Source organism: Spirosoma litoris (assembly GCF_054776755.1).
Map to the genome: position 1 here is coordinate 512,650 of NZ_BAAHBI010000035.1, position 115,343 is coordinate 627,992.

100 protein-coding genes and 1 tRNA gene (1 of these 101 running past the window's edge) are annotated in these 115,343 nt (G+C 47.1%); 51 read left to right on the forward strand and 50 right to left on the reverse strand.

Features of this window, described 5'->3' with window-relative positions; all coding sequences use genetic code 11:
- Window positions 1–636: 636 nt before the first annotated feature.
- The gene (locus ACYVGR_RS21440; RefSeq protein ID WP_460960467.1) at window positions 637–1,758 is read right to left on the reverse strand and encodes a L,D-transpeptidase family protein; all 1,122 of its coding nucleotides are present in this window, start codon (window positions 1,756–1,758) and stop codon (window positions 637–639) included.
- A gap of 282 nt (window positions 1,759–2,040) precedes the next feature.
- On the opposite strand from ACYVGR_RS21440, the gene ACYVGR_RS21445 reads away from it, so the two are divergent.
- Window positions 2,041–4,245 carry a hypothetical protein gene (locus ACYVGR_RS21445; RefSeq protein ID WP_460960469.1) on the forward strand — a complete coding sequence of 735 codons (2,205 nt, stop codon included), beginning with the start codon at window positions 2,041–2,043 and terminating at the stop codon, window positions 4,243–4,245.
- Complete coding sequence (locus ACYVGR_RS21450) at window positions 4,242–4,544, forward strand: hypothetical protein (protein WP_460960471.1); 303 nt, start codon at window positions 4,242–4,244, stop codon at window positions 4,542–4,544. Before ACYVGR_RS21445 ends, ACYVGR_RS21450 begins: the two co-directional genes overlap by 4 nt.
- A 118-nt stretch (window positions 4,545–4,662) precedes the next feature.
- On the opposite strand, the gene ACYVGR_RS21455 is transcribed toward ACYVGR_RS21450, so the two are convergent.
- Window positions 4,663–4,899 (reverse strand): hypothetical protein, encoded by a 237-nt coding sequence (locus ACYVGR_RS21455; protein ID WP_460960473.1) that lies wholly within the window; start codon window positions 4,897–4,899, stop codon window positions 4,663–4,665.
- A complete protein-coding gene (locus ACYVGR_RS21460) occupies window positions 4,878–5,270 on the reverse strand; it encodes a LytTR family DNA-binding domain-containing protein (protein WP_460960475.1) in 393 nt (130 codons plus the stop codon). The genes ACYVGR_RS21455 and ACYVGR_RS21460 overlap by 22 nt, the downstream gene beginning before the upstream one ends.
- A 760-nt stretch (window positions 5,271–6,030) precedes the next feature.
- Here ACYVGR_RS21460 and ACYVGR_RS21465 point away from each other — a divergent pair.
- The 7 genes from ACYVGR_RS21465 to ACYVGR_RS21495 all read left to right on the forward strand — a co-directional run bounded on the left by ACYVGR_RS21465 (window position 6,031) and on the right by ACYVGR_RS21495 (window position 10,585).
- Window positions 6,031–6,417, forward strand: coding sequence for a hypothetical protein (locus tag ACYVGR_RS21465; RefSeq protein WP_460960477.1), 387 nt, complete (start codon window positions 6,031–6,033; stop codon window positions 6,415–6,417).
- A gap of 280 nt (window positions 6,418–6,697) precedes the next feature.
- Window positions 6,698–7,111, forward strand: coding sequence for a hypothetical protein (locus ACYVGR_RS21470; RefSeq protein ID WP_460960479.1), 414 nt, complete (start codon window positions 6,698–6,700; stop codon window positions 7,109–7,111).
- An 85-nt stretch (window positions 7,112–7,196) separates the two neighbouring features.
- A complete protein-coding gene (locus ACYVGR_RS21475; protein ID WP_460960481.1) occupies window positions 7,197–7,715 on the forward strand; it encodes a Rieske 2Fe-2S domain-containing protein in 519 nt (172 codons plus the stop codon).
- 27 nt (window positions 7,716–7,742) lie between these two features.
- On the forward strand, window positions 7,743–8,186 hold the full coding sequence (locus tag ACYVGR_RS21480) for a thioredoxin family protein (protein ID WP_460960483.1): 444 nt from the start codon (window positions 7,743–7,745) through the stop codon (window positions 8,184–8,186).
- Window positions 8,183–9,136, forward strand: coding sequence for an FAD:protein FMN transferase (locus ACYVGR_RS21485; RefSeq protein ID WP_460960485.1), 954 nt, complete (start codon window positions 8,183–8,185; stop codon window positions 9,134–9,136). The genes ACYVGR_RS21480 and ACYVGR_RS21485 overlap by 4 nt, the downstream gene beginning before the upstream one ends.
- Before the next feature lie 6 nt (window positions 9,137–9,142).
- Window positions 9,143–9,367, forward strand: a complete 225-nt coding sequence (locus ACYVGR_RS21490; RefSeq protein ID WP_460960487.1) for a DUF4266 domain-containing protein — start codon at window positions 9,143–9,145, stop codon at window positions 9,365–9,367.
- Between the two features lie 12 nt (window positions 9,368–9,379).
- Window positions 9,380–10,585 carry a DUF3570 domain-containing protein gene (locus ACYVGR_RS21495; protein ID WP_460960489.1) on the forward strand — a complete coding sequence of 402 codons (1,206 nt, stop codon included), beginning with the start codon at window positions 9,380–9,382 and terminating at the stop codon, window positions 10,583–10,585.
- Between the two features lie 146 nt (window positions 10,586–10,731).
- Here the strand turns inward: ACYVGR_RS21495 and ACYVGR_RS21500 are convergent.
- Window positions 10,732–10,805: transfer RNA gene (locus ACYVGR_RS21500), tRNA-Ile, on the reverse strand.
- Window positions 10,806–10,948: 143 nt separating this feature from the next.
- Here ACYVGR_RS21500 and ACYVGR_RS21505 point away from each other — a divergent pair.
- The 5 genes from ACYVGR_RS21505 to ACYVGR_RS21525 all read left to right on the forward strand — a co-directional run bounded on the left by ACYVGR_RS21505 (window position 10,949) and on the right by ACYVGR_RS21525 (window position 16,659).
- Complete coding sequence (locus ACYVGR_RS21505; protein WP_460960491.1) at window positions 10,949–12,208, forward strand: HD domain-containing protein; 1,260 nt, start codon at window positions 10,949–10,951, stop codon at window positions 12,206–12,208.
- A gap of 172 nt (window positions 12,209–12,380) precedes the next feature.
- The gene (gene lpxD / locus ACYVGR_RS21510) at window positions 12,381–13,409 is read left to right on the forward strand and encodes a UDP-3-O-(3-hydroxymyristoyl)glucosamine N-acyltransferase (protein ID WP_460960493.1); all 1,029 of its coding nucleotides are present in this window, start codon (window positions 12,381–12,383) and stop codon (window positions 13,407–13,409) included.
- A gap of 100 nt (window positions 13,410–13,509) precedes the next feature.
- Entirely contained in the window at window positions 13,510–14,904 is a 1,395-nt protein-coding gene (locus tag ACYVGR_RS21515) for a bifunctional UDP-3-O-[3-hydroxymyristoyl] N-acetylglucosamine deacetylase/3-hydroxyacyl-ACP dehydratase (protein ID WP_182458113.1), read from the forward strand.
- 100 nt (window positions 14,905–15,004) lie between these two features.
- Window positions 15,005–15,802, forward strand: a complete 798-nt coding sequence (lpxA, locus tag ACYVGR_RS21520; RefSeq protein ID WP_460960496.1) for an acyl-ACP--UDP-N-acetylglucosamine O-acyltransferase — start codon at window positions 15,005–15,007, stop codon at window positions 15,800–15,802.
- 224 nt (window positions 15,803–16,026) lie between these two features.
- Window positions 16,027–16,659, forward strand: a complete 633-nt coding sequence (locus ACYVGR_RS21525) for an ABC transporter ATP-binding protein (protein ID WP_460960498.1) — start codon at window positions 16,027–16,029, stop codon at window positions 16,657–16,659.
- 22 nt (window positions 16,660–16,681) lie between these two features.
- On the opposite strand, the gene ACYVGR_RS21530 is transcribed toward ACYVGR_RS21525, so the two are convergent.
- The gene (locus ACYVGR_RS21530; protein ID WP_460960500.1) at window positions 16,682–17,800 is read right to left on the reverse strand and encodes a hybrid sensor histidine kinase/response regulator; all 1,119 of its coding nucleotides are present in this window, start codon (window positions 17,798–17,800) and stop codon (window positions 16,682–16,684) included.
- A gap of 403 nt (window positions 17,801–18,203) precedes the next feature.
- On the opposite strand from ACYVGR_RS21530, the gene ACYVGR_RS21535 reads away from it, so the two are divergent.
- The gene (locus tag ACYVGR_RS21535) at window positions 18,204–19,085 is read left to right on the forward strand and encodes a helix-turn-helix domain-containing protein (RefSeq protein WP_460960502.1); all 882 of its coding nucleotides are present in this window, start codon (window positions 18,204–18,206) and stop codon (window positions 19,083–19,085) included.
- A 62-nt stretch (window positions 19,086–19,147) separates the two neighbouring features.
- Window positions 19,148–19,870 carry a siderophore-interacting protein gene (locus ACYVGR_RS21540; RefSeq protein WP_460960504.1) on the forward strand — a complete coding sequence of 241 codons (723 nt, stop codon included), beginning with the start codon at window positions 19,148–19,150 and terminating at the stop codon, window positions 19,868–19,870.
- A gap of 88 nt (window positions 19,871–19,958) precedes the next feature.
- On the opposite strand, the gene ACYVGR_RS21545 is transcribed toward ACYVGR_RS21540, so the two are convergent.
- Complete coding sequence (locus ACYVGR_RS21545) at window positions 19,959–20,960, reverse strand: type I glyceraldehyde-3-phosphate dehydrogenase (RefSeq protein ID WP_460960506.1); 1,002 nt, start codon at window positions 20,958–20,960, stop codon at window positions 19,959–19,961.
- Between the two features lie 386 nt (window positions 20,961–21,346).
- Between ACYVGR_RS21545 and ACYVGR_RS21550 the strand changes: the two genes are divergently transcribed.
- Entirely contained in the window at window positions 21,347–22,132 is a 786-nt protein-coding gene (locus ACYVGR_RS21550; protein ID WP_460960508.1) for a polysaccharide deacetylase family protein, read from the forward strand.
- Entirely contained in the window at window positions 22,107–22,295 is a 189-nt protein-coding gene (locus tag ACYVGR_RS21555) for a hypothetical protein (protein WP_460960510.1), read from the forward strand. Before ACYVGR_RS21550 ends, ACYVGR_RS21555 begins: the two co-directional genes overlap by 26 nt.
- A gap of 292 nt (window positions 22,296–22,587) precedes the next feature.
- On the opposite strand, the gene ACYVGR_RS21560 is transcribed toward ACYVGR_RS21555, so the two are convergent.
- Together ACYVGR_RS21560 and ACYVGR_RS21565 are read right to left on the reverse strand one after the other, a co-directional pair.
- Window positions 22,588–23,328 (reverse strand): LytR/AlgR family response regulator transcription factor, encoded by a 741-nt coding sequence (locus ACYVGR_RS21560; protein ID WP_460960512.1) that lies wholly within the window; start codon window positions 23,326–23,328, stop codon window positions 22,588–22,590.
- 265 nt (window positions 23,329–23,593) lie between these two features.
- A complete protein-coding gene (locus tag ACYVGR_RS21565; protein WP_460960514.1) occupies window positions 23,594–25,417 on the reverse strand; it encodes a sensor histidine kinase in 1,824 nt (607 codons plus the stop codon).
- Window positions 25,418–25,707: 290 nt separating this feature from the next.
- Here ACYVGR_RS21565 and ACYVGR_RS21570 point away from each other — a divergent pair, with 290 nt between their 5' ends.
- Window positions 25,708–26,556: an LGFP repeat-containing protein gene (locus ACYVGR_RS21570; RefSeq protein ID WP_460960516.1), complete on the forward strand. Its 849-nt coding sequence runs from the start codon at window positions 25,708–25,710 to the stop codon at window positions 26,554–26,556.
- A gap of 151 nt (window positions 26,557–26,707) precedes the next feature.
- On the forward strand, window positions 26,708–28,816 hold the full coding sequence (locus tag ACYVGR_RS21575; protein ID WP_460960518.1) for a tetratricopeptide repeat-containing sensor histidine kinase: 2,109 nt from the start codon (window positions 26,708–26,710) through the stop codon (window positions 28,814–28,816).
- Between the two features lie 5 nt (window positions 28,817–28,821).
- Here the strand turns inward: ACYVGR_RS21575 and ACYVGR_RS21580 are convergent, their stop codons facing one another.
- Entirely contained in the window at window positions 28,822–30,378 is a 1,557-nt protein-coding gene (locus ACYVGR_RS21580) for a tail fiber domain-containing protein (RefSeq protein WP_460960520.1), read from the reverse strand.
- A 223-nt stretch (window positions 30,379–30,601) separates the two neighbouring features.
- On the opposite strand from ACYVGR_RS21580, the gene ACYVGR_RS21585 reads away from it, so the two are divergent.
- Window positions 30,602–32,488, forward strand: coding sequence for a beta strand repeat-containing protein (locus ACYVGR_RS21585; RefSeq protein ID WP_460960522.1), 1,887 nt, complete (start codon window positions 30,602–30,604; stop codon window positions 32,486–32,488).
- Here the strand turns inward: ACYVGR_RS21585 and ACYVGR_RS21590 are convergent.
- Window positions 32,388–32,705 (reverse strand): hypothetical protein, encoded by a 318-nt coding sequence (locus ACYVGR_RS21590; protein ID WP_460960524.1) that lies wholly within the window; start codon window positions 32,703–32,705, stop codon window positions 32,388–32,390. The genes ACYVGR_RS21585 and ACYVGR_RS21590 overlap by 101 nt on opposite strands.
- 118 nt (window positions 32,706–32,823) lie before the next feature.
- The gene (locus tag ACYVGR_RS21595; protein ID WP_460960526.1) at window positions 32,824–33,612 is read right to left on the reverse strand and encodes a class I SAM-dependent methyltransferase; all 789 of its coding nucleotides are present in this window, start codon (window positions 33,610–33,612) and stop codon (window positions 32,824–32,826) included.
- Between the two features lie 218 nt (window positions 33,613–33,830).
- Between ACYVGR_RS21595 and ACYVGR_RS21600 the strand changes: the two genes are divergently transcribed.
- Window positions 33,831–35,786: a beta strand repeat-containing protein gene (locus ACYVGR_RS21600; RefSeq protein WP_460960528.1), complete on the forward strand. Its 1,956-nt coding sequence runs from the start codon at window positions 33,831–33,833 to the stop codon at window positions 35,784–35,786.
- A gap of 34 nt (window positions 35,787–35,820) precedes the next feature.
- Entirely contained in the window at window positions 35,821–37,113 is a 1,293-nt protein-coding gene (locus ACYVGR_RS21605) for a hypothetical protein (RefSeq protein WP_460960530.1), read from the forward strand.
- Window positions 37,114–37,225: 112 nt separating this feature from the next.
- Here the strand turns inward: ACYVGR_RS21605 and ACYVGR_RS21610 are convergent, their stop codons facing one another.
- From ACYVGR_RS21610 to ACYVGR_RS21620, 3 genes are all read right to left on the reverse strand, one after another.
- On the reverse strand, window positions 37,226–38,272 hold the full coding sequence (locus ACYVGR_RS21610) for an SDR family NAD(P)-dependent oxidoreductase (RefSeq protein ID WP_460960532.1): 1,047 nt from the start codon (window positions 38,270–38,272) through the stop codon (window positions 37,226–37,228).
- Between the two features lie 27 nt (window positions 38,273–38,299).
- Window positions 38,300–39,457, reverse strand: a complete 1,158-nt coding sequence (locus ACYVGR_RS21615) for a zinc-dependent alcohol dehydrogenase (protein ID WP_460960534.1) — start codon at window positions 39,455–39,457, stop codon at window positions 38,300–38,302.
- Window positions 39,458–39,584: 127 nt separating this feature from the next.
- Window positions 39,585–40,610, reverse strand: coding sequence for an SDR family NAD(P)-dependent oxidoreductase (locus ACYVGR_RS21620; protein WP_460960536.1), 1,026 nt, complete (start codon window positions 40,608–40,610; stop codon window positions 39,585–39,587).
- Between the two features lie 415 nt (window positions 40,611–41,025).
- Between ACYVGR_RS21620 and ACYVGR_RS21625 the strand changes: the two genes are divergently transcribed.
- Window positions 41,026–42,033 (forward strand): SDR family oxidoreductase, encoded by a 1,008-nt coding sequence (locus ACYVGR_RS21625; protein WP_460960538.1) that lies wholly within the window; start codon window positions 41,026–41,028, stop codon window positions 42,031–42,033.
- Between the two features lie 178 nt (window positions 42,034–42,211).
- Here the strand turns inward: ACYVGR_RS21625 and ACYVGR_RS21630 are convergent, their stop codons facing one another.
- The 10 genes from ACYVGR_RS21630 to ACYVGR_RS21675 all read right to left on the reverse strand — a co-directional run bounded on the left by ACYVGR_RS21630 (window position 42,212) and on the right by ACYVGR_RS21675 (window position 51,988).
- Complete coding sequence (locus ACYVGR_RS21630) at window positions 42,212–42,628, reverse strand: response regulator (protein WP_460960540.1); 417 nt, start codon at window positions 42,626–42,628, stop codon at window positions 42,212–42,214.
- Between the two features lie 374 nt (window positions 42,629–43,002).
- Window positions 43,003–45,339: a mechanosensitive ion channel family protein gene (locus ACYVGR_RS21635; RefSeq protein WP_460960543.1), complete on the reverse strand. Its 2,337-nt coding sequence runs from the start codon at window positions 45,337–45,339 to the stop codon at window positions 43,003–43,005.
- Between the two features lie 150 nt (window positions 45,340–45,489).
- The gene (locus ACYVGR_RS21640) at window positions 45,490–45,636 is read right to left on the reverse strand and encodes a hypothetical protein (RefSeq protein WP_460960545.1); all 147 of its coding nucleotides are present in this window, start codon (window positions 45,634–45,636) and stop codon (window positions 45,490–45,492) included.
- Window positions 45,637–45,711: 75 nt separating this feature from the next.
- Window positions 45,712–45,900 (reverse strand): hypothetical protein, encoded by a 189-nt coding sequence (locus tag ACYVGR_RS21645; RefSeq protein ID WP_460960547.1) that lies wholly within the window; start codon window positions 45,898–45,900, stop codon window positions 45,712–45,714.
- Between the two features lie 2 nt (window positions 45,901–45,902).
- Window positions 45,903–46,931 carry a LacI family DNA-binding transcriptional regulator gene (locus tag ACYVGR_RS21650; RefSeq protein WP_460960549.1) on the reverse strand — a complete coding sequence of 343 codons (1,029 nt, stop codon included), beginning with the start codon at window positions 46,929–46,931 and terminating at the stop codon, window positions 45,903–45,905.
- 630 nt (window positions 46,932–47,561) lie between these two features.
- Window positions 47,562–48,896: an argininosuccinate lyase gene (argH, locus tag ACYVGR_RS21655; protein WP_460960551.1), complete on the reverse strand. Its 1,335-nt coding sequence runs from the start codon at window positions 48,894–48,896 to the stop codon at window positions 47,562–47,564.
- A gap of 302 nt (window positions 48,897–49,198) precedes the next feature.
- Entirely contained in the window at window positions 49,199–49,531 is a 333-nt protein-coding gene (locus ACYVGR_RS21660) for a low molecular weight protein tyrosine phosphatase family protein (protein ID WP_460960553.1), read from the reverse strand.
- Between the two features lie 12 nt (window positions 49,532–49,543).
- The gene (locus ACYVGR_RS21665; RefSeq protein ID WP_460960815.1) at window positions 49,544–50,812 is read right to left on the reverse strand and encodes an MFS transporter; all 1,269 of its coding nucleotides are present in this window, start codon (window positions 50,810–50,812) and stop codon (window positions 49,544–49,546) included.
- A gap of 43 nt (window positions 50,813–50,855) precedes the next feature.
- Window positions 50,856–51,467: a hypothetical protein gene (locus ACYVGR_RS21670; protein WP_460960555.1), complete on the reverse strand. Its 612-nt coding sequence runs from the start codon at window positions 51,465–51,467 to the stop codon at window positions 50,856–50,858.
- Window positions 51,468–51,544: 77 nt separating this feature from the next.
- On the reverse strand, window positions 51,545–51,988 hold the full coding sequence (locus ACYVGR_RS21675) for a DMT family transporter (protein ID WP_460960557.1): 444 nt from the start codon (window positions 51,986–51,988) through the stop codon (window positions 51,545–51,547).
- Window positions 51,989–52,120: 132 nt separating this feature from the next.
- Here ACYVGR_RS21675 and ACYVGR_RS21680 point away from each other — a divergent pair, with 132 nt between their 5' ends.
- From ACYVGR_RS21680 to ACYVGR_RS21695, 4 genes are all read left to right on the forward strand, one after another.
- Window positions 52,121–53,113, forward strand: coding sequence for a GRP family sugar transporter (locus ACYVGR_RS21680; RefSeq protein ID WP_460960559.1), 993 nt, complete (start codon window positions 52,121–52,123; stop codon window positions 53,111–53,113).
- Between the two features lie 265 nt (window positions 53,114–53,378).
- Window positions 53,379–55,232, forward strand: a complete 1,854-nt coding sequence (locus tag ACYVGR_RS21685; RefSeq protein ID WP_460960561.1) for an outer membrane protein assembly factor BamB family protein — start codon at window positions 53,379–53,381, stop codon at window positions 55,230–55,232.
- A gap of 127 nt (window positions 55,233–55,359) precedes the next feature.
- Window positions 55,360–56,826, forward strand: coding sequence for a sulfatase family protein (locus ACYVGR_RS21690; protein ID WP_460960563.1), 1,467 nt, complete (start codon window positions 55,360–55,362; stop codon window positions 56,824–56,826).
- A gap of 363 nt (window positions 56,827–57,189) precedes the next feature.
- The gene (locus ACYVGR_RS21695) at window positions 57,190–57,792 is read left to right on the forward strand and encodes an outer membrane beta-barrel protein (RefSeq protein ID WP_460960565.1); all 603 of its coding nucleotides are present in this window, start codon (window positions 57,190–57,192) and stop codon (window positions 57,790–57,792) included.
- A gap of 90 nt (window positions 57,793–57,882) precedes the next feature.
- Here ACYVGR_RS21695 and ACYVGR_RS21700 read toward each other — a convergent pair whose 3' ends face one another.
- From ACYVGR_RS21700 to rbsK, 3 genes are all read right to left on the reverse strand, one after another.
- Entirely contained in the window at window positions 57,883–59,085 is a 1,203-nt protein-coding gene (locus ACYVGR_RS21700) for a hypothetical protein (RefSeq protein WP_460960567.1), read from the reverse strand.
- 11 nt (window positions 59,086–59,096) lie between these two features.
- Window positions 59,097–60,647, reverse strand: a complete 1,551-nt coding sequence (locus ACYVGR_RS21705; RefSeq protein ID WP_460960569.1) for an ADP-ribosylglycohydrolase family protein — start codon at window positions 60,645–60,647, stop codon at window positions 59,097–59,099.
- Between the two features lie 97 nt (window positions 60,648–60,744).
- Window positions 60,745–61,647 carry a ribokinase gene (gene rbsK / locus ACYVGR_RS21710; RefSeq protein WP_460960571.1) on the reverse strand — a complete coding sequence of 301 codons (903 nt, stop codon included), beginning with the start codon at window positions 61,645–61,647 and terminating at the stop codon, window positions 60,745–60,747.
- A gap of 340 nt (window positions 61,648–61,987) precedes the next feature.
- Between rbsK and ACYVGR_RS21715 the strand changes: the two genes are divergently transcribed.
- Genes ACYVGR_RS21715 through ACYVGR_RS21725 form a run of 3 tightly spaced genes read left to right on the forward strand, consistent with a single transcriptional unit; the run spans window position 61,988 to window position 65,263 of the window.
- Window positions 61,988–64,228, forward strand: a complete 2,241-nt coding sequence (locus tag ACYVGR_RS21715) for an ATP-binding protein (RefSeq protein ID WP_460960573.1) — start codon at window positions 61,988–61,990, stop codon at window positions 64,226–64,228.
- Between the two features lie 3 nt (window positions 64,229–64,231).
- Window positions 64,232–64,663, forward strand: a complete 432-nt coding sequence (locus ACYVGR_RS21720) for a response regulator (RefSeq protein ID WP_460960575.1) — start codon at window positions 64,232–64,234, stop codon at window positions 64,661–64,663.
- A gap of 18 nt (window positions 64,664–64,681) precedes the next feature.
- Complete coding sequence (locus tag ACYVGR_RS21725) at window positions 64,682–65,263, forward strand: biliverdin-producing heme oxygenase (protein WP_460960577.1); 582 nt, start codon at window positions 64,682–64,684, stop codon at window positions 65,261–65,263.
- A gap of 45 nt (window positions 65,264–65,308) precedes the next feature.
- Here the strand turns inward: ACYVGR_RS21725 and ACYVGR_RS21730 are convergent, their stop codons facing one another.
- From ACYVGR_RS21730 to ACYVGR_RS21760, 7 genes are all read right to left on the reverse strand, one after another.
- Window positions 65,309–67,336 (reverse strand): PAS domain-containing sensor histidine kinase, encoded by a 2,028-nt coding sequence (locus ACYVGR_RS21730; protein ID WP_460960579.1) that lies wholly within the window; start codon window positions 67,334–67,336, stop codon window positions 65,309–65,311.
- Between the two features lie 159 nt (window positions 67,337–67,495).
- Window positions 67,496–68,050 carry a low affinity iron permease family protein gene (locus tag ACYVGR_RS21735; RefSeq protein WP_460960581.1) on the reverse strand — a complete coding sequence of 185 codons (555 nt, stop codon included), beginning with the start codon at window positions 68,048–68,050 and terminating at the stop codon, window positions 67,496–67,498.
- 72 nt (window positions 68,051–68,122) lie between these two features.
- Window positions 68,123–69,427, reverse strand: a complete 1,305-nt coding sequence (locus tag ACYVGR_RS21740) for a thioredoxin family protein (RefSeq protein ID WP_460960583.1) — start codon at window positions 69,425–69,427, stop codon at window positions 68,123–68,125.
- Window positions 69,428–69,467: 40 nt separating this feature from the next.
- Window positions 69,468–69,767: a helix-turn-helix transcriptional regulator gene (locus tag ACYVGR_RS21745; protein ID WP_460960585.1), complete on the reverse strand. Its 300-nt coding sequence runs from the start codon at window positions 69,765–69,767 to the stop codon at window positions 69,468–69,470.
- A gap of 100 nt (window positions 69,768–69,867) precedes the next feature.
- Window positions 69,868–71,760 (reverse strand): hypothetical protein, encoded by a 1,893-nt coding sequence (locus ACYVGR_RS21750; RefSeq protein ID WP_460960587.1) that lies wholly within the window; start codon window positions 71,758–71,760, stop codon window positions 69,868–69,870.
- A gap of 408 nt (window positions 71,761–72,168) precedes the next feature.
- Window positions 72,169–73,254 (reverse strand): hypothetical protein, encoded by a 1,086-nt coding sequence (locus ACYVGR_RS21755; protein WP_460960589.1) that lies wholly within the window; start codon window positions 73,252–73,254, stop codon window positions 72,169–72,171.
- Window positions 73,223–74,545: a hypothetical protein gene (locus ACYVGR_RS21760; protein WP_460960591.1), complete on the reverse strand. Its 1,323-nt coding sequence runs from the start codon at window positions 74,543–74,545 to the stop codon at window positions 73,223–73,225. The genes ACYVGR_RS21755 and ACYVGR_RS21760 overlap by 32 nt, the downstream gene beginning before the upstream one ends.
- A gap of 292 nt (window positions 74,546–74,837) precedes the next feature.
- Between ACYVGR_RS21760 and ACYVGR_RS21765 the strand changes: the two genes are divergently transcribed.
- The 5 genes from ACYVGR_RS21765 (at window position 74,838) to ACYVGR_RS21785 (ending at window position 79,145) form a co-directional block, all read left to right on the forward strand.
- On the forward strand, window positions 74,838–76,688 hold the full coding sequence (locus tag ACYVGR_RS21765) for an ABC transporter ATP-binding protein (protein WP_460960593.1): 1,851 nt from the start codon (window positions 74,838–74,840) through the stop codon (window positions 76,686–76,688).
- Between the two features lie 63 nt (window positions 76,689–76,751).
- On the forward strand, window positions 76,752–77,006 hold the full coding sequence (locus ACYVGR_RS21770) for a type II toxin-antitoxin system Phd/YefM family antitoxin (RefSeq protein WP_460960595.1): 255 nt from the start codon (window positions 76,752–76,754) through the stop codon (window positions 77,004–77,006).
- A gap of 2 nt (window positions 77,007–77,008) precedes the next feature.
- Window positions 77,009–77,263, forward strand: coding sequence for a Txe/YoeB family addiction module toxin (locus tag ACYVGR_RS21775; RefSeq protein ID WP_460960597.1), 255 nt, complete (start codon window positions 77,009–77,011; stop codon window positions 77,261–77,263).
- A gap of 35 nt (window positions 77,264–77,298) precedes the next feature.
- Window positions 77,299–77,910 carry a hypothetical protein gene (locus ACYVGR_RS21780; protein ID WP_460960599.1) on the forward strand — a complete coding sequence of 204 codons (612 nt, stop codon included), beginning with the start codon at window positions 77,299–77,301 and terminating at the stop codon, window positions 77,908–77,910.
- Between the two features lie 38 nt (window positions 77,911–77,948).
- The gene (locus ACYVGR_RS21785) at window positions 77,949–79,145 is read left to right on the forward strand and encodes an OmpA family protein (protein WP_460960601.1); all 1,197 of its coding nucleotides are present in this window, start codon (window positions 77,949–77,951) and stop codon (window positions 79,143–79,145) included.
- Window positions 79,146–79,261: 116 nt separating this feature from the next.
- On the opposite strand, the gene ACYVGR_RS21790 is transcribed toward ACYVGR_RS21785, so the two are convergent.
- Entirely contained in the window at window positions 79,262–80,650 is a 1,389-nt protein-coding gene (locus ACYVGR_RS21790; RefSeq protein WP_460960603.1) for a Gfo/Idh/MocA family protein, read from the reverse strand.
- 54 nt (window positions 80,651–80,704) lie between these two features.
- The gene (locus ACYVGR_RS21795) at window positions 80,705–81,505 is read right to left on the reverse strand and encodes an NIPSNAP family protein (RefSeq protein WP_460960605.1); all 801 of its coding nucleotides are present in this window, start codon (window positions 81,503–81,505) and stop codon (window positions 80,705–80,707) included.
- A gap of 252 nt (window positions 81,506–81,757) precedes the next feature.
- On the opposite strand from ACYVGR_RS21795, the gene ACYVGR_RS21800 reads away from it, so the two are divergent.
- Window positions 81,758–82,720, forward strand: a complete 963-nt coding sequence (locus ACYVGR_RS21800) for an alpha-E domain-containing protein (RefSeq protein ID WP_460960607.1) — start codon at window positions 81,758–81,760, stop codon at window positions 82,718–82,720.
- Window positions 82,721–82,798: 78 nt separating this feature from the next.
- Here the strand turns inward: ACYVGR_RS21800 and glgB are convergent, their stop codons facing one another.
- The 3 genes from glgB to ACYVGR_RS21815 form a co-directional block, all read right to left on the reverse strand.
- Window positions 82,799–84,814 (reverse strand): 1,4-alpha-glucan branching protein GlgB, encoded by a 2,016-nt coding sequence (gene glgB / locus ACYVGR_RS21805; RefSeq protein WP_460960609.1) that lies wholly within the window; start codon window positions 84,812–84,814, stop codon window positions 82,799–82,801.
- 114 nt (window positions 84,815–84,928) lie between these two features.
- A complete protein-coding gene (locus tag ACYVGR_RS21810) occupies window positions 84,929–86,590 on the reverse strand; it encodes a putative maltokinase (protein ID WP_460960818.1) in 1,662 nt (553 codons plus the stop codon).
- 194 nt (window positions 86,591–86,784) lie between these two features.
- Window positions 86,785–87,183 (reverse strand): hypothetical protein, encoded by a 399-nt coding sequence (locus ACYVGR_RS21815; protein WP_460960611.1) that lies wholly within the window; start codon window positions 87,181–87,183, stop codon window positions 86,785–86,787.
- 275 nt (window positions 87,184–87,458) lie between these two features.
- Between ACYVGR_RS21815 and pgeF the strand changes: the two genes are divergently transcribed.
- Both pgeF and ACYVGR_RS21825 read left to right on the forward strand, forming a co-directional pair.
- On the forward strand, window positions 87,459–88,226 hold the full coding sequence (gene pgeF / locus ACYVGR_RS21820) for a peptidoglycan editing factor PgeF (protein ID WP_460960613.1): 768 nt from the start codon (window positions 87,459–87,461) through the stop codon (window positions 88,224–88,226).
- Window positions 88,227–88,293: 67 nt separating this feature from the next.
- Window positions 88,294–88,536 (forward strand): GlsB/YeaQ/YmgE family stress response membrane protein, encoded by a 243-nt coding sequence (locus ACYVGR_RS21825; RefSeq protein ID WP_460960615.1) that lies wholly within the window; start codon window positions 88,294–88,296, stop codon window positions 88,534–88,536.
- A gap of 84 nt (window positions 88,537–88,620) precedes the next feature.
- On the opposite strand, the gene ACYVGR_RS21830 is transcribed toward ACYVGR_RS21825, so the two are convergent.
- Entirely contained in the window at window positions 88,621–89,763 is a 1,143-nt protein-coding gene (locus ACYVGR_RS21830; RefSeq protein ID WP_460960618.1) for an acyl-CoA dehydrogenase family protein, read from the reverse strand.
- A gap of 367 nt (window positions 89,764–90,130) precedes the next feature.
- Between ACYVGR_RS21830 and ACYVGR_RS21835 the strand changes: the two genes are divergently transcribed.
- Window positions 90,131–91,462: a UDP-glucose dehydrogenase family protein gene (locus tag ACYVGR_RS21835; protein ID WP_460960620.1), complete on the forward strand. Its 1,332-nt coding sequence runs from the start codon at window positions 90,131–90,133 to the stop codon at window positions 91,460–91,462.
- 56 nt (window positions 91,463–91,518) lie between these two features.
- Entirely contained in the window at window positions 91,519–92,499 is a 981-nt protein-coding gene (locus tag ACYVGR_RS21840) for a UDP-glucuronic acid decarboxylase family protein (RefSeq protein WP_460960622.1), read from the forward strand.
- Between the two features lie 111 nt (window positions 92,500–92,610).
- Here ACYVGR_RS21840 and lpxB read toward each other — a convergent pair whose 3' ends face one another.
- A complete protein-coding gene (gene lpxB / locus ACYVGR_RS21845) occupies window positions 92,611–93,732 on the reverse strand; it encodes a lipid-A-disaccharide synthase (RefSeq protein WP_460960624.1) in 1,122 nt (373 codons plus the stop codon).
- A 75-nt stretch (window positions 93,733–93,807) separates the two neighbouring features.
- Window positions 93,808–94,224, reverse strand: coding sequence for a 6-pyruvoyl trahydropterin synthase family protein (locus ACYVGR_RS21850; protein WP_182458037.1), 417 nt, complete (start codon window positions 94,222–94,224; stop codon window positions 93,808–93,810).
- Window positions 94,225–94,491: 267 nt separating this feature from the next.
- Between ACYVGR_RS21850 and rfaD the strand changes: the two genes are divergently transcribed.
- Window positions 94,492–95,457, forward strand: coding sequence for an ADP-glyceromanno-heptose 6-epimerase (gene rfaD, locus ACYVGR_RS21855; RefSeq protein WP_460960627.1), 966 nt, complete (start codon window positions 94,492–94,494; stop codon window positions 95,455–95,457).
- 140 nt (window positions 95,458–95,597) lie between these two features.
- On the opposite strand, the gene ACYVGR_RS21860 is transcribed toward rfaD, so the two are convergent.
- The 4 genes from ACYVGR_RS21860 to ACYVGR_RS21875 all read right to left on the reverse strand — a co-directional run bounded on the left by ACYVGR_RS21860 (window position 95,598) and on the right by ACYVGR_RS21875 (window position 100,413).
- Window positions 95,598–96,926: a sensor histidine kinase gene (locus ACYVGR_RS21860; RefSeq protein WP_460960629.1), complete on the reverse strand. Its 1,329-nt coding sequence runs from the start codon at window positions 96,924–96,926 to the stop codon at window positions 95,598–95,600.
- Complete coding sequence (locus ACYVGR_RS21865) at window positions 96,923–97,594, reverse strand: response regulator transcription factor (protein ID WP_460960631.1); 672 nt, start codon at window positions 97,592–97,594, stop codon at window positions 96,923–96,925. The genes ACYVGR_RS21860 and ACYVGR_RS21865 overlap by 4 nt, the downstream gene beginning before the upstream one ends.
- 101 nt (window positions 97,595–97,695) lie before the next feature.
- Entirely contained in the window at window positions 97,696–98,517 is an 822-nt protein-coding gene (locus ACYVGR_RS21870) for a hypothetical protein (RefSeq protein WP_460960633.1), read from the reverse strand.
- Window positions 98,518–98,877: 360 nt separating this feature from the next.
- Window positions 98,878–100,413 carry a S8 family serine peptidase gene (locus ACYVGR_RS21875; RefSeq protein WP_460960635.1) on the reverse strand — a complete coding sequence of 512 codons (1,536 nt, stop codon included), beginning with the start codon at window positions 100,411–100,413 and terminating at the stop codon, window positions 98,878–98,880.
- Window positions 100,414–100,587: 174 nt separating this feature from the next.
- On the opposite strand from ACYVGR_RS21875, the gene ACYVGR_RS21880 reads away from it, so the two are divergent.
- Window positions 100,588–101,883 (forward strand): aminopeptidase P family protein, encoded by a 1,296-nt coding sequence (locus ACYVGR_RS21880; RefSeq protein WP_460960637.1) that lies wholly within the window; start codon window positions 100,588–100,590, stop codon window positions 101,881–101,883.
- Window positions 101,884–101,965: 82 nt separating this feature from the next.
- Here the strand turns inward: ACYVGR_RS21880 and ACYVGR_RS21885 are convergent, their stop codons facing one another.
- On the reverse strand, window positions 101,966–102,607 hold the full coding sequence (locus tag ACYVGR_RS21885) for a TetR/AcrR family transcriptional regulator (RefSeq protein WP_460960639.1): 642 nt from the start codon (window positions 102,605–102,607) through the stop codon (window positions 101,966–101,968).
- A 410-nt stretch (window positions 102,608–103,017) separates the two neighbouring features.
- Window positions 103,018–103,458 (reverse strand): WapI family immunity protein, encoded by a 441-nt coding sequence (locus ACYVGR_RS21890; protein ID WP_182458030.1) that lies wholly within the window; start codon window positions 103,456–103,458, stop codon window positions 103,018–103,020.
- 290 nt (window positions 103,459–103,748) lie between these two features.
- Here ACYVGR_RS21890 and ACYVGR_RS21895 point away from each other — a divergent pair, with 290 nt between their 5' ends.
- The 5 genes from ACYVGR_RS21895 (at window position 103,749) to nspC (ending at window position 108,418) form a co-directional block, all read left to right on the forward strand.
- Complete coding sequence (locus ACYVGR_RS21895; RefSeq protein WP_460960642.1) at window positions 103,749–104,963, forward strand: saccharopine dehydrogenase family protein; 1,215 nt, start codon at window positions 103,749–103,751, stop codon at window positions 104,961–104,963.
- A 104-nt stretch (window positions 104,964–105,067) separates the two neighbouring features.
- Window positions 105,068–105,844: a hypothetical protein gene (locus ACYVGR_RS21900; protein ID WP_460960644.1), complete on the forward strand. Its 777-nt coding sequence runs from the start codon at window positions 105,068–105,070 to the stop codon at window positions 105,842–105,844.
- Between the two features lie 58 nt (window positions 105,845–105,902).
- Entirely contained in the window at window positions 105,903–106,733 is an 831-nt protein-coding gene (locus tag ACYVGR_RS21905; protein WP_460960646.1) for an energy transducer TonB, read from the forward strand.
- Between the two features lie 57 nt (window positions 106,734–106,790).
- A complete protein-coding gene (locus ACYVGR_RS21910) occupies window positions 106,791–107,246 on the forward strand; it encodes an energy transducer TonB (RefSeq protein WP_460960648.1) in 456 nt (151 codons plus the stop codon).
- Window positions 107,247–107,263: 17 nt separating this feature from the next.
- Window positions 107,264–108,418, forward strand: a complete 1,155-nt coding sequence (gene nspC, locus ACYVGR_RS21915) for a carboxynorspermidine decarboxylase (RefSeq protein WP_460960650.1) — start codon at window positions 107,264–107,266, stop codon at window positions 108,416–108,418.
- 302 nt (window positions 108,419–108,720) lie between these two features.
- Here nspC and ACYVGR_RS21920 read toward each other — a convergent pair whose 3' ends face one another.
- Window positions 108,721–109,287 carry a 1-acyl-sn-glycerol-3-phosphate acyltransferase gene (locus ACYVGR_RS21920; RefSeq protein ID WP_460960652.1) on the reverse strand — a complete coding sequence of 189 codons (567 nt, stop codon included), beginning with the start codon at window positions 109,285–109,287 and terminating at the stop codon, window positions 108,721–108,723.
- 306 nt (window positions 109,288–109,593) lie between these two features.
- Complete coding sequence (gene hisB, locus ACYVGR_RS21925) at window positions 109,594–110,742, reverse strand: bifunctional histidinol-phosphatase/imidazoleglycerol-phosphate dehydratase HisB (protein ID WP_460960654.1); 1,149 nt, start codon at window positions 110,740–110,742, stop codon at window positions 109,594–109,596.
- A gap of 365 nt (window positions 110,743–111,107) precedes the next feature.
- Between hisB and ACYVGR_RS21930 the strand changes: the two genes are divergently transcribed.
- From ACYVGR_RS21930 to ACYVGR_RS21940, 3 genes are all read left to right on the forward strand, one after another.
- Complete coding sequence (locus tag ACYVGR_RS21930; RefSeq protein WP_460960656.1) at window positions 111,108–112,136, forward strand: NYN domain-containing protein; 1,029 nt, start codon at window positions 111,108–111,110, stop codon at window positions 112,134–112,136.
- Between the two features lie 3 nt (window positions 112,137–112,139).
- A complete protein-coding gene (gene pabB / locus ACYVGR_RS21935; RefSeq protein ID WP_460960658.1) occupies window positions 112,140–113,507 on the forward strand; it encodes an aminodeoxychorismate synthase component I in 1,368 nt (455 codons plus the stop codon).
- Between the two features lie 237 nt (window positions 113,508–113,744).
- On the forward strand, window positions 113,745–115,343 hold the 5' portion of the coding sequence (locus ACYVGR_RS21940; protein WP_460960660.1) for a TonB-dependent receptor domain-containing protein. It continues 1,254 nt past the right edge of the window; 1,599 of the gene's 2,853 nt are visible here — the first part of the coding sequence; the start codon lies at window positions 113,745–113,747; its stop codon lies beyond the right edge, outside the window.

Here is a 115,343-nt window from a genome sequence, read left to right on the forward strand (position 1 = left end):
AAAGGCAAATATAGGTATTTGTACTTACCCAAAGCAGACGCCAATCTATTTAAAAATATACTGTTTCTAATTAATGATGAGCTAGTTATGGTTCTTAATAAACGCTTAAGCAAGAAACTTGTATAGTTCCTTTTGGCCATCAATTCATCGTATAATCGGTAGGCGTTTGCTGGTAGAAATCCTTGAAAACTTTTGTAATAGAGGAACGTGATTCAAAACATAACCCTTAACTTCTGTAAAGTTGGATTGAAAAATCACACAACAGAGCTATCGTTTATTCTAGAATAAACGATAGCTCTGTTGTGTGATTTCTTGTTCTTCGTTTGTCAGCACAAACAGTATTTTAGTGAAAGAGTCGGCAGACTTATCACCCAGATTTCGCCTGAAAGGACTTGCTTATGGACATACGAATTCCCTTTGTCTCAGGAAGGAGCTTTTAGAGAGACGCTTCAATTATTTCCCTATACAGGTGTATGTCGTCAACCGAAAGTGGACAGAAGCGGGACGGTCCTATGGTATCATGGAGGAAAAAAGCCACTAGCCATTCGCTGGGTATTGGCTCGGTTTGAGGGAAAAGTAACTGGTTTAGTGAGTAACGATGTTTCGCTGAGTAGTGAACAGATCATCGGCACTGATTTATAGATCGATTTTCCACCAGCTATACACATCCTTGTTAACAACAATGGCACCGCTCTCATCAATATCAAGAAGATTGTAGACAACAATAACTGGAATAGGATGGGGAAGCCACAACGTTTTAGGGTTGACTTGTTTCTGGCAACTGGTCAGAAATGATTTATCGAAACGTGAAGTGCCTAGTAGCAGATTGGCCAGTTCAACGGGTTTCTCGACCCGAATACACCCATGACTTAGCGTTCGTTTTTCGCTTGCAAATAAGGAGCGTTGATTGGTATCGTGAAGATAAATATCAAAAGGACTGGTCAACGTAAATTTTAGGACACCTAACGCATTATCGCATCCAGTCGATTGCCGGAATCTGTACGGGAAGTTGCTGGGAGTAAGGGTTGACCAGGGTATGAGGTTGGGATCAACCAATCTTCCCTGGTCGTCGATCACCTGTAAGTTCATATCGGCTAATACGACAGACGGATTTTTTTTGATTTGGGGTAGAAGTTCCTTCGTCGCAATGGAGCGGGGCACATTCCAATAGGGATAGCTAATAATATTGGTAATCTGGGCGCTAAAGGATGGCGTTGGCGTGCTGGGTTTGCCTACAATAACCTTGCTGCTGAGGAGTGTTTCTCCCTGGTGATCAATGACGCGCAACGTAGCGGAAGGAATGTTCACAATAACACGTTTGTCCGCCGGAAAACGATTGAGCCAGCGGTAAAAATTGAGCGTCGATTTTACCTGCTCAATCGTCAGTGAGTCGGCCATATAATCGTCGGTCAAACAGCGTATACAATACGCTTTCAGCTCTCTATATTTTCGGGCATGTGATTCTAGCGAATCCAGCAGTGGGCACCAATCCTCTCCAGCCAGAAACTGCTTTGTGAGTTGATTCACCCGGCCTGTATCCAGCCGCTCTACAAGTCCCTGATAGCTCATTCGCTGGATGGGTTTTCCGTAAATGATCTGGGTAAAATAGGCCTTTAGGCATGTCGCATCAGGGGTTGTGCAAAGACCATCAACCCCAATGTCACTGGCATATTGACGCAATCGAACCCAGTCGCCCTCAATCTGACCGTTGGCAAAGGAGGGAATAACTAACAGGCTAAAAATCAGGTAGCGAATCATCTTGATAGGGAGAGTTTTGAGTAGACAAAATTCCTTCAAACGTCTCGCTTTGTGCCTGACCTTAGTTACTCAACAGGCTGAAGTTTATCAACTAGCAAGCTGCCTTACCTCATTGAAGGAGAGTTCATCAAGGGCATAATTTTGTTAGCCTGACGATGGTATAACCGGCATCGCTAGTCCATGTCAGATTCGTTTAAATTTCACGCCACTTCTCAGATGAATGCCAGGAACGCGTGGTAGTTGAGACGTTTTTGCTTCATCGAGAACCGATACGTAAGAACCATGAGACACCATCTATTTTTAGGACTGATTTTGTGCTGGATCGCGATCCTGGCTTCTACAGCAGTACAGGCGAAACCTATCTGGAAATTCAGCGTAGTTGTAGCGGTAGAGAAGCAGACGGCCGATTTCTATCAGGCCATGCTCTCCAAACCTATTGATCAGATTGTGGGCGATCAGATGGCAACCGTTACGGCTAATTTCAATAGTTCGCCCAATTTCAACGGTATCTACAACTTCGAGGTCGACTCGATCTATGTCTTTGATGGACCAGCCCAAACGGAGGTTTTTCGGGCTCACCCTCATTTTCAGTACTGCGTTGTCATTGATGGTAAGTTTACGACGCCTACCGTAGGCGGGGGCTGGTATGGTAGCTATCAGACCATCTATCACAGCTGGGACTGGAATGTCAATTTCGACAGTGGGCCTTTCGGACCGGGTGCCACCGACGGGCTAACGCATGAATTTGGCCATTCCCGAGGAGCAATTGATATTTACGGATTACGGGTTGAGGGCGCAAAAAATTCCGTCAATGGGCAAACATTTGAGCCAGTTAACTCCATTATGAATTTTCCCTATGGCAACATCGTCTGGGATGAATACACCACTAATTTATTGAATTCGACGGGTGGCGATCCTATTGTCGGAGACCAGTGGATTATCCGCCCCTTTCCAAATACGATGGGCATAAAGGCTGTCAATGCCAGTGGAGCAACATTAGCTAATGTCAAGCTGGAGTTATTTGGCGTCGACTGGTTTTCCTACTCCGTTTCAACAGCCCCTATACTGACTACTTCAACGAATATAAATGGGACCTACTCGTTTCAAACCAATCCTTTTCAGCCCGCCACTACTGGTTATCCCTGGACGATGCGTTATGCTAACTTTTTAGTGAAAGCGACGTACAACTCCTTTGTTATATATCGATGGATGCCCTTATATGATGTTCAGAACGCATATTTCAAGAATGGTGCGAATTCATCATTTGGCTTAGAGCTCGTGTTTCCTGCATCGACAGATGTGATTCAACTGACGAATTTGAGTACATCTCAGGGTTGCCCAGGCAAACCCCTGGATGTGTCGTTTACAGTGTCGGGGACATTTGAGCAGAGTAACCAGTTTAGCGTATCGATCGTAGACAATAACAATAACTCATACTGGTTTGCTCATCTTGATGGTAACACGGGGGGCACGATTCAAACTAAAATTCCATCCGCAGGTAGCGGAGCGTATAAGATTCGAATTACCAGCAGTAAGCCTTATGCCGAAAGTCTGTATTACCCTTTTTTAATTGATCCTTCACCCAGTAATCCAACGGTGCAATCAGTAACAGTCTGCCAGAATTCATCTCCGCCTGTTCTTCAGGCGGTTGGGCAAAATCTGTTATGGTACTCCCAATCGGCGGGTGTTTCCTCTACTGCTCCCATTCCTAACACGAGTAAAACGGGCTATTTGTATTATACCGTTACGCAAACAATTGATGGTTGCGAAAGCAGTGGTGCTGGTTTGTCGGTAACGATAAATCCACAACCGGTAGCCAGTCTTGTCGCGAATGGGCCCCTGAGTGGTAGCCAAACCAGTGCCACCTTAACGGCCGATGGAGGGCAGTCCTATTTCTTCAGTGGGCCAGGGCTAGTTAGTCAAAATCCAGTATTAGGGACAGTCATAGCTACCTCATCCGGTATCTACTCGGTTACTGTCACGAATAGTTTTGGTTGTATGGCCACGGCTAGTGTGGCCCTGGCCGGTACGGATTTAACACCCACGTTAGTCCTGCCCCAGGCTAATTTTCCATCAAGCGGCAGTCAGGGTGATTTTGTAGTGAACCTCGTTGAAGTGGCTGGATTGCCGACCTCACTCGGTCTGGTAGCCATCACTATTACAGCTCCCGTAGGCTATTCACTCACTTTTAACCCTTCTCAAACATCTATCAACATTACTGGAGGAGAAACTAATCCTATAGCAGTGAAAAATACGAGCTGGATACAAACTAACTCGTTGGCTGGTCGGCAAATTTCCTTAATGCTAAAGTCTGATCAATTAATACCAGCGGGAGGTCAGATAAGTATAGGATTTACCTTAACACGCACTACGGCCAATTCGGGTAGTGTCTCCAATATCACTGTCAATGTTACGAATGATGCTACCAAACTGTACGATGGCAATCCGTTTAACAACGTTTACGTCCGTATTATCAATAGCTTATGAAGATACAAGTGATTATTAATCAATCGAACGTTCGTTCATTTATCGTAAAAGCCATGACCTTTGAACCTGCTTCCCAACTGTTGGCATTTGTTCTGCCAATGTCTTTTCTAAAAGGCGATCTCATTTTCCACCGGGGCAATCCGACGCAGGAGGATATTCATATTCCCATTAAGCCCACATTGAAGCCAAGGCAGGTCGTTTCAACGGCCCAACTGGCCAAGGGCATTTGGCAAGTTTGCCTTAACTGGTCCGATGGACGTTTGCAATACCTTGAGGAGAAAGTGATTAATATCGATTGACAAATAGGTGTTATAAAGCTTTGTGCAATCTGTGGCCCTTCAGCTTATCTAACTGTTTATTACGAACTTTACAGTAGTAAAATCCCTGATTTCAACTGTGACCATTGGTTCGACTAATTCAGAAAAAAGGGGGCTTATGTGATTGGTCATCTGAACTCAATTTACCACGAATAAAACGCAGCGATAAAACACCATAAACTACCAGGGCAGCCGTCTCATAAAATGCCTCTACATGGTTCCGTTCATAAACGCCCGTTTTTACATCTAGTGCCCAGTCAGTCAGGGCATAACAAAAGCCAGCAAAGCCTGCCAGGCTAGCCAGAATAATTCCTGTTAATATGAGTGAGTCACGCATGTTGATGACAATAAGTTTGCTTTTTGGTATTGAATTATTTTATGCAAGACCTGCTCAAAACGTCTCCGCGAAACCTTGGCTTTATGTTCATTGAACAGACAGATCTCTACGGGTTGAGGCCCATCGAGTTCAATTTTTTGTACAAAATTCGGGTTAATCATTTCCGATTTATGAACCCGTATAAAGGCAGGCAACTGATCCTCGAACCATTTGAGTGTGAGGGCAATTAGCAGAGGTCTGGATTGCGTACTAAGATGAACCCAGCTATAATTGCCGTATCCTTCAAGGCGAATAATGGCCTTTGAGCATATGGGTAAGCGATGACCAGGCAGCTTTATTGAGTCGACTGGGTGATTATCTACATTCTTCATGAACTAACTAATTAGTGATGGTAGAATTGGAAGGCCATTTGAACAGCCATGACTAATCCATACGAAAGGATTCGCTGAACTAGAGAAATGCAGGCATAATCTGTCTACAGACAGACCACCCGGTAACGTTGCTCCCATATACGACTATCAACAAGTTATGGTCGACTTGTTCGTACAACAACTGAGGGCTATGCTGGAAAGGAGTCCTGCCTAGATGAATAATCTAGTTTTTTTGCGTTTAAGCAGCAGAGAAGGGGAGTTCAGGCTATTGACGTCCTGAAAAAAGGAGCTGTTAGATAAGCTCTGTGGAGAGATTTGCGTTTGAACGCATGGCAGAAAGCCAAAAGAATTTAATGCGAAGGTGGGCTGTCCGGAGAAAGCCGATTGCTGAGAGCTTTTCTGTCGATCCTGGATTGAGGGAGAAGTCTGTCCCAACGTCAGGGCAGACTTGTCAAAAGCATCACGAAAACGATTCATACGAGTTAAGATTTTGAATGATAATTAGACTAAAAAGCGGTGTAGTGGTTGACAAATAGGAGGGAAGTTACTTCTCCTTTTTCCGGCAAGTATGATGATAAACGGCCTACATTAAAAAATGTTTAATGTGAGACCTGAATGCTTGTATCCTTCCTTTGTCAGTGCCTTAAGCGCGTTATTTTCATCATATCAATTCTGTCTATTTCTAAATTAGTAGCTAGGCTAGGCTGAGTCGAACATTCTGATAATCTTTACAGTATAGCCTACATCAGAGGCAGGTTTTATGAAATCGATTGTTGCTTTTTTGCTGGCCGGACTGGTACTGGGAAGTAGTTTACTACCCGGTTTTGGTGTCGATCAATCAGCCAGACTGGTCGATCTGGTTGAGCATTATCAGGAACATCGACAGATGGAACCTGAGCTTGGTTTCCTTGATTTTATGGTGATGCATTATGGGGTCAACTCCGAGCATCAGAAGCATCCCAATCATTCGCATCAAAACCTGCCTTCCAATAATCACTCAATGCCTGTATATACAGCACAGGCCATTCGGCTGCTGCTGGTGTCTTCTGCTTCTGTATTGGTTTCAGCAAAAGCCGATTTCGTTCGGAAGACTGATCTGTATGACTTTCTGGCGACTTTCGCTCTCATTAATCCCCCCAGAGCCTAAGTTACTTATGCCTCTGGCCGAAGTGAGTCTGTACGAATTTGATTTTGACTCCCTTTCCCTGCCAACTCCTTTTCAGCGTACATCCTGGCTAGTTGGGTGGGTAGCTGGCCTACTTGCAGCCGTTAACCTCTTTTTGTACTGACGCTTTGAATCAGTGGATTTATAGTCTACTTGTTCAGCTAGTGACCAATACATACAGTAAGATGGTCAGCAATAATTACCCTCATTCATTTTGGGCATTGTGCATCTAATTCTCCCAGAGAATCTTTATCGACCTATTATGAAACCAATTAGGTATTTCTCTCATAAGCAGACTGTCTGGTATAATGTAGTAGATTATGTACACCTACTAATTGATACGAAGACAATTTGGGCTATAAGGCCTGCTGATCCCGGCAAGCGGAAACGTCAGCCAAAATCAGCCGAACAAATTGTTCTTGCTCGCCTAAACCGCTTGAGTTCGGTTTATCAATTGCGGGTAAATCAGGAAGTATATGCCGACTGGGTCATCTTTGAGCACTTGTATCGGTTGCTTAAACCCTTCATGGTCAGGTCAGATGATTGGGCAAATCCGGATGGATTAATTTGGCAAACGCAGCAATTTATTGATCGTTCGAAACGATTGGGACACTCTGTCGACCCCTCCGCCATCGCGCCTTATTTCAACGAAATACATCCTGGCAAGCTTGATTGATAAAATAAATTAACGTTTGCCACGCTTTTAGACTACACAACGTATTATAGTATAAATACTTAATTTATTGCCCCACTGTAGAAACATGAATCGGTACGACTTTTTAAAATCTATGGGCTTTACGGGGGCTGCTTTGATGGCAGCGTTGACCTCCTGTATCCATGAAGAAGATACCGTTGTGAATGCGCTTTCGTTGCCGGGTACTACTACCCCCACGAGTACCACTACGTCTCCTATAGCGAGTACAGTAACGTCAAGCACGACGGTAGCAAGCAATGGAACGGACCTGAGTACCATTACCAATCGGTTGCTAACGATAGACCTGACTGCCGCAGCGGCTTCGGCCCTGAAAACCGTCGGGGGCTATCTGGTGCAGAGTGGGATCGTGGTGGCTCAGACCAGTAGCGGGGTCTATGTAGCAGTAACCCAAACCTGTAGTCATGAGCCTAAAAAGGCCATTATTTTTAATAAAACAGAGTTTTACTGTACCGTACACGGAGCGCGTTATGACCTGACGGGCAAAGGAAAAAACAGCTTTGGCAGCAAAGGCATTGCGGTTTACAAGACCGCTACCGACGGAAAAACCCTGGTTGTTTACAGTTAATCAATGACTTCTCATTCGTAAAATCCTATGAAATTCGTACTCGTATCCCTACTCGTTGGTCTGTTAACAACGGCTCCCAACTGGCAGCTTAATTTTGAGCAGGCAAAAACCGAAGCAGCGCAATCACACAAATTCATTTTACTGAATTTTTCCGGGTCGGACTGGTGTGGCCCCTGCATCAAACTCAAAAAAAACATATTCGAATCGGCAGAATTCGGGCAGTTTGCCTCGGAGCACTTAGTGCTGGTTCGGGCCGACTTTCCTCGCTTGTCAAAGAATCAACTTGACGCTCGTCAGACTACTCATAATGAGGTACTTGCTGAGACCTATAATCGACAGGGAAAATTCCCGTTTACGGTGTTGCTCGATGCATCTGGTCACGTTTTGAAAGAGTGGGAAGGGTATCCTCAATCGCTCACTGTGGCCTCGTTCCTGGAGACGATACAGACCGTTACGGCATCTGCAAAATGAGTGAGTTGCCAGCCATCCACCAACGGGTCGAGCGATTGATGGGCAACCGGTTCGAATTGAGCGTTGTCAGTTCAGATGCCCACTGGGCCAACGAACGTCTTGAGGAGGCCATTGCCGAGATCCGCCGGATCGAACGCTTATTAACTACTTACCAGAGCGATAGTCAAACGAATCAGATTAATGCACAGGCGGGCATTCGTCCCGTGCGGGTTGATCAGGAGGTATTTTCATTAATCGAGCGATCCTTAAGGCTATCGGCGCTAACGCAGGGTGCGTTCGATATTACATACGGGTCGATTGATAAACGCCTGTGGAATTTCGATACCACGCTGACTGCTTTACCCGATCCTAAGATCGCCCGGCAACTGGTTCGACTGATCAATTATCGGCATGTTATACTCGATGCGGATCAGCAGACAGTTTTTTTAAAAGAAAAAGGCATGCGAATTGGGTTTGGAGGCATCGGTAAAGGCTATGCGGCTGAGCAGGCCAAGCGTATTTTGTGTCAGAATGGTGTTGAAAATGGGATTGTCAATGCCTCTGGTGATTTGACTACCTGGGGAAGTCAACCCAACGGACAAGCCTGGACCATTGGCATTGCTGACCCCAACGGCGCGAATCGGCAGGCATTTTCCTATTTAGGAATCAGTAACATGGCCATTGCTACCTCGGGCAGTTATGAGAAATACGCCCTGATCAATGGCAAACGATACGCCCATACCATCGACCCCAAAACGGGTTATCCCGTATCGGGCATTAAAAGTGTGACCATTATTGCGCCCAATGCTGAGCTGGCCGATGCGTTGGCTACCCCCGTGATGGTTATGGGTGTGCGGGTGGGTTTAGATCTGATTAACCAGATGCGCCACATCGCCTGCATCATTATCGACGATTTCGATGCTCTCTATACGTCCACTAACATTCGAATTACAACACCTACTGTAGCCTAACTACCAATGAAAAAACTAATTGCCTCCAAGGCCCTGCTGGCTAGCCTGATCGTGCTCAGCCTATCGGGTTGCGTATCGGTGAAAGAGTATCAGAAAAGTCGGATTAATGACGCCGAAATGGAATTGTCGGCCCGAAAGTCGGAGAAGTTCGAGCAGAATTTCTACCTCTACCGCGAAGGTGCGGCTGGTGCGAATGGTGGAAAAAGCGGAGGAGGTTGCGGCTGTAACTAAGCCATTCGACTGATGAAAAAAATCTGTTTATCTGTTAGCGTTTTGCTTGGTTTACTCCGGGCGGGTTATGGCCAATCGGTTAGTCCACCCGCCTATGAAACCCGTAAACTCAAGCTCGAGGAGATTAATTTAGTATCGAGTTATTACCAACAGGACGGCAACAATTCGGCAGTAACAGGTGGCATAGGCACTGAACACCTCACGGATTTTGCCCAATCGATCGATCTGGTACTGAAAACGACTGACCGAAAGAACCGTCAACATACGCTCGCCTTCGATTTCAACATCGACCATTATACATCGGCCTCATCCGATAATATTGATCCATTAACGGTGTCGTCGGCTTCTCGAAGTGATACCCATATTTACCCATCAGTTGCCTGGAGCGTCCATAACGACGACCGACGGACAACGCAGGGAGTGGCGTTGTCTTATTCGACGGAATATGATTACAAATCCTACGGACTTAACCTCAGTTTTGCCAAAGCTTCGGCCGACAATAACCGGGAAATAAGCCTGAAAGCAGGTGCTTTTTTTGATACCTGGAAGGTCATTCTTCCCCCTGAACTCAGGCCGGAAGGGTATGGCTCGGGCGCTCATGGAGATCGCGACCCCATCGATTACAAACCCCGTAATTCCTATAACGTAAGTCTATCGCTCTCTCAGATTATCAATAAGCGTTTACAAGTACTGCTCACCGTCGAACCGGCCTTTCAGCAGGGACTGTTGAGTACGCCTTTCCATCGGATTTACTTTCAGGATGGGGGCGAAACGGTGGAGCGTTTACCCGGTAATCGACTGAAGTTGCCAATTGGCTTTCGCCTGCACTATTTCCTGGGGGATCGAATCATTGTCCGAACCTTTTACCGCTACTACATCGACGACTGGGGTATGCAGGCCCATACTGTCAATCTTGAAACGCCCATTAAATTAACGTCTTTTGTATCGGCAAGTCCGTTTTATCGGTTCAGTCATCAATCTGCCGTGAGCTATTTTGCGCCTTATGGTCAGCACAAGCAAACCGATCAATATTACACCAGCGACTATGATATTTCTGGCTTCAACAGTCAATTTCTGGGACTAGGTATTCGTCTTGCCCCGCCGGGTGGCTTATTCGGTACAGGGCATTGGCAAAGCGTGGAGCTACGCTACGGGCATTACATACGGACTACGGGCATGGTCGCAAATAGTATTACGTTCTTGGCCAAGCTGAAATAAAGACGAGGTATCAATCCAGAATCAGTTTCATGAACCGCCGGTTAAAAGATTGAGACAGACTTTAGACTAATACAATCCAAAAAAACATACTACCACGAAACAAAAAAAGCCGCTTAACAGAAATGTTAAGCGGCTGATTATCAAGGTGGGCCAGGCAGGGCTCGAACCTGCGACTTACTGATTATGAGTCAGGCACTCTAACCGACTGAGTTACAAGCCCATTGCCGATTGATTGCTCAGTTCAGCGGTGCAAATTTAGGAATTATTTTGACAGAATTGCAGAATTAACGGGTTTTTCGATGTGTAGTGCAGTAATTCGTATCGATAACCCTGCTGTAAGCCCGTCAGTACTATCTTTGCTTAATGGCAACGCCGAACAAGAAGAAAATTCTGAATGACCCGGTTTATGGGTTCATTACCATACCAAGTGAGCTGCTCTTCGATTTAGTGGAGCATCCTTACTTTCAGCGTCTCCGACGAATTAAACAGTTAGGTTTATCGGAATACGTCTATCCAGGCGCGTTGCACACCCGCTTTCACCACGCATTGGGCGCTATGCACCTGATGGGCCAGGCGATGAGCACGCTACAAAGCAAAGGACACACAATTACCAACGAAGAATGTGAGTCTGCCCAGATCGCCATTCTGCTGCACGACATCGGACACGGTCCGTTTTCGCATGTATTGGAATGTTGTTTGCTAGACAACGTACCGCACGAGCATATTTCATTGATGCTCATGCACGACCTCAACCAACAGTTTGGCGGTGCGTTGGCCTTGGCCATAAAAATGTTTGAAGGAACCTACGATCGGCCATTTTTTCATCAGCTCATTTCGAGCCAGTTGGATATGGATCGGATGGATTATCTCAACCGGGATGGCTACTATACGGGCGTTGCTGAAGGAGCCATTGGAGCTGAACGCATTATTAAAATGCTTGATCTGGTCGATGATCAACTCGTGGTAGAGGCCAAAGGAATACTGAGTGTCGAAAATTTTCTAAATGCCCGTCGATTGATGTATTGGCAGGTCTATCTGCACAAGACGTCGATTTGCTGCGAATCGATGCTGATCCAGATTCTGCGTCGGGCCCGATTTTTGAGTCGGCAGGGCAGCGGAGAGCCGGTCTTTGCGTCTGAGCCGTTCCGGTTGTTTCTCTGCGAAAGTGTCTCCTTAACTGATTTTCAGACGAACCGAAAATACCTTGATGCGTTTACGAAACTGGACGATTTCGACGTTTGGGCCTGTATTAAACAAGGTGCTTCACATTCCGATCCGGTTCTGTCTAGGCTGTGCCAGATGTTGCTCGATCGCCGGTTATTTAAAATTATGCTATCGACCGACCCATTTTCGGGAGAATTGTTAACACAGCTCGAAAAGCAGTTACGGAACACCGGCATGCCCGCCGATTGGCTTTCGTATTTTCTGGTAGAAGGTCAGGCAACCAATGCCGCTTATTTGCCCTCAGGAGATCGAATTGCGATTAAACTGAAATCGGGTAAAGTCATTGACATTGCCGATGCATCAGACCTGTCGAACATTCAAGTCCTGACCAATATCGTTCGCCGATATTACGTTTGCTGGGCCAGGAATTTAGTAATCGACAAAACGGAAGACGAATAGAAGTAGTACAATACGTTAACTTATGGCACCTGGATACATATTTTCACGTATTCAGCTAATTTCATCGTGTTCACTTACCTAACAAATTGCGGAAAAGTGCAATTTGTTAGCTACCTTAGCGGCCTTATTTCCCGTGAATAACGGGTGTTTTGCGACGGCAGTCATAAAATATATGAAGTTTACAGTCAAGCAGATTGCTACACTGCTGGGGGGCGAAGTTACCGGGAATGATACACTGGAAATCACCGGCTTAGCTAAAATTGAAGAAGGGAAAACAGGCGATATTTCGTTTCTGTCCAACCTCAAATACGAGCCGCATTTGTACACTACCCAGGTGTCAGCTGTGATTGTTGATCGCTCATTTGAGCCTAAAAAGCCGGTTTCGCCTGCTTTAATCTTTGTAGAAAATTCCTACTCTGCATTTACCCGCTTGCTTGAAGAATACCACAAGCAACTAATTTTTGCCCGGGTAGGTATAGAGCAACCCTCCTATATTGGCGATGATTGTCAGGTTGGGGAGCAGATTTACCGGGGGGCGTTTTCGTACATTGGTCGAGGGTGTCAGATTGGTAAAAACGTTAAAATATACCCTCAGGCCTATATTGGTAACAATGTATGCATTGGCGATAATACGATTATCCATCCAGGTGCCCGCGTGCTGGACAACACCATCATTGGGCAATACTGTGTTGTTCATCCCAATGCTGTAATTGGTAGCGAAGGCTTCGGTTTTGCGCCACAACCTGATGGTACTTACAAAACAATTCCGCAATTAGGCAACGTTATCCTGGAAGACTTCGTAAATATAGGTTCTGGTACCACAGTGGATTGTGCTACCATGGGATCAACAATTATCCGGAAAGGGGCGAAGCTAGATAACCTGATCCAGATTGCTCATAACGTCGAAATTGGCAAAAACACTGTGATTGCTGCGCAATCAGGCGTGTCGGGGTCAACAAAACTTGGCGATAATTGCGTTATTGCCGGGCAAGTTGGCTTTGCCGGACACCTGACAATCGCCAATGGCACAAAAGTCGGAGCGCAGTCGGGTGTAGGAAAAAGCATTGAAGAAGAAGGTACCGCCATTAATAGTTCGCCTGCTTTCGGTTTGAAAGAAAGTATGCGTTCTTTAGCCGTTTTTCGGCGATTACCGGAGCTGGATCAACGCATAACGAAATTGGAGAAGAAACAAGAAAAATAGTTTATGGCTACGGTTTACAGTTTACAGTTGGCTGACGCGTCAGTTCTTTATGCCTCAGCCAACTGTAAACTGTAAACCGTAAACCATAAGCTGCAAACGAATGAATACCAAACAACAGACTATTCAAAAATCCATTTCGGTATCGGGGGTAGGTCTCCATACGGGTGTTCAGGCAACGATGACGTTTTTGCCTGCGCCGACGAATCACGGGTATAAATTCCAGCGGATTGATCTGCCGGGGCAACCTATTGTGGATGCCGATGTGGATAACGTTGTGGACCTCTCGCGTGGAACAACCATTGAGCAAAGCGGGGCCCGGGTTCATACCGTAGAACACACGCTAGCCGCTCTGGTTGGATTACAATTGGATAACGTCCTGATCCAACTGGATGGGCCTGAGCCGCCGATTATGGATGGGTCTTCCATTCAATTTATTGAAGCACTGCGTTCGGCTGGTATTGAAGAGCAGAATGCCACGCGTAATTACTTCGAGGTCAGTGAATACGTTCACTACCGCCTTCCCGAAAAAGATATCGAACTGGCCGCCTTGCCTCTGAACGACTATCGGATAACGGTAATGGTTGATTATAACTCACGGGTTATCAATAGCCAGCATGCTTATCTGAACGACATTAGTCAGTTTCCTGAGCAGATTGCTAATTGCCGCACGTTTGTGTTTTTGCATGAGCTGGAGGCACTCTATAAACAAAACCTCATTAAAGGCGGTGATCTGACGAATGCCATTGTGATTGTTGATCGCGATGTGCAGGATGGCGAGCTGGATTACCTGGCCGATTTGCTTCACAAGCCAAAGGTGAGTGTTAATAAGCAGGACGGCATTCTGAATAACACCAAACTGCACTATCCGAACGAGATGGCTCGTCATAAACTGCTCGATGTAGTTGGTGATTTGGCGCTGATTGGTCGGCCTATAAAAGCGCAGATTCTGGCGGCTCGTCCTGGTCATGCGGCTAACGTGGCATTCGCCAAAAAAATTAAGAAGCTTATCCAGAAAAATGCGGTCAATCAGGTGCCGCAATACGATCCGATGCAGCCACCTGTGTTGGATATCAATCGGATTTCACAGTTGCTGCCTCACCGTTATCCTTTCCAGATGATTGACAAAATCATTGCGCTGGATGAGAATAGTGTGGTGGGAATCAAGAATGTGACCATGAACGAGCCTTTCTTCCCTGGCCACTTCCCTGGCAATCCGGTTATGCCGGGTGTCATGCAACTTGAAGCTATGGCCCAAACGGGTGGTATTCTGGTACTTAGCACCGTTCCCGATCCAGAAAACTATTGGCCATTTTTGGTCGGAATCGAGAATTGCCGATTCCGTCGCAACGTTTTACCTGGAGATACCGTAATATTTAGATGTGAGTTTACCTCGCCCATGAAACGCGGTATCGTAAAAATGCAGGGCCGCGGCTACGTTGCAAACCAACTGGTATGCGAAGCTGATATGATTGCCAGTCTGGTTAAGAAAAAATGATGAATTATGAATCGGGGTCGCTGTGCGGATAGATAGGTGTGATCGCCTACCACCCCTGTCATTCATCATTCATAATTCATCATTCATCATTCAAAGAAGTATGATTCAACCGTTAGCATATATTCACTCCGAAGCGAAAATTGCGCAGAACGTAGTGATTGAACCATTCGCCATTATTCATAAAGATGTTGAGATTGGCGAGGGGACATGGATTGGCTCACACGCGGTTATTAACGAAGGTGCTCGTATTGGACGAAACTGTAAAATTTATCCTGGCGCTGTTATTTCATCCACTCCGCAGGATTTAAAGTTTAATAACGAATACACCCGGACGTTTATCGGCGACAATACAACCATCCGGGAGTATGCCACCATTAGCCGGGGCACCGAAGAACACTGGAAAACCGAAATTGGCTCGAATTGCCTGATTATGGCCTATGCGCACGTTGCGCACGACTGTCGGATTGGTAATAATTGTATTATCACTAACAATGTGCAAATGGCAGGTCATGTACACATGGGCAACTGGGCAATCATTGGTGGTTCCAGTTCGGTCTTACAATTTACCCGTATTGGTGCGCATGCGTTCATCTCGGGTGGATCGTTGGTTCGGAAAGACGTCCCCCCATTCTCAAAAGCGGCCCGCGAACCGTTAACCTACGCAGGGATTAACTCAGTAGGAATTCGCCGACGGGGCTATACGAACGAACAGATTAATCAGATCCAGGAAATCTACCGCTACATCTATCTCCGCGGGTTAAACAATGCCGATGCATTGGCTCAGATTGAACTGGAATTACCTGCCTCCGACGAGCGCGATGAAATTGTAAATTTCGTTCGTTCATCAGAACGAGGTATTATGAAAGGCCCGACTTCTCACGGAGGAACCGAAGGCTAGTGCTTTGGCAACATAGATTCTAGAGGATTCTATAGATTCTTCCGATTTAATCAATGGTGATTATCAGAGCGATAGAATCCCGAGAATCTATAGAAACTAAATTGGATGAGTACTAGGCGATAATGAATGTAAAATGGATAATGAATAATGGGTAATGATTCTAAAAGGACCATTATCTGTTATTCATTATCCATTTTACAGTATTCATTCTCTGTTATCGATTTATGAAAATAATTGCTGAGCAGTTAGGCAAGAAATACCGGAAAGAGTGGATTTTTCGGCGTGTTGAGCTAACCCTCACTGCTGGAACAAGTTACACATTCATCGGGCCAAACGGTAGCGGGAAATCGACGCTTCTTCAATTGCTGGCAGGAAGTTTACCGATTACAGAAGGGAAATTAACGTACCAACTCCAGGACGCTACTGTTGAACCCGACAACTGGTTTCGGCACATAAGTATAGCGGCTCCCTATCTGGAATTAGTTGAGGAGTTAACTCTGGATGAACTGCTGACATTTCACCAGACCTTTAAGCCGTTCAAGGCTGGTCTGACTCCCGAAATTATCGCCGATCAGCTGTTACTTTCTCATGCCCGGAATAAAGAAATCAAGTATTTTTCGTCGGGGATGAAGCAGCGGGTTAAGCTCGGTCTGGCGTTTTTCTCTGATTCACCAGTTGTCATTCTTGATGAGCCTACCTCAAACCTCGATCGTCAGGGTACAGATTGGTATCTGCAGCAGGTTCAACAACTAATTGCCCCTTCGAACCAATCACCTCAACTACTACTGATTGGCTCTAACCAACCTGAGGAGTACGACTTTTGCCCTAATGTGATTGATATAACACAGTGGAAGTGAGGTATCTTCGCAGGGGTAGCCTTTACATTGTAGCTGGTTCTGCATTGATGACTCTTGGTATCCAGATAATGACGTTTGTTGCGCCCTCCGGTGAGGTTTCAATCGTTAGTCGCCCCTGGTTCAGTTCCAGAATCTTTTTGACAATGGCCAGCCCCAGGCCAAATCCCTGCTGTTCGTATTGCTTTCGGTCGAATTGTTTATAAGGGGCAATTTGATCGCAGTACTCTGCTTTGAAAGGTTGTCCTTTATTGGTAAACGTTAAGCGATAATCGTCCTCATCATGGATACCCGTAAGCAAAACGGTCTTTCCCGAAGCAGAGAATTTAAACGCATTATCAATTAACTCACTTAAACAGATTCCCAGGTTTTTCTCCGAAATCCGAAGTTGAGCGTTTTCTATTTGAAGCTGATAGGTAAGCTCCCGATCCTGCCTATACGCAACAGCCTGCACGCTATCGTCGACCAGCTTTTCTGTGATGGGGGCGTTCTCCGTAGAGAAATAATCAAAATTAGCTTGCGAAGAATCGACATGCTGCAACATATCCATTAGCTGAATATTATCCAGTGATCGTTTCAATCGTAGGCCACTTATCTTGATCATCCCAACCATCGACACGACTTCGTCGTCGCTAAATTGCTGATAATCATCTATCAATAGGGATGAAAAGCCAATGACGCCCGAAAGGGCTGTATTGTACTCGTGAGCGGTTACGGAGGCTAATATATGTCGATATTTATCTATCTCTAGTTTGAGATCGCCTTTTCGCAAAGCCTCTCGTTTTAAACGGCTGTTAACCGTTTGTAGCAGGTCATCATGAGTGAATGGTTTGGTCAGACAATCGTCGGCCCCTTGATTCATTCCCCGACGCACATCGGCAACGTTCGTTTGAGTAGCGAGCAATATAAATGGAACGGTAGAGGTCAATCGATTGGTACGGACCGCTTCGAGCACCTGATACCCATCAACGCCAGGCATCGTCATGCTACACAAAATCAGATCAGGTACCTGGAGCAACGTTTGGTCAATTCCTGCACGGCCATCCGCTACTGTTGTTACCTGAAACCCTTGTGAGTTCAGCAGTTCTTCTACACTTTTCCGTATCTGACTGTCATCTTCAATAAGTAAGATTTGAATTGGCATGTTTATAAATAGACACAGGTAAACGCGGCAGAATACCCTCCTCTTAAGCTTCCATTCGTTTAAAACAATAACGATTATGTAAGTGCAATTTCTTAAATGACAATGAAATAGTTGGCCTATTTTATTAAATAATTACCAGTATTATCTCCTTAAAGTTACCATATATCTTATTTTACAAAATTCGCAAAATAATCATTTAGTCAATATTGACAACTTAATATTACTTTTCAAACAAAAACTTAGCCAATTGTCAGCAAAATCAAAAAAAGTGCGATGACATCCCTATTCTCAGCTTAAATTAATTGGGTAGCTAACTTTAAAAACGATAACAAACTCGCATTCAATAAATAAAGATAGTTTGACCGGCAATACATGCAAGTACACCCAAACGCACATTTAAACTTTGGCAAAAAAACAAACCATTCCCGTTTTCAATCAGCATAAAGAGGCAAAAGCTGGCTTTTTTATAAAATCGATGCGCGAGTCGATTGATAATGTGGGGCACGATGTGGTCAACGCGCACCGCGATGAGACGTATCTGCTTTTTGTCCTGAAAAGCGGCTTCTGCCGGGAGTTGATTGATTTCGAGGAACATACGTTTAGTGGTCCCTCGTTCTGTATGATCCATCCAGAGCAAGTACATGGCTTACTGGAACATCGTGACATAGATGGCTGGGTAATTTCATTTGATTCGGGCCTGCTTACGAAGGAAACGATCCATTTAACCAGGTTGATTAACTTTTCGAATATTTCGGAGCATAAAGCGGGAGCACTGAACATGATTTACGAACTAACCGATTTGGTCTGGCGTCAATTTCGTTCCGATGGTAACACAACGCACCAGTTGCTTACGCTTCGCTATCTGCTGAACGCGCTGATTACGGCCATTGTCGACCTCAATCAACCGAGTAACACCCTGTCTGAATCCGTTGAAAGCCGACCTGATGAGATTACGGGGGCTTTTCGGCAGTTACTAAATACGAATTTCGTTCATTGGAAACGTCCGGCGCAGTATGCACATGCCCTTCACCTATCTGTCAATCACCTGAACGATACGGTCCGGGAAAAAACGGGTTTCACCGTCTCCTACTGGATTCAACACCAGACAATGCTTGAAGCTCGGCGGTTGTTGTACAATACGCAGCAGACGGTGAAAGAAGTGGCCCATCAGCTTGGCTTCGACGACCAGCACTATTTTTCGCGTCTTTTTCGAAAGGTTACTGGGCAAACGCCTATTTCGTTTCGGCAATCATCCCGGGATTTGTCCACCAAAAGCCCTCGTTAAGCCATTCTTTTCGGGCTTTATGCCCAGTTTCTTTGTAGTCGAATCATTTTCTGCTGCACACAATGGGCGTATTGGATAATCTTGTCAAACGGTTTTCTCGAAAAGCTGTTTTGATCGATAAGCAACAACTTACTGAACATACATTTCACCTGAAAATTCAAGGGGATGACTTAAAAAATTTGCCGTATACACCGGGCGAGCACCTACGCGTACTGGTTGGGGTAGATAAGGGTACATCCATGCAGGATAAAGTCAGAACCTATTCCGTCTGGCAGTATGACCCAGCCAACGCTAGTATGGATTTAGCTGTTTGCACACATTCGACAGGGATTGGCGCCCGTTGGGTTCGCGAAATTGCGCTGGGCGATATGCTGTACTTCGGTGGGCCGAAAGGTAAGTTCACCGTCGATCAATCGGGCGATTATTATGTATTTGTTGGCGACCCTTCGGCTCTGGCTCATTTGTATGAGATTAATCGCCATCTGGAGCCATCAAAGCCTGTTATCAGCCTCATCTATGGCGATACCACGTCCGATCTATTTGCCGATCTGACTGGCGAAAAACCATTTCCTTTTTATCAGTTGTCACAAAATCCTGGTTCGGCGGTCATTGAAAAGTTGGACGCCCAACTAAAAAACAAATCGGGCAAAGGAATTCTGTACGTAGGGGGCGACGGACGGTTATGTGTCGCCTTAAATAAGCATTTTCGAAACGAACTACATTGGGAGAGTCGGCAGATTAAAACCAAACCATTCTGGCTACCCAATAAAACGGGACTAGAATAGCAAGTACGTTTTAACGGCTTACTGAATAAATTTAGATGCCATTGAGACAGGTTTGTACACCTATCCCAATGGCATCTGGATTTATTCGTTAGATCCGTTCGGCCAGGAACGCGGCTACTTCGGCCAGACGATTTGAAAAGCCCCACTCGTTATCGTACCAGGCTGCTACCGATAAGAGGTTGCCTTCTTTAGCCGTCAGCGGTAGGTCGATAATGGATGAGTGTGGATCGGCGACAATTCGTGAGGATGCCCATTCTCCTTCCAGAACATCCATAACACCCTTCAGAGGTCCTTCACTGGCGGCCTTGCGGAACGCATCGTTCACTTCCTGCACCGTACAATCTTTTTCGGTAATCAGGTTTAGCTCCGCAATGCTACCGGTTCGGGTAGGTACGCGGTAGGCTTTACCGGTAATTTTAAGGTCTTTCCAAATGAACTGCAACGCCCGAGCGGCACCCGACGACGAAGGAATGATATTTTCGGCAGCGGCCCACGAGTCGCGCCGGTCTTTCATGGGCTGATCGGTCAGAGACTGGGTATTGGTATATGAGTGGACGGTTGAAAACAGACCATACTGGATACCGAAGTTTTCCAAAATGACTTTCACCACAGAGGCCAGCGCATTGGTGGTACAGCTACCCATACTAACGATATGATGATTGGCCGGATCGAACGTATCCAGGTTGATACCTTTCAACAATACGGCGTCGCAATCGGCCAGGGATTTGCTGGGGGCGCTAATCAGCACATACTTGGCACCCCGATCAATATGAACCTGGGCACCAGCGCGGGTTGTAGCCCGGCCTGTACAGTCGACGACAAGGTCAACGCCCAGGGCTGCCCAATCGGGTACTTCTTTCGATGAGTTGATATATGGAATCGTTCGGTCGCCTATGACTAACTTGCCTTCACTGCCCGAAACTGGTTCCGACCAACGACCGTAGTTAGTGTCTACTGAAAATAGGGCTGCCAATGTAGGCTCGTCCCGAATGTCGGCTATTGCAACCGGCACAAATAATTTATTTTCTAAACCAACGCGGAGAAACTGCCGTCCAATCCGGCCGAATCCATATAAAGCAATCGTTGCCATATAAATAAAGCGTTTATGAGATTATTGGTACAGAATAATGAGATATAACCCTCATAGGAAGAAGCCTAAAACAACGGCTATAGTTCTCTTAATTTGCTTATTTTATAGGACTTTCGCCCATCACCTTGCGAAAGCCTTAATTTTGATGTGGATAAGTCGTATACGATTAACGGCCATTCAGAATGAGCCAGATTAGTGGTATCAGGCAGTTTGGTTGCTGATACTTAGTAGAAAATGAATATATTTTGACAGGATAAAACCGGATTTACTCGATGATGTCGGCTTCTTGAAAAATTGTCAGGTGTGAGCACCTCACCTTACAGAATAAGTTGAAAGTCCTGTTTTATCCTGTCAATCCTGTCAAAAAACTTTTTAGAAAACCCGACATGCGAAAACGAATCCTACTCACCTTATTGATCCTTTGGCCCGCTTTACTACACGCTCAGAACGTCTGGAACGGTAAGAAATGCGCCGTAGTACTTACCTATGACGATGCCTTGCTGGTACACCTCGACAATGTTGTTCCCGTTCTGGATTCGTTCGGGTTGAAAGGAACATTCTATTTGTCGGGCTATTTCCCTGGTTTTGCTAATCATATAACCCGCTGGAAATCGGTGGCTACTCATGGCCATGAGTTGGCCAATCATACCCTGTTTCATCCATGTATAGGCAATACCCCCGGCCGCGAATGGGTAAAGCCAGCCAATGATTTGAGCAAGTATACCGTTCAGCGAATGACGGATGAGATGAAGATGACCAACATTCTGCTTAAAACCCTCGATGGGCAAAGCGCCCGCACGTTTGCCTACCCTTGTGGCGATACCAAAATTGGTAATGTTGATTATTACAAAACCGTAGAAGGCGATTTTGTAGCTGCGAGAGGTACCAAAAGCGAGATGAAGAAAATCGCCGAAATCAATCTGGCGGATATCGGCGCCTACGGTATGAATGGTCAGTCGGGCGAGCAGATGATTGAATTAGTCAAGCAGGCGCAAGCCAGTAACTCGCTGCTTGTTTTTCTGTTTCATGGCGTGGGTGGTGGTCATTCACTAAATGTCGCGCTGTCCGAACATAGCAAACTGATTCATTACTTAAAGCAGAACGCAGCCGACATCTGGATTGCGCCTTTTATTGAGGTGGCTCAACATGTCAAGAATCAGAAAGCTCCTTAATCTGCTTCTCCTATCAATCTGCTTTACGCTTAACGGCGTTGCGCAGCGCGTATTCATTCAGCAAATGGACCTGTCCCGACAAAGCAGTTATGCCGTTAAGCAACTGGCCAAAGCACTTTTTGCGAAAGTCCTGAAATTATTAGCTAGCGCTCGTCCAATTTAGCTTCTATAGATTCTCGGGACCGCCCGCGCGGTTGATTCTATCGTTTCTGATTATCAGTGCAATAGGATCGACCGCGCGGGCGGCCCCGAGAATCTATAAAAACAGTTAAAATCTAGTTTGTCAAAGCACTAGTTTAGAGCTAAAGACCCTTCACGGCGCCAATGACCCAACCCGAATACTTTGGTTTGTGAGATAACAATTTGAGAATGGGTAAAACTTGAATTAACTCAAAGGGTAGAAGTTTGGTAATCGTCTCTAAAGGCCAACAAAACCAGGTTGGCCCCCTGCACCATTATCTGTTCGACACACCCAGTGTCCGTTCAACATCCTTCTGATATAGTTTTCCGATGGGTAGTTCCTGGCCATCAATTTCGACATGGCGGGGCGTATAGCTGGTGATCGCCGAAACAGCCACGATAAATGATCGATGTATCCGCACAAACTGGTTGGCAGACAACTGGGCTTCTAGTGAACTGATTGTTTGCTTAACCAGCAATGGTTTGGCCGTGCGGGTTACAATACGTACATAATCTTTCAGGCTTTCGATGTATAAAATCTCATCTGGCTGCACTTTGATCAGCTTCCGGTCGGCTCGAAAAAACAGCGAATCTGCACCGACCGGGTGAATCGTTTCTTTAACAGGCTCTTGCTCAATGAGTCGGTGTTCGGCCGCTTTTTCACTTTTCTTCATGACTTTACTGACCGCCCGCAGGAACCGATCGAACGGAATGGGTTTGAGCAGGTAGTCGGCTACATCCAGGTCGAATCCATCAAGGGCATATTCGCGGTACGCTGTCGTGATAATGACCGTTGGTGGATTCCGTAGCGAACGCAGGAAATCCGTTCCCAGTAGCTTGGGCATCGTAATATCCAGAAACATTAGGTCAATGGGTTGCTGCTGTAGCACCCGAAAGGCTTCCAGCGCATTTTCGCAGCGGGCAACTACCGTCAGGCCATCAATGGATTCGATGTACATCTCCAGCACATCCAGGGCGGGGGGCTCATCATCGACCAGCAAACAACGTAGCAGCATCTTCTTGTTGGTTTGGGTATGTCGGGAAAAAGGCAGACTAAGATACCATTTCCCCGGCAACTATTCCTATCCAACCACAGCCCTTTGAGGAACCGGCACCAGCAAACACCCAACCCGAACCCATACACATCGCTCTGCTTAAAGCAGATAGTGTCAATAACCACTTCGTGACAGCTAAGTAAACTAACGTGATAAGTGCCGATCGCAATCGGTGTCCAGTCTGATCTGTGCCTCGCCGAACTACTTCAGGCTCGTCAGGCGAACCCTATCGATTTGATCGCCATATGGTAAACCTGCTCACAAAATGATCTCCTTCAGCACCGTATCCGAATGTATGCGTATTAGGAAAAACCAGTTCGAACCGTTTACGCAGGTTGGTAAGTCCGATGCCTGCGCTGGTTTGGGCAGTAAGCGGCTGGGCGATACTATTCTTTACCTCAAAGGATAGACTGGTTTCACTGGCCTGTACTATAATGGAAACTACGGCGGCTTCCGTATGCTGAGCCGCTCCGTGTTTAAATGCATTTTCGACCAAGGGAATCAGCAACAGGGGCGCCACTGTCCAGTCTGCTACATTGCCTGAAACCTTGGTTGTTACGCTCAGGCGGGACCCATAGCGTAGTTTTTCGAGTTCGACGTAGCTTTCGATGAATGTAAGTTCCTGCGTTAGCCTCACATCAGGCGTGTCGCACTCGTACAGCACATAGTGTAACAAACTGGATAATTTCAAAATCAGGCCGGGCGTTTGGGGCGACTGCCGTAGACTGAACGAATATAAGTTGTTGAGTGTGTTGAACAGAAAATGCGGATGAATCTGGGCTTTCAGTACCTGCAATTTTGTCTGTATAGTTTCCTGAGCAAGCTGGTTGCGGAGTTGCAACAGAGCAACGGTTCGCCGTTGGCGGAGTAGAATATATCCTGCTCCGCCCAGCAGTAATAACAGGACTGCTACTCCGCCCAGAGCGATTACTTTTTGTTGCATTTGAACCAACTGATGGCGGGCTAACTGCTGTTGCTGGCTTAACATGGCCAGTTGAGTTTGCTGGGCATACACCGACCGCAGCAACTGTAATTGTCGGGCAGAGCGTTGCTGGTCGGCTTGCTGACTCAATTGGAGTAAGGCTTTTCGGGTTCCGGCCAGTTTTTGCCACTGGCGTTCACGTTCGTATACGTCGGATAGGTAGGTGTAGTATTGAATTTGGGAAATGACAGACAGCCGCTGTTGTTGACGCGCAATCAGCTTCTGCCCATCCGTTAACACCTGCTCAGCCCGAAGAGACTGATTCTGCCGCAGCAACACATCGTAGAATCGGGGTAACAGTAGCAACAGACCATCGTAATCCTGCTCAGCGTGGGCAATCTGGATGCCCTGTTCATACTGTTGCAGAGCCTGGGTAAGCTGACTCAGACCCATATAAGCATTTCCGACTGACCAGTGCGCCACTAATTGTCCACGTCTTGAGCCATCGGCAAAAGCCTCAGTTAATGCCTGCAGCCCGGCTTTTACGGCTGCCGGATACTGTTTCAGTACATTATGTGACTGGCTGAGGTTATTCAGCGCATGAAACCGACGAGCCAGATCGTGGGGTGGGTGGTTGCGTGTTGGTAACAGAGGCAGGCTCTGCTGTAGACACGCTATGGCTCGCGTAGGTTTTTGCCAGTCGGTATAAATCAACCCCATCAGCATGTATGCATTTCCGATCAGTTCGCGGTCGCCGAGCAGCCGGGCATAGTGCAGACTGCTGTCGGCGTAATGAAGCGCTTCTGGGTAGAGCGCATTCTGATCGAAGAGTTCAGTCTGGTAAGCAAAGCCGAAGTACAGACCGGATAAATAGTGCAGTGATCGGGCAAGCTGTTGGCTTTTCTCCAGAAAATAATGAGCTGAATCGGCCTGGTCTAACCCGATGTACTGGCTCGATAAGTGTAGATAGGTATCGACTAAAGCGGGACTATCGATATGAGTAGCAGCCACTACCTGCCGAAGACGATCAATCTGCTGGCGAGTTTGTTGATACTCCCCTGCTTGCCCCAGGCCGACAACTGGCCACACGACCCATAGCCAAAACAGAAGAGTATAAGCCCGGAGCATTTGTTTCGACGAGCTTTTACAAAGGCTCGTTTGCCAAAGATAAACACCGTTGAGTCTTTGAAGTAATACGATGGGGTCGATTATCGGCTAATGGCGCGTTATTCGTAATTAACGTCATTCGTCGGCGACAAAAGACGCCTGTCGCCGACGAATGACGTTCCGCGATCCTGATCGGGAGTCTATAGGCGAAAGCAAACGGCTTGTCGACTTTGTCAGCAAGCCTCTCACATACAATCTACTTTTAACACAAGCCATCGGCTGACGCCGATTAACTAGTCCTTCTAAACGTCATGAAACCATTTTCAACGTCACTATTTTTAGTGCTGCTGTTAGCTGTTCTACTTGAAGGGTGCAAAAAAGACAGCGTCTCTCCAACCAATAACAGCACGATGACCCCCAATTATCAGGCCATCATCGACCTGAAATATAAAGCGCTGGGCTGGACAATTACCCCTGATAATAGCAACCATGCCGAATCTACGGTGGGTGCAACAGGCTGGGTGCAGTACTACGGCAATAAATCCCAGGCTATTTACTTCTTCAACGGGGTAGCTTATGGGATGTATAACAATGAACTCAAAAAATACGATGCTATAGGCCAGGATAAGTTTGCCATTCTTACCGCCGACGCAGCACCAACCAGCGACGGGACGTATTACAATGAATTTAGTCGGGTAGCCGACGGATCGGCAGGTGTCATTGTTACCTCACCCAACGGCGGGACGTTTCTGGTGTATGGCGATATTTATCTAAAGTATCTCGCCCTTAACCGCTGGGCTGGCGTATTGGGTTACCCAACCAACGACGAGTCGACCAATAACAGTGGGCGTCGGTATAATAATTTTGCCAGTACTAGCGGAGCCGGTTGCATTGTGGCTGGTCCTGCTGGTTCTCAGGCCATCTGGGGAAAAGTTTATAAAATGTGGCTCAATACGGAGGGCGACACCGGCTGGCTGGGAAACCCAACGTCAAGCTGCGATCCGACTCTAAGCGATAACGGACAGCTAGTCAAATTTCAGAATGGCACGATCAATATAACTACTGCTGGCTGTGGCCAGTATAAGAAACTTGATAATACAATAGTACCGGCTAATGGGAGTCTTCAGTCAACCGTTTTAACCAAAATACCCTGTTATTAATCCGCGCAATTTTCTATTTTGTCATACAGCAGAAGCAAGTATAAACCAGTGCTGAACCTGCCAATAGCTCAGAAACGTAAATTTAAATCGTTGATCGTCAGCATAGATTACAGATGATTATCTTTCAAAGAGTAATTAACGCTCACTTGCTATGAGACGCCCGTATACGATTTTTTTTCTGCTATTGCCATTCTTTGCCTATAGCACTGGTGAGTTGAATGTCGATAGTCTGCGCTGGGAGCTACCTTCACTGACCGGCACCCAGCGGGCTGATGCGCTCAACCAGCTCAGTGAATACTATCTGTGGATCAAACTCGATTCGGCCGGGTATTTCGCCGAGCAGGCTCTCAGTCTATCCAAAACGCTCGGTTACGCATACGGGGTTGATCTGGCTGAATTTAACCGGGGAACCGTATTGACGCGGGCAGGTAACTACCAGAAGGCCGACCCGCTGCTTCGGAAGGCTATCGACAAACTACAGCCTAGAGATCCTTACCATGCTGGCTGGGCAATGTGTTATCTGGGCGATGTCTTACTAAAAATGGCCAATTACCAGGAAAGTATCAAATACCTGACGGCGTCGCTTCCGATTCTCCGAAGGTATCCGGGGGGCGATCCCGGTAAGCCGCTTACTTTTCTGGGGCTGGCTTACGGGGCCATAGGCGATTACGAAACAGGACTCGAAAAAGCCAAAGAAAGCTATGTCGAGCGGCTGAAGATGGGCAATCAGTTCGCGTTGGGTTGGTCCTATTTTAATCTGGCCCTATTATATACCAGTGTCAATGATTACCAGGCGGCTATTGATCACCTGCATCTGGCCGAACGCGCCTTCAAAACTTCCTTCGAGCCTGATTTTGTGTATGCCAGCCTGGCGAGGGCGTTTAAGCGCATGAACCGCTCTGACTCAGCCAATTTTTATCTCAGCAAAGCGATCAAACTGGCACCCCAAAGCCCAGGTACCCGCACGGCCGTGGGTCATTTCGCCCTGGCCGATGGTCAATACGACAAAGCCATTGGCCTCTTCAAACCGGCTTTAGCGGAAGCCCGTGCCTCCAATAGCGTTGAGAACATCATGGCCAATCTGTACTATTTAGCCTCAGCTTATCATGGTAAAAACGACGATCGTCAGGCGATTCCCTATGCGCAGGAACTTTACGAAACAGCCCAAAAAACCGGGGCTCGGCCCCGTCTGCGCGATGCGAGCGAGCTGCTCTGGAAAAGCTATGACCATCTTGGCGATACTAAACGGGCTTATCAATACCTGTCGGAATATAGCGCCCTACGCGAAACATTACTTACTAACCAGTTTAAAGCTAACCTGTTCGCGTTTAAAGATCAGATCGAGATCGACCAGAAACAGGCTCGAATTGAACTGCTCAACAAGGAAAAAGTCATTATAAGCCAGCAGTTGCGGCAGGAATCGCTGGAGAAATGGCTATTGGTGGTAGGGCTGGTCGTTGTGAGTTTGCTTGCGCTGATCGGCTACCGGGCGATTCGGCTATCCCGACTGAATGCAGCGCTTGAAGCGCAACAGCTCAAAGACCGGTTGCATGTTGAACAAATGGAACACCAGCATCAGCAGGACGAGTTGCGCCGACGCGCCGAGCAGTTGGAAATGAAAGCCCTGCGTGCCCAGATGAACCCCCACTTTATTTTCAATTGCCTGAACTCCATCAACCGCTACATTCTGGTCAACGACCGGATGGCGGCCTCCAATTACCTGACCACGTTTGCCACGCTCATCCGGATGGTACTCGAAAATTCGGAACATTCGCTGATTACCCTCGCCGACGAACTGGAGATGCTCAAACTCTATCTCGAACTCGAACGACTGCGGTTTAAGAATGCCTTTAATTTCAGCATCACCTTTATCAATACCCTCGATACTAACACGATTCGGATACCGCCGTTGCTGTTGCAACCCTTCGCCGAAAATGCCATCTGGCACGGGCTGATGCATAAGGAAGGACCGGGCAACATCGACATTGCGTTCCGACTGGAGGAATCCATGCTGTACTGCATCATCACCGACGATGGTGTGGGGCGGGAGCAGGCTGGTAAGCTAAAAATGAAACCAGCCGGAAGTCGCAAATCACTGGGGATGCAACTGACCGCCGAACGGCTTGCCCTGTTGAGTTCGCTGGACCAGACCGATACCTTTTTCGACATCGAAGACCTTGTGGATGAACAGGGCGTGGCCAAAGGCACGAGAGTACTCCTGAAAATACCACACCAGAAGCTGGCTATGAGTAGTAACTGATTTAGCTATCGGCGGGCTACACGTCGACGGGGGATAAGCACTGCTTCGAGCGCATCCAGGCGAGCATTGGCCTGTTGTAAACGAGCTTCCTGGGACGCTAACCGGGCCTTAAGCGCTTCATTCTCACGGATGAGAGCCTGCACTCCTGCAAAGGTTACGCCCGCAAAGTCGTGACTGTAAATGAGTGTATCGCAGCCCACTTGCCCCAGCCCGTCCTGGCCGAAGGCTGCAAAGAAATCCTGCGCCATTGGGCCATAATGCCGGATGCTGTGCTGACCCTTGTAATTCCAGGTGGTCAGCCGCATGGCGTTGATTTTCCGTAGCAGGTCACTGTGGTTGATGGGGCGGAAGCGCTCCTTCTTGGTCGAGTCGGAGATGCTGGCCCAGGAGTTCTGCCCCTGACCGATCTGCACCCCTGTCCGCGAACCGGAGCCCGTATTTTTATCGCCACTGGTCAGCAGAAAATACCCGTTGAGAAAGCGGCCCACGAACTGGTCGGTAACTCCACTGAGGGTAGTACCTTGTCCCAGTGGGTCAGAATCGCCAATCATAAAAGCCCCTTTTTTGCCGTTGGTATTCATATTATACCCAAACGCACTGGAATAATCTCCACTGGCGGTATTGACAGAGCCCAACACAATGGATGCCAGCCCACTAGCCGTATTGTTATATCCTAACGCGCAGGAATAATCTCCACTAGCCTTATTGTTATATCCTAACGCGCTGGCTGCCTGCCCACTAGCTGTATTGACAGAGCCCAATGCACTGGCTGCCTGCCCACTGGCGTTATTAGCAAATCCCAGTGCGCTGGCTATTAGGCCGCTAGCCGTGTTGGCAGATCCTAACGCATTGGAATAATTCGCACTGGCGATGTTTTCAGACCCCAACGCAGTGGAATAACTACCACTGGCATGGTTCCTAGAGCCAGCCTGGAATGAAGATAGATACGCGTCAAACTGGAGCGAAGAACCTATCGCTATCTGGCTCGTACTCGGCACGTTGTCAGTCACCAAGGCTCGCCAATGAAATTGAAAGCCCCGGCCCACCACACTATTATTGTTGGTTATAAACTGAACTGTCACCCTGGAGCCGTCTATCCCAATGCGAGCAGGTGGATTGCTGCCCGAAAACCGCTGTTCATAGCCATATCGATCCGTCAGCGATACATAATCGCTGGTTGCTTCGGTGCTCAGGTCATCAAAAATGATCTCGATGCCTATTACTGTTGAGCTCGATACCGAAGGCGAAATAGTTTGTATTGCCGAGTACGACACGCCCGCCGTGTAGCCCCCATCGCTCGATGGGTCTTTCAGAATCCCAACCACTGTTGTCAGGGCAGTCGGATTGGCCCCATTGACCATAGTGGTCACACTGGTATTGGGGTCTCCAGCCACCCGCTGATATTTACCTTGCACCAGAAAGCCATTGCGGGTGTACACTTCCAAATCCTGCGTGGGTGGCACCCCGGTAGGCGCGTTGATGCCAAACTGAGCATAAGTGGTTGTTGAGAGGCTTAAGCAAAGGCTTAATAAAGTCAGGAAAAAGAGTATTCGGTTTTTCATCGTAACGTGTTGGTCGGTAAAGAATAAGGAATAAAAATAATGGCCTTCCAGTCTAAACGCTATGGTAAACCACCTTTATCGACAGACTCTGGGTTTTGTCGACCAACGATGTTTGTCGACGGTAAATAGTTTATGGCGACCATCCTCGGCAACTGGTCGATAAAGTGGGCAAGGCATGAATTCGTTAGCGATGTTTATGGGCTCACATAGGCTTATATCGTTTATGAATCAACTTTTTTTCCGAATCTGCCTTTACTGCTTAGGGTTAAATGCCAACGTTACTCGTTTGGCGGAATTCTTGCCATACCGCCTGGCAGGGCTGGTTTGGCTTGCGTTTAGCAGTTCATTATCGACACACGCTCAGACTACCAACTATGTAGCTAACACAGCAAATTCGAATACGCCCAGCGTATATAATACACTGGTAGGTCCTTTAGCGGGTAATTCGAGTATGAGCGGTATTAGCAATGCGTTTGTAGGTTATCAAGCTGGTTATGTCAATACAGCCGGGAATTCTAACGTCTTTGTAGGTTTTTATGCGGGCACTAATAATACCTCTGGCAATACAAACGCTTTTCTGGGAGCTTATGCCGGAGCTAGAAATACTACTGGTAGTACTAATTCTTTTGTAGGGGCTTATGCGGGTTATGCTAATACGACGGGCTATGCCAATGCCTTCACAGGTTATCAAGCCGGTCAGAATAATACGACGGGTTTCTATAACACGTTTATGGGGGCTTACGCAGGCTCTTCAAACACAACAGGTTTGCGAAATACCTTCATGGGTACCTATGCGGGCACGTCAAACACAACGGGCAGTTACAACACCTTTATCGGTGACGAGTCTGGCCAGAAGAATACGATGGGCTATGCCAATGCCTTTCTGGGTACCTACGCGGGTCAAAATAATACGACGGGTAATTCCAATGCCTTTCTGGGGGCTTATACGGGCTCATTAAACACAACAGGTGTCAAAAACGCCTTCATCGGTGCCTATGCGGGCTATATAAACACAACGGGCAATTATAACGCTTTTACTGGCTACCAGGCTGGTTATACCAATACGACGGGTTACGAAAACGCCTTTATAGGTGCCCTTGCCGGGTATGCTAACACAACGGGTAATTCTAATGCCTTTGTGGGTACCGCTGCCGGAAATAGCAATACGACGGGTCAGCAGAATACGGCGATGGGAACGTTTGCTGAAGCTTTTAACACGACTGGCTCGGGCAATGTGGCTGTTGGCTCCGCCAGTAGTTTTACCAACACCAGTGGTAGCTTCAATGTGATGATCGGCGATTCGGCAGGCTTTAACAATACAGTGTCGGGCAACACATTCATCGGCTCCAAAGCAGGGTATACTAACTCGACCGCTACCAATAACACCTTCCTGGGCTACCATGCGGGCTATAACGTGACCACCGGCAGCAACAATATCATCATTGGCCCAACATCAGGTACAGCTATAATTGATGGTAATGACAACGTCCTGATGGGGTATAACAGTCAGGCGGATGAAGGTATATTTAATGGCATCGCCATTGGATCTAATAGCCGAGTAGCGGCTAGTAATTCATTGATTTTAGGCCATAATGTCAATGTGGGCATTGGTACGTCGGTGCCCGGAAGCAAGCTGGAAGTCGTAGCTAATGAAGAAGAAACCAGCGGCTTACGGCTATCCAAACTCACCAGTCAAAGTAAAACCACCCAAACTACCGACCAATTCTTAACCGTCAATGAGAAAGGGGATGTGGTGAAAGCCCGGTATCAACTGCGGATCAACAACCCAGAGGAATGGAGCGATCAGGTATTCTCATCAGGATATACCCTTCGGCCATTGAGCGAAGTAGCCAGCTATATACAGACTCATCAACATTTACCGGGTGTCCCATCAGCAGAGCAGGTAACCAAAGAAGGCGTCGATCTGGTAAAGATGAATGCGACGCTGCTGGAGAAGGTGGAGGAGTTAACTTTATATAGTATTCAGCTAGAAAACAGGCTTCAGACCCTTAACTCCCGTTTAAACCGGTTGGAGCGAAGGGCGAGATGGTCTGTACGGCCGAGTACGACACGCCCGCCGTATAGCCTGCATCACCCGAGGGGTCTTTAAGAATTCCAGTTACTGCCGTCAGTGCAGGCGGGTTGGCCCCGTTAGTCATCGTGGTCACGCTGGCGTTAGGGTCGCCCAACACCAGCCAGTATTTTTGTTGCACCAGAAAGCCATTGCGCGTATAAACTTCCAGATCCTGCGTGGGTGTTACTCCACTGGGCGAGTTGATACCCACCTGGCCGTAGCTGGCTGTTAAAAAACTCAGATAAAGGGTCAATTCAGATAAAGGGTCAATAAAGTTGAGTGAAAGATTATTCGGTTCATCCGTATAACGTGTTGAGCTATAAAAAGATATTGGAAATTTGAATAGATGGATGATTAGCGTCTACGTTTAACTAAGCCTGACTAGTTGCTTCCAGTATATAAAACGTGTTCTCCATTCGGTAGCCGCCCGATTCGGTTTTGAAGGGGGTAATGGCGTTGGTAACGGCCTCAGCAGCCGCTTCATACGAGGAGTGTCCAATAGCTCGCTGGGCCGGACCGGCAGATAATAAGCCTTTCAGAGCTGTATCCAGATCTGGATACATGAACGGGCAGGACACACGTTGCCGCTCACCAGACCGGAAACCCGCATCGCTGAGCAGTTTTTCCAGTGCACCGTCTTCCGAGAGAGCAAACGGACCGGGTGTACCGGGAGGTGGAGGAGGCATCAGGGTGCCCAGTGCTTTCAAATAAACGGCTGCCTGACATTCCTGAGCTTTACCCCAGATGGCAACCACCAGTTTACCGGTCGGTTTCAGGACGCGGTACGCTTCTTTCAGGGCTTGCACCGGACTGGCCGCATATTGAAACGAATTGATCCCCGTAACCAGATCGAAGGTGTGGTCGGGGTAAGGTAATTCCTCCATGTCGCCCGTCGTGAAATGACCATGGGGAGCTTTGTGCTGGGCAATGGCGATGAACTCAGCCGTAGCGTCCAGCCCCGATACATCCAGCCCCTGTTGCATCGCCAGTTGACAGAACAGTCCTGACCCGCAACCAACATCGAGTAGTGTGTGGGCTGATGTCTGGCTAAAGTCGTGGACCAACTGCTCGAATACGGGCAGCAAGGTGGTCTCCTGATAATCAGCCCAATCCTGAGCAGCTATGCTCCAAAGCTCGGCTTGTATTTTTTGTGATCCCATGATCGTCGTCGGTTAAATGAAGAATAAAAATAACCGCCTTCAGGTATGAACTACTATAGCGAATCAACTTTGTCGACAGACTACTGTTTTTGTCGACTGACGCCGTTTGTCGACGGTAAAGATTTTATGACGGCCAATCTGGGTAGCTAGTCGATAAAGTGGGCAAGGCAGGGATGGATTGACGATGTTTAGGTATGTATTTATAGACCTGCATCGGTATGTATCAACTCTTTTTTAGCCTTCATCGTCAGTACCTGTCGAATCTCCGACTGTACCGGTTATTGGTACTGGTTTGGCTAGGACTTAGTAACTGGTTGTCGGTATACGCCCAAAACTCCAACTATATTGCCAATGTCGGGAATTCGTTTACGCCGGGTTTTTATAATACCTTGGTAGGACCTTATGCGGGCTATTCTAACGCCACGGGTAATTACAATGTTTTCACAGGCTCTTCGGCCGGGTTCTCCAACACCAAAGGCGCATATAACACGTTCACCGGATCGTTTGCCGGTAATTCTAACCTCACTGGTTCCTATAACACGTTTACCGGCTATCAGGCCGGTAATGGCAACACCACGGGTTATAACAACATCTTCACCGGCTCGTTTGCTGGTGGTTCCAACACTACCGGTTATAACAACGTTTTTACTGGCTATCAGACTGGTAATGCCAACACCAAGGGCAATGCCAATACCTTCACCGGCTATCAGGCTGGGTATTCTAACACCACTGGCAATAACAATACGTTCAACGGCATAGTTGCTGGCTATTCTAATACCACTGGCTACAATAACATCTTCACCGGCGATTTTGCTGGCTATTCCAATACCACTGGTTTTTACAATACGTTCAACGGCTCTTCAGCCGGCTATTTTAGCACTACGGGTAGTTATAACACGTTCACTGGCTACCAGGCTGGGTATTCTAACGCAACTGGCAATAATAACATTTTCACTGGCTCATTTGCCGGCTATAGAAATACAGGTAATAATAACATCTTCACCGGCTATCAGGCCGGATATGCCAATTCTAACGGTAGCAACAACATCTTCACCGGCTCTTATGGTGGGGCTTCCAACACCACTGGTACTGACAACATTTTCACCGGCTCTTATGCCGGATATTACAACAGTACCGGCACCTACAACATTATCACTGGAACTTTGGCGGGTTATTATATGACCACCGGCTCAGGTAACATCTTTACTGGTTATAGGGCCGGATATAATAACACCGCCGGGTCCAAAAATGCCTTTGTGGGCTATGCGGCTGGAGTTTCCAATACCATAGGCCAACAGAACACGGTCATGGGGTCAAATGCTGGGGTTTTTAACAAGACTGGATCGGGCAATGTGGCTGTTGGCTCCGCCAGTAGTTATACTAACACCAGTGGTAGCTTCAATGTGATGATCGGCGATTCGGCAGGACTCAACAATACGGTGTCGGGCAACACATTCATCGGCTCCAAAGCGGGGTATACTAACTCGACCGCCATCAATAACACCTTCCTGGGCTACCATGCAGGGTACAACGTCACCACCGGCAGCAACAATATCATCATCGGACCCACGTCAGGCACGGCCATTACCGATGGCAATGACAACGTGCTGATGGGCTACAACAGCCAGGCCGAGGATGGCATCGTCAATGGCATTGCTATTGGGTCTAACAGTCGAGTAGCAGCCAGCAATACGCTGATTCTGGGGCATCAGGTCAACGTGGGCATTGGTACTTCTGCCCCCAGGAGCAAGTTGGAAGTAGTCGCTGATGAGCTAGATAAGAGCGGCTTACGTCTGACCAAACTCACCCGTCAAAGTCCGACCTGTTTGTTCACCGACCAGTTCTTGACCGTCAACGAAAACGGGGATGTGGTGAAAGCCCGGTATCAACTTCGTATCAACAATCCCGGCGAGTGGAGCGATAAGGTATTTACGTCCGCCTACTCGCTTAGACCGTTGTCTGCCCTTGAAGCGTACATCAAACAGACTGGTCATTTGCCCAATGTGCCTTCAGCAGAGCAGGTAGCGAAAGAAGGTGTTGGTCTGGTGAAAATGAATGCTACGCTGCTTCAGAAAATTGAAGAGTTGACCTTATACCTGCTTGGTCAACAAAAGCAAATTCAGCATCTACAGGCCGAAAATCGACAAATCAAACGCCTGCTCAATCGACGGTAAACGTACCGATTGTCTTTATCAAATCCAGCTACCCATGACAAAACGCTTTGTTTCCGTAGTTGCCAACTCGTGTTTGGCTATTCTCCTGTTCGACCTGTATCCAATAACGGCCTGGTCGCAGGTTCCACCCGTTTCAACCAATGTTCTCAGGCACGGGACGACGTTAGTCCCAGCCCTTGTCGACCAGGACCAGGATGGCATCGACGACAACCTAGAGCACCAGTTACTGGAGCGATTCAGGCCGTTTTATCTGTTTTCCAACGACGGTGGTGATGAAAATTTTCGCCCGGCCGATGCGCTCTGGTACCTGAACCAATCGGTGTTGCTCGCGAGTGGTGATGAAGATAGTAAAACCATTGTGCCGAGAGAGCAGCTTGCCGCAGGTATTTTGGCTGTGAATGATAAGTTCGGGTCATCCGATATCCTGAAAAATAGGGCCTTGACGAACTATCACATCAACCCATTGGGTAAAGTAAATGGTGTCGATAATCCTGGTCGACATGGAAATACCTGGGGTGTGGTACTGGCCAATAAGAACGTGGGGTTGTACGGCCATGTAACTCCGGTTAAGCTAACCGACCCGTTTGGGTATGATTTCCACCACAGCTATGGTGGCGATGCGCAGGGCCAACCGTATTACAAGATCGAATACTGGCAACTGTTTGGTTATAATAGTGCCAACAAACCGTTCGATATAGGGGATCATGAAGGCGACTGGACATCGGTTCAACTACTCTACGATCCCCGAAATAAGCAGATTGTCAGTGTGTTTCATTTTGCCCACGGCATCCTGTTTCGCTTTGATATGACTCCGCAAAACGTGGCGAAGATAGGCACGATTGCAGACGTATCATTCGGCATTTACAGAGAGTTTCAGGGTGTTAATTACAGCACGGCCTCGCTCGATCTGGCCCATTTAGGCTCGAAGGCTGATATCGTACGAAACGAGGATCAGATTGCGAAGGCGCAGAACAACCTTGTCCGGCTTTTTCGAGACCCGCAGACGACCGAGTTCACCCATCCGGCCGTCTATATCGAAAATGGCACCCACGAATTTTTTCCGAGCGAAAACTGGAAGTTCTTTGGTGCGCCGAATCACAACGGCAAGAGCTATCATTATTTAACGGCCACCCCACCGAATCTGGGTGAAGTAGAACACCCACTCAGTGAATTTCCGGGGGCCAACATTGTATTGCGGTATAACGGATACTGGGGAGCCTATAGTAGAGACAATAGCCCACCTCAAGGCCCAGCCCTGCACCAAAATTGGTTATGGCCCGCCACTAGTTCAATCCGTTGGCTACTTCCCGCTGAGTTAGGTTTTTGAAGGTAGTCCTATCGAACTTTGATCGGTAAAAAGAAACGCTAGCTAATCAGGTAGAAACTCTCCTGGCTAAATAGTCAGCAAAGGACTGTTTAGCCAGGAGAATACAAAGTACTTAGGCGATTGTCTCCTCCAGGTTGGCCTTCGCCCGCTTGTACGATCCTTTAACGGAGTCCGCAACGTTGTCCAGAACCTCTTTCGCTGATCGAGCGGCTTTATCTGCCTTATACCGATACTTCATTTTATCGTAAGCGCTTGGTAAGTAAGCCTGTTCCTTCCGGAATAATAGCCAAAGGCCACTAACCACAGCTATTCCTATCGCTATTGCAATAGCCGTTGATTGTTTTTGCTGCTGTTCGTCCTCATCCTTAGGCATCATGTCTTTTCGGGTTTGAGCAGCCAAAAATGGATCAGGCAGCGCATGACCTGCCGCCACACGCACCTTGTTTACCCAGCCCGCCACGACATGATCATCTCCGCGCAGTAAGGCTTCGTAGCCTGCTTTTGCAACCTCAGCGGGATTAGCCGTTTTCTGCGGATCGGCTCCTTTTGTATGATCGGCACCCGCCGTTTTAAAGAAATTGGTATTGGTAGCCCCAGGCATCAGCACTGTTATAGTCACCTTTGTATCGTTCAGCTCGTTTCGAATGGCTTCAGCAAACGATTTTATGAACGCCTTGGTTGCCCCGTAAACCGCCATCATTGGGTTCGGAATGACCGACACCTCCGAGCCAAGCATTAGAATTTTGCCATCATTCCTGGCCACCATATCTTTCAAATACAACTTGGTCAAGTGCATCAGCGCAACGGCGTTAACCTGAATTACACTCAATTCTTTTTGCAAATCAGTTTCGTTGGCAAACTTGCCGTACTCGCCAAAGCCAGCATCGTTGACCAGAATATCAATCTGTTGGCCCTTCTTTGTAGTCTCTTTATAGATCTCCTCAGGCGCTTTGGGGTTTGCCAAATCCTTAATCAGGAGGGTTGAATTCGTGCCGTACTGGTTGTATAAATTGTTGGCTAATTGTTGCAGACTATCCTGATCACGACCGACCAGGGCTAGCTTATAGCCATCCTTCGCAAAAAGTCGGGTTAATTCTCGGCCAATACCACTGGATGCCCCGGTGATCAGGACCGTTTTCTCGTTGTTCTGAGTTTCCATCGTTGAGTTTTTTGTTTAATTCTTTCTCTAAGGTTTCAAAATCACCTTTGTACAGTCATCTTCTTTTTTCTTAAAGATGTCGTAGGCGCGTGAAATATCAGCCAATGGCAAAACATGCGAGACTATATCATCCAGTACGACTTTGCCCTGTACGACTAAATCAAGTAAATGATCGATGTTTTTGTGGACAAAGGACTGGCCTGTACGGATCGTTACGCCTTTGTCGAATACACGACCGATTGGGAAATTATCGGAAGGCGTCCCATAAACGCCAACAACCGATACAATACCGCCCCGGCGGACGGCCTGAAAACATTGTTCCAATACACTGGTCGTTCCTTTTTCCAGGTTAATGACGGCTTTAGCTTTGTCGAGCAATGACCGCTCAGCTTCCATCCCAACCGCATCTACGCAAAGGTCTGCCCCGCGTCCTTCGGTCATACTTCGGATAGCCTCAATCACATCAACTTCGTGGGGGTTCAGTGTTTCAACGTTGTTGACACGCCTGGCCCGCTCCAATCGGTAATTAAGTGGATCAATGGCAATTACGCGGCCAGCGCCTTGCAGCCAGGCCGACTTCTGAGCCATCAGACCAACTGGTCCCGAGCCGAAAATAGCGACGGTTTCACCTCCTTTTAGGGCACCCCATTCGATTGCGCTCCAACCCGTCGGGAAGATGTCCGACAGGAAAAGTACCTGCTCATCTTTAAGCTCTTCGGGTACGTGACGCAGGCCATAGTCGGCATAGGGAACGCGTACATACTGAGCCTGACCACCGTTATAGCCACCATACAGGTCGGAGTAACCAAACAGCCCGCCACCTTTTTCGGTGAGTAACCCACCATCCGGACCATAGTATTCAGGGTTCGAGTTTTCGCAGTGCATTTCCAGATGATGGTTGCAGAAGTAACATTTCCCGCAAGCGATGGTAAAGGGCACGACTACCCGATCACCTTTTTTGAGATTAGATACTTCTGAGCCGACCTCTTCAACGATGCCCATAAACTCGTGACCGAGTACTTCATTGCGAAACTGGGGCAGAAAACCATCATAAATGTGAAGGTCTGAGCCACAGATGGCTGTTGAGGTAATGCGCAAAACAACATCCCGCGATTGCTCGATTTTGGGGTCATCCATTGTTTCGTAACGGATATCGCCCACTTTGTGAAAAACGGCTGCTTTCATAATGTACTGGAAAAGATACGTTGAGTCGAGTATTCGAATACAACCTCCAACGTTGCCAGCCTGAGTAGGTTTTTCAAAAACTAGGCAATGGAGCGATCAGCCAGAAAATGCTGGCAATTCAAGAATATTATCCCATCTCGTTGTTTGCTTCGGCCGCTTCGTTGGTCAGGTTAGTCAACATAGAGTCCGATAACCTGGTCTCACTATCTTTCCCCAATTTCTGTTGATTGCCAATGCCACCTGGATTGGGTAACAACATATTGGCAAATCCAAGAGTATCCGTGATTAAACCCGGTGCGATGCCGTGCAAAGCAGTCGCTAGTTTTGCCGGGAGGGTAATAATCCGTTCGGCTTCACCCACCCGACAGGCATCCAGAATTTGACGCGCACAATCGTCAGCAGCAATGGTAAACAAAGGGATTGAGTCGCTTAACTTAAAAACGGTATACTCTTTTTCGTTCTGTCCTTTGAATATAGCATTGCGTGGACTCCCGGTTCGGATCAGGCCGGGGCAGATGGTTGTCACATAAATACCGTCTTTCAGGAGTTCGGAGCGAAGTCCTTCTGAATACCCGACAAACGCAAATTTGCTGACAGAATAGGGCGACAGGTGCGGTACGGCTACTTTGCCCCCAAAGGATGTAATATTTACGATCCGCCCAAACTGGCGTGCTTTCATGCCTGGAAGTACCGTATTAATGGTGTGAAAAGCCGACCAGAAGTTCGTTTCCATTGCCTCCCGAAAGTCTTCTTCTGCCGTATTTTCTAGCGGACTGACAATGATATTGCCCGCATTATTGACCAGTACATCGACAGGGCCAAATACTTGCTCCACTGTACTTAGGAACGCCTGTACCTGTTCTTTGTCTGAGATATCACATGCGTAGGTGAAAATATCAGTTCCTCGTCGACGAAGATCGTCTTTGGCCCGATCTAATTCGGCCTGGTCGCGGGCGCAGATGGCTACGTTAGCTCCGGCACTGGCAAACTGACGAGTTAAAACAAGTCCCAGCCCACGTGATCCACCCGTGATAACGACAGTTTTATCATGGAAATCAATCGTTCGTTTTCTATCCAAAAAGGCTTTTGTGGCCATTAAAGCCCCCAACCCCGCCAGAGACCACCATAGTCCCTTATTCGTTGCTGCATTCATAGTCAGGTGTTGTTTGGTAACGCTTGCTGCTCAACCAGCTAGGGTAACAGATTGTTGTATGCAATTAGAAAGCGGGATTTGGTTTGGCGCTCGATTCAATAGGTGAGTTAACGACAGTTACGCTACAGAGCGAATTGCTGATTAGTACTTGTCCAATTTAGATTCTAGAGATTCTCGGGTTCGCCCGCGCGGTTGATTCTAATTGATGAGTTATATGTTGATTATCACTAGGAAAGTGACAATAGAATCCGATAGAATCTACAGAATCTACTTTGGTAAAACACTAGTTACACTTGTGGTTGCGAAAAAGTTGATTTTGACTAACTGACTGGACTGTTCCCTTACTTTTAACAACTAATTCCTTATACATGGGTTAGTTTACTAAGTAGAACTCAACGGAAAATAGAATACGATTATGAATGATGTAAATCAACTTAGCCGACGACAGGCAATTCACGGATTAGGGTCTGGCCTTGCCACGGCGATGGCTGCGCCAGTTATAGCAGCACCCGCCGTTCAGTCGTCTAAAACACCGGAGTCGGTAGCTTTAGTAGATCCCACGACCAAGTACCCTAAACCTCCCTTTAAGGAGCAACCTCAGCCCTGGCCGGGTTTAGCCAGTAAAATGGACCCACGGCCAGATCATGGCGAAACGAGCTATAAAGGATCAGGTCGGTTAAAGGGGCGTAAAGCCTTAATTACCGGCGGAGATTCGGGGATGGGTAGGGCAGCTGCCATTGCCTATGCCCGCGAAGGTGCTGATGTGGCCATCAACTATCTGCCTGCCGAGGAATCTGATGCTAAAGAAGTGATCGACTTAATCAAGAAAGAAGGTCGTAAAGCAATTGCCATTCCGGGTGATATTCGGGATGAAGCTTTCTGCAAACGTCTGGTGGAGGAAGCGGTGAAAGGACTGGGTGGGTTAGATATTCTGGTGAGTAATGCCGCCAGACAACAAAGCCGGGAGTCGATTCTTGATGTTTCTTCGGAGGACTTCGATGCAACGATGAAAACGAACATTTACGCGCCCTTCTGGATTATCAAAGCCGCGTTACCCCACTTGCCGCCCGGATCGGCCATCATTGGTACGACATCGGAGCAGGCGTATGATCCTTCACCCAATTTATATGACTACGCCCAAACCAAAGCGGCAACGATGAATTATGTGAAGTCACTCGCCAAGCAGCTAGGACCAAAAGGAATTCGAGTCAATGGTGTTGCACCAGGACCCATCTGGACACCTTTGCAACCGAGTGGCGGAGCTACTCAGGAAAAAGTAAAAACATTTGGTGGAGATACTCCACTTGGCCGGCCCGGACAACCAGCTGAATTGGCGTCCATCTACGTTCAACTAGCTGCCAGTGATGCTAGCTATGCCACTGGTCAAGTATATGGGGCTGCTGGCGGTAAAGGCCAGCCCTAAACAATAGATGCCTTGCTAAAGTGTAGAAAAGCCCCGACCCGAAGGAAGGGGCTTTTCTACAGCTACTTTCTCCAGATTAGCTACGAAATAATCGATTTATCCTAATTGAACTATAAATCAGTATGTATGCATGCATCTGGGTTCTAAGCTTACGCGACAAAAAGCTGATACAAATAAATTATTTGTGCGGAAATACACAGTACTGCCAGTAACCCAGAATCCAGTAGAGTTGCTCTTTAGCCGCCTGATAACCAACGGCCTTCTGGAAAAATCCCTGAATCGTATCCTTATATACATTTTCTACGATTGGTAGGGATGCATCGGTGCTTAAATAGATAAAGGGAATCGCTTTTTGGCTGAGTGTGTCGTGCTGGGAAATACGCTTGCGAAGTTCTATGCCTGACATAATCGGCATATTTACATCACAAAGAATCAGAAAGGGTATTTCATCGGTAGTTGTCAGATAATCCAGCACTTGCTGACCATCACTAAAATAATGAATTGGATTTTCTACCTCTAGCTCCTGAAAGATGCGTTGGAGAAGAAACTGATCATCTTCATCGTCTTCGACAATGACAATTGGCCCTGAATTCATAAATGTTGAGTTCGTCAAATAGACTATGATTGCTTGGTCGTTGTAGGGCAGAGAGCCACCGGTTAAACTAATACAATCTCTTTTAGTTAAGAAAAAAATACCCAAGTAAGTGCGGAAGACCTTAACGAAGCTACCCGCCTGATAGGCAATAAAGCCTCTCTGGATGATATCGACAGCACTTTTATTGAGCGAAAGAAAGGAACTGGTGCTTTTTTCAATTTAGATTCTAGCGATTCTCGGGTTCGCCCGCGCGGTTGATTCTACTTGATGGTTTAGCTAATGATTATCAGTAGAATATTGCCAATAGAATCCGATAGAATCAACCGTGCTGGCGAACCCGAGTATAGTTAAAAAAAGTATGAGCCGTTTCGCAGTCACAGTAGCTGAATATTGGCGCTTTTAAACGCTTTTAGCAATCGCTCCAGAAGCTGGCTTTTCAGCGCCGTCTCGGTATAAATGCTGTTGATCCAGACCTGCACTTTTAGTTCTATGGTATCTGGCCCAATAGCAGTAATGAATAGGTCTGGTGTCCTATTTTTTAACGCTCCATCCAACTGACTGACTTCTTCACTCAGCAGTTCGCGAATGGTGGGCAGATCCGTTTCGGCATTTACTTTCAGGGTTATTTCCGTTTTTAGGTAGGTGTCGTTTGATGTCCAGTTAACGATCCGATTAGCGATTAAATCGCCGTTTGGGATGATGACTTCAGATCCTTGGGCTGTAAGCATCTTACTGGATCGAATACCAATTTCCCGTATGCGTCCTTTTTTATCGGCAAGTTCCACATAATCACCGATCTGAAACGGTTTCTCGAGAATTAGAATGATGCCTGAGACAAAATTGCTGACAATGTTCTGCATCCCTAAACCAATACCTACACTGAGTGCTCCTAACACAACCGTAAACTTATCGATAGATATCCCTGATGCCGCAATGGCCAGCAAGACTCCAGCAATAATGATAACCAACCGTATTAAAGCCAATATGGAACTGAGGGGCTCAACAACATCATCGGTGGTGGGTAGCTGGCTTTCTCCAAACAGCAAACCGATTCTTTTTTGAAGTAAGCTGGACAGATAAATAATCACGGAGAAAGACAGTATATTACTTAGTGTAAAGCTGATACTACCAAACCAGCGAGGTTTTGTCAAAAGTTTATAGGTCAGATTGAAGAGGCCATCGGCCACGCCCAGGTTTGTGAAAAATACGAGCAGCCATAAGGCAATCGCCACAAAGATCAGCCCTTTTTTAAATGACCGCTTGGTGTGATTTACGTTCACTCGAGAAAAGATCCCTCCTGAGCAGGCGCTTATTGTTATCTGCAAGGCTAAGGCTTCCAGTACCAATTCAATAAAAACACTTAGCCCTGTTAATTGAATAAGGCCGATAACAGCCGAGATGCTAAGGGTTTTCGCTAAACTAATTCGACCAAAAATATTTAATAAAATAGCCAGCACCTGGAGTAGCAAATACAATTTTATGACTGGTCGGGTGAATCGATACATGCGTGCCTGACGTGGGAATCGTTTGGCAAAGACAAGACCCAGGTACAAAAAGCCAGCGTTCAGGCCAATTAATCCTAGCCTTACGAACAACGAATCGCTCACTACTGTATTGGTTATACTTAACAGGATATAGAAAACGCCGGCCAGTAGCCATAGCCACCTATCCTGGCTGGAGAATCGCTTCCATAAATGAATGGCGAGTGCTAGATACAGCAGAAATTGGGTGATTTCGACATAAATGGATGGTGATTGTGGCTCGAAAAGAGGAGTCAGACTCAGCAGTACAATCAGAGAGCCCACAACGGGGACAGGGCTTAGGTGCTTAAAATGCAATTCACCGATCTTTGGTCGTAGCGTAGGCTTACGCGCTGTTTTGTAATTGGTAAACACCCATACAAAAAATAAACCGGTTAGTAGTACCAACAGAAAGAGATTGTCCCACGAAGAGGCAAAAAAGTAGTTGAGGATTCGATTTTGCCCTTCATAATTTGCCTTCATAACGGCCGGCATGGTACGATCTGGCAAGGAGGTGGGCGCTTCCCATAAATAGGAGGCCTCTTTTTGAAACGCACTTTCCGTCGATTTCTGCACTCGTTCGTTGATGGTCGTCTGCAGATTGCTTATACGGAGCGAGGTGCCCGATACATCGGCCAGCAATCGACTTACGGTATCCAGCCGGGCACTCGTTCGCTTACCAGCATCCTGTAATTGTAGTTTGAGACTCGTTAACTGATCGGCATAGAATTTTTTCTCTGTTGTATCATTACCCGCTACGATCAATAACGAATCAGTACTTAAGGCCAGCACCTGATCGAGTAGGCTCTGAATGTCATTATTTGATTTAGAGAGCGTTGTTCGCCAGGTAGTTAGTTTTGCGTGTGCGTCGTTCAGAATCAGGCTATAGTTTGTCAGGCTTTTGGCATCGCTAACTTTCCTGGTCGCTTTTAAATCGACCGAAACAGGGGCAATAGTCGCTTTCACATCGGCCAGGCCAGCCCGTATGCGCGCAATACCATATCCTTTTTTACTAGCTGCCTTAATTTCCGTAATTATCGATTGTGCCTTTTGTATTTTAAATAACAGCGTATCTGGAATGCTTTGGCCAGTACCCTTCGTTCGGATGGTATCCTGTGCCACAATGTCAACTATAGGTGTCATCAGCAAGAGGCTCACCAGTAGTACGCCAAGATTTACTTTTCTAACCATCTATCGATCAGTTTAGCAGACTGAAATAATACCTGCGAAGTAGCTAAATTGGTTTGATACCTTACGCGTCAGTAATGGCTAAATCAGCCTGACTACGCCACAAGTCTTTTATAAGAGACAGAATAAAACCTGTTTGGGTTTTGAAATTTATCAAACTGGTCCACCGGAAGGAGGTCTGGAGTAGGCATAGTTGGGGGTTAGGCTATTCTGCGGCTGGCCGGTACTGCCGCTTACTTTTGTCGACTGCGCTTGCTGCACATAAGCCATTTCTTTACTACTTTCGAAGAAGAGACGCACCTACTCACTGACTTAGGCTTAGCTATTGGTGAGTGTTTGCTCAAAGTGGATTGTCGGGTAGATGACGGGCGGGGGTTATTTTAAATAGCGATCAGCATAAATCAAAAAAGTCGGCCAGTTTGGGTCTGTCGTATGGCCACCACTGTGTTGCCGGAAGGCGATGTCACCATCGACTAGAGCCGTTTCGATGGGCGGGAATTCCATCATACCCAAGTCTTTCTTGCCCAGAAGTTTGTAAACTGGACCAGCGTAAGCACCGCCCAACTTCAGGAAAGTTTAGGGCGTTGTGATGACTCTCTGATAATCAGATCATAATTCAGTAGAATAGTGTTCGTAGCACTTAGGCGTAACAAACCATTCAGGTGATTGATCAGGCTTTGTGCGGCTATTTCGCCCATTTCCTGACCAGGGTAATGGATGGTTGTCAGGTTTGGGTCGATTACCAGCGAAACAGGGTCATTATTGAAACCAACTACGGCAATATCGTTTGGGATAGAAAAGCCACTTTTTTTTAAGGCGCCTATGCAGCTCACCGCGCAGAAGTCGCTGGATATAAATAAACCGTCGGGCGGATTAGGCATTCGTTTGATGTAGGCGGCAACGTCAAGACCATCCTGACGGGTCAGATTGGTAACTCGTTCCAGCTCATCGCCACTTGGTAATCCATGTTCGAGCAGCGCCAGTTTATAGCCCTTGAGTCTATCGGCATACACATTCCGCTTAAGGCTACCCGAAACGTGCATGATCCGTTTACAGCCCTGCTGAATTAAATGGGTGGTCGCATCGTAACCTGCCTTCAAGTTATCAATAACGATGTTGGTGCAGTTTTTTTGCTGAACAACCCGGTCAAACAGAATGAGCGGGATGCCTTTTTTGAAAAAGGGGTTGAAGTGGTCGAGGTTCTCCGTGTCCGATGCCAGCGATACCAGTAACCCATCAACCCGACTATCGAACATCGTTTTGGCATTCGTCACCTCTTTCTTTACCGATTCGAGCGACTGGCTGATAATCAGATTGTAACTGCTTTCGTTCACGACTTTCTCCATACCCGCCAGCACCGTCGACATAAAGGAGCTATCCAGACGAGGGACGATCACGCCAATGGTATTCGTGCGTTGCCGTCGTAGATTACTGGCAAACAGGTTGGAACGATACCCCATCTCCAGGGCTTTGCTGGTGATTAGTGTTTTGGTATTCTTATTTATGGCAGGATGATCGTTCAGCGCCCGACTCACCGTTGCCGGAGAGAGTTGTAGCTGTTTCGCGATATCGTAGATAGTTACTTCCTTCTGCATGAGTTACGGTAAAATCGCGAATAGTTCTTCTGCTGCAATCGGTTGATTTGATTGGAATAGCTACGCTAAATTTATAATTAGCAGGGAAGGATAAGAGCACGAATCGCTTTATTCTTCCTGAAAATTACCGAAAAAGCATTCGTTATGGCAATAATATGAAAAAAGTAAAATTAAATTATTTGTAGAATATAGTGCAATGCAACCGATTGCTTTTGATGTTAAGAAAGTAGAAATTCTTACGTGTACTTGATAGTCTTTTAATAAGTAAGCAGAAGTGAGTTGAGCGATACAGGGTATGCCGTATTAATTTTTACGAATAAAGCGAGCAAAATCCCCTAGGGATCAAACAGCGCAGCGTCGCCGGGCCGCCAGTGCGGTAGAAAAAGCAGTTCCAAGATTCATTAAGCGTGCCGCAGGTACGCAACTGATTATGGGTCGCGTACCTACGGCACGCTGGAGAAAAACTACTCCTTTTAGCTACCGACGCTATGCTGTTAAGCCCTTAACAGGGCAGTAAATGGCTCGGTTATCTTATGGAAATCAATCCGGGGGTCATACAGTAAAAGTCACGCACAAAAAAAGCTCTCCGATCTATCAAGCGGAGAGCTTTCTCAATTAATCACTTGTTTATCAGGCTAACAGCTCTTTAATAGCCGTCTGGGCTTTATCTGCCCCAAAACCGGCTAGGGCTTTTTCCATTGTTTGCTGAATCAAATCAGTGCCCAGATTGCCAATACTACCCTCATGCGTATGGTGCAACACACGGGGAGGCTGGTAGGTATGGTTGGCAATCTCTTTACCAACGATTCGGTAGGCTTCGCGGAAGGGAACGCCTTGTAATACCAACTCATTTACCCGCTCAACACTGAACAGCAGATCGTATTTGGGGTCGTCTAATATATTAGGCTTCACCTGAATGTGTTCGAGCATGAAATCGGTGATGTCCAGACAATCCAGAATCTCGTCGAAGGCAGGCATCAGGATTTCTTTTAGCAACTGCATATCGCGATGATAGCCCGATGGTAAGTTGCTCATTACGAGCGTTACTTCCATTGGCAGCGCTTTCATGCGGTTGGTCTTGGCACGCAGGAGTTCGGCAACGTCCGGGTTTTTCTTATGTGGCATAATGCTACTGCCGGTCGTTAGGGCGTCGGGCAGCGTAAGAAAACCAAAGTTCTGGCTGTTGTAGAGGCAGATATCCATCGCCATCCGCGAGATTGTAGCGGCTACGGCAGCCAGTGCAGTTAGCGCCGTTTGTTCGGTTTTACCCCGACTCATTTGGGCATAAACCACATTGACGTGCATACCTTCAAATCCGAGCAATTCCGTTGTAAGCGAGCGATTTAGCGGGAATGATGAGCCATAACCAGCTCCTGAGCCAAGTGGGTTTCGGTTGGCAAGTCGGTAGGCTGTTTGGAGCGTCAGCATATCATCGGCAAGGGCTTCGGCATAAGCACCAAACCATAATCCGAACGACGATGGCATGGCAATTTGCAGGTGCGTATAACCCGGCAGTAGATCATCTTTGTGTTGTTCTGACCGACTCACCAAGCGGTCGAACACGCGCTGAACGCTCTCGGCCACTTGCCAGAGTCGGTCGCGGGTGAAGAGTTTCATATCGACCAGCACCTGATCGTTGCGCGACCGACCCGAGTGAATTTTCTTGCCCGTATCGCCTAATGCCCTGGTGAGCATCAGTTCTACCTGCGAGTGTACGTCTTCAACGCCCTCTTCGATAACAAACTGCCCATCTTCAATTTGCTGATAGATTTTCTTCAATTCAGCCGTCAGCTGACTTAATTCCTCACTGGTTAGGAGGTTAATGGTCTCGAGCATCTGCGCATGAGCGAGGTTACCCAACACGTCGAACGGAGCGAGGTAGAGATCCATTTCACGGTCGCGCCCGACGGTGAAGCGTTCAATTTGATCGGCGGTCGTAACGCCTTCTTTTTGCCAGAGTTTCAAAGCGAAGTAGTTAATGAGCGAAAGAGTGAAAGAGTGAAAGAGCGAATCTGGCATTATCACTCACTCATTCACTCTTTCGCTCTTTCACTCTTTACGTTTTTGCAAAGGTCGTAAAGAAAGTCGATTAGGATTATATCCGTAATCGAACAAGTTAAGAGCCTGTTTGAACTTTTTATGCTTCTAGTGAGCACTAGCTTAACCGCAGAGAACGTCAAAGCAAATTCGCAAAGGTCTCAAAGCTACTAAGTTGACATCTTAACGTGCTTTGCGGTTAAATTAAAAGTTGAGTCGATAGTCGAATTTTATTCGTAGTCCTCTTCCAAATAGGGAGAAACCGACTGTTGAAGAATGCCGATTAACTCGGGGTCCATAAACGGATAATGGTCCGGAATATCCAGAACGATAATCTGTCTGCCTCCGATTTCTTCAGAAAAGCGTTCAAGCAATCGTTGCTTGTGTCGTTTTTCCATAGCGAAAATTAGATCGGCCCATTGGATGAGCTTAGCCGTCACCTTTATCCGTGCCGACGATGATGTTCCTGCCGATCTGACTTGATGGCTTTGATGATTTTTGTACAGTTCTTCGGCCGTTGGACTGCGCCACTGATTCCGACTGCAAACGAAAAGTATATTCACAAGAAAATGTTGTTACTGCTCAGCCTGAGTCACGAGTTCATTAATATTTTTCAATTGCCTACCCAACCACCAAAACCCACTTGCCGATACCAGGCTAATAGCCGCCAGAGCTAACCAGTGTGTTGAGAAACCAAAATTGGTTACCATTACTGACCCAAAGGCCGGAGCAGTAGTCTGAGCAAGCGCGCCACCCATAGAATATAAGGCTAAGTATTGACCTCGGGTTGCCGGACTTGATCGTTCAACGGTAAACGATTGGATAAATGGCATAGCCATCATTTCGCTAAGCGTACCCAAAAGGATAAATAACAGGGCTATTTGCAAGCCGGAGAGCAGACCATTGGTGGGTATTGTCAATGCGACGTATGAAGCCGACGTCAGGAGTACGCCCGCGATAATCAGTTTAATTTTCGACCGTTTCTGCTGCTCAAGGCTATACACCAACGCCATTTCAACAACCACAATGATGATACCGTTGAGCGCCATTAAGCCACCAATCAGACGCTCGCTCATGCGGAAGACTTCTTTCAGAAACAGCGGCACAATCGAGAATAACTGCATGAATACCATAAAATACAATGCAGCGCAGACAACGAAACCAACGAATACGGTATCGCGGTAAGGCGATTGGCTGATTGAATCTGTATCCGTTGTGAGTGTTGACTCCAATTTAGGGTTGGCCTTACCGCGAATTTCCGGGACGGGCAAATACAGCCATAATACCAGACTGGCTACCAGACAGGTTAATCCATCGGCCCAGAAAAGGAAGCTGTAATTAATACTGGCTAACCAGCCACCGAGGCCGCCACCAACAGCCCAGCCGAGATTGATGGCCAGTCGGTTCAGAGAAAAAGCACGCGTACGAGTTTCCTGGTCCGAATAGTGGGCAATAGCAGCCTGATTGGCAGGACGGAACGCATCGCCAAGCAAGGTGAAAACGAACACACTGCCGCAGAGTGCGTAAAAATTTGTGACAAACTGGAGCAATACCAAAGCCATGCCGCCAAACATCAGGCTGACTAGCTGGATATAGTAAAAGCCAAATCGGTCGGTCAGGCGTCCACCGAGGAAAGTACCAACAAACGCTCCGGCCCCATAAATAGCCATCACGATGCCTGTATTTGTGACCGAAAAGTGGAGATATTGGGTGAGATAAAGCGTCATAAACGGCAAGACCATCGTGCCGCAACGATTAATGAGCATGACTCCTGCCAGCAGCCATACCGATGGCGACAAGCCCCGGTAGGCCCGTTGATAAAGATGAAGTGTTTGCTGAATCATGGCCGCAAGGTACGACGAAACAGCATGTTCGATGCTTGTCCGGTTACCGTATAGTTCGTCTGCGAGCGTCCGCATCTTCGCCTGGTTTGACAAAGATTTTCGGATCGGTAATGAGTGGTCGGTGCTCTTCGAGGAATGCTTTGAAGAGCCGAATTTCTTCCAACTGCTTATCGATTGGGTGCGTTAACGGATAACTTTCAACGTAAACATCACTAAAATCGGTGATTACGTACTCCATGAGTTTAATCCCTTTTCGCTTAAGGGCGTGTAGGTACAAATTCTGATGATTGTGCACAAAACGACCCGGTTGGTAAGAGGCCGTTGTTTTCAGATCCACCGCCTTGAATTTACCGATCAAATCAACGTACCCATAAAACAACACATCATCGACCTCCAGTTGGCAATATACTTGCGTATCGACAATGGGTCGGGGGAGAAGCTTACGCACTTTTTTGACAATCTCAGGGTCGAATCGCTCTTCATTCGTGCCTTTGACGATGGCTTCTTCAAACGAGATACCCCGCTCCTGAGCCGCCGTAGTTGGTGTTGGAACCCGGTTAATTGAATCGATCAACTCCTGAATCGACAGGTGCCCGCCGTTTAAATAACGAGAGAACACGTTGAGTAGCGAAGGATAGAAGCGATAGTTTATCATTGGTTTACGGTATTCGGTTTATGGTATTCGATATGTAGTGATGAACCACCGTAAACTACAAACCGAATACCATAAACTTAGTTTTTCACCACCAGCAACACACCCGCAATAATCAGCCCGACGCCAAGCAGACGCCAGGTGTTGGCGGGGTGAATCGAAAAGCCCATCAATCCGTAATGATCCAGAATAAGGGCGGCTACCAGTTGCCCGGCTACGCTCAAACTCACCATATTGGCAGTGCCTATTTTCTGGACGCTAACGATAACGGTGATCATGTAAATCGCACCCATAACACCTCCTGTCCATTTCCACCAGCTTATCTGTTTGATGGTTTCGAACGGAGGTGTTGAGCCACCTGTGGCCAGAAACATCAGCACCAGCGCTATAAATCCGGAACCGAACGAAATAATGGCGGCCAGAATAGGATTGGCCATTGCCTGTCGCAAATTGGCATTAACGCCAGCCTGAACTGTAATGGCCAGGCCCACAATAAACGCAAGTACTAAATAGATGTAGTTCATGATTACAAAGGTAGGCAACGGGAACCCGCAACCTCACGCTTTATCCTGATTTTCAAGAGTGTGTATATTTTGTTAAAATGTATTACATTTCGTAGCTTGCCGATTATCCTTGCCTAAACTCTTCAATCTTATATGTTTATCATTACCTACTATCCCGTAGCTGTTGTTGTCTGCTTTCTGACTATGCTTTGCTGGGGTTCCTGGGCTAATACGCAGAAACTGGCTACTCAATCAGTACCCACTACTATTTTCTATCGCGATTACACGTATGGTATTTTATTGTTGAGTCTGGTTTTAGCCTTCACATTTGGCAGCATTGGCGAAGCTGGCCGGTCGTTTATCCCTGATCTTAAACAGGGCGATACGCAAAGTCTGTTGTATGCTCTGGTGGGGGGCTTCGTGTTTAATATCGCAAATATCCTGATCGTTGTCGGAATCGAACTGGCCGGTTTGTCCGTCGCTATGCCCGTCGGAATTGGGCTGGCTCTTATTTTGGGAGTTATTGTCAATTATGGGTCGTCGCCTGTAAGCAGTGTAGGCCTGTTAGCGGGGGGCGTTTTTGCTATATTTCTAGCGGTCGTGTTTAGTGCGTTGGCTTACCGGGCTAAAGCCACCACCGATTCGTCGGTGAGTATGCAAGGGCTGGTTATCACGTTAGTGGGCGGGTTCCTGATGAGTTTCTTCTTCTATTTCGTGGCTAAATCCATGACAGCGGATTTTAGTAATCCGGCGCCGGGACTGCTCACGCCCTACACAGCCTTAGTCTTGTTCGCCATTGGGGTGGTTGTCAGTACCCCATTATTTATTCCCGTGTTACGTCGGTTTGCGAGTAAACCTGCCGACGGCGAAATCTTCTACAGCGACGTGAGCCGACGCAACCACCAGATCGGGATGCTAGGTGGTATGGTATGGTGTTTGGGCATGGCGTCGAGTTTATTGGCTTCGGGCGCGGCTGGCTATGCCATCAGTTACGGATTGGGACAGGGGGCTACAATTATTGCTGTTCTGTGGGGTGTTTTTATCTGGCAGGAATTTCGTGGAGCACCCGCTCTGTCAAACCGTTATCTAATGCTGATGGGAATTTGTTATGTGCTTGGTTTGGTGCTAATTATTTCGGCCAAGTAGCGTTCGGTTCTTATACGCATTAGTACATGGTGTCCCCGGTCTGTGTCCTCACCATAGCCGTCAGGTTAAGCACGCGGTGATGTCAGTTTCAAGAAACTGACATCACCACAGCCAGCCAAATTCTTCTCGCCAACGTCAGTTCATCCTGCTCAATCTAAACTTTATCCTAACGGTTCAGGGGTTCATCAAAAAAAGGAACCTCGGCTGCTGCATGCAATTTACTTTTACCGCTAATAAGACACTGATTATAGACCAGTTATAGCGTATGCATTCTATCTGTCAATCTGTTCAGTTCAGGTCATGGACATTGGCCGTCGTATTTCTGTTACTTTCCGCGGTGGGATTTGCTCAGAAACTAGACTACTCCGTAGCGGCCGAAGGCCAGAAATTGTACATGGCCACCTGTAACAATTGCCACAAGGCTGAAGCGGGGGTAGGCGCTCCAGGCTATTTCGTGCTGGCGCAGATGCCACCAAGGGCTATCCTGGCTGCTCTGGAAACGGGTAAAATGCGTGAACAGGCCAAGAATCTAACCACCGATCAACGAAAAGCCATTGCTCAATGGTTGGCAAGTAAAGCGTTGAAAGATGACCCGATTCCGCAAGAGGCTTATGGGCAATTTACCCTTCCTCCAGCGAAAAGTGGATTAGTACATCACTCGGGTTGGGGCGGTAATCTGGAAGGAACCGGTTATCGGTCGGCACAACAGGCGGGGATTTCGCCCGAAACCGTTGGTCGTCTGAAACTCAAATGGGCCTTTGCCTTTCCAGACGTGAGTCAGGTGAGGAGCAAACCCGCTATTGTTGGCGACTGGTTGATTATTGGTACGCACTTTGGCGAAGTGTATAGCATTCATAAACAGACTGGAAAAATTGGCTGGCGTTTTCTGGCGAAAGCGGCCGTTCGGGGGGCCATTTCGGTGGTGCAGAACAACGAGGGCATACGCGCTTTTTTTGCCGACAACAATACAAATACGTATGCCATTGACGTAAAAACCGGGAAACTGCTCTGGGAGACCAAAGCCGGAAAACACCCTCAGTCGGGGAATACGGGTTCGGTGGCCGTTTACGACAATAGGGTATATGTGCCGCTGACCTCTAACGAGGTTGTTTCGGTTCTGGACCCAACATATCCATGCTGTTCGTCGTCGGGCGAAATTGTCGCGTTGGATGCACGTTCGGGTAAAGAAATCTGGCGGCATAGGGTCATTGCAGAGGAAGCAAAAGAAGTAGGCAAAAAGAAGAATGGAGCACCTTTTTATGGCCCGTCGGGAGCAATTGTCTGGAGCAGTCCTACCGTCGACACCAAGCGCGGGCTGCTTTATTTCGGTACGGGCGAGAATTACACCAGTCCAGCTACAACGACCAGCGATGCTATTCAGGCATTAAATCTGAAAACCGGAAAACTGGTCTGGTCGTTTCAGTCAACCAAAGATGATACCTGGAATCTGGCCTGTCCCGGCAATCCCAACTGTCCCGAAAAAGTAGGCCCTGATTTTGATTTCGGTATGGCGCCCATTCTAACCAAACTGCCATCTGGGAAGGAAATCCTGCTGGTTGGGCAGAAAGCGGGGATTGTTTACGGCCTATCGCCCGATAACGGGAAAGTCATTTGGCAAACCCGCATCGGGCGAGGTGGAGCATTAGGAGGCATTCACTGGGGCATGGCAACGGATGGGAAGTATGTGTATGCCGCCAATGCCGACAATAAGTTTGGCATTAATCCCAAGGTTGATTCGCTAATCAAGCCAGAACCGGGCCTGTTTGCGCTGGATGCCGCAACGGGAAAGATTATCTGGAAAACGGCTGCACCAGCTTGCGAAGGCAAGAAAGGCTGCATTGAAGCCAACTCGGCTGCGCCAACGGTCATTCCCGGATTGGTATTTGCAGGAGCACTGGATGGCCATATCCGCGCTTATTCGACAACAGATGGTAAAATTTTGTGGGACTATGATACTGCAAAGGAATATCAGGCCGTGAATGGGATTGCGGGCAAAGGAGGATCAATTGATGGATCAGCGCCCGTTGTGGCCGATGGAATGGTATTCGTCAATTCGGGTTATGGCCTCTTTGGCGAACTGCCCGGAAATGTTTTGCTGGCTTTCGAAATCGAAAAGTAAATTTTGGGAGAATAGGCGTATAATCAGGCGGCCGTGGGCAAACGTAATGACAACACGGTTCACGGATGGGGTTTTTAAGTTGGGTACGTATATTTCGTGCTATTTTTAAGAAAACGATCGCCTGATTATGAAATATGTCTTTTGCCTGACGGGTTTGCTTTCGCTGCTCGCACTTAGCCTTTTTTCGTTCAAAAAAGAAACCGCAGTACGACCGAACATCCTGTTTATTCTGGCCGACGACTGGAGCTACCCCTATGCGAGTATCTACGGCGATAAAACAATCAAAACTCCTAACCTCGATAAACTAGCGCAATATGGTACCGTTTTTACGAATGCCTATTGCGCTTCGCCCTCCTGTACCCCTTCGCGGGCGGCTATGCTTACAGGCCGCTACCCGCATAACCTCGGCGAAGGAGTAAATCTGTGTGGCCGACTCGATTATAGTATTCCTACTTACGTTCAACTGCTCGAAAAAGAAGGCTATTCGGTGGCGTTTGATCGGAAGGGCTGGGCACCGGGCGATTATCTGAAAATGGGTTATACGCAGAATCCGGCGGGCGATTCGGCTAAGCTAGGGTTCGGGCCATTTATGGATAAACTGCCCAAAGGAAAACCTTTCTTTTTCTGGTTTGGTACCAACGATCCGCACCGCCCTTTCGATTTGGGAAATGGTAAGAAAGCCGGAATCGACCCTACGAAAATTCACCTGCCTAAATTCCTGCCCGATGTGCCCGAAGTCAGAGGTGACGTGGCCGATTACTTGTCGGAAGTAGAGCGGCTCGATCGTGAAATTGGCGATTTGCTGAAGAAACTGGAAACCTCGGGCCAATTAGAGAACACCATTATTGTGGTGGCTTCTGACAACGGGATGCCGTTCCCCCATGCCAAAGCAAATCTGTATGATTACGGAACCCGAGTGCCGCTTCTGATTAGCCGTTTTTCTAAGTCGCAAAATCAACCTAAACGCAATGATTCGTTTGTCAATCTAATCGATCTGATGCCTACTTTTCTGGATTGGAGTGGAGTTAAACAACGTCCTGTCGTTGATGGCATTAGCTTAGTACCCGTATTGAATGGACAAAAAACAGTTCATCGGTCCGAGGTTTTTCTGGAGCGTGAGCGCCATTGTCTGTGCCGCGCTGAGTTGGATTCGGGTGCAGGCTATCCCATGCGCGCCATTCGCACCAAAGAGTATCTGTACATCCGCAACTTCCGACCCAATCGCATGCCTGCCGGTGATGAAACTATCCCAAATACGCCGTCTATTTTTGGCGATGTGGATGGCGGCCCCACTAAAATTTATATGATGGATCACCGGAACGATCCGGCCATAAAGCCTCTGTTTGTCATGGGTTTTGAAAAACGCCCTTCCGAAGAATTGTATGTCTTGAAAGATGATCCGTATAACCTGCACAACAAGGCACAGGATGCGGCCTTAGCGCAAACCAAAAACGCATTGCGGAAGCGCTTAGACAAATGGATGCAGGATGAAAATGACCCTCGCCAGAAAGGCGGTGGCGATCAGATCGACAAGTACGAATCGACCACGCATGCCTGGATAACCCGCGACGGCATTATTTTCTGGGATAAATAAGGAGCGTTTTTGTCATTCTGACGAAGGAAGAATCTTAATGTTTACTTATTTGTGAGTGAAGATGCGTTAAGATTCTTCCTTCGTCAGAATGACAAAAAACACTCAAAGGAAATAGTAGATGGACTCTTAGTTCCCTGAACGGATTAAAGAAGCATTTAGAAATACAGGGCGCTACTGGAACCAATTGAAAACAAGTTAATATTGCGTTGAAATTTAGTACTCAAGCTTTTCACTCGTTCTTTTGCAACGTAAACAGGCTTTTGGGTGTAAAGACTATAGACAACGGTTGTTGGGTTCTTTACAACGATGACGAACGTTTAGTACTCCTACCATCAATTGTCTACAAAAAACCATTTTCATCTTATGCGTAAGTTATTCTTACTTTTTCTCTTACAAATTTCCTTTGCCGGGTTTGCCCAAAAGAAACCATTTAAAGTAACTATTGCTGTCGGATTTTCAGATCCAACGTACCGGGCACCCAAAACCGATTTCGCGAAAGCGGGCTTCGTTTATAGCCTTGAGCCGCAATATGAACTCGATAAGTTTATCAAAAATCTGGACCTCGGTTTTCGACTTGAGCAGGCTTTTGTTCAGCGCACAGAATACCTTGATAATAACCTTTCGTTCCCAACCCAAACGAAATCGATTATGTCGGGGGTGTTGACCGCCAATTATGTGCTTAACACAGGCTCTGCGCTTAGACCTTATATCGGAGCTGGTATCGGTCTTTATTACGCCGATAAAAGTACGCCCATTTATAATTCCATTTCGTATCCATTACCCGTCACAGCTAACCTGGGTGGAATGGGACGACTTGGGATTAAGTATAAAATCTGGCACCTGGAAGCGGCCTACAACCTGGTTGGTGATACCAGTATTAAGACCACTACCTCTGGTCTGACCATGACAGCCGATAATTCGTACTTAACTGTAAAAGCGGGCCTTACGATTGCGGGCAACCGATAAAATAGTTTCTTTTTGACAAGATTAACAGGGTAAAACAAGATTTGGTCAATGCATAAATCCTGTTTTATCCTGTTAATCCTGTCGAAAAAATTACTTACCCTCCAATAACAACAGAAACATTTCGGCTGCGTGCCAGGCATGGGGAAAAGCCAGTTTCTGCTTCACAAATTCTTTATCCAATACAGTCAAGCCAGGATAGTGAGCTAAGCTAGACTGTTGTTCCCAGCTCAGCGGATAATCAAGGCTGCCAACTATAGCTCGTTTTTCAGAAACCCCGGGTCGGTTATAGAAATGGTCCTCGGCCCAGGCTAAATAAGGGCGATTGGCCGCTAAGCGTTCGTCGGATTTAGTGGGAGTGACGGGCTCATTCGTCAAGTTCCACCAACAGAGGGAAGCATAACTGTCGTATTGTTTTGGAAGGACATACGGATCAGGTAGCCCAAGCGATTTTAATCCGTATTTGAGCCAATTGGTCTGGAAAACCGGGTGTTCGGCATTGTCTGTTTTACCGATGATGTACGTATCCTTTTGAAATTTCCTGACAGAATCCCGTACCGTTTGCACCACGGGATGGCTTTTATCGGCTACCAATGAGGTCAGAAATAAGACTTCTCCTAAATTATCTGCTTCCGAAATTCCGTAATTGTTGCGATCGAACGGGTCACGAATTGCCATAATCCAGTCGTTGATGAGCGAGAGATTATTGGTTTCCCGCATCACCATCGCCATTAATGCCGCATCACGATACCAGGGTTTAAGATAGACCAGAAAGTTGGGGGTCGGCCGCCCGTTGATCACATTGATGAGAACTTCTTGATGCAGCACCCGCAGTATTGGCCCGTACGGATGGTCGGCAAAATGGGGCAATAACAATCGACTGCGAGTACCAGGAATAAGCCTGGGTCGTTTGCCTGTCTGTAAGAGCCAAACGCCCGTTTCATCTTCGCGAATCTGTATAATTTGCCTATCGGCCAGCGTCAATTGTACCAGGTACTCGGAGGGAACAATAATCTCCTCTTTCACATGCCATTGTTCTTCAATATTGCCTGTTAGTGCGTTCAGCAGCCGCCCTTTTCGGTAGATGAGTTTTAAGCGATCGCCCATACCAAAGAGAAAAAACTTCAGATCGGGTAATTCGCGACGATTCGGATACTGCTGCCGGAGCTTAGCCAGGTTTTGCTGATACATCGTTAAGGCACCGGCAGGATCGACATGAAACGAAGGTGGAATCGGTTTCTGGGCCGAAGCTGACAGAGTCAGAAACAGAAGAAAAAAGAACCAATGGCGGGACATGCGTTAGATGATTAGCGAAGCTTGGAGGGAACAGGCTGATCGCTGTAAACGAGTAATTCCCCCATACGAACGATATGCTCAGTATCTGGATTTAAGACCTTTACACGCACGCTATGCTTGCCTTTAGGAAGTTGATAACGCCAGAACAGTTCATGTCGACGGTGGGTAAAATCGACAGGTAATTTGGCCGTTTCAATTTTCTGGTCGTCGATGTATAGCTCAGCGTTGAAGGCGAAGTCGCTTTTGTAATCCCAGTTGCTACGCGATTTGGGTTTTGCCTCGCCTTTCAGAACAAAACCTGTACCGTCGAAATCGAAACTATACTCACCATTGATTTCTTTGTTGATGTTACGAGCCAGAACGGGATAATGGCCCGTAAAGGCTTGTTCCAACCGCACGGCTTTGGGTGTCTGGAGGGCAATCGTCACCTGATCGCCATTGATTTTTCCACCGTTTCGCTCCACAACTTGTAAGGCGTGTTTCATACTCATGACATACACATCGTTGAGCGACATGGTTGTGTATTTGAAATCAATATCTTCGGCTTCTTTCAACCCCTGTTTCCAATAAGCTGGAATGTGGTCATAGCCCAGCATAGTGCCCAAAATGCCACCGGCCGAGGCCGGATTACAGTCGGAATCCTGACCGGCACGCGTACTGATTTCCATCGTTTTCGTAAAATCACCGCCCCCGTACAGAAGTCCCAAAACAATGTAGGCCGAGTTTATTTTAGCGTCGATGTTAAAGGAGTGAAATACACCATCGGGGCAACCAATGTCGTCGGACCATTTTCGTTCGATCTCAAACCAGTTGCGTTTCCAGTCGTTCGGGAACTGATCGTGCCATTTAATGACATCGGCAATGCATTGGTAAAATGTGCTCTGAGCAGGAATGGTTCTTAAAGCTTCCTTCACAATGTAATTCACATCTTTAGAGACAAACGCCAGCGAATACATGGCACCCACGTACGCACCGCCATACCAGCCATCGCCGTAGTTCATGATGTGGCCAATCGGATCGCCAATTTTCACCGCCGTGTTGGGCATGCCGGGAGCCATCAGTCCCGAAAAATCCGCTTCGATCTGGAAATCAATGTCATCGGCATGCGGGTTGTTGAGCCAATGTCCTGAAGCGGGCGCTTTCATCCCATTCAAAATATTATATCGACCCGCCTGGTTGGCGTGCCAGAGCATGTAATCGGCTTTCGCATAGGCATTGGCATGTTCGGCAATGGGCGCATCAAGTCCCTTTTTCTCAAAAACATCCACGAACGTCAGGTCCATATACAGGTCGTCGTACAGGCCCGGACTTTCGGTCATGGTTTTCTTGATATAGCCATCGTACCACGGAATGGGCTGGTACGCGTTGATCATCGTGCCCGTAAACCGAAACTCGGTCGGTCCGCCGAACGTGCAACCGATAACCTGGCCCGCCCAGCCGCCTTTTATTTTATCCTGAAGCGTGGCCTTGGAGAGTGTCACAGTAGCTGGCGCTCCTGTTTTGCCAGGGGGAATTGTAGCTGATAAGAGTAAAGTAAGTATAGATAGGGAAAGGAGTTTCATTGAAATGAGTTGGTTTAGGGGTTGTTCGTGGTGACAGACGATCTGCTGTAGTCGTTCTAGTTAGTGGTGGCAGGTTCTTCAACCCGACATCACATCACTAAACCACTTCTTCTCGCTTAGGCATAGAGGCTTGAGCACCCATGCGTGTAACCGAAATCGAAGCGGCTTTACAGGCAAAGGCGATTGCATCGGGTAGCGACTGTCCTTCGGCCAGACCTACGGTCAGTGCACCGTTGAAGCAATCGCCTGCTGCTGTCGTATCGATGGCTTTGACGATTGCCGTCTCGATAAGCTGGTCCTCTGTACCCGTGGAGAAGTAAGCCCCTTTTGAACCGAGCGTAATGACAACATTCGATACGCCCATTTCATGGAGCTTTTGAGCGGCTTGCTTTGCCGTGGTTAAGTCTGTTACACAAACGCCCGTGAATAATTCGGCTTCGGTTTCGTTGGGCGTGATTAGAAAAAGATGCTGAAATAAATCGGCTGGAAGTTCCTGGGCAGGGGCAGGATTCAGGATGACGCGTAACCCTTGCTGGGCAGCCTGCTTCACCACATGCTCGACGGTAGGCAGCGGAATTTCGAGTTGGAGAAGGACCAGGGCGCCGGCGCTTGCTGTTTGCAGGGCGGTGTCGGTTTCGTTGGCTTGCAGATGGGCATTTGAACCCGGAGCCACCGTGATACAGTTTTCGCCCGAAGCATCCACATTAATCAGCGCAACGCCCGATGGGTGTTCCGTATCGGTCAGTATGTAGCTAGTGTTGATGCCTTCCTGCTGGAAACCCGCAACGGCCTGCTGACCAAAAATATCATTGCCAACCTTGGCAACAAAGGTCACCTGACCACCCAGCCGGGCGGCACCAACCGCCTGATTAGCTCCCTTACCACCCGGATTCATCAGGAATGTACCGCCCAGTACGGTTTCGCCCGGTGCGGGTAATTTTTGGGTCTTCACGACCATATCGGTATTTGAACTACCAACCACCAAAATCTGATTTGGCATAATGAAAAAGCGTTTTCGACGAACGTATTGATTAACTGTTTTTTTTCATTCCGATGCCAGGAGGGATGAAAAAAAAGACCCTAAATAACGTATAAATGGCCGTGAATCTAGAGATTCTTTAGGCCCAAGAGAGTCATGTAAACCATGCCTGTGTCTAAATGCATTTGGTAATGCCCATTTACTGTTTTAGTCAAATTTATCTGAACAGCCGATGCCCCAGGGAGTTAACTATATGTATGTTGAATCTGGCATCTGTATGCTTATATTGCATACTATTGCGCCGACCTCTTAACTGAACGATATCAGCTATTATTGGTAGTTAACTACCCGAAAGTACTCAATGAATTCATTACCTGTTGATCTGACAAACTGTGAGCGGGAGCCGATTCATATTCTCGGCCATATCCAGTCGCATGGGTATTTAGTTGCTATTCAGCCCGATACTTATACCATTGTACACGTCAGTGATAATATCGCTGAGCTGGTTGGCATTGCACCGACTCAGTTGCTGGGGCAGCCTGTACAGGCGCTGTTGGCGGAGACAAATGTGCCAGGAAACACACTGGTAGAGCTCTTGAATGTAGGTTGCCGCAATGATTCGTGGGATACCATGAATCCAAACCGGGTAACCCTGAATGGACAAATCTGGAATCTGATTATTCACCAATATTTAGGGCTTATTCTGCTCGAATGGGAACCCAGTGGCGATGAACGGAATGCGCTGATTAATCAGCAATTACTGGCGCAGGCGCTAACGGAAGTGCAGTCGAGCCGGACCCTGGCCGACTTGCTTCAGAATACGGCCCGGCGTGTAAAAACGATTATTGGTTTTGATCGGGTCATGGTGTATCGGTTTGGTGCCGATTGGCATGGTAAGGTAGTTGCCGAAGAAAAAGACGATGAGTTAGAATCCTACCTGGGCTTGCATTATCCGGCTTCGGATATTCCTCGGCAGGCCCGCGAATTATATAAAATCAATTTGGTGCGATTAATTGCCGATGCAACCAGTACGCCATCCAAAATCCTATCTGATTCAGATTGGCCCAGCGATCGCCCGCTCGATCTTACGCATTCGGTGCTACGAGCTGTTTCACCGGTTCATATTGAATACCTGAGGAACATGGGTGTGCAGGCATCCATGAGTATTTCGCTGATGTATCGGGGTGAATTGTGGGGGCTGATTTCATGCCACAATACAACACCCCGTTTTGTCGATTATCCGGCTCGGCAGGCGGCTAAGTTTGTCAGCCAATTACTCTCGGCAGCTTTAGAATTTCGTAAAGATGAAGAAGACAAGACAAACCTGCTGCAATACACCCAAAATGGACAGCGGCTTCACGAGCAGTTAATTCTTACGGACGACGTTGTGCGGGCACTAGTCAAATCGTCCGTAACAGTGCTGAACATGACCGAGGCAACCGGTGCTGCCTTAGTGTTCAATGACAAAGTTTACCAACTGGGCCAGACACCCGATGAAGCTGATATTCGGGCCTTGGCGGATTGGCTCCCCACAACCGACACCGAAACATTTCTGGAAACCAGTCAACTTCCAAGTCTGTATCCTCCGGCTAAAAGCTTTCGGGATGTAGGTGCTGGCTTGCTGGCGATTGAGTTGTCGCGGGAGTTGAAGGAATATGTATTCTGGTTTAAGCCTGAGCAGATCCAGGAAGTTACCTGGGCGGGTAATCCCGATAAGCCCGTTACGATTACGTCTGATGGACAGCAGCGCATCAACCCCCGAACGAGTTTTGCGGCCTGGACCGAAATTGTACGCAATACATCGAGTCCCTGGAGCGAAGCCGAAATAGGGGCTGTTGTTAAGTTGCGCGAAGATATTTTGCAGGTTGTAACAAGACAGGCGAATGAAATCCGGCTACTGAATCAGCGTTTACAGGTAGCGTATGAAGAACTGGATGCCTTTAGCTACACCGTATCGCATGATTTGAGAACACCTTTATCGTCGATTCGCTGCTACTCCGAAATTTTGCTGGAAGAGTACGGAACAGAACTAAATCCCGATGCGCAGGCTCTGTTTCAGAAAATCATTGATTCGACGGATCGAATGCGGAGTCTCATCCGGCACATTCTGTACTATTCGCGGATGGGACGCACCGATTTAAGCACTGAAAAGGTCGATATGCGTCAACTGCTGGAAGGCATCCGGGAGGAAATTATGGTAACAGCTAAAGATCGGTCTTTACAGATTGACATTGGAGAGACGCCAGCCATTTCGGCCGATCCAACCATGGTATTGCAATTATTTACAAACCTGATTGGGAATTCAGCAAAATATACCAGACTGACTCCCAAAGCAGTTATACACGTGAATGGCCGGCAAACAGACGATGAGGTTATTTATTCGGTAGAAGATAATGGCATCGGCTTCGATATGAAGCAAGCTGGTAAGGTGTTTGATTTATTCAAGCGATTGGAAAACGCCCGTCAGTTTGAAGGCACCGGCGTTGGTTTGGCTATTGTGAAGCGGATCATTAACCGGCATCAGGGCAAAATCTGGTTTCATAGTGAACCGGATCGGGGTACCACGTTTTCTGTTGCATTTCCACTGACGACACACGCCTAGCTCATGGTTGACGTATTATATATTGAAGACAATCCGAACGATGCGGACATATTCAGTCGCCTGATGCAGAAGCTGAATCGCCCGTTTACGTACACTGTTCTGGACAGTGGCTCCGAGGCTGTCGATTATCTGACGGGCCAGGGACGCTATAAAAACCAACCACATTCGTTGCCTAAACTGGTGTTGCTGGATTTGAATCTGGGTGGTCTGAGCGGTGTCGAAGTTATACAGCAAGCTCGCTCCATCGATCGAACCCGGTTTGTGCCTATCGTTGCGTTTAGCACATCCGATAGCCCGCGCGATATAAAGTCAGCGTACGAGGCCGGTGTGAATGCCTATATCGTGAAACCAGGTAGTTATCAGGCCACCGGAACCTTACTTAGTAAACTGTGCGATTTCTGGCTTGAGAACAATACCCGAATCGATACGAAATAGATTTACTCAACAGCCTCAATGAGCACTTTATTAGAGCGTTTGCGGAACGAAACCCGTCTCCTACACGAACAGACCGAACAACAGTTTTATACCAAAGCCTTACAAAACGGAACGCTTTCAGTAGAGGAATATAGTCATCTGCTCCGCACCCATTTCCTATTCCATCAGGCGCTTGAAACGGCTATTGATCGTCACACTGAGTTTTTTAAAGACTATGAGCCTGCTATGCGTCGGAAAACAGCCTGGCTGCTGGACGATTTGGCCAATTTGAATGAGTCAGTGCCGCAGCTTATGCCTGAGTTATTTGCTGATTGGTCGCCGGTTTCCTTGCTGGGCGCGGCTTATGTTGGGGAAGGGTCGATGTTGGGCGGAACTGTAATCTGGCGGTTACTACAGAAAAATCCGGCTATTCTACCGCTCCTGACAAACGCTCGATTTTATCAGGGGTATGGACCGGCTATTGGAAGCAACTGGAAGAATTTTGGCACTTTCGTGACGCGCGAAGGAGAAGCTCACGCCGATGAAGTAGTGTCGGCTGCTGGTCAGGCTTTTATCGATTATCAGACTATTTTTCAACGCAGTCAGTTTCCCGTTCTCTAGATGATTACATACGCCATATCTTGGAGATATGGCGTATGTAATCATCTAGAGAACGGGCAGGAACACTTTAAAGGTTGATCCTTCACCGGGCTGGCTCGCGACATCAATAGCCCCTCCATGACTCTCCGCAACCCGCTGACAAATCGCTAGCCCGATGCCTGTACCACTGTAGGTCGCCGGATCGTGCAGCCGTTGAAAAGGACTGAAAATTCGATCTTTGTACCGCTCATCGAAGCCAATACCATTGTCGGTTACGGTAATGAGCCAGAAAGGATAAGGGTGTACGTCTTGTATCTGCGCAGGCAATTCGTCGGGTTGAACCATGCGCGAACGAATGCTGATAACGGATGATACGCCCGGCGAGGCAAACTTTAACGCGTTGGCAATCAGATTCTGAAAAAGCTGTCGTAGCCGCGACGAACTCCCCGAAATTTTGGGTAGTGGGCCAATGTCGATAGTCGCTTTTTTCTCCGTAATACTCATTTCCAGATCGTTGACCACATCTTCAAGAACACCGTTTAGGGCAACCGTTGTGAAGGGTTCGCGTTGGGTACTAAGCTTGGAATAAGTAAGTAAATCCTTAACCAGCATTTGCATCCGATGGGCCGAACGCTGAATTCGACGGATCATGTCTCGCTCGCCATCGGAAAGATTATCGGCAAATTGCCCTTTCAGCAAGTCGCTAAACGCCTGAATACGGCGAAGCGGCTCCTGTAAATCGTGCGACGCTATGTGCGCAAACTGTTGTAGGCTTTCGTTGGAGCGTTTAAGTTCAGCGTTGGCTTTGTTGAGGTCAATGGCCTGTTGTTGCGCAGCCAGCTCAACTTTCTTTCGCTCGGTAATATTGTTGAACGTGACCACGACATTATCGCCGTCCTGCTGAACGACCGATACTTCAAACCAGCCTTCTAGTCCTAATTCATCACGGTAATACTGTGTGCTTTGGCCCGGCTCGCCCGTTTCGACAACGCGTACATAGAGATCGAAAAAACCATTTTCCCGGTTACCCGGAAATACGGTCAGCAAGGTTCGCCCAATCAGTTCTTCGGGCTGCATGGCGTTGCTTCGGACAACCGCTGCATTAGCGGTATGCATCAGGAAATCGACAATCGTGCCGGTTTCATCCCGAATCGCCGTCATGGCTATAATGCTGTTGATTGACGCATCGAGGGTAGTCCGTAGTTGATGGGCCTGACGCTCCAGATCCTGAGTTTGTTGGTGTACGAGTTGTTGCAGATGGACTTCATTCTCCTTGTCGGAAGTTATATCGACCACTGTCCCAATAAACCGCTCAACAACTCCCTGGTTATTCTTGAATGTCTGCCCTCTGGAACGAATCCAGCGAAGCTGGCCATCCTTTATGCCCAGGGTTCGGTACTCATACATAAAAATCCCATTGCTGTCCGGTTGCAGCACGTCTTTTACCGCCTGGTCGGTTGGCTCGCGATCGTCGGGATGAAGGCCTTGTAAAAACACACTGTAGTCGATCCTGGCCGTAGCAGGCAGGCCAAATAACTCCTTACAGCGATCTGACCAGATCAACTCGCCAGTAAGCGGATAAAACTCCCAGGTGCCAATTCGGGCCGATTCTACGGCAAGTCGTAAGCTGGTTTCGGTCATCTGCGACCGCATTTCGATTCGTTTTCGATCGGTGACGTCAATCAGTACACCCGAAAACGTGAGCGGTTGGTTTTGCTCATTATAGCTCAATCGACCACGGGCAAGCACCCATCGGTCTTCTGAATTTTCAGAAATAATTCGGTACTCTGCTTCATACGTATGGCCTAACTGGATGGCTTCATTAATAAGCAAAATAACCCGCGCCTGATCGTCGGGATGAATCTTGTTGGTGAATGTGCTTAGGGGAAGCCCATTCTGGCCCTGTGTTTCGTCTACGCCAAAAAGCCGCAGTAGATTTCGGTCGCCAAATAGCTGATCATTTCCAATATCCCAAAACCAAGTCGCAATCAGACCAATGCTGATGGCTGTTTGTAAGTGATCATAAGAACGTCGCAATAACGCTTCTTCATGGGGCGGAAGTGTCGTTGACGGAGCAGCGGGCAGCTGATTCATACAGTAAATGAGCCCTAAGCCGAAATGGGCTCTGGTAGTAATAAACCCGTTTTTAAACAGGACTGTTTGGGTATAACTTCTGATAAAATTATCATATATCTGTCATTATACCCAATAAGGTCTGAAAATAGGTGTGCTAACCACCATGACTGCCGTAAATCAGAGCTTTTTATTGGTTGGGGGTGTCTTGCCTGTTGCCTTTTTCTCAGCTTCTTTTTGCAACTTTCCCGCTCGTTTTTCGGCCTTGCGAGCGGCCTGCCGTTCATGCAGAACTTCCACTTTATCGTTATGGATTTCTTCGGCTTCTTCCACCGAGTGTGATTCGGACAGGCTCGCTTCGGTTTTGGCCTTGGCAGCTAATTCGCCAAAGAACCGGTGTAGAGCGTGGAGTTCCTGTTCGGTCAAGTCTTCCACATTCAACAGCCGATTACTCGCTTTTCGATTCACGGCAAGAAGCTCATTCAGTTTGATCTGCATTGCCAGCGAATCTTTATTCTGCGATTTCTGAATCAGGAACACCATCAGAAAGGTGACAATCGTTGTACCCGTATTGATGATCAATTGCCAGGTGTCGGAGTAGCCAAAAACGGGGCCGGTAACGAGCCAGATAATAATGGTTAGTAAGGCTATCAAAAAAGCTGAGGAAGAGCCGGTAGCCTGGGTTGCTTTGGAAGCAAATTTCTCGAAGAATTTGGTGAATCGACTGGAGTTCATACGATAAACGAATTAAAAGAGGTAAGTTCTCTCTAAATCGTCAATCCATTGCGCTCTCTGAGATTAAAATGGTCAATCGTGACGGCCAAGCTTTTTCTGAAGCGCTTTATACGTCGCCAAATACTCAGGAGCGGAATACAGTGCAATCGATCGTTCAGTCCAGGTTAACGCTTGTTCCAAGTCTGCTGCTGATGTTCCCAACTCACGATAGGTATCTGCAATTTCATGCAGTGAATGTGATACTTTCCACGACATCAGCCGATTGCTGGCTGGCTGCTCAATCGCATTTATTTTGTTCCGGATTGAGTCAGGGATAACAACCATCATCGTTTTTACGCGTAAGGCTGTTGTCGAATCCAATTTTCGCAAACTATCCAGCGATTGACTCATCAATTGATTTTGCGCAATTGGGCCCGCTAGCGCCCGATATTTTGCGAAGTTTTTAGTTTGCTTGAAAAACTTCAACCGGTAGTCGTTGGCTGCTTCCTGTTTCTGAGCCTCCTGCCGAACGAAAAATGGATTGCCGGAAGCCGTATTCCGTTCGTTGTTTACAATAACTTTTTCAAGTAGTGCTTCATCGTTAGTGAGTTCTGCCTGTTTGAAATCGTTGGAGAGCGCACGGTACAAGGCACGATAAACCGGTGTTGCCAGATTCCGTTTCGCTGGGTCGGATGAGAGGATAGAAGGTCGATTTTTAATCAGGAAATCAAACGACTTTGTTGTTGACGATTGTAATTTCTCCGCTATATATGTTATCGTTTCATTGGCTACCCGTTCTGGTTCGGGCAGTGCATCCAGATAAGCGTCGAGCACATCGTCGATAGGCCGATTAAGTGCCTGAAGGGAAATTAGGTATTTTTTGAGGAAATCGGGATCACGCTTCCCATCAACATAATCACGATCGCCCTTGGCAACTGTTGTTCGTAGTTGCGATAAAGCCAGCATATGATCGGCCTGATCGATCATGCCGTTGATGCCCGGATAGCCTACCGCCCGGTGGACCAGTGTTCCATTGGGATCGATGTACAAGGCCGTTGGATAACTTGCCACAGCGTACTGTTTGGCGATTTGAACACCTTCGCCCCGCTCGGCATCGAGCTGGTAATTGATAAAGTGCACGTTGAACTTCGCCCCTACTTTTGGGTTTGGAAATGCTTCTTTGGCCATGCGTTTGCAGGGTGGGCACCAGGTTGTATAGATGTCTATATACACGGGCTTGTTCTGGCGTTTGGCTTCAGCCAGTACTTCGGTCCAGGAGCCTTTAAAGAACGAGATGCCCCCTGGTTCAGCAGCTAAATGAGTAGCATCTTGGGCAATTGAACTAAAGGTCAGAAGTGGAAGCAGGCAAAAAATTAACCGTGAAACGAGCAATGGCATATAAAATCGTATTGATGTGTAATCGGAAGAAGTTAGAACATTATCTGCTTTTGTTGGCTAGCTGGCTTGGTAAATAACCAAATTTTCGTTTGAAAGCCGACGAGAAGTGGTGGGTTTCGCTGTAGCCAAGTTTGGTCGCTACGTCGCCAATCGTAAAGCTACTATCGCATACTAACTGGTGAGCGTACGGCATACGAAGGTCGTTAAAATAACCGAATACGGTATGGCCTACTACTTCCCGAAATCCTTTCTTGAGTTTGTAGTCATTCAACCCGACAAAGCGGGCCAGTTGCAGAAGCGAATAGGTATCCAACGGACTACGGTCAAGTAATGTTTTCACGACAAGGACTTTGTCGATATCACTGGCCGCTAAGGACGTTTTTGATATGGGGCAATTAATTAAATGAATGGTATGAGAGTCAAGAATTTAGTCTGGCGTCTTAGGGCTGAATGAGTTTATGATAGACAGACATGTAATAGGGTAAGAGGAAAAACGTCCCTTCATGTTCATCATTTCCATCTCCTTCTGATAACCTGAGGGCAAACCCGTCACGATCCTGCCTTACGTGTCCACGCTCATCGATTGGCAGGGCATAGCCATCGGTACGCCAACCTTTGGTGGGATCTTGTCCAGGAGTAGGGTCAAAAACAACATCTAACCGGTGGGTATTGTCCATGGTATAACCAATTAAATCCAGCGGGATTTTCTGAAGATTTTCAAGAATAAAGGTTGGGTTGTTTGCTGCTTTGTAGCAGCGTTGGACTACAGAAGGAGCATACAGGTGGTTTTCGGGAAAGAGGTTTTTGCCTTGAAAGTACTTCTGATCGGCCAGACGGGTAAACTTATTGGCCAATGATTGATAAATGGCATCCCAAAAGGCATTTTTTTGCTTACTGATATGTAACCAGGCGGTTTCCAGCGCCTGGCGGTACATGAGTAACAACGATGGGTCAGTTTCATAGTTAATCAACCCGTAGAGACTCATCAGGCAAAGATTATTGTCCCAGGGAACTACATTTTCTGGGGGGAAATATTCTTTTGGGTGAAGGGCGGAAATATGGTAATTGTACTGCTTTCGTAGTTTGTCTGCTTCAAGCTCATACCTATTGTCACCGGTTACGTGCCTGGCAACATTAAGAAACGATAGCATCATCATAGAGTTTAGTCCACGCTGATCATATCCATAAACCGAATTGAAATAGTCCGGTGAAAAGTCACCCCATCGGGTCACTTTTCCGTCATGGTCAACCAGTTTGTATCCGTGGCGAATCAGGTGATCGGTTATGGCACGAACCACATTCTGCACGGCTTTTTTCTCTTCGTCGGTTTTGGCTACCAGGTCATAATAAATTCCGTAAAAGAAAAAATGCCCAGCCAGCTCATCCGAACTTGTATCGCATTTCCACCTAAATTTTCCGTCTTTACTTGTGGGAAATCGGGGGTAAATGTCTTTCCACATCGGATCGGATTGCTGATGCCGTTTATTGTATTCGTTTCCATACTGCTCGTTGACAGGCTCAGGCCAGTCGATCGGAATAATTACCCTGGCGGGGAAACCCGGTTCGTGGGAAATGTCCACCAGCCATTTGCAGGATTTGAAACATCGATCTGCGAGTGCTTTGGCTTGTGAATTGCCCGTTGCTGCATAGCGGAAGGCTTGGGCTGCACCGTACATGGCGGTGTACATACCGTCATTGTCTGAAATAGCGTGTTCCCAACTCTCAATAGCAAACTGTTTTTTCAGATGACTTTGGGCTATGAAACCCATGCGGTTGTGTCGTTGCTCAACTTGCTGGGTGAAATAATCGGCTTTCTGTTCCAGGGTTATAAGCGTGGGTTTAATCTGACCTACGCCATTGTTCGTGGCAAACCAGGCTGTTCCGTCTTTGGCGACAGCGATGCCGTTAACAACGTCGTCTGGAAGCCAGCGTTGGCTAAACCGATATCTAAAAAAATCGTTTTCGACCTTGATTGCCCCTTTGGTGGTGCCAAACCAGACTACCCCATTTGGTGCAGCGGCTCCACAGGTGAACTGATTATAGGGTAGCCCTTCTTTGCCTGTAAACAGGTGCCAGTGTGTTCCATCCAGATAGCCCACCCCTTCTTCCGCACCGAACCACAAGCGGTTTCTGGAATCGACTACTACCACCGAAACATGGCGTAAGGCCCAATTGTATGTTTCGTTTGAGGGCATCATACGCTCGATTTTTTTTCCCGTCAGACGATATAATCCCTTGGCGGTGCCTACGATCAACCGGTTTTGATACGTAGCCGAAGAAAGGATTTTTACTCCCTCGATTTGAGTCAATCCAGTTGCTGATTTGGCTGGCATATGGCCTGTTTTTGACCGCCAGGTATGTCCAGACAGCTCGTAAATTTTGTTATTGCTGAAAGCCAGAGGGGCATTGTTTATCAGTGATATCGCTGTTATTCTTCCCTTAGGAAGTCCGTTTTCAACTGTGTAGGAGGTCGCAACTTCCTGAACGAATGGTTGCCCATAAGAAATGTGGGAGCACACCAGAATAGGCGCTAAAAGTAGTACAAGGAGTTGGACAATGGATTTCACTAGCCTGGCTGATTTAGTAATCATTTGCCAATACTACCTACTTTGTCTTGGAAAGGGCTACGTATCCTGCTGACTAAAGGAGATTTATTTAATAGCTAGACTTCACCCTAAAAACAGACCCGCCAATTTTGTTCAGACGGGTCTGTTCTCTCCTAAACAAATCTTACTAGTTGATTACTTACACACCTGATATGTCGCCGACATATCTTTCTGCCAATCGGTTGCGACTTTGGTGAGGTCGGCTACGCAAATGGTCTGGATTTTATTGCCAAAGCATTGCAACACCTGTAACAGTGAATTGGCTCGTAAGTCTAGCTCGGTTAGGGTGTTGGAGAAGCACCACAACACGGTTAAGGCTTTGTTCTTACTGATATCCAGACTGGTTAAACGGTTATTGGTACAGTACAATTTGGCCAGTTTGGTATTGGTGCTGATGTTTAGGGAAGTCAGGTTGTTTTTAGTGCAACCCAATAGAGTGAGTGCTGTATTTTGGCTCACATCCAGACTCGTCAGACTATTCGCAGAACAATCCAATTCGTTGAGCGCGACATTCTTGGTTACATCCAGACGGGTCAATTTATTGGCGTTGCAATACAATTTAGTCAGAGCAGTATTTTGGCTCACATCCAGACTGCTTAGGTTATTGGCTGAGCAATCGAGCGTTTTTAAGCTGATAAAAGCCTCAATACCCTGCAAGCGACTTATGTTTTTATTGGCAAGCGGCAGATTGATTACTTTTTGAGCATTCGTTCCTCGAAGTAGTCCATCGCGTGTTGTGTCGATCTTTAAATCAATGAGCGCCTTCTCAAAGTTTGTGTCTGGAATTGCTACGTAAGGTTCGACGCCAATTGTCAGACTGAACGATGCCGATGTCGAGGCTTTTTTGCTATCGCGGGCAATCACCACCCCAGCTATGGTATTATTGTAACCTACATTACGAATCGTGTAGGTGGTATCGGAGAGGTTTCGAGCTAACGTATCCTTATATACTACCATATAGGTAACCCGATCGCCGTTGGGGTCTTTGGCCTTGGTCCAGGTCAATGTTACATCGTTACCAATACTAGTTGGTTTGGGCGTTACGGTAAAGGCGGCTGGTGGGAGGTTGGGTTCTGGATCATCACTTTTTTTGCAGGATAGGACAACTAAACTCAGTAAGATCGCCAGCGTAAACAGGAGAATTCGGGTAGACATAGGCCGATAACAGGTGTGTGGTAGAAAGTTGATATTACTGGCAAACCCGATACGTAGCTGACTCATCTTTGAGCCAGGTAGGTTTTACGTTGCCGAGGTCAGCTACACAGATAAATTGAATCGTATTGTTGTTACACGACATCCATTGTAACAGTGGATTGTTTTTTAGGTCGAGGTTGGTCAGGTTTGTGTTAGCGCAATACAGTTCGGTTAACGCGGTATTCTTGCTGACATCCAGATTCGTGATTTTGTTGCTGGAACAATACAAACTCGTCAGCTTTAGATTCTTACTGACATTAAGGCTATCCAGCTTATTGTCGCCACCATTCAGGCTAAGAAGCTCTTTATTGCTGCTGATATTCAGTATCTTCAACTTATTTTTCGAGCAAAATAATTGAGTCAGCATGGTGTTCCTGCTCGAATTAAGACTGTCTAACTGATTGTTTTTGCAATCCAGAATGAGCAATCGGGTATTCTTACTGATATCTAAAGCAGTCAGTTGATTGTTATCGCAATACAAGTTTGCCAGGATCGTATTTCGGGTAATATCCAGTCGGGTTAGCTTGGTGGACGAACAGGTTAAATCGGTCAGGATTTTATTCTTACTGATGTCCAGAGTGCCCAGGTTGTTGCCAGAACAATAGAGTTCAGTTAAGAGCTCATTCTTGGTCACATCCAAACTGGTGAGGTTGGCGTTTTTGCAGTCTAAATAAACCAGCCTTGTATTCGCGTGGATATCGAGGCCAGTTAAGTTATTATCCGCGCAGGCTAAAATGCTCAGTAAGAGATTCTTCTTTAAATCCAGACTGGTGAATTTATTGGCATTTCCATGTACGAGTGTTAGCGATGTATTTCGGCTAATATCCAGACTGGTTAGATTGTTGGCTGAGCAGGCTAAATGAGTGAGTTGCGTATTCTTGCTGACATCCAGACTAGTCAACTTGTTTTCACTGCAACCCAATCGATTGAGCATTGTCAATTTACTGACGTCCAGGTCTATCAGTTTATTCCCATTGCACTCCAGCGTTTTTAGTGCGGTATTGGTATGTACATCCAGATACACCAGATTATTCTGCGAACAATCCAGGCTGGTTATATAGACAAAGCTTTCCAGCCCCTGCAAGCTGCTTATTCCCTTGTTGTACAGATTCAGACTGGTTACTCTCTGCGTGCTGGAGAAGAGTACCTTCCCATCTTTTTTAGTATCTATTTTCAGGTCGATCAGGGCCTGTTCAAAGGCTGGGTCGGGAATCGCTATCGCAAAATTGGGATCGTTGGGATCATCGTTTTTTTTACAAGCAGTAACGAATAAAATTAATAGACTAAGCAAGCTGAGCAAAAGAAGCCGTGTATTCATAAAAGCCTAATAAGTGTGCGGATTGGCGTAGTAACATCTACTTACTAATACACCAGATATAGGTCTTAGACGAAAAAAAAGCTAAAAGTGACTAAGCTGTTAGTTTGATATAGTTCCAGTCATTTCAGAAACGATGATTGGCAGAGATTCTTCATTTGGAAACTACTCACTCGAACGGGTAAGAAATAGTCGAGGTTGAAATACACTTTATAATTGACTGATAGCATAATTAGGCCTAAGCCATAAGTCAGCTCAGATGAACTAATCCCCAATAAGCCTTGTCTTTTTAGATATGGCAAAGTCTGCAATTTTTACACCTAATTCCACTGATAATAAGGAAGAAGTAAGTTGGCGCGAACGCTTCGCAGCGTTGGGTAATCTGCCCGCATTTTTCAAGTTAGTCTGGGAGGTATCGCCCGTTTTGTTTCTTGGTAACGCTGCTTTGCGACTTATACGAGCCGCTATTCCGGCGGCTACCCTTTACGTTGGCAAGCTGATTATCGACCAGGTCGTTTCGCTATCCCGGCATACCACTACCGAAGATACAACCTATTTATGGTGGCTGGTTGGCGCCGAATTTGGACTGGCTATCCTGTCAAATGCATTGGGACGGGCGGTATCTCTATTGGATAGCTTACTGGGCGATTTGTTTGCTAATCAGATTTCCATTCGGCTCATGGAACACGCGGCAACACTCGATCTGGAGCAGTTTGAAGATGCTACGTTTTACGATAAACTCGAACGCGCTCGACGTCAGACAACAGGCCGCACGGTCCTGCTTTCTGGCGTATTTGGTCAGGTGCAGGAATTGATTTCGGTGGGTTTTCTGGCAGCTGGTCTGGCTGTGTACAACCCCTGGCTATTGCTGCTGATTTTAGTCGCTGTAACGCCCTCGTTTATTGGCGATAATTACTTTAATCAACGAAGTTATTCACTCTCCCGCTCCTGGACACCCGAACGGCGTGAACTTGATTACCTACGGTACATTGGAGCCAGTGACGAAACTGCCAAAGAAGTTAAAATCTTTGGTCTCTCTAATTTTCTGATTGATCGCTTTCGGTCATTATCCTGGGAGTATTACTTGAAGAATCGGTCATTGTCCATTAGTCGTGCCAGTTGGGGAACGTTACTGACTGCACTCGGAACGGCGGGTTATTATGGGGCGTATGTCTGGATCGTGATGCGAGCGGTTAGTGGGCAAATCTCGCTGGGCGACCTAACCTTTCTGGCGGGGTCATTTCGGCAGGTGCGAGGTTCGCTGGAAGGAATTCTACTCCAGTTTAGCAGTCTGACGCAGGAAGCGATCTATTTGCAGGATCTGTTCGATTATTTCGCCATCAAGCCGCTGATCCACTCACCGAAAACGGTACGCGCTTTCCCTAATCCAATCCGTGAAGGGTTTGTTTTTGAGAATGTTGGATTTAAGTACACGAATTCTGAGCGCTGGGCGTTGCGTAATTTATCATTCATGCTTCAGGCAGGCGAAAAACTGGCATTAGTAGGGGAGAATGGCGCTGGCAAAACCACACTTGTCAAGCTACTCGCCCGACTTTATGATCCTGCCGAAGGCCGAATTTTGCTGGATGGCTACGACCTGCGCGAGTACGACCTAATGGAACTCCGTCGTAACATCGGCGTCATCTTTCAGGACTATACACGGTTTAAAATGTCGGCCGGCGTCAATATTGCGGTGGGTGATATTGATCAACGAACTAACCAGCCCCGTATCGAAACGTCGGCGCAACGGAGTCTGGCCGATACCGTAATTGCCAAGTTAGCTGGGGGCTACGACCAGCAACTGGGACGCTCATTTGGGAAAGGCGTTGAGCTTTCAGGTGGAGAATGGCAGAAAGTGGCGCTTGGTCGGGCATATATGCGCGACGCCCAGCTCATTATTCTCGACGAACCCACAGCCGCTCTCGATGCCCGCGCGGAGTACGAAGTTTTTCAGCGTTTCGCCCAACTGACCGAAGGTAAATCGTCGGTCATTATTTCGCACCGATTCAGCACGGTTCGTATGGCGGATCGGATTCTGGTTCTGGAAAATGGTACCTTGCTCGAAATCGGCAGCCATTATGAACTATTGGAGAAAGACGGCCGCTACGCCGAATTGTTTGGCTTACAGGCGCGGGGGTATCAGTAAGACGAAATGAGATTGTAAAGTTTTAAATAAGTACGTAAAATTGTACATAAATCATAACTACTTATGCAAGTTGTCAATTATACAGAGTTTCGGCGTTCGATGAAAGCGAAACTCGATCAGGTTAGCGATGACGGCGATACTGTAATTATTAACCGTAGTGAAAATAAAAACGTTGTACTGATATCATTAAAAGAGTATAACTCTCTAAAAGAGACTCTTCATTTACTAAGCTCGGAAAAGAACCGTAACCGCTTGATAAGTTCGCTTGAACGTGCTGATCGGGACGAATACGAAACTCATAATCTGATTGAAGACTAACGATGACTTTGTCGTGGGATAAGAATGCCTGGGAAGATTGTATTTATTGGCAGCAGACAGAGAAAAGTGTACTTCGACGGATTAATGAACTCATTAAAGAATGCATGCGTACGCCTTTTGAAGGGAAAGGCAAACCGGAACCTTTGAAAGAAAATCTATCTGGTTTTTGGTCACGTCGAATTACTGATGAACATCGGCTTGTTTACCGAGTTGAAGCAGATCGACTTCATATTATCCAGTGTCGATTTCATTACTGATTAGCCTAGCGCCATCAATCCTAAAACCATTAATCATGAAAACTAGCCTCCTTACCTTCATCGCTTTACAAGGAACATTAACGGCTGCATTAGCACAGGCACCCATGATCCCAGCGCCCGATAGTCAAATTAAAGCCGCCGTTCTAGCCGCGCCAGCCGATAAGCGAGATGGAGCCACTGTGTACGGCTATTCGCCTAAAAATGAATTTGTTGTGCTGCGGAAAGGTACGAATGAATTAGTTTGTCTGGCCGATGATCCCGCTCAGAAAGGTTTAAGTGTATCCTGTTACCACCGCGATCTGGACCCGTTTATGGAACGAGGAAGAGTGTTGAAAAAAGATGGCAAAAAGCCCGCCGAAATCCTGGCTATGCGTGAGCAGGAGGTTAAGGATAAGAAGTTGATGATGCCAACGCACCCATCGACTCTATTTTCCTATACCGCAAAGGAGGGAGACTATGATGCAACAACTGGCGAAGTAAAAGAGGGATACTTACGTTATGTGGTATACATTCCCTACGCTACCGCCGAAAGTACGGGACTACCCCTAAAACCCGAAGCACCGGGCATGCCCTGGATTATGGACCCTGGCACACACCGGGCGCACATCATGATCAACCCGCCTGCATCGACCACAGCTCATCATTAAGCTAAAAGAGGAGTTGTAAGTAATTAAACAGTCAACGGATGTCCCTCCCAAACAGCAAGATAGTTTTGGTTACAGTAGTGTATTTACTGTTTGCGGGGCTTTGTATGGGCCAAAGGAGAGAAGTCGATTATTCACGTATCAAAGCATCACCCAATGTCAGGCCGGTGATGGCTATCCCGGCTGACTCTGGACGAAATGTAAAGCCTAGTGTTTTGACGATCAAGGCCTTTGCGGTCGACATTAGTAAACCTCTGACATCGGCTATCGCCAAAATAACTTCCAGAGCAACGGGCAAAACGCAGCAGTTTTCGCTGGTAAACGGGCAGTTGGAACGCGTGTTTACTGGGGCCGATGTGTTGGCTATTGAGGTAAGTGGTGAGGGGTATACAACCGTTTTTCGAAGTATGACCATTGCCCTATCGTCGGCAGGTAATCGTTACGAATTTGATGCTCAGTTAGACCCAGCGACTATCAAACTAACCGTTTGGGCGGTTGATAGCCGGACGAATAAACTGATACCGGATGCTCATTTTACGATCTCAGGGAAAGTTGGCACGACAACGCTTTTGTTAACTCCCGATTCTGCGACTGGTCTGGTTAAAACAGACCTGCCGGGTAGAGGGACCTATCTGCTAACCAGCTCTGCTAATGGCTATGGCGATTTTACAAAGTCTATCCGGTTAGATAGTGTACAGAGTGAAGCTCGGGTGATGTTAACGCCTAAAAAAGTGCCCGACGCTACCCAGGCTCAGGCATTACCCGAAGCAGTAGTTAAATCGGCGAAGACGACTTATGTAGAAACCCCGGCTGCAAAACCAGCGTTGAAGGCACCCGCTCTCCCTAGTAATCTACAGATGCCAGCCGTTATGAATAAGTCCTTCGGGACCCTTGAAAAGGGGAAAGCCATCCCGCTTAAGAATATCTACTTCGACCAAAGCTCTCCTGTACTGCGCCCGGAATCAGCCCCCGAACTCGACCAATTGGCAGCTGTATTACTGGAAAATCCGTCCATGCAAATCGAAATTCGTGGTCATACGGATAACCAGGGTGATTTCGATCTAAACGTAAAACTCTCCCGCGACCGATGCCAGGCCGTTATCGATTATCTGGTTAACAAAGGCATTCCGAAAACTCGCCTAAAAGCCGTTGGCCGTGGCTCTATCGACGCCATAGCGCCCAACAATAATGAAGAAAACCGGAAGAAGAATAGGCGAGTGGAGTTTGTGGTCATCTAAACCGGGATTTTTGTGATTTAACTGACTGACTATGATTTTCTTTTTCACCTCTTCTGGAAGTATAATCATAGTCAGTCAGTTAAATCACAAAAATCCTGGCGGGGCCGCCCGCGCGGTCAAACAGTTGGTTCCGGCCCTCTGAACGCATCTTTCTTTGTTATCGTCTCCAGTTTCACGGGTTTGCCTTCGCGGGCTGATTGGTAAATCGCTTCCATGATCTTCTGATCCTGAAGTCCTTCTTCGCCAGGTGTAAAAGGCGTTTTATTCTCCAGCAAACATGCCGAAAAATGATCGATTTCGGTAGCGAAGTGGTCTTTGTCGGCAATATTGTGCTGGATAATCTGGTTTTCTGTACCCTGTGCCTGACTCGTTTCCAGCTTTAGACCCGTATACGGAAAAGCGGGGTCCATCTTAATCCAACCTGTATCGGCAAGTACCCGATAGCTTTTATCATCGTGGTGACCATAACTGGTACCGCAACTGGCCTGCACACCACTCGGAAATTTCATTAACCAATTTACCTGTTCTTCAACCTCTTTGAAACGTGGATCGTTGGGCGTACTGTGTACGTATCCTATAACTTCCGTAGGTTCTTCAGCCAGCACAAACCGAATTGTATTCAGGCAATACAAGCCTACATCAGGCAGTGAACCGCCACCCGCCAAGGCTTTATTGAACCGCCAGTGCTTAGGATTGTCAGAGTTTTGACCGTTGTTGGCAATGATGCTTTTCACCTTGCCAAACTGTTCTTTCTGTACCATATCGCGCACCATTTTGTTGTGCGGTTCATATTGAATCCGGTAGGCAATCATGAGCTTACGGTCCGCCTTTTTGCAGGCGTCGATCATTGCCTGACATTCGGCTACCGAGTTGGCCATCGGCTTTTCGCATAAAATATGCTTACCAGCCTGCGCCCCCCGAATCGTATACTCGGCATGCATGCCGTTGGGTAATACAATGTAAATGGCCTGAACTTCCTTGTTATCGCGCAGTTTATCGTAGTCGGCATAGCTATAACAGCTCTCTTTTTTGACACCGTATTGGGTCGCTACTTTCTGCATTTTTTCGGGATTACCACTCACCAGGGCCACTACTTTTGATTTGGTGCAAGCTCCGAAAGCGGGCAGAATCTGGTTGAGCGTAAGGTGGCCGAGACCAACTAGCGCATAGCCAATACGCTTGTCTGCGGCCATTGGCGTGGGTGTAGGACCTTCCTGCTGCTCAGTTTTCGCTTTTATCTGTTCGAGTTCAATGGGTTTACTGGGATCAGCAGGAACATCGGCAGGTGGAGAGACGGCCGGAAGCTTGGGGACAGAGCCGTTGGGTGTGCTAGCGGCTGAAGAAGCATTCGTAGCTTCGGATTTCTTGTCGCAGGCAACTAACGTGCTGCCTAATGCGCCAACGGCCAGACTACGGCCTGTGAACTGAAGAAAATCCTGGCGCGATAAAGTAGCCAGCTCAGCATTGTCAACGAGCGTGGCCACTAAACGATCAATCGGTTTCATAACGTTGGTTGTTTACGTCAGAAACCGATTGATGAAAGAGGTTGTTTGCCGGAGTTATTTAATTGGCGAGTAATCTGTCGGTACCATATAGACCGACTCTACTTTGGTTGTTAGCGATCCGCCTGCATTTTTTTCCGATTCTTCTTTAACGGCAATCCACTTCGGGTCTTTACGGAATTCTTCGAAATGCGCTTTGCCTTCAGCTTCGCTGGGGTGAGCCAGAATGTAAACCAGTTTAGGCTGAGCATTGGGGTCTTTTTCCTGTGTGATCCAGTAGCCAATGTGCGTCATGCCATGTTTGCTGAATAGTTTGATGGTATGGTCGCGGAAACGAGCCAGCAAGTTATCCAGTTTGCCGGGAGTAGGCGTATAGGTACGCAGCTCGAAGGTGCGGGCGGGCGATTTCTGGCCTACTTTGATCTTGGGCGAAATGTCTGACTCGGTCATGAAAATCTGATCGACATGATCAACCAGTTTGCCATTAGCTTCGGTTTTAGCCACAACGGCTTTCCATTCGGGATCGCTGCCGAAGGCCTTCCAGGACGCATCGCGGGCTTCCCGGCTGGGGTAAGCCAGGATGTAAATCAATTCTTTTTTGGTTGTATCGGTAGGCGTCCAGTACCCGATATTTTCCATCCCGTGTTTCTCGAAAATCTTTGTCGTATACTGCCGGAATCGATCCACAATTTCGGCATATTTACCTGGCGTTGGGTAATAGATTCGAACTTCATAAAATTTAGTGCTTGGGGCAGTACCAGACTGCTCCGCCTTGACTGGATTTGGCTTAGGCATGGCAAAGGTGGTCGTACTAAGGAGCAGGCCAAAAGTGAGTAATGAATACAATTTACAGGTCATATGATTGCGTAACTTAGGAGTAAAGATATACTTCATACTATATAAGAAATAAAGCCTGGTTTTCTAACCGCGTGCTTATGTTTTGATCGATCCTTTTAGCCGTTCTAACTGGTATATATCGAAAACTATGAGAGACTTTTAAATAGATGATTGTTTTGTGGACAGGTTATAATTGGTTTTATTGTCTTGTTGAACCAGTACAAATCCCTATTTTTGTTGGTCATCCACCGTTTTATCCCAACTTTATACGTTATGCTGAGTCGCGTTGCCAATTCTGTTTACTGGATGCATCGTTACATTGAGCGGGCTGAAAATTATGCCCGTTTCATGAGTGTGAATTTTAATCTGGCCCTCGATTTGCCGCCCAATGTTGATCAGCAGTGGGAGCCTTTGTTGATTGCTACGGCTGATAATGACCTCTTTAAGGAGTTTTACAAGCTTCCTACCCGGGAAAATGTGATTCAGTTTATGACCTTCGATAAGCGGAATCCGAACTCGATCGTGTCATGTTTGAGCTACGCGCGTGAGAATGCCCGGACCATTCGCGAAGTAATTTCGAAAGAAATGTGGGAACACCTGAATCAGTTTTATCTGATGGTGCGTGACACATCGCCAAAGCAAGAGTGGGGAGAGATTCAGACGCAGAATTTTTTTACGGAAATTCGGAACAGCATCCAGCTTTTTTACGGCATTATCGACGCAACCATTACGCGTAACGAAGCCTGGCATTTTGGGCGATTGGGTCGTTTTCTGGAGCGTGCTGATAAAACATCGCGCTTCCTGGATGTGAAATATTTCACCCTGCTCCCCGAAGTAGAATTGGTGGGGTCGACCATCGATCTGATGATTTGGTCGGCTGTGTTGAAGTCGGTTAGTGCCTATAACATGCACCGCCAGCAGTATCGGTCGCTAACGCCCGCCAGCATTGTGGAATTCCTGATTCTGGACAAGATGTTCCCACGTGCGGTTGCCCATTGCATTCGGCAGGCTGAGTTGTCGCTTTATGAGATTTCGGGTAACAACATTACCGGAGGATTTGGAAATTCAGCCGAACGGGCGATTTCGAAGCTTCGTACCGAAATCGAGTTTACCGAAACCGGTGATATCTTCAAAGCGGGTTTGCACCAATATCTCGATAATTTTCAGACGCGGACCAACGAAGCGGCCGTGGCCGTTTTCGAAACCTATTTCGATCTGAAGCCGATAGAAGTTTAATTAGTGATTGAATGATTGAGTGATTGAGTGAGTACCACATGTTAGCTTTATTCACTCAATCACTCAATCATTCAATCACTAATTAACTAACTTCAGAACGACCGCGCCCAATGGGGGCACATTAATCTGAAGCGATTGAGGACGGCCGTGCCACGTTTCGCCTTCGCTGGCAATGGGCGATGCGTTGGTAACACCACTACCATAAAACTCAGTTGCGTCGCTGTTAAAGACTTCCTGATAAGTTCCGGCCAAAGGCACACCAATGCGATAATTGGTTCGTGGAATTGGGGTCATGTTCAGGATGATCAGCAAGAAGTCGTCAGGGTTATTGCCTTTGCGGCAATAGGTAACAACCGTGTTTTCGCGGTCTGTTGTATCAATCCATTCAAAGCCGTCGGCCGTGAAATTCCGTTCGTATAAGGCTGGTTCGGATTTATAGAGGTTATTGAGCGCTTTTACACAAGCTGCCATGCCTTTATGCGGACCGTAATTCAGCAAATGCCAGTCAAGACTGTTATCGAATTTCCACTCAGATGTTTGCCCAAATTCACCGCCCATAAATAGCAGTTTGGTGCCTGAGTGCGTAAACATATACGCGAACAACAACCTCAGGTTAGCAAAGCGTTGCCACTCATCTCCCGGCATTTTACCCACCAGCGATTGCTTGCCATACACCACTTCATCATGCGAAAGAGGCAGCATGAAGTTTTCTGTAAAGGCATAAATCGTACTGAAGGTCAGTTCATCCTGGTGAAACTTGCGGAAAGCCGGATCGCGCTCGAAATACCGAAGGGTGTCGTTCATCCAGCCCATCATCCATTTCATGCCAAAGCCCAAGCCACCCGTATAAACGGGTCTTGATACACCGGGGAACGCGGTCGATTCTTCGGCAATTGTTTGGGTATCAGGATATTCTTTGTAGATAGCTTCGTTGATTTCCTTGAATAGCGAGATTGTATCCAGGTTTTCTCGACCACCAAACATATTAGGCTCCCATTCGCCTGCATTTCGGGAGTAATCCAGATAGAGCATCGACGCAACCGCATCGACACGGAGTCCATCGGCGTGGCAACGATCGAGCCAGAATAAGGCATTACTTATCAGAAACGAACGTACTTCAGGCCGACCATAGTTGAAAACGTAGCTTTTCCAGTCTGGATGATAGCCTTTCCGCATGTCGGGATGTTCGTACAAATGCGAACCATCGAACTCGTATAAGCCATGTGCATCGCCTGGAAAGTGGGAGGGAACCCAGTCCAGCAGCACGCCAATGCCTGCCTGGTGTAGCCGATCAACGAGTTGCATGAACTCCTGAGGTGTACCAAATCGGCTACTCGGCGCAAAATAACCTGTAATCTGGTACCCCCACGAAGGCGCGTAAGGATATTGCATTACCGGCATGAACTCAACGTGCGTAAAGCCCATATCCTGTAGGTATGGCACCAGCGCGTCGGCAATTTCGCCATAACTCAGCTCTCGCTCAGGGTTACCTGGATCACGTCGCCAGGAGGCCATGTGCATCTCATACACCGAAATAGGCGCGTTGAGCGAATTTTTAGTATGGCGATTGGCCATCCAATCCTGATCGTTCCATTCGTAGTAGGTATCCCAAACGACCGAAGCGGTTTTGGGCGGAACTTCCCACCAGTGGGCGTAGGGATCGCCTTTTTCCAGTTCACGGCCACTTTCGTGAACAATAAAATACTTATAGGTTTCGCCCCGACCAATATGGGGAATGAATCCCTCCCAAATACCCGACGAATCCCACCGAACATTTAAGGGATGGCTGCCTTTATCCCAGCCATTGAAATTACCAATAACGGCCACATAACGGGCCGAAGGCGCCCAGACCGCGAAATAAGTCCCTATAACGCCATTGTATTCGACGGTATGCGAGCCAAATTTTTCGTAAAGCCGCTGGTGCTTTCCTGCCCGAAACAAATGAATATCGAAATCGGTGAATCGAGAATAGGGGCCGTCGTTCTGTGTTAGCGCTTCGGCCGGAGCTGCCTGGCTAATGGCTGGTTCAGGTAAGGTGGGTTGTATCGACGAGTCGGTTTGTGCCGAGGGCGTAGTCGTTTTGCGTTTTGCCATAGGTTAAAAGGGTAGTGCGCTCATGGTAGAACGCAATAGGAGTCGGAAAGTTAGAAAAAAAGCGGGATGGTCAACGTAGGTATTATTTTTCGCTAAGGGTGGTTCGTTCGTAAACTACGCACCTTTCGTTTGTAACAAGCCTGTTTGTAGCATCGGGACATCAGGCACGGAGCTTCCATCGCTCAGGCGAATTTTTTCGATTTCGCGAATAACGTCAATGATGCCTTTAAGCGGAATTTTCACCCAGGCTGGCCGGTAGCTGATTTCGTAACCTAGTTCATACACCGCTTTTTCGAGCAGGTAAATCAAGAGCAAAAAGTTGATTTCACTGTTGTTTTTGAACAGGGGATGAGGTGCCCCAAAAACATCGAGATAGGCGTCGAGAAATGTGTCGCGAATCAAATAAAACCAGCGATCGGATACGCGCTGCAAATGGTCGGGATCGAGGTTGTCGGTTTCAGTTGAGTTGAACAATTTAGCTGACACCGCATAGTGATACGACCGAATCATACCCGCCACATCTTTCAGGGGCGAATGCTTGATCTTGCGTTCGGTAATGGTGCTTTCGGGTTCACCTTCAAAGTCGATAATTACGAAATCACTAGTGGTTGCCAGCACTTGCCCAAGGTGATAATCGCCGTGAATTCGAATGCGAAGTGAGTCGAGCGGGCGGGTCCGGAAATCGGCAATGAATGTTTCGATCATTTCCTTGGCTTCCATAAACACCCAGGCCAAGCGCTGCGCCAGCGGATCGAGTTTGGTGTAATTGTCAATCAGAAGCGCATAGCGTCGCTCAAGCAGATCTTCAAAGCGCTTAATCAAAAACGTACGATACTCGTCGGTAAACGGTTCGGGAGCAAAAGCGGGATCGGTTGGTGCGCCCTCCCGATCGGGTTTATACAGCGCGCAATGCATTTCGCCTGTTCGCTTACCCAGCAATTCAACTTTATCGAATACATCTTCCCGAATGGCAAACATGCGTTGAGGAACTCCGTACAGGAAATCATTTAAGTAATCGCCAGTCTGCATCCAGGAATCTTTGTCGTTTGGCACCATACGTTGCACCATGCCCAGCGTTACATCGGGACTCGCAGGGCGTTTCCAGATAATGCTACCACCGAAAGCCGGAATGTGCGTAAAGTTGCTTTCATCGGTCAAAAAGGCCACCATATCCACTTCGGGGTTCGTTTCCTCGAAGAGTTTTCGGTAGAGTTTCAGAAAATATTTATCGCCGAATGTCATGGCCGAGTTGCTCGAATCGACGGGCAGTACCCGAGAGGGTAGGTTGCTGTCGCCTTCTTCCAGACCTTGGCCCCGGTGAAAAGTTAGTTGGCCGTTGGCCTGGGCAAACGATTGATTCTGATAAATCGCCGTAAATAAGACCTGTCGGAATCGCTCATCGTAAATCGCATCAATCAATAAGCCCGTTTGTTCAGCGATTGTCACTTCGCCAATACGGCCTTTTTCGGGTACGTCGGCCAACGTAATTACGTCTGTTTTGCTCAGAAATGAAACCGGTAAAAGGTAGTGTTCTGGCACACCATCGGCATAACTGGCCTCCAGAATTAGCAGGAATGCCAGCTCATCATCAGGCAGCTTGAGTGAGTGGATCGTCTGTATTGAAAAGCCAGACTGTTGGCGTGCTTTTCCTGCAAACCAGCGACACGTATTTATGTAGGTTGGTAATAAGTTTTGCGCCAATAGGGTCCAAAAATTTGTATCGGTGGCAATAGCGGGCCAAGCAAGGGTAGATGATAAGGGCTGATTACTGAGCATGAGCGGCATTCTGAAATACGTTCTTAGCAAGCAGTTTTCACCGTGTATTGTTTTCACGACGAAGGTCAAAAATTTCTTGAATATAGAATAAATATTTCAACTCAATAGACAGATTAAACTTTCCTCCCTTAACATAGAAAACCCTCACTCAGCCAGACTGAGCAAGGGTTTTGATTCGTAGTGAATGATGAAATCTAGTTTATCGAAATGGTACGGCTAGCGGTGATTGGCTGAGAGGTTGAGATCGTCACGTTCTGAATGGTGGTTTCTACCCCATTGGTCACTTCTACCTGATACACGCCGTCGGCCAGTTCGGTCATATTCAAACGTACTCGGTAGTTGCGTTCGTTTTTACCAACATGCTCGCTGTAGAGCACTTTGCCATCGGTTCCTTTTAGGCGAACATCAACTGCTCCGCCCTTTTCTTTATCAAGGGCAATGTTGAGTTGGCCATAAGGCGTTGTGTAAATGCCTGTTTTGTAGGCTACTGCGGTTGCAGAACGTGTACCTGGATTAGCATCAGCTAATGATACTGTTGACGAAGCGACACCGAGCGTAAGAACGAATGCGATTGATTGGATGAGCGTTTTCATGTTGGTTATGTGTTTAAGGGGTTGTTGTCTACTATTTATGGTTGTTGCTTACTGTTTAGCGGGGTTGTTCCCGATTTGTTGAGTCAAAGGTATAGGCTATAGCTGGTACTATGCATTGCAAACTACTGGAATGGTTGGATAACTGGATGAATGGTGAGAAAGCAAGGATGATTGAGGGAATGGCTAGGTTGAACTGTGGCAAAAAGTGCAGGAGCGGCAGTTCTGCGTATTAGCGTATAATAATGGTTAACTTTGGTGAGCCAATTTTCCGTATTATGATGACTGAGCTTACCGTTGCATCGCTCCATATAAGTCCTGCCATTTTCGATCCGTTTCCAGATCTCATTGCGGCCGAGAGTACCCGGCATGGGGGAGTTAGTCCAGTTCCTTTTTCGTCGCTTAACTTAGGTATCAATACCGACGATAGTCAGTCCAATGTCGATGAGAACCGTCGTCGTTTCTTTGCTGCAATAGGCGCGCCAGCACACGTATTTGCCTCATCGTATCAGGTGCATGGAACGGAGATTTTGTACACTGCTGAGGCTGGGCGTTTCGAGGGGTACGATGCGTTGATTACAGATAAACCCGGTTTGCTGATTGGGGTAACGGTTGCTGATTGTGTGCCGATTTTGATTTATGATTCAAAACATCGGGCGGTGGCAGCTATCCATGCGGGTTGGCGCGGAACTGTTGGTGGCATTGTGACGAAAACGCTTGACCGAATGAAGCAACAATTTGGAACCTCTGCCGAGCATTGTTATGCGTATATCGGGACATGTATCGATGAATGCTCGTTTGAAGTGGGCGCAGAAGTGGCCGAACAGTTTGAGTCAGAAATGAAACGGGTTGATGCTGAAACGGGTAAAGGATACATTGATTTAAAACGGGCCAATACCCAACAACTCACTGACTTTGGCATTCCTGTTGAGCAGATTGGGGTGTCGTCTTTTTCAACGGTACTGAATAACAGAGACTTCTTTTCACACCGTGCCGAATACGGACAAACCGGACGGATGTTAGCCATAATTGGCTTAGCAGGCTAAACAAAATAGACGAGTCCCGGTTATATAACTGTTTTTACTAATCACTCAACGCTTAATAATCATAATCATGGGACTCTTAGTATCAATTTTGGTAGGTGCCGTAGCCGGTTGGCTGGCCGATCTTGTATTCAAACGGTTTTCGTTTTCGCTGTTCGCTGAAATCCTACTCGGTATTGCCGGTGGATTTGTGGGTGGCTTGATATTTGGCAGTGGTGGTAGCGTTCTCGATCAGATTCTCACCGCTTTTGTTGGTGCTGTTATTATTCTCGGTATTGCCGCCTTAATCAAAGGGCGTAGTCGTACGGTGTAAAAAGGGGGAGCAAAGGAGAAAAGGGAAAAAGGAGTTGCATTTAGTACCCTTTTTCCCTTTCCTCCCCTTTCTCCTTTACTCCCTTTACTTCAATATCTGCCTCGAAATCACCAGCTTCTGGATTTCGCTGGTTCCCTCTCCGATTGTACAGAGCTTGGCGTCCCGGTAAAACTTCTCCACCGGAAAATCCTTTATATAGCCATAGCCTCCAAAAATCTGAACTGCTTCATTAGCCACGCGTACGGCTGTTTCCGACGCAAACAATTTAGCCATTGCCGACTCTTTCGTAACCGATTTGCCAGCATCTTTTAGGTCGGCAGCCTGATACGTCAGGAGCTTGGCGGCTTCAATTTCAGTAGCCATATCGGCGAGTTTAAAGCTGATTCCCTGAAAATTAGCAATCGGCTGGCCGAACTGTTCACGCTCCTGAGCGTAGGCGAGGGCTGCATCGTAAGCACCATAGGCAATGCCCAGACTTAGGGCTGCTATCGAAATCCGGCCGCCATCAAGAACTTTCAGCGACTGTACAAAACCATCGCCAACAGCACCGAGTCGTTGACTATCTGGAATTCGGCAATCCTGAAACAGCATTTCCGCCGTTTCTGACGCACGCATTCCTAATTTATCTTCTTTCCGACCGCCTGAAAAGCCAGGTGTGTTCCGCTCAATAATGAAAGCTGTTGCATTATGTGGTTTATTCGGTTCGCCTGTACGCGCAATAACTACAGCTACATTACTGCTTTTACCGTGCGTAATAAAGTTTTTTGACCCGTTCAACACCCAACTCCCCGATTCATCGCGGACCGCTGTTGTGCGCATGTTGCCAGCATCGGAACCTGTGTTGGGTTCGGTTAACCCCCAGGCGCCCAGCCATTCGCCGGTTGCTAGTCGGGGCAGATAATCTTGTTTCTGTTGTTCATTGCCAAATAATAGTATGTGGTTGGTACAGAGTGAATTGTGTGCAGCCATCGACAAGCCAACTGACCCATCGACACGGGCCAATTCGACAATAGCTGTTACATATTCACGATAGCCAAGGCCCGTTCCGTTATAAGTCGTAGGAACAAGCATGCCCATCAGCCCCTGATCGCCTAACTGGCGAAACAGTTCTGTTGGAAAGTGCTGATCTTCGTCCCATTGACGGATATTTGGACGGATAAGTCGTTCACTTAAATCGCGTACTGACTGAGCTATTAATTCTTGATTTTCTACAATTTCGTTTGTCATAAAAGTAAGCTGCCTGCTACCGTGTGTGAATAGTAATTTCAATAAATTCTGGTTTAACTCCAATCTTTTTTTCGCTGCCCTTAGCAATTATGCCATTTCGCTCTGAAATGGACCTACACGCATAGAACAGGCAGTTATTAGATGAAATAGAGTAACTTGTAATTGCTCTCTGTTGTTCAATGGTGTCAGATTCACACTTTAAGCTAATTTTCGAAAGATCCAATTCTCAGGTGGCCGCTTAATCAATCATTACATCACAATTGGGTAAGAATTCTAGGCTGGTATAAAAAAACTCCTATTTTTGTGACATCAGACAAGTAAACTAGTCTGTATAAATTACTATAGAAATTTTAGATGATATAACTACATGAAACTAGCAGTTGTTGGAACCGGATACGTGGGCTTAGTTACTGGAACATGCTTTGCCGAAACGGGTAATCAGGTTACGTGTGTTGATATTGATGTACGTAAAGTTGAAAAACTAAATAATGGAATAGTTCCTATCTACGAACCCGGTTTGGAAACTTTGTTTCATCGGAACGTTGAGGAAGGACGACTGTCGTTTACCACAAATTTGGAAGAAGGTATTAAAGGAGCGGAAGTGATCTTCCTCGCCTTACCAACTCCTCCCGGTGAAGATGGCTCGGCCGATTTGAAATATATTCTGAAAGTAGCCAGCGATCTCGGCCCAATTCTGAGTCAGTATGCGGTTATTGTCGATAAAAGTACAGTGCCCGTTGGTACCGCCGAGAAAGTGTATGCCCATATTGCCGACAATGCCAAGGTTGATTTTGATGTAGTATCGAACCCTGAGTTTTTGCGGGAAGGGGTAGCTGTCGAAGACTTTATGAAGCCGGATCGTGTTGTCATCGGAACGAAATCTGATCGCGCAAAAGCCGTTATGAATCGGCTTTATGCACCGTTGGTACGTCAGGGCAACCCCGTTATTTTCATGGACGAGCGTTCGGCCGAAATGACCAAATATGCCGCCAATGCGTTCCTGGCCACGAAAATTACGTTTATGAACGAAATCGCTAACCTGTGCGAACGGGCAGGTGCCAACGTCGATGATATTCGCCGGGGTATCGGTACCGACAGCCGGATTGGTAAGCGGTTCCTGTTTGCCGGCATTGGTTATGGCGGAAGTTGTTTCCCAAAAGATGTACAAGCGTTGGCTAAAACAGCCAAAGACTTCGATTATGATTTCAAAGTGTTGAAGTCTGTAATGGAGGTGAATTATCTGCAAAAAACGAAGTTACTGCCACAGATTCTGGGCCACTTTGGTGGAGATTTAACCGGTAAAACAATTGCCGTTTGGGGGCTGGCCTTTAAACCTTATACCGACGATATTCGTGAAGCGCCTGCTCTGGATAATATCCGGGCATTGATCGAGGCTGGCGCGAAAGTGACCGTTTACGATCCAGAAGCCATGGATAATGTACGAGAGCAAATTGGTAATGCCGTTACCTACGCTCACACGCAATATGCTGCTTTGGACGATGCTGATGCGCTGGTAGTCATTACCGAATGGCCACTCTTCCGCACGCCTGATTTCGACAAAATGAATTTACTATTGAAAAATAGACTAATTTTCGACGGCCGTAATGTATACGAACTCGACCAGATGCGAGAACAGAACTATACCTATTATTCGGTCGGCCGCGAAACTGTTCTGGCTCCAGTAGAGCAAAAAATTTAAATCTGTTTGTAGGACCGAGCGAGGGCTACCTACAAACTACAAACCTTTTCTGTTAAATGAAGCGTGTACTAATTACTGGCGGAGCCGGATTTTTGGGATCGCACCTCTGCGATCGGTTTATCAAAGAGGGCTACCACGTGATGGCAATGGATAATCTTATTACGGGCGATATCCGTAATATTGAGCACCTATTCCATCTGCCAAATTTTGAGTTCTATCATCACGATGTATCTAAATACATCCATGTGCCGGGCGAATTGGATTACATCCTGCATTTTGCCTCGCCCGCCAGCCCGATTGATTACCTCAAAATTCCAATTCCGACGCTGAAAGTAGGTTCGTTGGGTATTCACAACTGTCTTGGTTTGGCAAGGGTCAAGGGTGCCCGCGTTCTGATCGCGTCTACTTCAGAAATATACGGAGATCCAAATGTTCACCCACAGCCCGAAGAATATTGGGGTAATGTGAATCCGGTAGGTCCTCGGGGTGTATATGATGAAGCGAAGCGGTTTCAGGAAGCCATTACGATGGCGTACCACACCTACCACGGTCTGGAAACACGTATCGTTCGTATTTTTAATACGTATGGTCCTCGCATGCGCCTGAACGATGGTCGGGTATTGCCCGCCTTTATTGGTCAGGCATTGCGCGGTGAAGACCTAACCGTTTTCGGTGACGGAAGTCAGACTCGTTCGTTCTGTTACGTAGATGATCTGGTAGAAGGTATTTACCGATTGCTACTCAGCGACTATGTCTACCCCGTTAATATTGGTAACCCGTCGGAAATTACAATTAAGGAGTTTGGTGAAGAGATTATCAAACTGACGGGAACAACCCAGCAGTTGATCTTCAAAGACTTACCTACCGATGATCCAAAGCAACGGCAGCCCGATATTACAAAAGCAAAGGCTATTTTGGGCTGGGAGCCTAAAGTTTCCCGAGCAGAAGGGTTAAAAGTAACCTACGATTATTTCAAGAGTTTGCCGGAAGAAGAACTCTATAAGGCAGCTTATCACCGCGAGTTTGTGAAGCAGTAATCGCTATTGTAGTTACTAAAAAAATTCATAATTTTACTTCAGTAACTGCCTTGGCAGTACACCTTTAGCTGTCTAATAAAAACCTGCGAGCCACATGGCGTGCAGGTTTTTTTATGAAGCTAACTTTTGTAAATCGGCTACCATTAGCTGACCCGCTCGTTCAGATGCGCCCGGTTCGCCCATTTTTTGCTGGACAACAGCATAGCCAGCCAACTGAACGTCCCGACCAGCATTACCGGGTAAAATAGCGCGAAGTTCTGTTGTCGTGCGCTCCAGCGTAAGATCGTTTTGAATCAACTCTTTGACCACTTCGCGATCGGCAATCAGGTTTACGAGCGAGATAAACGGTACGGCAATGAGCCGTTTGGCAATTGCATAGCTAATGCCGGTCGTTTTGTAACAAACTACCTGCGGGATGTTCAGAAGGGCCGTTTCGAGGGTAGCCGTTCCGGAAGTAACGAGCGCGGCCGTCGATACTTGGAGCAGGTCATAGGCGGCATCCTCAACGCGTTTCACGTTGGGATAATTAGCCAGTAAGTTGTCGTAGAGTTCTTTAGGTAGATTACTTACCGTACCAACAACGAATTGGTAATTTGGGAACTGACGGGTAACCTGTAGCATTACGGGCAGAATTGACGTAATTTCCTGATGACGGCTTCCGGGTAATAACGCAATAATTGGTGTATTGCCTAAGTCGTTTGTGGAACGAAAGGCTGGGTCTGGCTGGAATTCGGCTAGTGCGTCGAGCAACGGGTTACCAACATAGTCGACCTTGTAATCGTATTTTGAAAAGAACTCCGTTTCAAACGGCAGAATGGTAAACAGCTTGTCGACGGTTGCTTTGATTTTCAGGGCGCGACGCTGATTCCAGGCCCAAACTTTAGGGGAGATGTAGTAAAATACCCGAATACCATGCTTCTTCGCGAATCGAGCCATGCGAAGGTTAAAACCAGCATAGTCGATGAGAATTAAGGCGTCGGGACGATGGGCCAACAGATCAGCCTGGCATTCACGCATAATCCGACGGATGGTGCCGAAATTCTTGACGACTTCCAGAAATCCCATAAACGCCATCTCGCGGTAATGGCGCACGAGCACTGCTCCAGCGGCTTCCATTTGTTCACCACCATAAGCCCGAAACTGTGCAGAGGGATCGTGGTGCTGAATGGCTCGTATTAAATTAGCGCCATGAAGGTCGCCAGAACGTTCGCCGGCAATGAGGTAATAGTTCATGTATGATATATGATATAAGACGTATGACACATGCGATAAGGCATACATCCTATATCATATATCATACATGGGAACCTATTCGCCGAAGTAATCGACAAAGTTTTTTGGCGTTTCGTAGAGCCGGAGCTGGTGCAGGTGCGCTTCGGTAACGTTTGCCAGCGCACGCTCCAGAATTTTCCAGATTTCCATGATAAAGATTTCGCAGCTGGCCATTTTGCCCTGCATAAAATCGACATCAAGATTCAGGTTCTTGTGGTCAACTTTCTCAATAACTTCCCGCCGGATGATGTCTCCCAATAATTTTAGGTCAATCACAAAGCCTGTATCCGGGTCGGGTTCACCTTTGACGGTTACAATTAATTCGAAGTTATGTCCATGCCAATTTATATTGGCACAGGGACCAAAAACCTCTTTGTTTCGCTCTTCCGACCAGTTTGGATTATAGAGCCGGTGGGCTGCGTTGAAGTGCTCAATTCTGTTAATATAGACCATTTTTCTGGTTTAGATGGGGCGGTTGCCAGAAACGCCGATTTGAAAATTGGGTGCAAAGGTACGAACTGTTTGGCCGCTATAAAAGTGCCCGCATCAGCAGATGTACTATACAGAGAGAAATTTGTTGTATTTGAAAAGTACAATTTAATCACTAAATCTGCTATTCCATTCTCCAATAGAAAACATGTATCTTTACGGGCGTTTTTCCTTCATTCGCACTGATACCTACCTAATTATCACGACGAACACGTTTACTGCCACCACTTTATGATTATTGTTACGGGAGCCGCCGGTTTTATCGGAAGCTGTTTGATCAGCAAATTGAATCAGGAAAACTTCAATTTCATTATTGCAGTAGATGATTTCTCATACCCCGAAAAAGAGGCTAATCTGGCTGGAAAACGCATTCAGGAGCGGGTTGATCGAGAGGATTTTTTTGATTGGCTCGACCAGAATTATCAGGAAGTCGAATTTATTTTCCACATTGGCGCACGTACCGATACAACCGAGTTTGATCGTCAGATTTTTGAGCATTTGAATGTCGAATACTCCAAACAAATCTGGAATCGCTGCATCGACTATCAAATTCCACTGGTGTATGCCTCTTCGGCTGCAACGTACGGTCTTGGCGAATTAGGCTACGACGACAATGAATCGCTGATCCCTCAGCTGAAACCGCTAAATCCCTACGGCGATTCGAAGAACGAGTTCGATATTTGGGTACTCGAACAGGAACGTAAACCCTTCTTCTGGGCTGGCCTGAAATTCTTCAATGTATACGGTCCTAATGAGTACCATAAGGGACGGATGGCATCCGTGATTTTTCATACCTATCACCAGATTAAAAAGTCGGGGCAAATGAAGTTGTTCCGATCACATAATCCAGATTTTGCCGATGGCGAACAGATGCGTGATTTCGTTTATGTTAAAGATGTAATTGAGGTTTGCTCGTTCCTCATGCATCACCGGCGCAATTCAGGTATCTATAACCTCGGTAGCGGCAAAGCACGCACATTCCTCGATCTGGCTAAGAATACGTTTTATGCGCTTGGTCTGGAGCCTGAAATTGACTTTATCGATACACCCGCCGATATCCGCGACAAGTATCAGTATTTTACGCAGGCCAATATGTCTAAGCTTCGTTCAATAGGCTACGAGAAACATTTTCACTCGCTTGAAGATGGGATTGCCGATTATGTAACGAATTATCTGAGCAAAGGTCAATATCTGTAATTAGCCAAATCTTACCGCTCATTCGATCGGTTGATTGATAGTAACTAGTGCTTTACCAAAGTAGCTTCTGTAGCTTCTATCGGATTCTCCTGATAATCATTACCTAATCCATCGATTAGAATCAAAAGAAGCTCTAGAATCTAAATTGGACAAGTATTAGTAGGCGATGAGGGCAAGGATAGTTCACTGGTGAAGGTAAACGCCTGCCAGTCAAGATGTAATTCTCCGTGTAGTAATGTTGTTAACCGATGACTGATCCAAAGCCCTAAACCGTGCCCTTCTTTGAAGGGGTCGGCCTGAAAAAAGGGCTGCATCAAATCGATTATGGGGCCGTTTTCGCGGGTAGTCTGGTTCTGTACCTGGATTTTCCAACCATCCGTGTAGTGTAGATTAATCAGGACTGTACTGTTCGGAACGGCGTACTTAATGGCATTTTCGACTAGATTTAGAAGAATATGCTGGAGCTTAACCGCATCGGTAAGAATAGTTTCCTGACTCGCTTCTTCTACATCCAACCGCGTGGTTACGTCATAATCCTCTGCGACGGTTGCCAACTGAGCAATGCAGCGACGAATTAAAACGGGTACGCTGATTTCGGTTAAATTCAACGGTTGAGCTGCTTCATCGGGTCGGCTAAGGGTTAAAAATTCATCGATTAAGCGCGCTAATCGACTCACCTCATCTAATTGACTGGTCAAAAATGGTTTGATACTGGCATCGGCACGCTCATTCGCTATCGTTACTTCTAGTCCGGTTTTCATAACGGTTAAAGGCGTGCGTAACTCGTGGGCGGCTGCTCCAAAGAAATTTTGTTGCAAATCCACATTCTCCCGAATCCTGGCCAACATCCGGTTCAGCGTGTCGGTCAGCTGATAAATCTCATCGCGTGTTTTGGGCAATGTAAGTTGGCTGCTGTTACCAGCTTTACTAATTGTATTGGCTTGATTAATAATGGCTTGTATCGGTCGTAATAACCAGCCTGCGGCACCATAACCAGCGGCAAAAGCTAGGACCAAACTGACTAGCCAACCCAGGCCAAACAACCACCGAAGCTGATGAATATCTTGCCGCAAACTGGCGTCAGGCACTACAAGCGTCAACAGAATTTGTCCCTCCGATAGCTGATCTGAAGTCGTTTGTACGGTTAATTCTCGATAGGAATCATATCTGGGGAACCTATGCCTATCCTTGTGAGGGCCACCTGGAAAACCAGGGCTTCGGAAAAGCTCTCGCGTGTGTCCGTAGGTGCGATAAACGACCAGCACCCGCTCCTGATCGGTGGGTAAGGGAAGAACAACCGGATCTACACTTACCAGCGAGAGGAGCCATTCGGCTCTTGTTCGGACGGCACGGTCGAAAGCGGTTTGCAAACTGCGCTCGGCCCGATTGAGCATCATCCAGCCCGACAGCAGGCTGACTGCCGCAAACACTGCCGTAACGGCTAGAACAATGCGGCTGCGTAGACTCATGTTGTTTTGAAGCGATAACCCCGGCCGATAAGCGTTTCAATCAGGCCCGTTCTGCCGAGTGAATCCAGCTTTTTTCGGAGCTGATAGATATGGACTTCAATTACATTGCTGCCCATATCGAAATCGACGGACCAGACTTTTTCGGTAATTTCATTTTTGGTGACTAACTGCCCAGCCCGACGCATGAGTAATTCGAGCAACGAGAATTCGCGGTTGGTGAGGTCAAGCGTTGTGCCGTTTTTAAGTACCTCATGCGAAACCAGTCGCATTTCCACATCCGCCACGCGCAACACGACATTATCGCTGGTGGTGGTTCGGCGTTGTAAAACCCGAATGCGTGCTAAAAGCTCGTTGAAATCGAATGGCTTTCGCATGTAATCGACAGCGCCGAGATCTAATCCATGCACCACTTTATCCGAATCGCTGAGCGCCGACAGAATAATGACGGGAACCGTTATCCCAAATGTTCGAAGGTTTTGCAAGACCTCGAAGCCAGTCTGACCGGGCAGCATCAGATCAAGCAGCACCAGATCATATAGCCCACCAGCCAGAAAATCAAGGCCCTCTGAACCCGAATGCGTCAGATCGGCGACGTGGCCATGTTGCTCCAGACCCTGCTTAATAAATCGGGCCAGTTTACGCTCATCTTCGATAACCAGGATTTTCACGAGAATAAAAGAGCGAAAGAGCGAAAGAGTGAATGAGTGAATGAGTGAAAATCTTCGAGTTAGCTCTCACTCTTTCATTCATTCACTCTTTCGCCATTAAGTTAGCGAACCAAATATTGTTGTCCATTAATCGTTAATACCGACGCCCGGAGAATATTCATTTTTTCTAACTGCACCTGTCCTTCCCGCAGGCTTTTGGGATAACCCTGAACGGTGATGGTACTCCCTTTTTTGGCCAGATCGGTTAGCTGATAGGCTACATGCGGTGGAATGCTGACAATTGTTTTGTCGTCCAGCACCAGACCATTTACACGTCCTCCACGATCAAGTCGATAATCAGCAATTTTTCCGGTAGCGGTCACTAACGCTGGCGTTTCGGGAGCAGTTGCCGGATGGGTAGGAGGGGTGTCAAAAACCGTTGTTCTACCAGCGGTCAGGCTGTTCATTCTGAACACGTTTTCGCCGTTAGTACCGTTCACCGAATACCCTGAAATACTCACGTTACTGCCCGTTTTGATCGCCTTCTGAACCTGCTGACCTAAGTGGGCAGGAAATTTCACGGTAGTGGCGGGTCCCGAACCGGCGTTAAGCGTAAAGCCGTCCAGAATGGCATCATCGTTGCCAATCCATTGACCAACTGTTCCCGAAACAGTGGTTAGGGACGTAAGTCCCTGATGATGGCCACCCTGAAATCCTTGAGGTCCCTGTGGGTTTCCCTGACCAACCGGTCCACCCCGATGTCTGCCGTGTCGAGGACCAGGGCCGTCTGGCTGCTGGTGTCCCGGAAATTCGGGGCGAGGGGCATTAATGGCTACATCAGCAGGAGGGTTCCCTGGGTCTGGTGCCTGTTGGGCCTTTGCAAAAGGCGAGGCCAGAGTAGCTGTCAGTAACGTAAGTGCGATTAATTTAGCGTTGGTTTCCATAGTCAATTTGTTGTTTACTGTTGATTATGGAAGCAAAGCTATAGCCAGAGGTTAAGGTCGATCTGAAACGAAAATTAATTTTTCTTCATACAGGACAAGGTTTTTTTTGACAGGATTAACAGGATTTTTAAATTCATGAGGCTGTTTAAACTTTTCTTTCAATGGCTTTTTTGTCATCCCGACCGGTCCGCCGGTGCGGCAGGAGGGATCTTCGGGGACAGATTAGCCAATAGACTCACCCGAAGATCCCTCCTGCCGCACCGGCGGACCGGTCGGGATGACAAAAAAGCACTAATTATGGCTGGATTAGAAAAAGTTTAAACAGGTTCCATATAATCCTGTTAATCCTGTCGAAAAAAATTACTCCCAAACCACTTCAATCACTTCCCTTTTCAAATCGATGGTCGTTTGTTTTTCGTCAGATGCCCGGCGGAGGGTTAACTTACCATTGACAACCTTAGCTGCTTCCTGCTGCAAAACGTGGGTTGCGCTTTTCTTATGAAATACCGATACAATTTGTTCAGTTGTTTCGACGGGAAGTGTGAACGATTTACCATTCGCTTTCACCGACCGAACGTTTGACGGTATATCCTGATTTCGGAGTAAAGCCAATGCCCGCGATGCCTGTGGTACACCGTAACCAACATAATTATTTCCGTAGGGATATAAATGCGACGATTTCTCGATAATCTCCATCACTTGTTTATTCGTCAGTTTAGGATTTGCCTGCATGATACAGGCGGCAAAACCGGTAATAACGGGCGCCGACAGCGAAGTTCCGTAGAGCGAAAAACAAGAAACGTTGGGTTTCAGATAAGGTAGATTTTCAGGACCAATACTGCTGTAACCAATCCGGTTCCAAAGCCGGGAGTTGGTAGCGCCAATAGCCAATACGCCCTGCGCATCGGCGGGTGTACTGATGATCCGCCATGACCGATCGTCGCCTTCATTTCCCGCCGATACAATGATCAGAATTCCTTTTTTGTCGGCAGCAATCTGAGCAGCTCGGCTAATGAGACTCGTATGTCCGTCCATTTGGCTAGGCTCATAATTTTCTTTCGGGTTACTCATACCTTTCGCATAACCCAGCGAAGTATTGATCAGCCGAACTCCAAGACTGTCCATCCACTCCATAGCGGCTACCCAATTGTCTTCCTCGCCCCGGTATTCGCGGTTGCCCTGATCGGTTCGGGCCAGATAAAAAGTAGCATCGGTGGCCAACCCAAACTGAATGTTTTCGGAAGGATCGCTACCGGCAATAGCGGCCAGCACTTCAGTCCCATGAAAATCGGACATGGTTTCGAGGGTGCGAAACAGATTATCGTGGGTTTTCTTCTCATTCACATAATCGCGCACTCGCTTAACGCCATCACGCGCAAAAATATGCTTGAGTGCATTGGCTGAGTCAGCTCCGAAAAAACCGGCGTCGATCACGCCAATGTTTACAAACCGACCCGTTAGTCCTGCATTCGCAAAATCAGGAGCCTGAATTTGGGTCATGACCGGCGCCATTTGAAGATTGGCCGGTAAGTCTAAAGACGTAATGACAATAGCCGGATCAATAGCCTGTATGCCTTTCACAAACGGCATGGCAAGAACCCGCGCCTGTTGTTCGGTCGTTAAATAGGCCGACACAGCATTAAGCCAGCGAGACTGACAAAGGGGACGTACGCCCGCTTGCTTGAACTGATGCAGATAAGCCGCCGAAATAGGCTTATCCGTCTCGTCTAGAGGAAGGTTCTGTTGCTGTCGCTGCGTGATCGATTGCTGCGACAAAGCCGGAGCGGACGTTTGATCTTTATCGCGAAGTAACACCCAGTACTTAGGCGCTGCGTTGGGCTGGGCCTGTAGCAGCGAAGTCAACAGGCATAAGAATACTGTGTGGCGAAGTGTCATGAGTCGTTTAGGTAGAAAACAAATTGGGCTTTCACTGTGAGCCGTGCCGGCGGGTCAATTGAACCGTGAGACGGCTCACAGCGAAAGTCTAAACTAGAAAACACACAGAAACTATTCTGGGTTTTGAGTTTCTTTGCAAAATTAATCAGAAAACCAGCCTCAACGGTTTACCGTATGCGTTATTTCCCCATCGACAGCCAACTTTTCGTGCACAACCGCCAGCGACTTACTAATCTGCTGAAACCTAAATCATTGGTTGTTGTGAATGCCAATGATATTATGCCTACCAATGCTGATGGTACAATGACTTTTCGGCAAAACAATGACTTGTTCTACCTCACTGGGGTTGATCAGGAAGAAACATGTCTGGTATTATTTCCAGAGCATCCCGATCCGAAATTTCGTGAGGTCTTGTTCCTGCGCGAAACCAGCGAGCTTATCGAAATTTGGGAAGGGCATAAACTGACTAAGACCGAAGCCGAGCAGGTAACGGGAATTCCGCAGAAGCAGATTTACTGGACACACCAGTTCGAGCAGATTTTTACGCTGATGGTTTTCGAGGCTGAGCATATCTACCTGAATACCAATGAACACACTCGGGCTGGTGTACTGGTTCAGACGCGCGATGCCCGATTTATTGATGAGTTTCGGCAGAAATACCCACTGCATCATCTGGAGCGGCTTGCGCCATTGATGCACTACCTGCGAGCCATTAAACAACCTCAGGAAATTCCCCTTATTCAGACCGCTATCGACATTACCGACAAGATGTTCCGTCGGTTGCTTGGGTTTATTAAACCCGGCGTTTGGGAGTATGAAATTGAGGCCGAAATGATGCACGAATACCTGAAGAACCGCTCACGGGGATCAGCCTATAGTCCTATCATTGCTTCGGGGGCTAATGCTTGTGTATTGCATTACATTGACAATAGCCAGCAATGTCAGGATGGCGACGTGATTCTGTTGGATATTGGCGCTGAGTATGCGAACTACAACGCCGATATGACGCGGTCTGTACCCGTTAATGGCCGATTTACAGCACGCCAGCGCGCTGTTTATGATGCTGTTTTACGGGTGATGAAAGAAGCTACACAAATGCTCCGTCCCGGTAATCTTTGGGACGAATATCACCGGGAAGTGGGTAAGGTAATGGAGGGCGAGCTAATTGGATTAGGGCTGCTGGATCGTGATGAGGTTGCGAAACAGGACCCTGATGCACCTTTATACAAAAAGTATTTCATGCACGGCACGTCGCATTTTCTGGGGCTTGATGTGCACGACGTTGGCAACAAATATCGGCGAATGGAACCTGGTATGGTTTTCACCGTTGAGCCCGGAATTTATATACGTGAAGAGAAACTCGGGATTCGCCTGGAGAACAACGTCCTGATTACGGAGTCGGGCAATATTGACTTGATGGCAAATATTCCGCTCGAAGCTGAAGCGATTGAAGAACTAATGAATGCATAAGATTTACGCATTACGAGGTACGAATTACGATTTTTGCTGACGCCAGCCAATCGTAATTCGTACCTCGTAATGCGTAAATTCTTTAAGCCGTTTTGGCGTTTTCACGCTCAAGGGCAATATTCAAACTAGAGTAAATTCGACGGATAGCTGTTTCCAGCCGTTCCCAACCCGAATCGGAGCGGAGATCGATATCGCCGATATGATCGCGTTGATTACTGGTCAGTACCAGATGCGTAACCGCAGCTACCATCAGACTGGTGATGGCAATCGGATCGAAGTTAGAATAAGGGGCTAGTTTACTAACCATCGATTTGTAGGACTGATCCCGAAAATCGGCCAGACGACGAGCCAGTTCGGTTTCGCCATTCGACATTTCCCAACGGATCAACTCCTGCGAAGACTTCCGGCTACGGAACTCGCGCATGAACTGGATGGTGTACTCCGACCAGGCTTTGCTCCGAGCTTCGGGAGCCAGATTGTCCGGCACCGAATCCAGGAATTTGTCGTTAAACATCGACAGGAAGAATCCGCGATGCACATAAGCTTCCAGCAAGCCGTTCCAGCCACCGAAGTAGCGGTAAATAAGTACTTTATTCACTCCGGCGCGCTCGGCAACGGCATTGATGCCTGCTTTTTCGGTGCCTCGCTCGGCCATTACTTCACCCATGGCACGTAGAATCCGTTCCATGGTCATCTGGCGATTTCTTCGCTTGACGACTTTCATACAATTGGGTCGTTTTTTGTTTAAAAGAGGATTCAGTAATCTATTTTGTAGGCGGTCCAGTAAATTTCCCTAATCTACAAATCTACTGTAGCTACAAATATGGTTATTACCACTGATGTTGTCAAAAAATAATATCGCGAAATAATAATAATAATTGGGAAAATGATTTACTAAGTACGTAGTAACCTATCTGAAAATATGCCCTTAATGAAAGTTTAGCTGTAGGCTGACTGGAAGCGATTCAGTAATAATAGGAAATTTTTTTCATAATAAGTATCTGAATTATAGGTAGTTAGTTTGATTTTATCTTTTGGGCTTATTGGCAAATAGTAAAGCAGGCGCACTATACTTAGCCTTGTCAGTTAAGCACAATACACCCAATATATTGCTAGTACAGATAAGGCTAGAATTTATCTTTCGGGAAACGTATCCATTTGGCCAGACAACTCTTGTATCGCTTCCTGAAGCTGATTTCGGTTTAAATGGATATCCATTTCCATGGGGAAGTCTGGGTAGTTATGCCAGGAGGGCGCCAGCGAATGATCGAGTTGAATTTGTAGGCAATACTTGTCGTCGGAGAGGGCTTTAGCTTCCATACTCAGACCTGGCTCCGAGAAAGTCAGGGTTACATGGTTAGTTGCTTTGTTCCAGAGCGAGCGTAATCCAACCAATAGCCGTTTGATTTCCCAGGTTTGCAGAGGGGCCGATTGCGTATCGGACTGTTGCCCCCATAAGGTCGAAAATCGGCATTGTAACCGATTGCGGTCTCGCCAGGTTTTGGTAGCCTTACTGTAGCCTAAAATCGCGAGTTCAAATGAGTTAGCAGAGCCTGAAGAAGATACGAATTTCATAACGGTATTTATTGAGGATTGAGTATATGTCTACTTAACAAATATACTAACTGTTTGTTGATAAAATACCATTATTTTCTGGTCATTATTTTAGAACACACCGCTTATTTAAGAGCTTTACCTAGCTAAGGCTTCCGCTTAGAGCCGTGCCGCGGTTCAATTGCTCCGGTATAACTAAGCGTGGTACGGCTTTAAGCGAAATTCTGTTAACAACTTCATTACATATCGACTTATTGACTTTCCCTATCTTTGTCGCCGAAAGAAAATACACAACTACTAAATTCAGATAGATGGCAAAAGTGCTCATTATCGGAGCCGGTGGCGTTGGCAGTGTTGTAGCGCATAAATGTGCGATGAACAGCCAGGTCTTTACAACGATTATGCTGGCCAGCCGCACCCAAGCAAAGTGCGACCGTATTGCGGCCGAAATTCAGGAAATGCACGGCGTAACCATTCAAACGGCAAAGGTTGATGCCGATGTTGTGGCCGAAACGGTTGCATTGATTCGGTCATTTAATCCGGTGCTGGTTATCAACGTGGCGTTACCTTATCAGGATCTTCCGATTATGGATGCCTGCCTGGAAGCGGGTGTTCACTATATGGACACGGCTAATTACGAACCGAAAGACGTTGCTAAGTTTGAATATAGCTGGCAGTGGGCCTACAAAGAGCGGTTTGAGCAGGCTGGTTTAATGGCCCTGTTAGGCTGCGGATTTGACCCTGGCGCTACTCAGGTGTTTACGGCTTATGCGGCCAAACATCATTTCGACCGGATGGATTATCTGGATATCGTCGATTGTAATGCGGGGAATCACGGCAAAGCGTTTGCTACGAATTTTAACCCGGAAATTAACATTCGGGAAATCACCCAGCCTGGTCGGTACTGGGAAAATGGCGAGTGGGTCGAGATTCCGGCCATGAGCATTCATAAGCCCATCGAATACCCCAACATTGGTGCCCGTGAATCCTATGTGCTTTATCACGAAGAGCTGGAGTCGTTGGTGAAAAACTTCCCAACGCTGAAACGTGCCCGGTTCTGGATGACCTTTGGTCAGGCGTATCTGACACACCTTGAGGTATTGCAAAACGTAGGCATGACCCGTATTGATTCAGTGAAGTTTAATGGAATGGATATTGTACCGCTGGAGTTTCTGAAGGCAGTATTGCCAGCTCCCGACTCACTGGGCGAAAATTATACGGGTCAAACCAGCATCGGCTGCCAAATTAAAGGCGTGAAAGACGGTGAAGATCGGACGTATTTTATCTGGAACAACTGCGACCATGCCGAAACGTATCGCGAAGTGCGTGGGCAAGCCGTTAGTTATACAACAGGTGTGCCAGCCATGATTGGTGCCATGCTTATGCTCACAGGTGTGTGGATGAAGCCCGGTGTCTGGAACTGCGAGGAGCTAGATCCCGATCCGTTTATCGAACAAATGAACAAACAGGGATTGCCTGTCAACGAACGGGTGAACATTCCGCTGCCGCATGAGTATCCGGCCTGATTAAAATTTCTTGACTAACGAAAATACCGCTATAGATCATGGCGGTATTTTCGTTATTTAGTAACCTAACTGTTATTTTCCGCCCTACTTTAAACAACACGACTATGAAGCTTCTATTCCTGACCCTTCTGGCGAGTTTGTCTATGTCAAGTGTTTTCGCTCAGAAAAGCGATACCACGAAAGCTAAGCCAACTCAGCAATATAACCCCAATGCACAGCGCAATGGCTATGAAACGTACCAGTCGACCAGTCAGATTGTTGGCGCTGGCCCGTACACGATGGTGAATACGATGGATCATCGGTATGAAGGATTACGAGGGACACCCTATTTTCTCCCCGCCTGGAATAAAGGCCAGATTGAGATGGCGGCCGGGCAGAATTACAAAGAGGTCCCCATTAAATTTGATGCCTATCGTCAACATCTGATTTTACTTCGGACCTGGGCTGGTAATGATTCTATTATCGTCAATGTCGATCAGGTAAAATCGTTTCAGCTTAAGAATGCAGATGGCCAATTCTACGTTTTTCGCCATATACCAGAGGCCAAAACCAACGACGACGCGTTGAAGAATGGGTATTTTTTGGTGCTCTATCAAGGCAAGTCAGCCTTGCTAAAACGAGTGGCAAAATCCTTTAAACAGGCCGATTATAAGAATCCCTACGCCAATGGAGAACGGTACGACGAGTTCCGGGATGTTAATTCCTACTATGTGCTTAAGCCCGATCAGACCTTAACCAAAGTGAAGCTTTCCGACAAGTCGATCATCGAAAGCCTGGGCGATCATACCGATGAGTTGAAGGCCTATGCCAAACAGGAAAGCCTGAGTGGTAAATCCGAAAATGAGGCCGTTTTACTGGTCAAAAAGTACGATAGCTTATAAGGCCATTTGTGGAAAATAACTGGAGCGAGCATCCAAGCGTTATAAACGATCGAACGCTATGCTTCACGCCAATGCTTCCACGGATGTCGCGCTGACTTACGACGACATTATCTTTCAGGCTCGTAATCGGGCCTACGGTGCCTTCGACCTGCGCCAGCATTATCGACCGACACTTAGCCGTGCAGTAGGGCTGGGTGTCGGTTTATTTTTGCTAGGAGTCGCTATGCCTACACTCTATGATCGGTTTTGGCCTAAACAAGCCATCGCCAACAATGAGATCATGACCCAGGTGACGCTTGAAACGATAAAAGAACAACCGGCCGAAAAGCCGATAGAAGTTCCACCTGCTGAAAAGCAACCGGCAGTTAAGACCGTTCGAAATTTACCACTCGATGTGCTACCTGACGCTGATGTGGTTGACGAGAATCCACCCGCAACCGTTGAGGAACTTAAAGATGCCACTTCTGGACCCGTAACGGCGGAGGGAACGGGCGATATTGACGTGATTGCGGCACCAGAAGCAACGGTTGCCACGGTACAGGAAAAAGCCGTTGAAGTAGAAACCAAAACCGAAGCTCCATTTCTAACGGTTGAGCAGCAACCCGAATATCCCGGCGGTATAAGTGCGCTGATGAACTTCCTGGGTAAAAATCTAAACTATCCACGCTCTGCTGCTTCGGCAGGCGTATCGGGGCGGGTTTTTGTCAGCTTTGTTGTCAATACGGATGGAAGCTTAACCGATATCCAGATATTGAAAGGAATTGGTTTCGGCTGCGATGAAGAAGCCCTTCGGGTTATGAACAAGATGCCCCACTGGAAGCCCGGTAAACAGTCGGGGCGGGCGGTTCGCGTACGGTATAATTTACCGATTGCCTTTACACTGGAATGATGCAGTTGTAAAAGAGTAAAAATTCTAAATCCAATAAGCGGTTCCGCTTCTATTCACATGCGTAGCACTTCTTTTACTACGTACGTACTGATACTCGGTCGCCTTTGTGCGCTGAGTATCGGTTTATTAGTACTGTCGGTTGCCTGTTTCGCGCAAACACCACAACAGCCAGATTTAAACGTCTATACGATTGTTGAAACGCAGCCCGAATTCCCAGGTGGTATAAACGCCTTAATAAACTATCTGAAAGTAACTATTAACTATCCTCACGAAGCTCAGGAAGCGAAAATTAAAGGACGCGTTTTCGTGTCGTTTATCGTAGAAACAGACGGTAGCCTTTCCGATATTCAGGTGTTGAAAGGTCTTGGCTATGGGTGCGACGAAGAAGCGATGCGGGTTGTTAAAGCTATGCCCTGCTGGATTCCTGGGAGCCAATCGGGACGGCTAATACGCGTTAAATACAATCTGCCGATTGCATTCGGCACCGATTTTCCTAAACGTAAAGGCCATTAGTTTCATACCTTTGCGGCATGAATACAACCTTGCTGCAGCACCTCGACGAACCCGCTATTCCGTCGCCCTGCTTTATTCTGGAAGAAGCCAAATTACGTCGAAATCTTACATTGATCGATTCGGTACAGAAGGCCGCTGGCGTGACTATTATTCTGGCACTGAAAGGATTTTCGATGTACAGTGCTTTTCCATTGGTGCGTGAATACCTAAGTGGTGCCACTGCCAGTTCACTCAACGAAATCAAATTGGTAAACGAGTATATGGGCGTGCAGGCGCATACCTATATTCCAGCCTATCGCGACGATGAGTTTGATGAAGTTGTCGAACGGAGCAGTCATCTGACGTTCAATTCGTGGAGCCAATGGGAGCGGTTTAAAGATCGGGTTGCCGGAAAACCAGTTTCCTGTGGTATTCGGGTAAATCCACAGTACTCCGAAGTTGCCACGGACATGTACAACCCCTGCGTTCCGGGCTCTCGCTTAGGCGTTACGCGCGATCAATTGCCCGATCAATTACCTGAGGGTTTGGAAGGGATTCATTTTCACACGCTCTGCGAAAATGACTCATTCACCCTGGAGCGAACGCTCGAAGCCCTCGAAGCGCGCTTTGGCGATCTGCTTCATCAGGCTAAATGGGTTAATTTCGGTGGAGGGCATTTGATGACTCGGGAAGGTTACGATACTAATCATCTGATTGGCTTACTGTCAGCCTTCCGGCAGAAATATAAGGTAGATGTTATTCTGGAACCGGGTTCAGCCATTGCGTGGCAAACGGGCGTTCTGGTATCGACCGTTCTTGATGTTGTCAATAGCCAGGGGATTGAAGTGGCCATTCTGGATACGTCGTTTGCGGCTCATATGCCCGACACGCTCGAAATGCCCTATAAACCCCGGATTATCAACTCCTACCATGAACCCGTTGCGGGTAAACCGACCTATCGTTTAGGTGGTATGACCTGCCTTGCCGGCGATTTTATGGGCGATTACTCATTTGATGCCCCTCTCGAAATTGGCCATAAGCTCGTGTTCGATGATATGATTCACTACACGATGGTGAAAACCACAACTTTCAACGGAGTGAATTTACCAGCCATTGGTATCTGGAAAGAAAATGAGACGTTTCAGTTGATTAAAACCTACGGCTACGAAAGCTTTAAAGACCGATTGAGCTAGTACTCATGCAATTTAGAATCAAAAGATTCTAAAGATTCTTTTGATTCTATCGGTAGTATTTTGCTGATAATCAGTGCACGAGCCATCAATAAGAATCAAAAGAATCTCTAGAATCTAAATTGGACAAGTACTAGTTTAAGGTGAATTATGGCGGATTTACGAAGAGAATTATACTATTTTTTGTCATCCCGACGTTAGGAGGGATCTTCGGTAAATAACCAGTTGCCGAAGACCCCTCCTGACGTCGGGATGACAAAAAATAACATTATAAATAACTGACGACCAGCTGATAAGTTCAGGCTCTATTCAATTACCCCCGTTTCTTCCCAATGCTTCAACCAGTCTTTCTTGATTCCCTGAACCTGCGAGAAAAACTCGTAAAAAGGTACCATATCGGTTGCGTAATTGCCCGTAACGTATAGCGGCTCACCTAGAAGTATGAGTTTACGAGGCCAGTCGAAGCCAACTGGAATTAGAGGGACGCCCGCTTTAAGGGCGATGTAGTAGAAACCAGTTTTTAGCTTCGAAACGTTGCCACGGGTACCTTCGGGGGCAATACAGATATGGAGTCGCTCAGTTGAATTAAGCACGTCAACCATCGCATCCACTAAATTGTGCGACTTATCTCGATAGACAGGTCTACCACCCAATGCCCGGAACAGCCAGCCTGCGTACCACGTGAATAGTGAGCTTTTGGCGAGATACTCAATCCAGACGTGAATGGTAGGACGAATACCAAGACCGAGAAGGAAATCCCAATTGGTAGAATGGGGAGCTACGACCCAAATCGCTTTTGGTAAGGTCGGAACGGAGCCAACCACCCGCCATCCAGCAATTTTAAACAACCAACGGGTAATAGCACCGAGCATAATAATTCATAGTCAACAGCCTTTAATCAATGGTCAATAAGCAATAGTTACTGTTGACTATGGACTAAAGGCTGTTCGCTACTTTTAATACTTTCGGTCATTCTTTTCTAACCACCGGCCTGTCATAAACGAAGCGATCAGCAGTACGGCGTAGAACAGAAGTGTCAAAGGAGTTGATAAATCCATGTCGGTATTCAGTTGAATTCAGATGCAAAAGTAATTAATAAGTTTGAAGTTCAGAGTTTGACGTTTGAAGTTAATCGCCTTTGCGCCACTTCAAACGTCAAACTCTGAACTTCAAACTTATTACAACACTCCCTTCGTACTTGGTAGGTTGTCCAATTCTTTACTATCGCGCCGAACGGCCATTTTAATGGCTTTCGCGAAGGCTTTGAAAATGGCTTCAATTTTATGATGCTCATTGTCGCCTTCGACCTTAATGTTCAGGTTGCAAAGAGCCGTATCCGAGAATGACTTGAAGAAATGAAAGAACATTTCGGTTGGCATATCACCAATTTTTTCGCGCCGGAAGTCAGCATCCCACACGAGCCAGGGCCGACCTGAAAAGTCGATGCCAACTTGAGCCAACGCTTCATCCATCGGAAGCAGGAAACCGTAGCGACTAATGCCTCGCTTATCGCCAAGCGCACGCCGATAAGCCTCGCCCAATGCCAGGGCTGTATCTTCAATCGTATGGTGTTCATCGATATGCAAATCCCCATTAACCTGAATGGTCAGATCGGCACCCGAATGTTTGGCGACTTGATCGAGCATATGGTCGAAGAAACCCAGACCCGTATGAATAGTGGCCTGACCACGTCCATCGAGGTTTAGTTCAACCCGAATTTGCGTTTCTTTGGTGTTTCGCTCAACGGTGGCCGTTCGGGCAGGTAATCGAAGAAACTCGTATATCTGATCCCAGTCGCCCGTTTTCAGGGCGATTGCATTTTGCATCGCTTCGGTCAGACCCGAAACATCGGCGGTTTGTACATCTGCGAGACCATCTGGCGGAAGAAATAAAATAGCTTTTGCGCCCAGATTTACAGCCAGTTGTACGTCGGTCAGCCGATCACCAATAACGTAGCTATTGGCGAGATCATACTTATCGGAAAAGTACTCGGTCAACATACCCGTGCCAGGCTTACGAGTCATCGAATTATCGCGTGGGAAATGACGGTCGATGTGTACCGCCGAGAAATGAATATTTTCGCCCGCAAACGTGGACATCATCTTGTTATGTGCTGGCCAGAACGTATCTTCGGGAAACGAATCGGTACCAAGCCCATCCTGGTTGGTGACCATCACTAATTGATAGTCAGTATCTTCAGCAATCATACGCATTGCCGAGATAACCTTGGGAATATAGTCGAGTTTGAGTAGCGAATCGACCTGCTGATCGGGTTGGGGTTCAATAATGAGCGTACCGTCGCGGTCGATGAATAGAATTTTTTGCATAGCGTGCAGGAATAAGCCTACAAAGATACAGTCAGAGTGCAATGGATACGAAAAAGTGTTATGTTTGCAGAATAGTTTTGTAACTAGTCTAACCGAACCTCCCCAACTTTCTGGATTTGTACGTTACCTTATAGGCTTAGAGAGCTTATTATTTATATTACTTAGCCGTATTGCCAACAGATAGTCGGCTTCGCGAAAAACTTGCTATTGAACTACATTGCCTTTAGTTTATACGAATAAAATAGAATTTTATAAGCTGATTTTCTTCGTATTTATACAATCCATATACCATCAATCAACCCGAATAAGAAAGGAAAATAATGTATTATCTTAAAAATCTACAATTATAAACTTTAAGCTATAGCATGCTAGCAGCATCCAGATTAACCCGGATTGGGGTTTTCTATGACGGTAACTATTTTTTACACGTAAGCAACTACTATAATTATTCTCACGAACGTCGTAGCCGTATAAGCATTTCGGGTTTACACGCATTCATTCGTCGGCAAGTAGCCGAAGAAGAAGGCGTCAACGAGCGTCTGTGCCAAATTGTAGATGCTCATTATTTTCGTGGGCGTCTCAATGCACACGAAGCGAATCAACGTGGTAATCAGCTATTTTACGATCGGCTGTTTGATGATATCCTGATGTCGGAAGGGGTGGTTACCCACTACCTGCCCGTAAAAACGTATCAGGGCTATCGGCAGGAAAAAGGAATTGATGTTTGGTTGGCTCTCGAAGCGTTTGAACTGGCTCAATACAAGAAATTCGATGTGGTGGTATTGATTACATCTGATGGTGATTATGTGCCACTGATTCGTAAACTGAACACGTTAGGCTCCCGCATTATGGTACTTAGCTGGGATTTTGAATTCCTGAATGAGCAGGGCGAAAAGCAGGTTACGCGCACGTCGCAGGATTTGCTGGAAGAAGTATCGTATCCAGTAGGTATGCACGGGCTGATTGACGACCGGAGCCGACGTAACGATATGGTTATTCAGAACCTGTTTGTAAAGCAGCAAACCGCTCGCCCAACTTTTACGGCGATCGCTGCCAATGGCAGTAGCTACGGGAACGGATTTACGAATGGACTTTCAGCAGGTGATGAGTATGAAACGGCTTACTCGTCGTTAGATGAGCCGAATTATAATCTTGCCGATGGCCTGAATTTGGTTGATGATGACCCTGAAGGACGCAAAATCAGTACAATTCGCAGTCTGAAAACGGGTTATGGTTTTGTGAATTATCCGCCGAACAACCTGTTTTTCCATTATACTAGTCTGATTGATACCGATTTCAATGAGTTGCAGATAGACGACGAAGTTGAGTTTACGATTGGTCAAAACGCTGAAGGTAAGGATATTGCCGTCGACGTTCGGCTACTGCGATCTTAAAGAATGAATATTCTGCGTGTGGCTGCTACCGATACTCTGTCAATTCAGTGGCAGGCGTTGGCATGGGCTATGAACCAGCAGGCAGATGAAGGTGGATTTGTTGCGTTTTTGAACAATAATAACATTGATTACCCCAATGACCCGTTTCCAAACCGACTATTTGTCGGTCAGAAACGGGTCATTCCGTTTTCGGATTCGGCGACCATTCAGGATTTGGCTGCTGCCCACCGCGAACGGCCTTCCTTTTTAGTGGGCTATCTGGGCTACGATCTCAAGAATCAGCTTGAAGCACTTAACAGTCGAAACCCAAATCGGCTGGGATTGCCTGATGCTTATTTTGTAGAGCCGGAGTGGGTTATTGATTTTGAAAAAGATGGCCTAGTGATTCGGGGAGAAAGGGATTTGGAGGCTGTTGCCCGTATGATTACCCTCACCCCCGGCCCCTCTCCCAGAACGGGAGAGGGGAGCAAGGCTGCCCGTTTTCCCCCCCTCTCCCGTTTTGGGAGAGGGGTTGGGGGTGAGGGTAATTATACGGGTAACACCATCCAATGCCGTGTCACACCCGAAGAGTACTTATCCAACGTTCGGCGGATTCAGCAACACATTCTGGCGGGCGACGTATATGAGTTAAGTTACTGCATTGAGTTCTTTGCGGAAAACATTGATCTGGAGCCGCTGCCTACCTATATGACCCTGAATGAGCGGTCGCCAATGCCATTTTCAAGTTTTTTGAAAATTGGAGATCAATATATAATAGGTGCATCGCCGGAGCGATTTCTGAAAAAAGAAGGTAATACTATTCTGTCGCAACCGATTAAAGGAACCATCCGCCGGGGAGCAACACCGGAAGAGGATTCGATGCTTCGGGCGCAACTCCTTAACTCCGAAAAAGAGCGAGCCGAAAACCTGATGATTGTCGATCTGGTACGGAATGACCTTGCCCGAAGTGCCCAAACCGGCTCGGTGCGGGTAAATGAGCTGTTTGGTATTTACGGCTTTCAGCAAGTTTATCAGATGATTTCAACCGTATCGGCCACGCTGCGAGAGGATGTTTCCTGGGCCGATGCAATTCAGAATGCCTTTCCAATGGGCAGCATGACAGGCGCTCCGAAAATCCGGGCTATGGAGCTGATTGATGAACTGGAGGTCAGTAGAAGAGGGGTATACTCTGGGGCCATAGGCTTCATCACGCCTGATGGCGATTTTGATTTTAGCGTGGTTATTCGAACGCTACTCTACAATGCCCAACGTCAGTACGCTTCATTTTCTGTTGGAAGCGCCATTACGTACGACGCCAACCCAGAGCAGGAATGGGAAGAGTGCCTGTTAAAAGCACGTGCCATTCGTACTGTATTAGAGGGTAGTTTCTAGTTCGGGAAACAATATTTCCTAACTCCTAAACTTTTTTTGTGGAATTGTCGCCTTTTTCTCCTCTTAAAGGATAAGTCTTGCAACGTTTTGCCGTATTAAATACTCATTAAGGCGCAAATCGACCGTTAACTAAATTAACTACTATAAATATAGTTAAAAAACGTTAACCGATTGAACATCGCAAGCTTATACGTTTAGCTTTGCTTTCGTTATCCTACTAGCTTATATCTACCATCCATGAGAAACTTTTCCCTGCTGGCCGTATTGTGTCTGCTCACGGCTGCGCTCTATGCCCAAAGTCCTGCTGCCACCACCCGTTTTACACTTCAGGGCCGTGCTGTCGATACGGCATCAGCTCCCTTGCCATCGGCAACTGTTATGCTGCTCAGTGCCAAAGATTCGGCGATGGTTAATTTCACCCGCGCAAATGAAAATGGTGCCTTCTCGTTTAAGAACCTAAAGGCAGGCAACTATATTCTGAAGATTTCCTTTGTCGAGTATATTCCCTACAACCAGGCGATTAAATCCACGGGTGAGCCTGTCATGGATTTAGGCCTTTTGAAGATGAAACCCATCACCCGAGAGTTGATGGAAGTAGTCGTCAGAACGGCAAAAGCACCCTTGACCATTAAAGGCGATACGATAGAATATAACGCCAGTTCGTTTAAAGTCCCGCCCGGCTCAACGGTTGAGGATTTGCTACGTAAACTACCGGGCGTTCAGGTCGATCAGGATGGGAATATTCGGGCACAGGGCCAGGAAGTAAAGAAGGTGACGGTTGATGGAAAAAGCTTTTTCGGCGATGATCCGAAACTGGCTACCAAGAATTTACAGGCCGAAGCTATCACTAAAGTGCAGGTCTTTAATGACAAGACCGAACAGGCAAAAATGACGGGCGTTGATGATGGAAAGAAGGAAAAAACCGTCAACCTGCAACTCAAGGAAGAATTTAAAAAGGGAGGTTTTGGCAAAGTAACTGCCGGAGCAGGCCCCGCTTCGAATAACGTATCGACCCGTTTTGAAGGCAAAGGGAGCTACAACAAATTTGACAGTAAACAACAATTTTCAGCTTTATTGCTAGGGAATAATACGAACCAGCAGGGGATTTCCTTTAATGATTATCAGGACTTTCGCGGAAGCAATTCGTTTAACTGGAACGATAATGCTGACTTTGGATTCAGTGGCTCTAATCGCTTTATCTACTTCGGCGATGACAATGAAAGCCTGACCATTCCAATTAGCGGGGGTAATGGCCGGGGCTTTACCCGAAATGCAGCAGGTGGGCTTAATTACAACTACGACACCAAGAAAACCAAGCTGAGTACGAGCTATTATTTCAACCAGACCCGGTTAAATCTGGATGCGCTGCGGGAAAATAAAAGCTACCTTCCTGGGTCAACCAATTTGCGGAAAACGGACACCAGCAGCCAGGCTAACCTGACAACCAACCACCGCGTCAGCTTCCGTTTAGAAAAGCAACTCGATTCCATGCAAACGTTGCTGGTGATTAGTAATAGCCGGTTTGGCATCAACAGCAGCAATCTGCAAAGTCAGCAACGGGTTTTCCAGAGTGTAGCCAGTAGTCCTGAAATTCCGACTACCTATAGTCAGTCGACGAATAATTCATCGGTAAACCAGTTCGCGATGGCCAATACGCTGCTGTATCGGCTGAAATTCAAAAAGAAAGGGCGCAATTTTGGCGCGAGCGCTACCTTTCAGATCAATAAAAACGATGGCGATTTACTGCTGAAAGCCCGAAACGAATTCTATCAGGCCACTAGTGTCAATGATATGCTACGTGTGCTGAATCAAGATCAGGGAACGGCCTCGATCAGT

Coding starts and splice junctions, on each gene's coding strand:
- ACYVGR_RS21440 (WP_460960467.1), bottom strand. CDS start 1,758: ATGATTCGCTACCTGATTTTTAGCCTGTTAGTTATTCCCTCCTTTGCC.
- ACYVGR_RS21445 (WP_460960469.1), top strand. CDS start 2,041: ATGAGACACCATCTATTTTTAGGACTGATTTTGTGCTGGATCGCGATC.
- ACYVGR_RS21450 (WP_460960471.1), top strand. CDS start 4,242: ATGAAGATACAAGTGATTATTAATCAATCGAACGTTCGTTCATTTATC.
- ACYVGR_RS21455 (WP_460960473.1), bottom strand. CDS start 4,899: ATGCGTGACTCACTCATATTAACAGGAATTATTCTGGCTAGCCTGGCA.
- ACYVGR_RS21460 (WP_460960475.1), bottom strand. CDS start 5,270: ATGAAGAATGTAGATAATCACCCAGTCGACTCAATAAAGCTGCCTGGT.
- ACYVGR_RS21465 (WP_460960477.1), top strand. CDS start 6,031: ATGAAATCGATTGTTGCTTTTTTGCTGGCCGGACTGGTACTGGGAAGT.
- ACYVGR_RS21470 (WP_460960479.1), top strand. CDS start 6,698: ATGAAACCAATTAGGTATTTCTCTCATAAGCAGACTGTCTGGTATAAT.
- ACYVGR_RS21475 (WP_460960481.1), top strand. CDS start 7,197: ATGAATCGGTACGACTTTTTAAAATCTATGGGCTTTACGGGGGCTGCT.
- ACYVGR_RS21480 (WP_460960483.1), top strand. CDS start 7,743: ATGAAATTCGTACTCGTATCCCTACTCGTTGGTCTGTTAACAACGGCT.
- ACYVGR_RS21485 (WP_460960485.1), top strand. CDS start 8,183: ATGAGTGAGTTGCCAGCCATCCACCAACGGGTCGAGCGATTGATGGGC.
- ACYVGR_RS21490 (WP_460960487.1), top strand. CDS start 9,143: ATGAAAAAACTAATTGCCTCCAAGGCCCTGCTGGCTAGCCTGATCGTG.
- ACYVGR_RS21495 (WP_460960489.1), top strand. CDS start 9,380: ATGAAAAAAATCTGTTTATCTGTTAGCGTTTTGCTTGGTTTACTCCGG.
- ACYVGR_RS21505 (WP_460960491.1), top strand. CDS start 10,949: ATGGCAACGCCGAACAAGAAGAAAATTCTGAATGACCCGGTTTATGGG.
- lpxD (WP_460960493.1), top strand. CDS start 12,381: ATGAAGTTTACAGTCAAGCAGATTGCTACACTGCTGGGGGGCGAAGTT.
- ACYVGR_RS21515 (WP_182458113.1), top strand. CDS start 13,510: ATGAATACCAAACAACAGACTATTCAAAAATCCATTTCGGTATCGGGG.
- lpxA (WP_460960496.1), top strand. CDS start 15,005: ATGATTCAACCGTTAGCATATATTCACTCCGAAGCGAAAATTGCGCAG.
- ACYVGR_RS21525 (WP_460960498.1), top strand. CDS start 16,027: ATGAAAATAATTGCTGAGCAGTTAGGCAAGAAATACCGGAAAGAGTGG.
- ACYVGR_RS21530 (WP_460960500.1), bottom strand. CDS start 17,800: ATGCCAATTCAAATCTTACTTATTGAAGATGACAGTCAGATACGGAAA.
- ACYVGR_RS21540 (WP_460960504.1), top strand. CDS start 19,148: ATGGGCGTATTGGATAATCTTGTCAAACGGTTTTCTCGAAAAGCTGTT.
- ACYVGR_RS21545 (WP_460960506.1), bottom strand. CDS start 20,960: ATGGCAACGATTGCTTTATATGGATTCGGCCGGATTGGACGGCAGTTT.
- ACYVGR_RS21550 (WP_460960508.1), top strand. CDS start 21,347: ATGCGAAAACGAATCCTACTCACCTTATTGATCCTTTGGCCCGCTTTA.
- ACYVGR_RS21555 (WP_460960510.1), top strand. CDS start 22,107: ATGTCAAGAATCAGAAAGCTCCTTAATCTGCTTCTCCTATCAATCTGC.
- ACYVGR_RS21560 (WP_460960512.1), bottom strand. CDS start 23,328: ATGCTGCTACGTTGTTTGCTGGTCGATGATGAGCCCCCCGCCCTGGAT.
- ACYVGR_RS21565 (WP_460960514.1), bottom strand. CDS start 25,417: ATGCTCCGGGCTTATACTCTTCTGTTTTGGCTATGGGTCGTGTGGCCA.
- ACYVGR_RS21570 (WP_460960516.1), top strand. CDS start 25,708: ATGAAACCATTTTCAACGTCACTATTTTTAGTGCTGCTGTTAGCTGTT.
- ACYVGR_RS21575 (WP_460960518.1), top strand. CDS start 26,708: ATGAGACGCCCGTATACGATTTTTTTTCTGCTATTGCCATTCTTTGCC.
- ACYVGR_RS21580 (WP_460960520.1), bottom strand. CDS start 30,378: ATGAAAAACCGAATACTCTTTTTCCTGACTTTATTAAGCCTTTGCTTA.
- ACYVGR_RS21585 (WP_460960522.1), top strand. CDS start 30,602: ATGAATCAACTTTTTTTCCGAATCTGCCTTTACTGCTTAGGGTTAAAT.
- ACYVGR_RS21595 (WP_460960526.1), bottom strand. CDS start 33,612: ATGGGATCACAAAAAATACAAGCCGAGCTTTGGAGCATAGCTGCTCAG.
- ACYVGR_RS21600 (WP_460960528.1), top strand. CDS start 33,831: ATGTATCAACTCTTTTTTAGCCTTCATCGTCAGTACCTGTCGAATCTC.
- ACYVGR_RS21605 (WP_460960530.1), top strand. CDS start 35,821: ATGACAAAACGCTTTGTTTCCGTAGTTGCCAACTCGTGTTTGGCTATT.
- ACYVGR_RS21610 (WP_460960532.1), bottom strand. CDS start 38,272: ATGGAAACTCAGAACAACGAGAAAACGGTCCTGATCACCGGGGCATCC.
- ACYVGR_RS21615 (WP_460960534.1), bottom strand. CDS start 39,457: ATGAAAGCAGCCGTTTTTCACAAAGTGGGCGATATCCGTTACGAAACA.
- ACYVGR_RS21620 (WP_460960536.1), bottom strand. CDS start 40,610: ATGAATGCAGCAACGAATAAGGGACTATGGTGGTCTCTGGCGGGGTTG.
- ACYVGR_RS21625 (WP_460960538.1), top strand. CDS start 41,026: ATGAATGATGTAAATCAACTTAGCCGACGACAGGCAATTCACGGATTA.
- ACYVGR_RS21630 (WP_460960540.1), bottom strand. CDS start 42,628: ATGAATTCAGGGCCAATTGTCATTGTCGAAGACGATGAAGATGATCAG.
- ACYVGR_RS21635 (WP_460960543.1), bottom strand. CDS start 45,339: ATGGTTAGAAAAGTAAATCTTGGCGTACTACTGGTGAGCCTCTTGCTG.
- ACYVGR_RS21650 (WP_460960549.1), bottom strand. CDS start 46,931: ATGCAGAAGGAAGTAACTATCTACGATATCGCGAAACAGCTACAACTC.
- ACYVGR_RS21665 (WP_460960815.1), bottom strand. CDS start 50,812: ATGATTCAGCAAACACTTCATCTTTATCAACGGGCCTACCGGGGCTTG.
- ACYVGR_RS21670 (WP_460960555.1), bottom strand. CDS start 51,467: ATGATAAACTATCGCTTCTATCCTTCGCTACTCAACGTGTTCTCTCGT.
- ACYVGR_RS21675 (WP_460960557.1), bottom strand. CDS start 51,988: ATGAACTACATCTATTTAGTACTTGCGTTTATTGTGGGCCTGGCCATT.
- ACYVGR_RS21680 (WP_460960559.1), top strand. CDS start 52,121: ATGTTTATCATTACCTACTATCCCGTAGCTGTTGTTGTCTGCTTTCTG.
- ACYVGR_RS21685 (WP_460960561.1), top strand. CDS start 53,379: ATGCATTCTATCTGTCAATCTGTTCAGTTCAGGTCATGGACATTGGCC.
- ACYVGR_RS21690 (WP_460960563.1), top strand. CDS start 55,360: ATGAAATATGTCTTTTGCCTGACGGGTTTGCTTTCGCTGCTCGCACTT.
- ACYVGR_RS21695 (WP_460960565.1), top strand. CDS start 57,190: ATGCGTAAGTTATTCTTACTTTTTCTCTTACAAATTTCCTTTGCCGGG.
- ACYVGR_RS21700 (WP_460960567.1), bottom strand. CDS start 59,085: ATGTCCCGCCATTGGTTCTTTTTTCTTCTGTTTCTGACTCTGTCAGCT.
- ACYVGR_RS21705 (WP_460960569.1), bottom strand. CDS start 60,647: ATGAAACTCCTTTCCCTATCTATACTTACTTTACTCTTATCAGCTACA.
- rbsK (WP_460960571.1), bottom strand. CDS start 61,647: ATGCCAAATCAGATTTTGGTGGTTGGTAGTTCAAATACCGATATGGTC.
- ACYVGR_RS21715 (WP_460960573.1), top strand. CDS start 61,988: ATGAATTCATTACCTGTTGATCTGACAAACTGTGAGCGGGAGCCGATT.
- ACYVGR_RS21720 (WP_460960575.1), top strand. CDS start 64,232: ATGGTTGACGTATTATATATTGAAGACAATCCGAACGATGCGGACATA.
- ACYVGR_RS21725 (WP_460960577.1), top strand. CDS start 64,682: ATGAGCACTTTATTAGAGCGTTTGCGGAACGAAACCCGTCTCCTACAC.
- ACYVGR_RS21730 (WP_460960579.1), bottom strand. CDS start 67,336: ATGAATCAGCTGCCCGCTGCTCCGTCAACGACACTTCCGCCCCATGAA.
- ACYVGR_RS21735 (WP_460960581.1), bottom strand. CDS start 68,050: ATGAACTCCAGTCGATTCACCAAATTCTTCGAGAAATTTGCTTCCAAA.
- ACYVGR_RS21740 (WP_460960583.1), bottom strand. CDS start 69,427: ATGCCATTGCTCGTTTCACGGTTAATTTTTTGCCTGCTTCCACTTCTG.
- ACYVGR_RS21750 (WP_460960587.1), bottom strand. CDS start 71,760: ATGCCAGCCAAATCAGCAACTGGATTGACTCAAATCGAGGGAGTAAAA.
- ACYVGR_RS21755 (WP_460960589.1), bottom strand. CDS start 73,254: ATGAGTCAGCTACGTATCGGGTTTGCCAGTAATATCAACTTTCTACCA.
- ACYVGR_RS21760 (WP_460960591.1), bottom strand. CDS start 74,545: ATGAATACACGGCTTCTTTTGCTCAGCTTGCTTAGTCTATTAATTTTA.
- ACYVGR_RS21765 (WP_460960593.1), top strand. CDS start 74,838: ATGGCAAAGTCTGCAATTTTTACACCTAATTCCACTGATAATAAGGAA.
- ACYVGR_RS21770 (WP_460960595.1), top strand. CDS start 76,752: ATGCAAGTTGTCAATTATACAGAGTTTCGGCGTTCGATGAAAGCGAAA.
- ACYVGR_RS21775 (WP_460960597.1), top strand. CDS start 77,009: ATGACTTTGTCGTGGGATAAGAATGCCTGGGAAGATTGTATTTATTGG.
- ACYVGR_RS21780 (WP_460960599.1), top strand. CDS start 77,299: ATGAAAACTAGCCTCCTTACCTTCATCGCTTTACAAGGAACATTAACG.
- ACYVGR_RS21785 (WP_460960601.1), top strand. CDS start 77,949: ATGTCCCTCCCAAACAGCAAGATAGTTTTGGTTACAGTAGTGTATTTA.
- ACYVGR_RS21790 (WP_460960603.1), bottom strand. CDS start 80,650: ATGAAACCGATTGATCGTTTAGTGGCCACGCTCGTTGACAATGCTGAG.
- ACYVGR_RS21795 (WP_460960605.1), bottom strand. CDS start 81,505: ATGACCTGTAAATTGTATTCATTACTCACTTTTGGCCTGCTCCTTAGT.
- ACYVGR_RS21800 (WP_460960607.1), top strand. CDS start 81,758: ATGCTGAGTCGCGTTGCCAATTCTGTTTACTGGATGCATCGTTACATT.
- glgB (WP_460960609.1), bottom strand. CDS start 84,814: ATGGCAAAACGCAAAACGACTACGCCCTCGGCACAAACCGACTCGTCG.
- ACYVGR_RS21810 (WP_460960818.1), bottom strand. CDS start 86,590: ATGCTCAGTAATCAGCCCTTATCATCTACCCTTGCTTGGCCCGCTATT.
- ACYVGR_RS21815 (WP_460960611.1), bottom strand. CDS start 87,183: ATGAAAACGCTCATCCAATCAATCGCATTCGTTCTTACGCTCGGTGTC.
- pgeF (WP_460960613.1), top strand. CDS start 87,459: ATGATGACTGAGCTTACCGTTGCATCGCTCCATATAAGTCCTGCCATT.
- ACYVGR_RS21825 (WP_460960615.1), top strand. CDS start 88,294: ATGGGACTCTTAGTATCAATTTTGGTAGGTGCCGTAGCCGGTTGGCTG.
- ACYVGR_RS21830 (WP_460960618.1), bottom strand. CDS start 89,763: ATGACAAACGAAATTGTAGAAAATCAAGAATTAATAGCTCAGTCAGTA.
- ACYVGR_RS21835 (WP_460960620.1), top strand. CDS start 90,131: ATGAAACTAGCAGTTGTTGGAACCGGATACGTGGGCTTAGTTACTGGA.
- ACYVGR_RS21840 (WP_460960622.1), top strand. CDS start 91,519: ATGAAGCGTGTACTAATTACTGGCGGAGCCGGATTTTTGGGATCGCAC.
- lpxB (WP_460960624.1), bottom strand. CDS start 93,732: ATGAACTATTACCTCATTGCCGGCGAACGTTCTGGCGACCTTCATGGC.
- ACYVGR_RS21850 (WP_182458037.1), bottom strand. CDS start 94,224: ATGGTCTATATTAACAGAATTGAGCACTTCAACGCAGCCCACCGGCTC.
- rfaD (WP_460960627.1), top strand. CDS start 94,492: ATGATTATTGTTACGGGAGCCGCCGGTTTTATCGGAAGCTGTTTGATC.
- ACYVGR_RS21860 (WP_460960629.1), bottom strand. CDS start 96,926: ATGAGTCTACGCAGCCGCATTGTTCTAGCCGTTACGGCAGTGTTTGCG.
- ACYVGR_RS21870 (WP_460960633.1), bottom strand. CDS start 98,517: ATGGAAACCAACGCTAAATTAATCGCACTTACGTTACTGACAGCTACT.
- ACYVGR_RS21875 (WP_460960635.1), bottom strand. CDS start 100,413: ATGACACTTCGCCACACAGTATTCTTATGCCTGTTGACTTCGCTGCTA.
- ACYVGR_RS21880 (WP_460960637.1), top strand. CDS start 100,588: ATGCGTTATTTCCCCATCGACAGCCAACTTTTCGTGCACAACCGCCAG.
- ACYVGR_RS21885 (WP_460960639.1), bottom strand. CDS start 102,607: ATGAAAGTCGTCAAGCGAAGAAATCGCCAGATGACCATGGAACGGATT.
- ACYVGR_RS21890 (WP_182458030.1), bottom strand. CDS start 103,458: ATGAAATTCGTATCTTCTTCAGGCTCTGCTAACTCATTTGAACTCGCG.
- ACYVGR_RS21895 (WP_460960642.1), top strand. CDS start 103,749: ATGGCAAAAGTGCTCATTATCGGAGCCGGTGGCGTTGGCAGTGTTGTA.
- ACYVGR_RS21900 (WP_460960644.1), top strand. CDS start 105,068: ATGAAGCTTCTATTCCTGACCCTTCTGGCGAGTTTGTCTATGTCAAGT.
- ACYVGR_RS21905 (WP_460960646.1), top strand. CDS start 105,903: ATGCTTCACGCCAATGCTTCCACGGATGTCGCGCTGACTTACGACGAC.
- ACYVGR_RS21910 (WP_460960648.1), top strand. CDS start 106,791: ATGCGTAGCACTTCTTTTACTACGTACGTACTGATACTCGGTCGCCTT.
- nspC (WP_460960650.1), top strand. CDS start 107,264: ATGAATACAACCTTGCTGCAGCACCTCGACGAACCCGCTATTCCGTCG.
- ACYVGR_RS21920 (WP_460960652.1), bottom strand. CDS start 109,287: ATGCTCGGTGCTATTACCCGTTGGTTGTTTAAAATTGCTGGATGGCGG.
- hisB (WP_460960654.1), bottom strand. CDS start 110,742: ATGCAAAAAATTCTATTCATCGACCGCGACGGTACGCTCATTATTGAA.
- ACYVGR_RS21930 (WP_460960656.1), top strand. CDS start 111,108: ATGCTAGCAGCATCCAGATTAACCCGGATTGGGGTTTTCTATGACGGT.
- pabB (WP_460960658.1), top strand. CDS start 112,140: ATGAATATTCTGCGTGTGGCTGCTACCGATACTCTGTCAATTCAGTGG.